General features: G+C 71.8%; 111 protein-coding genes (1 of these 111 only partly in view). 42 read left to right on the top strand and 69 right to left on the bottom strand.

Annotated elements, in window-relative coordinates; all coding sequences use genetic code 11:
• Positions 1-432: the beginning of an NADP-dependent isocitrate dehydrogenase gene (locus ACZ4TR_RS44995; RefSeq protein ID WP_465294722.1), read on the bottom strand. The gene continues 792 nt to the left of window position 1, outside the view; 432 of the gene's 1,224 nt are visible here — the first part of the coding sequence; its start codon is at positions 430-432; the stop codon falls past the left edge of the window.
• 257 nt (positions 433-689) lie between these two features.
• On the opposite strand from ACZ4TR_RS44995, the gene ACZ4TR_RS44990 reads away from it, so the two are divergent.
• Genes ACZ4TR_RS44990 through ACZ4TR_RS44975 form a run of 4 tightly spaced genes read left to right on the top strand, consistent with a single transcriptional unit; the run spans position 690 to position 2,915 of the window.
• Complete coding sequence (locus tag ACZ4TR_RS44990; protein ID WP_465294720.1) at positions 690-1,208, top strand: hypothetical protein; 519 nt, start codon at positions 690-692, stop codon at positions 1,206-1,208.
• A 25-nt stretch (positions 1,209-1,233) separates the two neighbouring features.
• Positions 1,234-1,614 (top strand): DUF2203 domain-containing protein, encoded by a 381-nt coding sequence (locus tag ACZ4TR_RS44985; RefSeq protein ID WP_465294718.1) that lies wholly within the window; start codon positions 1,234-1,236, stop codon positions 1,612-1,614.
• Between the two features lie 9 nt (positions 1,615-1,623).
• A complete protein-coding gene (locus ACZ4TR_RS44980) occupies positions 1,624-2,241 on the top strand; it encodes a class I SAM-dependent methyltransferase (protein ID WP_465294716.1) in 618 nt (205 codons plus the stop codon).
• A complete protein-coding gene (locus tag ACZ4TR_RS44975) occupies positions 2,238-2,915 on the top strand; it encodes a hypothetical protein (RefSeq protein WP_465294714.1) in 678 nt (225 codons plus the stop codon). The genes ACZ4TR_RS44980 and ACZ4TR_RS44975 overlap by 4 nt, the downstream gene beginning before the upstream one ends.
• On the opposite strand, the gene ACZ4TR_RS44970 is transcribed toward ACZ4TR_RS44975, so the two are convergent.
• Both ACZ4TR_RS44970 and ACZ4TR_RS44965 read right to left on the bottom strand, forming a co-directional pair.
• On the bottom strand, positions 2,905-3,411 hold the full coding sequence (locus tag ACZ4TR_RS44970; protein WP_465294712.1) for a hypothetical protein: 507 nt from the start codon (positions 3,409-3,411) through the stop codon (positions 2,905-2,907). The two genes, ACZ4TR_RS44975 and ACZ4TR_RS44970, sit on opposite strands and share 11 nt — an antisense overlap.
• Before the next feature lie 77 nt (positions 3,412-3,488).
• Positions 3,489-3,902 (bottom strand): DUF2000 domain-containing protein, encoded by a 414-nt coding sequence (locus ACZ4TR_RS44965; protein WP_364518074.1) that lies wholly within the window; start codon positions 3,900-3,902, stop codon positions 3,489-3,491.
• A 50-nt stretch (positions 3,903-3,952) separates the two neighbouring features.
• Between ACZ4TR_RS44965 and ACZ4TR_RS44960 the strand changes: the two genes are divergently transcribed.
• Together ACZ4TR_RS44960 and ACZ4TR_RS44955 are read left to right on the top strand one after the other, a co-directional pair.
• Complete coding sequence (locus tag ACZ4TR_RS44960; protein ID WP_465294710.1) at positions 3,953-4,732, top strand: helix-turn-helix transcriptional regulator; 780 nt, start codon at positions 3,953-3,955, stop codon at positions 4,730-4,732.
• Between the two features lie 30 nt (positions 4,733-4,762).
• On the top strand, positions 4,763-5,344 hold the full coding sequence (locus ACZ4TR_RS44955; RefSeq protein ID WP_465294708.1) for an HhH-GPD-type base excision DNA repair protein: 582 nt from the start codon (positions 4,763-4,765) through the stop codon (positions 5,342-5,344).
• A 51-nt stretch (positions 5,345-5,395) separates the two neighbouring features.
• On the opposite strand, the gene ACZ4TR_RS44950 is transcribed toward ACZ4TR_RS44955, so the two are convergent.
• Complete coding sequence (locus ACZ4TR_RS44950) at positions 5,396-5,830, bottom strand: TrmH family RNA methyltransferase (RefSeq protein ID WP_465294706.1); 435 nt, start codon at positions 5,828-5,830, stop codon at positions 5,396-5,398.
• Between the two features lie 195 nt (positions 5,831-6,025).
• Here ACZ4TR_RS44950 and ACZ4TR_RS44945 point away from each other — a divergent pair, with 195 nt between their 5' ends.
• Positions 6,026-6,214, top strand: a complete 189-nt coding sequence (locus tag ACZ4TR_RS44945; RefSeq protein WP_364518082.1) for a DUF1918 domain-containing protein — start codon at positions 6,026-6,028, stop codon at positions 6,212-6,214.
• On the opposite strand, the gene ACZ4TR_RS44940 is transcribed toward ACZ4TR_RS44945, so the two are convergent.
• Complete coding sequence (locus tag ACZ4TR_RS44940; protein WP_465294704.1) at positions 6,211-7,386, bottom strand: MFS transporter; 1,176 nt, start codon at positions 7,384-7,386, stop codon at positions 6,211-6,213. The two genes, ACZ4TR_RS44945 and ACZ4TR_RS44940, sit on opposite strands and share 4 nt — an antisense overlap.
• Before the next feature lie 109 nt (positions 7,387-7,495).
• Between ACZ4TR_RS44940 and ACZ4TR_RS44935 the strand changes: the two genes are divergently transcribed.
• Complete coding sequence (locus tag ACZ4TR_RS44935; RefSeq protein ID WP_364518086.1) at positions 7,496-7,819, top strand: ArsR/SmtB family transcription factor; 324 nt, start codon at positions 7,496-7,498, stop codon at positions 7,817-7,819.
• A 193-nt stretch (positions 7,820-8,012) separates the two neighbouring features.
• Positions 8,013-9,194: an MFS transporter gene (locus ACZ4TR_RS44930; RefSeq protein WP_465294702.1), complete on the top strand. Its 1,182-nt coding sequence runs from the start codon at positions 8,013-8,015 to the stop codon at positions 9,192-9,194.
• On the opposite strand, the gene ACZ4TR_RS44925 is transcribed toward ACZ4TR_RS44930, so the two are convergent.
• Both ACZ4TR_RS44925 and ACZ4TR_RS44920 read right to left on the bottom strand, forming a co-directional pair.
• Positions 9,191-9,514 carry a DUF3017 domain-containing protein gene (locus ACZ4TR_RS44925; protein WP_364518090.1) on the bottom strand — a complete coding sequence of 108 codons (324 nt, stop codon included), beginning with the start codon at positions 9,512-9,514 and terminating at the stop codon, positions 9,191-9,193. The two genes, ACZ4TR_RS44930 and ACZ4TR_RS44925, sit on opposite strands and share 4 nt — an antisense overlap.
• A complete protein-coding gene (locus tag ACZ4TR_RS44920) occupies positions 9,511-10,368 on the bottom strand; it encodes a bifunctional methylenetetrahydrofolate dehydrogenase/methenyltetrahydrofolate cyclohydrolase (RefSeq protein WP_364518092.1) in 858 nt (285 codons plus the stop codon). The genes ACZ4TR_RS44925 and ACZ4TR_RS44920 overlap by 4 nt, the downstream gene beginning before the upstream one ends.
• Positions 10,369-10,555: 187 nt before the next feature.
• Between ACZ4TR_RS44920 and ACZ4TR_RS44915 the strand changes: the two genes are divergently transcribed.
• A complete protein-coding gene (locus ACZ4TR_RS44915) occupies positions 10,556-13,360 on the top strand; it encodes a TNT domain-containing protein (RefSeq protein WP_465294700.1) in 2,805 nt (934 codons plus the stop codon).
• A 57-nt stretch (positions 13,361-13,417) separates the two neighbouring features.
• Here the strand turns inward: ACZ4TR_RS44915 and ACZ4TR_RS44910 are convergent, their stop codons facing one another.
• Positions 13,418-14,005, bottom strand: a complete 588-nt coding sequence (locus tag ACZ4TR_RS44910; protein ID WP_465294698.1) for a pentapeptide repeat-containing protein — start codon at positions 14,003-14,005, stop codon at positions 13,418-13,420.
• Positions 14,006-14,049: 44 nt separating this feature from the next.
• Positions 14,050-14,523, bottom strand: coding sequence for a VOC family protein (locus ACZ4TR_RS44905; protein WP_465294696.1), 474 nt, complete (start codon positions 14,521-14,523; stop codon positions 14,050-14,052).
• Positions 14,524-14,644: 121 nt separating this feature from the next.
• On the opposite strand from ACZ4TR_RS44905, the gene ACZ4TR_RS44900 reads away from it, so the two are divergent.
• Positions 14,645-15,373: a class I SAM-dependent methyltransferase gene (locus ACZ4TR_RS44900; RefSeq protein WP_465294694.1), complete on the top strand. Its 729-nt coding sequence runs from the start codon at positions 14,645-14,647 to the stop codon at positions 15,371-15,373.
• Here the strand turns inward: ACZ4TR_RS44900 and ACZ4TR_RS44895 are convergent.
• The 5 genes from ACZ4TR_RS44895 to ACZ4TR_RS44875 all read right to left on the bottom strand — a co-directional run bounded on the left by ACZ4TR_RS44895 (position 15,366) and on the right by ACZ4TR_RS44875 (position 22,721).
• A complete protein-coding gene (locus ACZ4TR_RS44895) occupies positions 15,366-18,686 on the bottom strand; it encodes an error-prone DNA polymerase (RefSeq protein ID WP_465294692.1) in 3,321 nt (1,106 codons plus the stop codon). The genes ACZ4TR_RS44900 and ACZ4TR_RS44895 overlap by 8 nt on opposite strands.
• Positions 18,687-19,352: a hypothetical protein gene (locus tag ACZ4TR_RS44890; protein ID WP_465294690.1), complete on the bottom strand. Its 666-nt coding sequence runs from the start codon at positions 19,350-19,352 to the stop codon at positions 18,687-18,689.
• Between the two features lie 2 nt (positions 19,353-19,354).
• The gene (locus tag ACZ4TR_RS44885; protein ID WP_465294688.1) at positions 19,355-20,968 is read right to left on the bottom strand and encodes a DNA polymerase Y family protein; all 1,614 of its coding nucleotides are present in this window, start codon (positions 20,966-20,968) and stop codon (positions 19,355-19,357) included.
• 340 nt (positions 20,969-21,308) lie between these two features.
• Positions 21,309-22,007: a hypothetical protein gene (locus tag ACZ4TR_RS44880; RefSeq protein ID WP_465294686.1), complete on the bottom strand. Its 699-nt coding sequence runs from the start codon at positions 22,005-22,007 to the stop codon at positions 21,309-21,311.
• A gap of 153 nt (positions 22,008-22,160) precedes the next feature.
• On the bottom strand, positions 22,161-22,721 hold the full coding sequence (locus tag ACZ4TR_RS44875) for an HD domain-containing protein (RefSeq protein ID WP_465294684.1): 561 nt from the start codon (positions 22,719-22,721) through the stop codon (positions 22,161-22,163).
• Between the two features lie 55 nt (positions 22,722-22,776).
• Between ACZ4TR_RS44875 and ACZ4TR_RS44870 the strand changes: the two genes are divergently transcribed.
• The gene (locus ACZ4TR_RS44870; protein ID WP_465294682.1) at positions 22,777-23,262 is read left to right on the top strand and encodes a GNAT family N-acetyltransferase; all 486 of its coding nucleotides are present in this window, start codon (positions 22,777-22,779) and stop codon (positions 23,260-23,262) included.
• A 154-nt stretch (positions 23,263-23,416) separates the two neighbouring features.
• Positions 23,417-24,166 carry a hypothetical protein gene (locus ACZ4TR_RS44865; RefSeq protein ID WP_364518112.1) on the top strand — a complete coding sequence of 250 codons (750 nt, stop codon included), beginning with the start codon at positions 23,417-23,419 and terminating at the stop codon, positions 24,164-24,166.
• A 12-nt stretch (positions 24,167-24,178) separates the two neighbouring features.
• On the opposite strand, the gene ACZ4TR_RS44860 is transcribed toward ACZ4TR_RS44865, so the two are convergent.
• From ACZ4TR_RS44860 to ACZ4TR_RS44820, 9 genes are all read right to left on the bottom strand, one after another.
• A complete protein-coding gene (locus tag ACZ4TR_RS44860) occupies positions 24,179-24,946 on the bottom strand; it encodes a hypothetical protein (RefSeq protein ID WP_465294680.1) in 768 nt (255 codons plus the stop codon).
• A gap of 89 nt (positions 24,947-25,035) precedes the next feature.
• Positions 25,036-26,595: a bifunctional phosphoribosylaminoimidazolecarboxamide formyltransferase/IMP cyclohydrolase gene (gene purH / locus ACZ4TR_RS44855; RefSeq protein ID WP_465294678.1), complete on the bottom strand. Its 1,560-nt coding sequence runs from the start codon at positions 26,593-26,595 to the stop codon at positions 25,036-25,038.
• Complete coding sequence (gene purN, locus ACZ4TR_RS44850) at positions 26,585-27,202, bottom strand: phosphoribosylglycinamide formyltransferase (RefSeq protein ID WP_364518118.1); 618 nt, start codon at positions 27,200-27,202, stop codon at positions 26,585-26,587. Before purN ends, purH begins: the two co-directional genes overlap by 11 nt.
• A 77-nt stretch (positions 27,203-27,279) precedes the next feature.
• The gene (locus ACZ4TR_RS44845) at positions 27,280-28,746 is read right to left on the bottom strand and encodes a cell division protein PerM (RefSeq protein WP_465294676.1); all 1,467 of its coding nucleotides are present in this window, start codon (positions 28,744-28,746) and stop codon (positions 27,280-27,282) included.
• Positions 28,747-28,889: 143 nt separating this feature from the next.
• Positions 28,890-29,684: a DUF5336 domain-containing protein gene (locus ACZ4TR_RS44840; RefSeq protein WP_465294674.1), complete on the bottom strand. Its 795-nt coding sequence runs from the start codon at positions 29,682-29,684 to the stop codon at positions 28,890-28,892.
• 267 nt (positions 29,685-29,951) lie between these two features.
• Positions 29,952-30,842 carry a succinate--CoA ligase subunit alpha gene (gene sucD, locus ACZ4TR_RS44835; RefSeq protein WP_465294672.1) on the bottom strand — a complete coding sequence of 297 codons (891 nt, stop codon included), beginning with the start codon at positions 30,840-30,842 and terminating at the stop codon, positions 29,952-29,954.
• A gap of 1 nt (position 30,843) precedes the next feature.
• Positions 30,844-32,013, bottom strand: coding sequence for an ADP-forming succinate--CoA ligase subunit beta (sucC, locus tag ACZ4TR_RS44830; RefSeq protein WP_285482417.1), 1,170 nt, complete (start codon positions 32,011-32,013; stop codon positions 30,844-30,846).
• Between the two features lie 118 nt (positions 32,014-32,131).
• Entirely contained in the window at positions 32,132-32,464 is a 333-nt protein-coding gene (locus ACZ4TR_RS44825) for a hypothetical protein (RefSeq protein ID WP_465294670.1), read from the bottom strand.
• Positions 32,454-34,211 (bottom strand): hypothetical protein, encoded by a 1,758-nt coding sequence (locus ACZ4TR_RS44820; protein WP_465294668.1) that lies wholly within the window; start codon positions 34,209-34,211, stop codon positions 32,454-32,456. Before ACZ4TR_RS44820 ends, ACZ4TR_RS44825 begins: the two co-directional genes overlap by 11 nt.
• Positions 34,212-35,368: 1,157 nt before the next feature.
• Here ACZ4TR_RS44820 and ACZ4TR_RS44815 point away from each other — a divergent pair.
• Positions 35,369-36,049, top strand: a complete 681-nt coding sequence (locus tag ACZ4TR_RS44815; RefSeq protein ID WP_364518130.1) for a M23 family metallopeptidase — start codon at positions 35,369-35,371, stop codon at positions 36,047-36,049.
• A gap of 918 nt (positions 36,050-36,967) precedes the next feature.
• Here ACZ4TR_RS44815 and pcrA read toward each other — a convergent pair.
• Positions 36,968-39,388, bottom strand: coding sequence for a DNA helicase PcrA (gene pcrA / locus ACZ4TR_RS44810; protein ID WP_465294666.1), 2,421 nt, complete (start codon positions 39,386-39,388; stop codon positions 36,968-36,970).
• A gap of 148 nt (positions 39,389-39,536) precedes the next feature.
• On the opposite strand from pcrA, the gene ACZ4TR_RS44805 reads away from it, so the two are divergent.
• The 7 genes from ACZ4TR_RS44805 (at position 39,537) to ACZ4TR_RS44775 (ending at position 46,414) form a co-directional block, all read left to right on the top strand.
• Positions 39,537-39,962 carry a DUF1707 SHOCT-like domain-containing protein gene (locus ACZ4TR_RS44805; RefSeq protein WP_465294664.1) on the top strand — a complete coding sequence of 142 codons (426 nt, stop codon included), beginning with the start codon at positions 39,537-39,539 and terminating at the stop codon, positions 39,960-39,962.
• A gap of 158 nt (positions 39,963-40,120) precedes the next feature.
• Positions 40,121-40,417 carry a chorismate mutase gene (locus ACZ4TR_RS44800; RefSeq protein WP_364518136.1) on the top strand — a complete coding sequence of 99 codons (297 nt, stop codon included), beginning with the start codon at positions 40,121-40,123 and terminating at the stop codon, positions 40,415-40,417.
• Between the two features lie 64 nt (positions 40,418-40,481).
• Entirely contained in the window at positions 40,482-40,796 is a 315-nt protein-coding gene (locus ACZ4TR_RS44795; protein ID WP_364518138.1) for a hypothetical protein, read from the top strand.
• A 334-nt stretch (positions 40,797-41,130) separates the two neighbouring features.
• A complete protein-coding gene (locus ACZ4TR_RS44790) occupies positions 41,131-42,345 on the top strand; it encodes a hypothetical protein (RefSeq protein WP_465294662.1) in 1,215 nt (404 codons plus the stop codon).
• A 259-nt stretch (positions 42,346-42,604) separates the two neighbouring features.
• On the top strand, positions 42,605-43,465 hold the full coding sequence (locus tag ACZ4TR_RS44785; RefSeq protein WP_465294660.1) for a hypothetical protein: 861 nt from the start codon (positions 42,605-42,607) through the stop codon (positions 43,463-43,465).
• 215 nt (positions 43,466-43,680) lie between these two features.
• Positions 43,681-45,300 carry a serine/threonine-protein kinase gene (locus tag ACZ4TR_RS44780; RefSeq protein WP_465294658.1) on the top strand — a complete coding sequence of 540 codons (1,620 nt, stop codon included), beginning with the start codon at positions 43,681-43,683 and terminating at the stop codon, positions 45,298-45,300.
• 13 nt (positions 45,301-45,313) lie between these two features.
• Entirely contained in the window at positions 45,314-46,414 is a 1,101-nt protein-coding gene (locus ACZ4TR_RS44775; RefSeq protein ID WP_465294656.1) for a serine/threonine-protein kinase, read from the top strand.
• On the opposite strand, the gene ACZ4TR_RS44770 is transcribed toward ACZ4TR_RS44775, so the two are convergent.
• Positions 46,411-47,313 (bottom strand): LysR family transcriptional regulator, encoded by a 903-nt coding sequence (locus ACZ4TR_RS44770; RefSeq protein ID WP_364529333.1) that lies wholly within the window; start codon positions 47,311-47,313, stop codon positions 46,411-46,413. The genes ACZ4TR_RS44775 and ACZ4TR_RS44770 overlap by 4 nt on opposite strands.
• Before the next feature lie 105 nt (positions 47,314-47,418).
• Here ACZ4TR_RS44770 and ACZ4TR_RS44765 point away from each other — a divergent pair, with 105 nt between their 5' ends.
• Positions 47,419-48,387 (top strand): DMT family transporter, encoded by a 969-nt coding sequence (locus ACZ4TR_RS44765; protein WP_364529336.1) that lies wholly within the window; start codon positions 47,419-47,421, stop codon positions 48,385-48,387.
• A 4-nt stretch (positions 48,388-48,391) separates the two neighbouring features.
• On the opposite strand, the gene ACZ4TR_RS44760 is transcribed toward ACZ4TR_RS44765, so the two are convergent.
• The 3 genes from ACZ4TR_RS44760 to ACZ4TR_RS44750 are packed head-to-tail and all read right to left on the bottom strand — an operon-like array spanning position 48,392 to position 50,712.
• The gene (locus ACZ4TR_RS44760) at positions 48,392-49,072 is read right to left on the bottom strand and encodes a response regulator (protein ID WP_284745472.1); all 681 of its coding nucleotides are present in this window, start codon (positions 49,070-49,072) and stop codon (positions 48,392-48,394) included.
• 7 nt (positions 49,073-49,079) lie between these two features.
• Entirely contained in the window at positions 49,080-50,381 is a 1,302-nt protein-coding gene (locus ACZ4TR_RS44755; RefSeq protein ID WP_465294654.1) for an ATP-binding protein, read from the bottom strand.
• A 46-nt stretch (positions 50,382-50,427) separates the two neighbouring features.
• Positions 50,428-50,712: a restriction endonuclease gene (locus tag ACZ4TR_RS44750; protein WP_465294652.1), complete on the bottom strand. Its 285-nt coding sequence runs from the start codon at positions 50,710-50,712 to the stop codon at positions 50,428-50,430.
• A 41-nt stretch (positions 50,713-50,753) separates the two neighbouring features.
• Here ACZ4TR_RS44750 and ACZ4TR_RS44745 point away from each other — a divergent pair, with 41 nt between their 5' ends.
• A complete protein-coding gene (locus ACZ4TR_RS44745; RefSeq protein WP_465294650.1) occupies positions 50,754-52,043 on the top strand; it encodes a PspC domain-containing protein in 1,290 nt (429 codons plus the stop codon).
• Positions 52,036-52,281 carry a hypothetical protein gene (locus ACZ4TR_RS44740; RefSeq protein ID WP_465294648.1) on the top strand — a complete coding sequence of 82 codons (246 nt, stop codon included), beginning with the start codon at positions 52,036-52,038 and terminating at the stop codon, positions 52,279-52,281. The genes ACZ4TR_RS44745 and ACZ4TR_RS44740 overlap by 8 nt, the downstream gene beginning before the upstream one ends.
• A 68-nt stretch (positions 52,282-52,349) precedes the next feature.
• Here ACZ4TR_RS44740 and guaA read toward each other — a convergent pair whose 3' ends face one another.
• Positions 52,350-53,906, bottom strand: a complete 1,557-nt coding sequence (gene guaA, locus ACZ4TR_RS44735; protein WP_465294646.1) for a glutamine-hydrolyzing GMP synthase — start codon at positions 53,904-53,906, stop codon at positions 52,350-52,352.
• Positions 53,907-54,014: 108 nt separating this feature from the next.
• Here guaA and ACZ4TR_RS44730 point away from each other — a divergent pair, with 108 nt between their 5' ends.
• Positions 54,015-54,560: a DinB family protein gene (locus tag ACZ4TR_RS44730; protein WP_465294644.1), complete on the top strand. Its 546-nt coding sequence runs from the start codon at positions 54,015-54,017 to the stop codon at positions 54,558-54,560.
• Between the two features lie 84 nt (positions 54,561-54,644).
• Positions 54,645-55,118, top strand: a complete 474-nt coding sequence (locus ACZ4TR_RS44725) for a hypothetical protein (RefSeq protein WP_465294642.1) — start codon at positions 54,645-54,647, stop codon at positions 55,116-55,118.
• On the opposite strand, the gene ACZ4TR_RS44720 is transcribed toward ACZ4TR_RS44725, so the two are convergent.
• Positions 55,105-55,812, bottom strand: a complete 708-nt coding sequence (locus ACZ4TR_RS44720) for a rhomboid family intramembrane serine protease (protein WP_465294640.1) — start codon at positions 55,810-55,812, stop codon at positions 55,105-55,107. The genes ACZ4TR_RS44725 and ACZ4TR_RS44720 overlap by 14 nt on opposite strands.
• A gap of 75 nt (positions 55,813-55,887) precedes the next feature.
• Between ACZ4TR_RS44720 and ACZ4TR_RS44715 the strand changes: the two genes are divergently transcribed.
• Positions 55,888-56,922 (top strand): zinc-dependent alcohol dehydrogenase family protein, encoded by a 1,035-nt coding sequence (locus tag ACZ4TR_RS44715; protein ID WP_465294638.1) that lies wholly within the window; start codon positions 55,888-55,890, stop codon positions 56,920-56,922.
• Between the two features lie 55 nt (positions 56,923-56,977).
• Positions 56,978-58,423 carry an aldehyde dehydrogenase family protein gene (locus tag ACZ4TR_RS44710; RefSeq protein WP_465294636.1) on the top strand — a complete coding sequence of 482 codons (1,446 nt, stop codon included), beginning with the start codon at positions 56,978-56,980 and terminating at the stop codon, positions 58,421-58,423.
• Here ACZ4TR_RS44710 and ACZ4TR_RS44705 read toward each other — a convergent pair.
• From ACZ4TR_RS44705 to ACZ4TR_RS44695, 3 genes are all read right to left on the bottom strand, one after another.
• On the bottom strand, positions 58,420-59,934 hold the full coding sequence (locus ACZ4TR_RS44705) for an FAD-binding oxidoreductase (protein WP_465294634.1): 1,515 nt from the start codon (positions 59,932-59,934) through the stop codon (positions 58,420-58,422). The genes ACZ4TR_RS44710 and ACZ4TR_RS44705 overlap by 4 nt on opposite strands.
• A gap of 118 nt (positions 59,935-60,052) precedes the next feature.
• A complete protein-coding gene (locus ACZ4TR_RS44700) occupies positions 60,053-60,766 on the bottom strand; it encodes a maleylpyruvate isomerase N-terminal domain-containing protein (RefSeq protein WP_465294632.1) in 714 nt (237 codons plus the stop codon).
• A gap of 10 nt (positions 60,767-60,776) precedes the next feature.
• Positions 60,777-62,486, bottom strand: coding sequence for an FAD-dependent oxidoreductase (locus ACZ4TR_RS44695; protein ID WP_465294630.1), 1,710 nt, complete (start codon positions 62,484-62,486; stop codon positions 60,777-60,779).
• 164 nt (positions 62,487-62,650) lie between these two features.
• On the opposite strand from ACZ4TR_RS44695, the gene ACZ4TR_RS44690 reads away from it, so the two are divergent.
• Positions 62,651-62,845, top strand: a complete 195-nt coding sequence (locus tag ACZ4TR_RS44690) for a DUF397 domain-containing protein (protein WP_465294628.1) — start codon at positions 62,651-62,653, stop codon at positions 62,843-62,845.
• Here ACZ4TR_RS44690 and ACZ4TR_RS44685 read toward each other — a convergent pair.
• From ACZ4TR_RS44685 to guaB, 3 genes are all read right to left on the bottom strand, one after another.
• Positions 62,829-63,962, bottom strand: a complete 1,134-nt coding sequence (locus tag ACZ4TR_RS44685; RefSeq protein ID WP_465294626.1) for a GuaB3 family IMP dehydrogenase-related protein — start codon at positions 63,960-63,962, stop codon at positions 62,829-62,831. The two genes, ACZ4TR_RS44690 and ACZ4TR_RS44685, sit on opposite strands and share 17 nt — an antisense overlap.
• Positions 63,963-64,180: 218 nt before the next feature.
• Positions 64,181-64,708 (bottom strand): hypothetical protein, encoded by a 528-nt coding sequence (locus ACZ4TR_RS44680; RefSeq protein WP_465294624.1) that lies wholly within the window; start codon positions 64,706-64,708, stop codon positions 64,181-64,183.
• 141 nt (positions 64,709-64,849) lie between these two features.
• Positions 64,850-66,361, bottom strand: coding sequence for an IMP dehydrogenase (guaB, locus tag ACZ4TR_RS44675; RefSeq protein WP_364523469.1), 1,512 nt, complete (start codon positions 66,359-66,361; stop codon positions 64,850-64,852).
• A 147-nt stretch (positions 66,362-66,508) separates the two neighbouring features.
• On the opposite strand from guaB, the gene ACZ4TR_RS44670 reads away from it, so the two are divergent.
• Positions 66,509-66,904 carry a DUF5319 domain-containing protein gene (locus ACZ4TR_RS44670; RefSeq protein WP_285459698.1) on the top strand — a complete coding sequence of 132 codons (396 nt, stop codon included), beginning with the start codon at positions 66,509-66,511 and terminating at the stop codon, positions 66,902-66,904.
• A gap of 59 nt (positions 66,905-66,963) precedes the next feature.
• On the opposite strand, the gene ACZ4TR_RS44665 is transcribed toward ACZ4TR_RS44670, so the two are convergent.
• From ACZ4TR_RS44665 to ACZ4TR_RS44645, 5 genes are all read right to left on the bottom strand, one after another.
• Positions 66,964-67,908, bottom strand: a complete 945-nt coding sequence (locus ACZ4TR_RS44665; protein WP_364523471.1) for an anti-sigma-D factor RsdA — start codon at positions 67,906-67,908, stop codon at positions 66,964-66,966.
• The gene (locus ACZ4TR_RS44660; protein WP_364523513.1) at positions 67,909-68,481 is read right to left on the bottom strand and encodes a sigma-70 family RNA polymerase sigma factor; all 573 of its coding nucleotides are present in this window, start codon (positions 68,479-68,481) and stop codon (positions 67,909-67,911) included. It lies immediately after the preceding gene.
• Between the two features lie 395 nt (positions 68,482-68,876).
• Positions 68,877-69,473 carry a response regulator transcription factor gene (locus tag ACZ4TR_RS44655; protein WP_003073605.1) on the bottom strand — a complete coding sequence of 199 codons (597 nt, stop codon included), beginning with the start codon at positions 69,471-69,473 and terminating at the stop codon, positions 68,877-68,879.
• Positions 69,474-69,604: 131 nt separating this feature from the next.
• Complete coding sequence (locus ACZ4TR_RS44650; protein WP_465294622.1) at positions 69,605-70,459, bottom strand: hypothetical protein; 855 nt, start codon at positions 70,457-70,459, stop codon at positions 69,605-69,607.
• 206 nt (positions 70,460-70,665) lie between these two features.
• Positions 70,666-71,631 (bottom strand): MerR family transcriptional regulator, encoded by a 966-nt coding sequence (locus tag ACZ4TR_RS44645; protein WP_465294620.1) that lies wholly within the window; start codon positions 71,629-71,631, stop codon positions 70,666-70,668.
• A 191-nt stretch (positions 71,632-71,822) separates the two neighbouring features.
• Between ACZ4TR_RS44645 and ACZ4TR_RS44640 the strand changes: the two genes are divergently transcribed.
• Positions 71,823-72,143: a WhiB family transcriptional regulator gene (locus tag ACZ4TR_RS44640; RefSeq protein WP_026468909.1), complete on the top strand. Its 321-nt coding sequence runs from the start codon at positions 71,823-71,825 to the stop codon at positions 72,141-72,143.
• A gap of 132 nt (positions 72,144-72,275) precedes the next feature.
• Here the strand turns inward: ACZ4TR_RS44640 and groL are convergent, their stop codons facing one another.
• The 3 genes from groL to ACZ4TR_RS44625 form a co-directional block, all read right to left on the bottom strand.
• Positions 72,276-73,889 carry a chaperonin GroEL gene (gene groL, locus ACZ4TR_RS44635; protein WP_364523476.1) on the bottom strand — a complete coding sequence of 538 codons (1,614 nt, stop codon included), beginning with the start codon at positions 73,887-73,889 and terminating at the stop codon, positions 72,276-72,278.
• 98 nt (positions 73,890-73,987) lie between these two features.
• Entirely contained in the window at positions 73,988-74,281 is a 294-nt protein-coding gene (gene groES / locus ACZ4TR_RS44630) for a co-chaperone GroES (protein ID WP_004559922.1), read from the bottom strand.
• A gap of 198 nt (positions 74,282-74,479) precedes the next feature.
• Positions 74,480-74,650 carry a hypothetical protein gene (locus ACZ4TR_RS44625; RefSeq protein ID WP_465294618.1) on the bottom strand — a complete coding sequence of 57 codons (171 nt, stop codon included), beginning with the start codon at positions 74,648-74,650 and terminating at the stop codon, positions 74,480-74,482.
• Positions 74,651-74,915: 265 nt separating this feature from the next.
• Between ACZ4TR_RS44625 and ACZ4TR_RS44620 the strand changes: the two genes are divergently transcribed.
• Entirely contained in the window at positions 74,916-76,787 is a 1,872-nt protein-coding gene (locus ACZ4TR_RS44620) for an N-acetylmuramoyl-L-alanine amidase (RefSeq protein ID WP_465294616.1), read from the top strand.
• Positions 76,788-76,847: 60 nt separating this feature from the next.
• Here ACZ4TR_RS44620 and ACZ4TR_RS44615 read toward each other — a convergent pair whose 3' ends face one another.
• Both ACZ4TR_RS44615 and xrtP read right to left on the bottom strand, forming a co-directional pair.
• Positions 76,848-78,224 (bottom strand): glycosyltransferase family 2 protein, encoded by a 1,377-nt coding sequence (locus ACZ4TR_RS44615; protein WP_465294614.1) that lies wholly within the window; start codon positions 78,222-78,224, stop codon positions 76,848-76,850.
• Complete coding sequence (xrtP, locus tag ACZ4TR_RS44610) at positions 78,221-78,730, bottom strand: exosortase P (RefSeq protein WP_465294612.1); 510 nt, start codon at positions 78,728-78,730, stop codon at positions 78,221-78,223. The genes ACZ4TR_RS44615 and xrtP overlap by 4 nt, the downstream gene beginning before the upstream one ends.
• A 362-nt stretch (positions 78,731-79,092) precedes the next feature.
• On the opposite strand from xrtP, the gene ACZ4TR_RS44605 reads away from it, so the two are divergent.
• From ACZ4TR_RS44605 to wecB, 3 genes are all read left to right on the top strand, one after another.
• Positions 79,093-79,863, top strand: coding sequence for a choice-of-anchor P family protein (locus tag ACZ4TR_RS44605; protein WP_465294610.1), 771 nt, complete (start codon positions 79,093-79,095; stop codon positions 79,861-79,863).
• A gap of 11 nt (positions 79,864-79,874) precedes the next feature.
• Complete coding sequence (locus ACZ4TR_RS44600) at positions 79,875-80,054, top strand: LPXTG cell wall anchor domain-containing protein (protein ID WP_465294608.1); 180 nt, start codon at positions 79,875-79,877, stop codon at positions 80,052-80,054.
• A 94-nt stretch (positions 80,055-80,148) separates the two neighbouring features.
• Positions 80,149-81,300, top strand: coding sequence for a non-hydrolyzing UDP-N-acetylglucosamine 2-epimerase (gene wecB, locus ACZ4TR_RS44595; protein WP_465294606.1), 1,152 nt, complete (start codon positions 80,149-80,151; stop codon positions 81,298-81,300).
• 82 nt (positions 81,301-81,382) lie between these two features.
• On the opposite strand, the gene tsaD is transcribed toward wecB, so the two are convergent.
• Genes tsaD through tsaB form a run of 3 tightly spaced genes read right to left on the bottom strand, consistent with a single transcriptional unit; the run spans position 81,383 to position 83,570 of the window.
• A complete protein-coding gene (gene tsaD / locus ACZ4TR_RS44590) occupies positions 81,383-82,429 on the bottom strand; it encodes a tRNA (adenosine(37)-N6)-threonylcarbamoyltransferase complex transferase subunit TsaD (RefSeq protein WP_364523486.1) in 1,047 nt (348 codons plus the stop codon).
• Positions 82,429-82,908 (bottom strand): ribosomal protein S18-alanine N-acetyltransferase, encoded by a 480-nt coding sequence (gene rimI / locus ACZ4TR_RS44585; RefSeq protein ID WP_364523488.1) that lies wholly within the window; start codon positions 82,906-82,908, stop codon positions 82,429-82,431. The genes tsaD and rimI overlap by 1 nt, the downstream gene beginning before the upstream one ends.
• Positions 82,905-83,570 (bottom strand): tRNA (adenosine(37)-N6)-threonylcarbamoyltransferase complex dimerization subunit type 1 TsaB, encoded by a 666-nt coding sequence (tsaB, locus tag ACZ4TR_RS44580; RefSeq protein WP_465294604.1) that lies wholly within the window; start codon positions 83,568-83,570, stop codon positions 82,905-82,907. The genes rimI and tsaB overlap by 4 nt, the downstream gene beginning before the upstream one ends.
• Before the next feature lie 99 nt (positions 83,571-83,669).
• Here tsaB and ACZ4TR_RS44575 point away from each other — a divergent pair, with 99 nt between their 5' ends.
• The 3 genes from ACZ4TR_RS44575 to ACZ4TR_RS44565 all read left to right on the top strand — a co-directional run bounded on the left by ACZ4TR_RS44575 (position 83,670) and on the right by ACZ4TR_RS44565 (position 87,480).
• A complete protein-coding gene (locus tag ACZ4TR_RS44575; RefSeq protein WP_465294913.1) occupies positions 83,670-85,094 on the top strand; it encodes an acyl-CoA synthetase in 1,425 nt (474 codons plus the stop codon).
• Positions 85,087-86,415 (top strand): carboxyl transferase domain-containing protein, encoded by a 1,329-nt coding sequence (locus ACZ4TR_RS44570; protein ID WP_465294602.1) that lies wholly within the window; start codon positions 85,087-85,089, stop codon positions 86,413-86,415. Before ACZ4TR_RS44575 ends, ACZ4TR_RS44570 begins: the two co-directional genes overlap by 8 nt.
• Positions 86,416-86,517: 102 nt before the next feature.
• Entirely contained in the window at positions 86,518-87,480 is a 963-nt protein-coding gene (locus ACZ4TR_RS44565; RefSeq protein ID WP_465294912.1) for a serine hydrolase, read from the top strand.
• An 86-nt stretch (positions 87,481-87,566) separates the two neighbouring features.
• On the opposite strand, the gene tsaE is transcribed toward ACZ4TR_RS44565, so the two are convergent.
• From tsaE to glmS, 8 genes are all read right to left on the bottom strand, one after another.
• Complete coding sequence (tsaE, locus tag ACZ4TR_RS44560) at positions 87,567-88,028, bottom strand: tRNA (adenosine(37)-N6)-threonylcarbamoyltransferase complex ATPase subunit type 1 TsaE (RefSeq protein ID WP_465294600.1); 462 nt, start codon at positions 88,026-88,028, stop codon at positions 87,567-87,569.
• A complete protein-coding gene (locus tag ACZ4TR_RS44555; RefSeq protein WP_465294598.1) occupies positions 88,025-89,122 on the bottom strand; it encodes an alpha/beta fold hydrolase in 1,098 nt (365 codons plus the stop codon). The genes tsaE and ACZ4TR_RS44555 overlap by 4 nt, the downstream gene beginning before the upstream one ends.
• The gene (gene alr, locus ACZ4TR_RS44550; protein WP_465294596.1) at positions 89,119-90,234 is read right to left on the bottom strand and encodes an alanine racemase; all 1,116 of its coding nucleotides are present in this window, start codon (positions 90,232-90,234) and stop codon (positions 89,119-89,121) included. The genes ACZ4TR_RS44555 and alr overlap by 4 nt, the downstream gene beginning before the upstream one ends.
• Before the next feature lie 29 nt (positions 90,235-90,263).
• A complete protein-coding gene (locus tag ACZ4TR_RS44545; RefSeq protein WP_364523504.1) occupies positions 90,264-91,355 on the bottom strand; it encodes an ABC transporter ATP-binding protein in 1,092 nt (363 codons plus the stop codon).
• Positions 91,356-91,358: 3 nt separating this feature from the next.
• Positions 91,359-92,786: a xylulokinase gene (xylB, locus tag ACZ4TR_RS44540; RefSeq protein ID WP_465294594.1), complete on the bottom strand. Its 1,428-nt coding sequence runs from the start codon at positions 92,784-92,786 to the stop codon at positions 91,359-91,361.
• The gene (locus ACZ4TR_RS44535; RefSeq protein ID WP_364523507.1) at positions 92,776-93,609 is read right to left on the bottom strand and encodes a DeoR/GlpR family DNA-binding transcription regulator; all 834 of its coding nucleotides are present in this window, start codon (positions 93,607-93,609) and stop codon (positions 92,776-92,778) included. Before ACZ4TR_RS44535 ends, xylB begins: the two co-directional genes overlap by 11 nt.
• 134 nt (positions 93,610-93,743) lie before the next feature.
• Positions 93,744-95,183, bottom strand: coding sequence for an NAD(P)H-hydrate dehydratase (locus ACZ4TR_RS44530; RefSeq protein ID WP_465294592.1), 1,440 nt, complete (start codon positions 95,181-95,183; stop codon positions 93,744-93,746).
• Positions 95,184-95,210: 27 nt separating this feature from the next.
• Positions 95,211-97,073, bottom strand: coding sequence for a glutamine--fructose-6-phosphate transaminase (isomerizing) (gene glmS / locus ACZ4TR_RS44525; RefSeq protein WP_465294590.1), 1,863 nt, complete (start codon positions 97,071-97,073; stop codon positions 95,211-95,213).
• A gap of 308 nt (positions 97,074-97,381) precedes the next feature.
• Between glmS and ACZ4TR_RS44520 the strand changes: the two genes are divergently transcribed.
• Positions 97,382-98,236 (top strand): dienelactone hydrolase family protein, encoded by an 855-nt coding sequence (locus tag ACZ4TR_RS44520; protein ID WP_465294588.1) that lies wholly within the window; start codon positions 97,382-97,384, stop codon positions 98,234-98,236.
• A gap of 42 nt (positions 98,237-98,278) precedes the next feature.
• Here the strand turns inward: ACZ4TR_RS44520 and ACZ4TR_RS44515 are convergent, their stop codons facing one another.
• From ACZ4TR_RS44515 to ACZ4TR_RS44495, 5 genes are all read right to left on the bottom strand, one after another.
• The gene (locus ACZ4TR_RS44515; RefSeq protein ID WP_364514558.1) at positions 98,279-98,743 is read right to left on the bottom strand and encodes a hypothetical protein; all 465 of its coding nucleotides are present in this window, start codon (positions 98,741-98,743) and stop codon (positions 98,279-98,281) included.
• A gap of 123 nt (positions 98,744-98,866) precedes the next feature.
• Entirely contained in the window at positions 98,867-101,392 is a 2,526-nt protein-coding gene (locus ACZ4TR_RS44510) for a WXG100 family type VII secretion target (RefSeq protein WP_465294586.1), read from the bottom strand.
• Positions 101,392-101,670: a hypothetical protein gene (locus tag ACZ4TR_RS44505; RefSeq protein ID WP_364514552.1), complete on the bottom strand. Its 279-nt coding sequence runs from the start codon at positions 101,668-101,670 to the stop codon at positions 101,392-101,394. The genes ACZ4TR_RS44510 and ACZ4TR_RS44505 overlap by 1 nt, the downstream gene beginning before the upstream one ends.
• Positions 101,671-101,847: 177 nt before the next feature.
• Positions 101,848-102,111 carry an acyl carrier protein gene (locus ACZ4TR_RS44500; protein ID WP_364514549.1) on the bottom strand — a complete coding sequence of 88 codons (264 nt, stop codon included), beginning with the start codon at positions 102,109-102,111 and terminating at the stop codon, positions 101,848-101,850.
• A complete protein-coding gene (locus ACZ4TR_RS44495) occupies positions 102,104-103,651 on the bottom strand; it encodes a fatty acyl-AMP ligase (protein WP_465294584.1) in 1,548 nt (515 codons plus the stop codon). The genes ACZ4TR_RS44500 and ACZ4TR_RS44495 overlap by 8 nt, the downstream gene beginning before the upstream one ends.
• Before the next feature lie 30 nt (positions 103,652-103,681).
• Between ACZ4TR_RS44495 and ACZ4TR_RS44490 the strand changes: the two genes are divergently transcribed.
• Entirely contained in the window at positions 103,682-104,569 is an 888-nt protein-coding gene (locus ACZ4TR_RS44490; RefSeq protein ID WP_465294582.1) for a cytochrome P450 family protein, read from the top strand.
• 34 nt (positions 104,570-104,603) lie between these two features.
• Here the strand turns inward: ACZ4TR_RS44490 and glmM are convergent, their stop codons facing one another.
• The 3 genes from glmM to rplM all read right to left on the bottom strand — a co-directional run bounded on the left by glmM (position 104,604) and on the right by rplM (position 107,232).
• Positions 104,604-105,938, bottom strand: a complete 1,335-nt coding sequence (glmM, locus tag ACZ4TR_RS44485; protein WP_465294580.1) for a phosphoglucosamine mutase — start codon at positions 105,936-105,938, stop codon at positions 104,604-104,606.
• A gap of 260 nt (positions 105,939-106,198) precedes the next feature.
• On the bottom strand, positions 106,199-106,633 hold the full coding sequence (gene rpsI / locus ACZ4TR_RS44480; RefSeq protein WP_364514586.1) for a 30S ribosomal protein S9: 435 nt from the start codon (positions 106,631-106,633) through the stop codon (positions 106,199-106,201).
• A 146-nt stretch (positions 106,634-106,779) separates the two neighbouring features.
• Entirely contained in the window at positions 106,780-107,232 is a 453-nt protein-coding gene (rplM, locus tag ACZ4TR_RS44475) for a 50S ribosomal protein L13 (RefSeq protein ID WP_284745421.1), read from the bottom strand.
• A 263-nt stretch (positions 107,233-107,495) separates the two neighbouring features.
• Between rplM and ACZ4TR_RS44470 the strand changes: the two genes are divergently transcribed.
• On the top strand, positions 107,496-108,389 hold the full coding sequence (locus ACZ4TR_RS44470) for a hypothetical protein (RefSeq protein WP_465294578.1): 894 nt from the start codon (positions 107,496-107,498) through the stop codon (positions 108,387-108,389).
• A 29-nt stretch (positions 108,390-108,418) separates the two neighbouring features.
• Positions 108,419-109,150 carry a DUF4333 domain-containing protein gene (locus ACZ4TR_RS44465; RefSeq protein ID WP_465294576.1) on the top strand — a complete coding sequence of 244 codons (732 nt, stop codon included), beginning with the start codon at positions 108,419-108,421 and terminating at the stop codon, positions 109,148-109,150.
• Between the two features lie 85 nt (positions 109,151-109,235).
• Here the strand turns inward: ACZ4TR_RS44465 and ACZ4TR_RS44460 are convergent, their stop codons facing one another.
• The 4 genes from ACZ4TR_RS44460 to ACZ4TR_RS44445 form a co-directional block, all read right to left on the bottom strand.
• On the bottom strand, positions 109,236-109,529 hold the full coding sequence (locus ACZ4TR_RS44460; RefSeq protein ID WP_364514531.1) for a WXG100 family type VII secretion target: 294 nt from the start codon (positions 109,527-109,529) through the stop codon (positions 109,236-109,238).
• Positions 109,530-109,591: 62 nt separating this feature from the next.
• A complete protein-coding gene (locus ACZ4TR_RS44455) occupies positions 109,592-109,909 on the bottom strand; it encodes a WXG100 family type VII secretion target (RefSeq protein WP_364514528.1) in 318 nt (105 codons plus the stop codon).
• Between the two features lie 251 nt (positions 109,910-110,160).
• Positions 110,161-110,517: a hypothetical protein gene (locus tag ACZ4TR_RS44450; RefSeq protein WP_364514526.1), complete on the bottom strand. Its 357-nt coding sequence runs from the start codon at positions 110,515-110,517 to the stop codon at positions 110,161-110,163.
• A 16-nt stretch (positions 110,518-110,533) separates the two neighbouring features.
• The gene (locus ACZ4TR_RS44445; RefSeq protein ID WP_465294574.1) at positions 110,534-112,570 is read right to left on the bottom strand and encodes a type VII secretion-associated protein; all 2,037 of its coding nucleotides are present in this window, start codon (positions 112,568-112,570) and stop codon (positions 110,534-110,536) included.
• Between the last annotated feature and the right edge of the window lie 197 nt (positions 112,571-112,767).

Below are 112,767 nucleotides of genomic sequence, written 5' to 3'. Positions count from 1 at the left end.
GAAGTTGGTCGCCTTGTACTGGTCGCCGTGGGCGTGGCGGCCGATGATGATCGGCTTCGTCCACGTCGGCACCAGCCGCGGGATGTTCTGGATGACGATCGGCTCGCGGAAGATCACGCCGCCGAGGATGTTGCGGATCGTCCCGTTCGGGGACAGCCACATCTTCTTGAGGCCGAACTCTTCGACGCGCGCCTCGTCCGGGGTGATCGTGGCGCACTTGACGCCGACGCCGTGCTTCTTGATCGCGTTCGCGGAGTCGACCGTGACCTGGTCGTCGGTGCGGTCCCGCTCCTCGATGCCCAGGTCGTAGTAGTCCAGGTTCACGTCCAGGTACGGGTGGATCAGCTTGTCCTTGATGAACTGCCAGATGATGCGGGTCATCTCATCGCCGTCGAGTTCGACGACGGTGCCCTGGACCTTGATCTTGGCCATGAGCAGCGGTGCTCCTTCCGCGGATCTTCGCGTTCTTCTTTTAAGTCTCGCCGGTAGCGGTACAAGCGTACTGCTTGACCGTCCTGGATGGTTCCAGTAGTGGCCGGTATCAAGTCTCCCCCGGCCGTTTGTGGCCAGGGTCACCGGGCACGACCTGCCGTTAGGCCGATCCGACCGCTCGCCGAGCGAGCGTCGCGCTTCCGGGTGAACCAGGGCACGATGCCATCCGTGAACTCATCATGCGGGAGGTGACGGCCATGTCGACCCATCGGTACGCCGAGTACGAAGACGACTACGAGGACTACGAAGACCCCGAAAACACCGCTGACGTGCTCGACGAGCGGCCGCGCCGTGGCGTCGCCCACCTGGTCAGCGCGCTGGGCGGCCTGCTGCTCACGCCGGTCGCGCTGGGCCTGCTGAGCTGGGGCGGCCTGCGCCAGCAGCAGCTGGTCCAGGCGACGCTGAGCACCAACCGCGACCCGCTGGGCATCGCGCTGCTGGCCGGCGGGGCGATCCTGCTGCTCGTCGTCGCGTCGCTCGGCGCGCTGTCGGCGGTCGGCCCGATCCTCGGCGGGCTGATCTACGGCGTGCTGCCCGGCGTCGCGGCGATGGCCGTGCCCGAGTGGGGCTTCCGGCTGGTGAACCTCATGCCGAAGAGCGACATCGCGTACGGCGTCATGGACTTCCTCTTCATCGGCGGCCTGCTCGGCGTGGGCTTCCTGCTGGTCGGCAGCGGGCTCGCCAACGCACTGGTGCGGCGGCGCCGGGAGGCCTGAACCACGCCGGTGGGATCATCGGCCGATGGGGTTGTTCACCGTCGCGGAGGCACGCGACGAACTGGCGCGGCTGCGGCCTGTCCTCGACGAGCTCGTGCGGGTCCGGGCCGACGCGGCGGAGCTCGCGGCGTCGCTGCGCCCGGGCGGGCGGGAGACCGGGCTGGGCGGCCTGCCCGAGTGGAAGGCCGCGCAGGCCCGGCTCGACGACCTGATGACGACCGTCCAGCGCACCGGCGCCGAGCTCAAGGGGTTCGCGCCGCTGCTGGTCGACTTCCCGGCCGAGCTCGACGGCACCGACGTGCTGCTGTGCTGGCTCGAGGGCGACCGCGAGCTGGGCTGGTACCACCGCGCCGACCTGGGTTTCGCCGGCCGCCGGCCGCTGAAAATCACTGGTCGGGCGGACTAGGTTGGGTGCGTGGACCACGCATCGAGAGCTGCCCTGTTCGACGGTACGGCCGAGCGCTACGACGAAGACACCTTCCACGCCCAGGTGGCGGACGAGCTGGTCGCGCCGCTGCCACCCGGGCCGGGGCTCGTGCTGGACGTCGCCGCCGGGACGGGCTTCGCGGCGTACGCGGTGTTGCGGCTGAAGCCCGCTCGGGTGCTGGCGGTCGATCTTTCGCCGGCGATGCTCGCGAAGGCGTCGGCGAAGGCCGCTTCGCTGGACCCCGCCGGGGTGATCACGTGGCAGGTCGGGCCGGCGGTGCCGATGCCGGCGCCGGACGGGTCCGCCGACGTCGTGCTGTGCGCGTCTTCGCTGCACTTCCTGGGGGCGGTCGCGTTCGCCGACTGGCTGCGGGTGCTGCGGCCGGGTGGTCGGCTGGCGTTCTCGGTGGTGTCGGGGGCGCGGTTCCGGCCTTCGGGTCCGTTCGCGGCGTTCGTACCGGAGGACTTGTCGTTCCCGCTCGACGAGGCCGGCGCGGCGGCACTGGCCTCGTCGGCGGGGTTCGTGGACGCCTCCGCCCGGACGTTCACGGTCGACGGCGGAGACCGGGTGCGGAGCGTCTTCCTGGTGCACGCGACGGCGCCGTGAACCTGGAGCGGTTCGCGGACGGGCACCTGACGGAGGTCACCGCGGACGGCAGCCGGGTTTCGCTGCGGCTCGAGGCGTACGCGGACTATCGGCGGCTGCCGGGCGAGGTCTCCGTGGTCGAGGTCTTCGAGCTGAGCGCGGCCCCGGGCGAGCTGGCCATGGCGGGGCCACCGGTCGCCGGGCACTGCATCGAGGAGCCGTCGAGCTGGGAAGACGACGGCGTGTGGACTGCCGAGTTCTTCGCGCCGCTTCGGATCCGCGTGAAGGCCGCCGCGTTCAGGCTGGATCTGCTGCGGACCGAACGGCGGCCGGTCCTGCCCGAGCCCGCCGTAAACGTCTGCACCTTCGAACTCATCGAACTGCCGGCGCTCGGCCCCGACGTCGTCTGGCGCACCTTGGGCGGCGGAGCGGGCACGCCCGCCGATCCCGACGGCTGGTTCCTCCAGCGCCGGGACCGGCTGACGTCCTCCCCCACCGGCATCTTCTGCGCGACCGCCGCGAACCGCGTCACCTTCGAACGCCAGGACGCCGACGACGCCCTGTGGCGCGCGGTCCGGTTGCTCGGCGGGCACGCGAGCCGCGTGTGGTCCGGCAACTGCGTCTTCCGGCCGACCGACTGGGTCGACTGGGTGACCGCCGGGACGCTGCCGCCGGTGGAGCGGCTCAGGCCGTGAAGTGGACCTCGCCGCGGGTCGCGGGGCCGTCCGGGCTGTCGCAGCGCTGGACGAACGTCGCGTCGAGGCCGGTGACCGTGCCGTCCGCCGCGCGGTCCAGGCGGTCCAAGGTGAAGTCCGCGTAGACATCGCCGCAGCCCAGGCCGCCGCTGACCACCAAGAAGCCCGGCGTGTCCGTCGCCGGGTCCTCGGTCCAGCGGAAGCGCGCACCGGTGTACGTGCCCGTGTGCAGCGCTTCGCCGGCCGGTGGGCTCATCTCGACCCGCAGGTCGGTGAACCCGGACTGGACGTCGACCTTCAGGATTCCCGCGTTGACCCACACGCGGACCTCGTCGCCCGGCCCGGCGTAGTGCGCGGTGCCGTGCAACGGGTGCGAGCCTTCCTCCGCGACGTAATCGACCGTCTGCACCGGATCCGCCGAAGCGACCGGCACGAGCGCCAAGCCCAGGCCGGCCGTCACCGACAGGAGCACGCAGGCACGACGAAGTGAATTCACGGAACCTCCCCAGTCCGAGGCCGCCGGTGCGGCATCACCGATCATGCTGCCAGCACCCCGCGAACCGGGGAAAGGGCTCAACGGTGCAATGAAGCACCCTTGAGGATCTTGTCCACCGCGTTCTTCGGGCCGTGCACCGCCAGGCCGGCCAGCGCCAGCTTCTCGCCCGGCACCGCGCGGACCGCCGCCCGGTTGTCGGCGTCGTTGCCCGTGTGGAACAGCTCGTCGGTGAAGATCGAAAACCGCAGGCCGCGGCCGAGCGCGCGGGTGTGCGCCGCCGTCAGGACGTCGGCCGGGCCCGAGAAGACCATCACCGGCTGGCCGAACATCGGCAGGTATTCGGTGTCGTCGGCGTCGAGGTACGGCTCGCCCATCAGCTCCGGCGTCACGTGGGCGATGCCGCTCACCAAGAACGCGGTGACGTTGAGCCGCTGCCAGGACGCCAGGTCGTCGCGGAGCAGGACGGCGATCTTCGTGTCGAAGGAACTCATGCCGGACAGACTCGCCCGCCGGCCACGCCCGCGTCTTGTACGTTCTTGACATGGAGGCGCGCGTCTCGGCTTGGCGGCCGGCGGTCCCGGGGATCGCCGAGGTCTTCCACGCGCGCTTCTTCACACACGCGTACCCGCTGCACACCCACGACACGTGGACGCTGCTGATCGTCGACGACGGCGTCATCCGCTACGACCTCGACCGCCACCACCACGGCGCGCTCGGGCCGGCCGTGACGCTGCTGCCGCCGAACGTCGCGCACGACGGGCGCGCCGCGACCAGCCACGGCTTCCGCAAGCGCGTGCTCTACCTGGAGACGTCGGTGCTGGGCGAGGACCTCGTCGGCGCGGCCGTCGACCAGCCGAGCGTCGCCGACGGGCTGCTGCGCACGCGGATCCACCAGCTGCACGCGTCCCTGGCCGAGCCGGGCGACGCGCTCGAGGCCGAAAGCCGGCTCGCGCTGGTGGCCGAGCGCCTGCGCGACCACCTGGGCCGGCCGGCGTCCCACGAGCCGAAGCGCGGGCTGGCCGACGACCTGCGCGACCTCCTCGACGCGAGGCTGCCCGAAGCGCTGACGCTGGCCGAAGCGGCGTCGACGTTGGGGGCGCACCCAGCGCATCTGGTCCGCTGCTTCGGGGCGCGGTTCGGCCTGCCGCCGCACCGCTACCTGACCGGCCGCCGCGTCGACCGCGCGCGCCGGCTGCTGCTGGACGGCGCCCCGGCGGCGGAGGTCGCGGCGGTCGCCGGGTTCACCGACCAGGCGCACCTCACGCGGCACTTCAAGCGGTACCTGGGCACGACGCCGTCGCGGTACTCGAAGGCCCGTTGACCTGCCGGCCGCTTGTGTCAAGATGACCGCATGCTGCGCGAACTGCACCTGACCGGCGACCCGGCCGCCGACAAGCTGCTCAACGACGACCCGTTCGCCCTGCTCGTCGGCATGCTCCTCGACCAGCAGTACCCGATGGAGCACGCGTTCGCCGGCCCGCGCAAGATCGCCGACCGGATGGACGGTTTCTCGCTGGCGAAGATCGCTGACACCGACGTCGAAAAGTTCGTCGAGATGTGTGTCGTGCCGCCGGCCATCCACCGCTACGGCGGCTCGATGGCCCGCCGCGTCCACGCGCTCGCGCAGCACATCATCGAGAACTACGACGGCCGCACCGAGGGCATCTGGCTCGACGGGCGCCCGAAGCCGGACGGCCCCGAAGTGCTCAAGCGCCTGCGGGCGCTGCCCGGGTTCGGGGAGCAGAAAGCGAAGATCTTCCTGGCCCTGCTGGGCAAGCAGCGTGGCATCACCCCGAAGGGCTGGCGCGAAGCGGCCGGAGCGTACGGGGACCGCGGCTCGCGCCGGTCGATCGCCGACGTCACCAGCGCCGAGACGCTCGCCGAGGTCCGCGCGTTCAAGAAGGCCGCCAAGGCCGCGGCCAAGGCGGGCTGACCCACCCGGACGCGCGGCGCCTTCCGGCACCGTCCATCCGGGACGGTCCGCTCACAGCAGGCCGGCGAGCTTGTACAGCACCAAACTCCCCGCCACCGCGACGTTGAGACTGGCACCGGCGCCCACCATGGGGATCTCGACGACGGTGTCCAGCAGGTCGAGAGCTTCGGGCGGGATACCGGTCTGCTCGTGGCCGAGCACGGCGATCGTGCGGCCGCGGGCGGCGGGGAGATCCCCCAGCCGCAGCGCTTCCTCCGCCAGTTCGACGCCGACCACCCGCGTGCCGGCCGCCCGTTCGCGGGCGAGCCAGCCCGGCGGATCGTGCACCCAGTGCACGCATGCCGGGCGCCGCAACGTGTTTCCGCGCCGCAGCGCCTCGGGCACCCACGGGAACCGCGGCACCGCGAGGCACGCGCCCACCGCGTCACACGTGCGCAGTAGCGTGCCGAGGTTCGCGCCGTGCAACGGCCAGAGCGGGGCGGCCACCAAGTGGCCCCAACAGGAATGTGCCTTGTTCCGCCGGGAGTTCCGCAGTTCGCGCGGCGTGCGGACCCGGACAGCGGGGCTCACCGGCGCCGAGGCGCGGCGCCTCCGAATTCACTGGTCATGCCCGGATTCTAACCCGTTCGCCGGGACCGCGGGACGATCCGCGCTTCTACCCTGGATTCGGAGGTGAAGGCCATGCACGCCGGAGTGGGAGACGAAATCCAGGTACACGGCCGTACCGTCGGATCGGCCGAGCAGCGCGGTGAGATCCTCGAAGTCCGCGGGCCCGACGGCGCCCCGCCCTACCTGGTGCGGTTCGCCGACGGGCACGAAGCGCTCGTCTACCCCGGGCCCGACTGCGAAGTCCAGGCCCGCGCCGACTAGACGGCGACCTCTTCCCGCGGAGCGCGGACCCGGCCCCACGCGGTGCCGACGAGCACCAGCGCCACCAGGGTCAGCGCCGCCGCGACCTCGGGCAGCACCAGCGGGCCGGCGGACGTCAGCACCGCGCCGCCGACCACGCCGGAGAGGCCGACGCCGAGGTAGATCGCGGACGCGTTGAGCGACAGCACCAGACCCGCGTGGCCCGGGGCCAGCTCGATCAGCCGGTGCTGCACCGGCGGGCTGAACGACCACGTCGCCATGCCCCACACGAACAGCGTGACGCCGGCCGCGATGGGGGTCGCCGTCGCGATCGGCAGCAGCGCCATGACGACGGTGATCGCGGCCGTCACGACGAGCAGCGGCGCGCGCGAACCCCAGCGGTCGGCCGCCCGGCCGCCCGCGAAGTTGCCGACCGCGCCGCCGACGCCGTAGCAGAAGAGCAGCACCGTGACCGCCGTGCCGTGGAGGCCCGCGGTCGCGGCCAGCAGCGGGGACACGAACGTGTAGACCATGAACGCGGCGAGGCACCCGAGGACCGTCACGGCCAGCATGACGAGCACGCGCGGGTCCCGGCCGGCGGCGAACCGTTCGGCCAGGGTGACCCGCGGCGGCGCGGCGACCGACGGCAGCGCCATCCGCACGGCCAGCGCGCTCGCCAGCGAGAACGCGGCGACCAGCGCGAACGCCGTCCGGTAGCCGAGGTGCTGCGAAATGAGGCTGCCGAGCGGCACACCGAAGATGAGCGCGACGGTCAGGCCGCCGAACACGAGCGCGATCGCGCGGCCCCGGCGTTCCGGGCTGGTCAGCTGGGCCGCGACGGCGCTCGCCGCGGGGGTGAACACCGCGGCGCCGATCGCGGTCACCACCCGGGCCAGCAGGAGCGTGCCGTAGCCGGGCGCGAGGGCGGCGAACAGGTTGCCGGCGGCGGTGACGACGAGGGCGGCGACCAGCAGCGTGCGGCGTTCCCAGGTGCCGGTGACGGCGGCGAAGATCGGGGAACCGATGGCGTACGCGATGGCGAAGGCGGTGACGAGCTGCGCCGCGGCGGTGGCCGAGACGTGCAGCTCACCGGTCAGCGCCGGCAGCAGCCCGGCGACGATGTACCCGCTGGTCCCGACGCCGAACGCGCCGAAGGCCAGCACCGAGATCCTCGAGGACGAGGGTGTGGACATGGGTGGGTCCCCCAAGCGGAACGGGTGGTTGGTTCGACGAACGTCGTAGTTCGACCATCACCGTACTACGACCCTCCGACAATTTCGACCGGCGTCGTACAATGGACTCATGGCCAAGACCGCCGCACTGCCGCCGATCGTCCACCCGACGCTGGACGAGATCACCGTCGAAGGGGTGCTCCGCGCCCTGGCCGACCCGGTGCGGCTGGGTATCGTCCGCCAGCTCGCGGCGGCGGACCGCGAGCTCGCGTGCGGCGCGCTGACCGTCCCGGTGACCAAGTCCACAATCACCCACCACCTGAGCATCCTGCGCCAGGCCGGCATCGTGGCCGGCCGCCAGGAGGGCACGACCCGGTTCAACTCGTTGCGCCGCAACGACCTCGACGCCCTGTTCCCGGGCCTCCTGAACGGCGTTCTCGCCGCTCCGCGCTGATCACGGCGTTACGGTGTGGATCGTCACCCGCTATCGGGATGACAACAACCCCCTTCCCTTGTTGGACTGTGGGCAGGACAGCCGACGGCGCTGAGGCCGCATGGCTGTCCTCTTTTGTGTCCATGAACTGAACCGATCCAGTACTCAACTCTGGAACGGCCAAGTAATCGTTTACCCACCGGGAAGGAGTGCCGTGCCCGTCGCGCTGCTCGCGCTCGCCATCGGAGCTTTCGGCATCGGGACCACCGAGTTCGTCATGATGGGCGTGCTGCCCCAGGCGGCCGCCGACTTCGGCGTCGACATCCCGACCGCCGGCTACCTCATCTCCGCCTACGCCCTCGGCGTCGTCGTCGGCGCACCGCTGCTCACCGCGGTCGCCGTCCGGCTGCCGCGCAAGACCATGCTGCTGGCCATGATGGGCCTGTTCACGCTGGGCAACGCCCTGTTCGCGCTCTCCCCCAACCAGGAGTTCGGCGTCGCGTTCCGGTTCCTGGCCGGGCTGCCCCACGGCGCGTTCTTCGGCGCCGGTGCCGTGGTCGCCTCCAGCCTCGTCGGCCCCGGCCGGCGCGCCAAGGCCGTGTCGATGATGTTCCTCGGCCTGACCCTGGCCAACGTCATCGGCGTGCCGCTGGGCACGCTGCTGGGCCAGCAGGTCGGCTGGCGCGCCACCTTCGGCGTCGTCGCCGTGATCGGCCTGGTCGCCGCCGCGGCCATCGCGAAGCTGGTGCCCCACCAGGGCCGGCCCGCGGAAGCCTCGCTGCGCACCGAGCTCGGCGCGTTCAAGCGGCCGCAGGTGCACCTCGCGCTGGCGATCGTCACCTTCGGACTCGGCGGCGTCTTCGCCTGCCTGTCCTACATCACGCCGATGCTGACCGACGTCGCCGGCTACTCGCCGTCGAACGTCACCCTGCTGCTGTCGCTGGCCGGGGTCGGCATGACGATCGGCAACCTGCTCGGCGGCCGCCTGGCCGACCGCGCGCTGATGCCGGGCCTGTACGCCGCGCTGCTGGCGCTGGCCTGCGTGCTCGGGATCTTCACGATCACCGCGCAGGGCAAGGTCGGCGCGGCCATCACGATCTTCTTCGTCGGCGTCGCCGGGTTCATGATCGGCCCGATGATGCAGGCGCGGATCATGGAGAAGGCGGGCGGCACTCCGTCCCTGGTGTCGGCCGCCGTCCAGTCCGCGTTCAACATCGCCAACTCGATCGGCGCCTACCTCGGCGGCCTGGTGATCGCCGGCGGCCTCGGCCTGGTCGCCCCGAACTGGGTCGGCGCGCTGCTGGCCGTCTTCGGGCTGTCGCTGGCGATCGTCTCGGGCACGTTGGACCGCCGCGAAGCCCGCGCCGAACGGCGCGAGCCGGCGATGGCGTCCTAAGAGGAGGCGAGCGGGCCGCCGATGATCGTGAGGGCCACGTAGAGCACCGCGGCCGCGAGACCGGCGTAGGTCACGATGTCGACGACCTTGCCGCGGATCGCGAGCAGCCCGGCGCGTTCCGTCGGCAGCACCGCCCGCAGCACCCCGGCGAGGAGGAGCGCGGCGCCGATCAGCGCCGCGCCCTCCCGCCAGTGGTACTGGACGATCCGCAACGCGGCGACGGCCACCACCAGCAGCACCACCGCGAGCGGGAGCTGGGCGAACCGGGCCGGCCGGCTCCGGCGGTCGTGGACGTCCCGCCGGTCCTCGGTCATGGTCATCGGCCCTGGACCGAGCGCTCCGCCGCTTCGACGACGTTGCTCACGAGCATCGCCCGGGTCATCGGGCCGACCCCGCCCGGGTTCGGCGAGATCCAGCCGGCCACCTCGGCCACGTCCGGGTGAACATCGCCGGTGAGCTTGCCGTCCACGTGGGACACGCCGACGTCGAGCACCGCGGCGCCCGGCGCGACCATGTCCGGCGTGATGATCCCCGGCACGCCGGCCGCGGCGACCACGATGTCCGCCCGGCGGACCTCGGCGGCGAGGTCGCGGGTGCCCGTGTGGCAGAGGGTGACGGTGGCGTTCTCGCTGCGGCGGGTCAGCAGCAGGCCCAGCGTCCGGCCGACGGTGATGCCGCGGCCCACGACGGTGACGCGCGCGCCGTTCAGCTCGACGCCGTGGCGCTTGAGCAGCTCGATGATCCCGTACGGCGTGCACGGCAGCGCGCCCCGCTGGCCGAGCACGAGCCGCCCGAGGCTGACCGGGGCGAGGCCGTCGGCGTCCTTCTCCGGGTCGATGCGCTCGAGCACGCGGTTCGCGTCGAGGTGCTTCGGCAGCGGCAGCTGGACGATGTAGCCGTGGCAGGCCGGGTCGGCGTTCAGGTCGTCGATGACGGCCTCGAGCTTCTCCTGGGTGATGTCGGCCGGCAGGTCGCGGCGGATCGAGTTGACGCCGATCTTGCCGCTGTCGGCGTGCTTCATCCGCACGTACGAATGCGACCCGGGGTCGTCTCCCACCAGGACGGTGCCCAGGCCCGGCGTCACCCCCTTCGCGGCCAGCGCCGCGACGCGCGGCTCGAGCTCCGCGAAAATGGCGTTCTTGGTGGCCTTGCCGTCGAGAATCTTCGCCGTCACGAGGCCCATTCTGGCAAAGCGACCCCCGCGCGTCGCTTCCAGGCGCGGGTGGTCGCAGCCCGTAGAGTGATCGTCACCCCACACGGTCCACTCGCGACGCTGCCCGCGATCGAGCTGTGATCTACCGCACGTCGCATCACCCGAGGTCAGGCCGGGTGCGATCGGATCGCCGAGCGGCAAAACCCACATGCGGGGTGCACTCGCGCGCGCGAACAGTCAAAATGTCCCCGTGGCACAACCGACGACGCAGCTGAACGCGACCGAGCAGGACACCCTGGTCAAGCAGATCGGACTTGCCCTGCTGCGTGCCGCCCCGCGCGACTGGCGCAAGGTCTCCGCGGAGTACCGAGCCGTCGGGAGGTACCACGAGCTCACCGGCGAGATCGTCACCGAGGACGGCACGGTGCACGAGTGGCTCGCGACGCACGACATCGCGACCCTCTTCGGCAGGCTCCGCGGCGGCATGTACCGCGACGGCCGCGGAACGTGGTTCAACGCGCGCTACCAGCTCGATCACCCGTCCAGCTACAACCTCGAGTACAACCGCGACGAGCCGGTGTGGAACCTCGCGCCGCCGCCGCAGGCCTACTCGGACGAGCTGCGGATGTTCCCGCGCACCGAGGACAACGTGCCCGAGTGGCTGATCCGGCGGATGTCCGGCCTCGGCCCGGAGCAGCCGGGGCCGCACTTCCGGATCGCCCGGATCTTCGACACGATCGGCCCCGCCGGCCGCCCGGTGATCAACCGCCCCGACCTCGAGGTCGAGGAGCAGGACCGGCTGCTGGAGTACCTCGACCACGCGCCGCTGGTCGTCACCGAGCGCGGCTACGACATCGACCGGCTGGCCGCGGCGCCCGAGGCCACCGTGCCGGTCGCCTTCCACAGCGACGGCCAGTGGATCTGGCCCGCCGCGGTCAACTTCTACCTGCGCAAGTACGGCGTTTCGCCCGAGTCGGACCTGGTCGAGCACGTCCGCGCGGTCGGCTTCAAGCTGCCGCCGGTCGACGAACCGACGCTGCAGGCCGCCGGCGCGTACCTGACCCGGGGCAACCAGCCGCCCCCGCAGCAGCAGCGCCCGGCCGGACCGCCGCCGCAGGGGCCCCCTCCCCAGGGTCCGCCGCCCCAGCAGCAGGCGCCCGCGGGCCCGCCACCGACCATGGTCGCGCCGGCGGTGCCGGCCGGGCCGCCCCCGCAGCCGCCCGCGCCGGTGGAAGCGGCGGCAAGCGCCCCTGAGCCGGAGGCCCCGGCCGAGGAGCACGCCTACGCCGAAGAGGGCGAGTTCGCCGAAGAGGGCTACGACGACCAGGAGTTCGACGACCGCTTCGCCGAGGAGGACTCCTACGGCGAGGAGGAGTACGGCCACGCCGCCGGCTCCAACGGCACGTCGCCGGAGCCGGGCCGCGTGCCCGACCTCGAGGAGACCGCGGAGTACGTCCCCGACCAGCCGATCGGGCACGAAGAGGAGCCGCACGACGGCGTGGCCCTGTCCTCGCACGAAAGCGAGGGCGGGTTCGACGACGAGCACGCGCCGGAGCCCCCCTCCCACCGCGAGGACGACGCGCGCCCCGCGTTCGACGCCGGTGCCCACCGGGACGACGAGCCGGCACACGCGGCCTTCCAGCCCGATCAGGAGCAGGCCGGCGAGTTCCGGCCGGCTCAGGACGAGCCGGCGCACGCGGCGTTCCAGCCGGGCCAGGGCCGCCGCGAAGACGAGGCGGCACCAAGCGGGTTCCCGGGCCGGCCCCGGCCGGACGAGGCGCCGCGCGGTGGCTTCCAGCCGCCGGAGCGGCCCGCGTTCGACCCCGGTCCGCCCACCATGCTCACCCAGCCCGAGGTGCCTGGCGTGCTGCCGGTGCCGGAGCCGCCGGCGCCCGAGCCCGCTCCCCGCTCGGGCCGGCGCGCGCTGCGCCGCGAGACGCCGGACCACCCCGTGCTCGCCGGGCTGCAGGCCAAGCTGGACGAGCTCGAGGTGCCCGAAAGCGGCTACAAGCTGGGCGAGCCCGCCGAGCACGGGTGGAGCGTCGAGCAGGTCGACGACGGCTGGCGCGTCGGCTGGTACGACGGCAAGCTCAGCAACCCCGCGGTGTTCGGCGACGCCGAGGACGCGGCCGCGTTCATGCTCGGCAAGCTGCTGCTCAACCCGGAGGGCCACGTGCCCGAGGAGCCGCCCGCTCCCGAGCCGGAACCCGAACCCGAGCCGGAACCGGCGCCGCAGCGGGTCGTCGCGACGCTGTCGCCGGAGGTCGCGACCGGGTCGTACCCGGTCCGCAAGCCGGAGCCGGTGCCCGCCCAGGAGCAAACGGCGTTCACGAGCGCCGAGGAGCTGTTCGGCGACCTCGAGGACGACGAGCCGCCGGCCCCGCCGCGTCAGCCCGCCCCGCCCGCGCCGGTCCCGGCCGGGCCGCCGCCGTTGGCGCAGCAGCAGGCCGGCCCGCCGCCCGCGGCCCCCGCGCCGCCCCGGCGTGAGCCGCCGTCGACGCCGACCGTCCTGGCGGCCCCGGTGCCGCAGGGTGCCCCGCCGCTGGGCGCTCCGGGCGCACAGCCGGTGCCGCCGGTGCCGCCCGCGCCACCCGCTCCGCCGCGTCGTGAGGAGCCGGCCCGGCCGGCCGTCAACGGCGGTGGTGGCGGTGCCCAGCAGCAGTGGCCGATCGGTCCGATGGCCGGTGAGCCGCCGCTGACACTTTTCCGCGGCAAGGAGCTGCGCGAGCTGCCCGCGGGCAGCGAGCTGGACCGCTTCGGCGGGCCGAACGGCAACCTGACGTACGCGGCGGGCACGCCGTTCGCCGAACGGTCGCTGGTCCCCGAGTGGGTGAACCGGCCGTACCACGTCTACCGCGTGCAGCGGCCGCTCGAGGCGCTGGCCGGCGTCGCGATCCCGTGGTTCAACCAGCCGGGCGGCGGGTCGGCGTACCTGCTCCCGGCGTCGATCGAGGAGCTCGTCGCCGAGGGCGACCTGATCGAGCTCGACCCGGGCGAACCCCCGATCGACTGAATTTCCGCGAAGGCCCGGCAGCTCGCCTGCCGGGCCTTCGTGCTTTCAGCGGACTTTTCAGCGGATGACGAGCCCGTGGGCGGCGGCGAAGGCGATGGCCGTCTCCACGTCGACCTCGGCACCTCGCAGATCGGCCTGGACCAGGGCGTTCGCGTCGAGACGCGCGCCGCGCAGGTCCGCGCCGTCGAGCTTCGCGGCCTGGAGGCGGGCGCCGGTCAGGTCGCTGCCGCGCAGATCGGCGCCGGCGAGGTCGGCCTCGGTCAGGTTGGCTTCGCGCAGCCGCAGCCCGGACAGGCCCAGCTTGCGCAGCCGCGCCTTCGCGAACGACGCCAGCGAGAGGTCGCACTCGGTGAGGGCGATGCCGGCGAACCCGCACTCGGCGAATGACGAGCCGAGCAGCGAGCACGACGTCCAGCGGCTTTCGACGAGCACCGAGCGGTCGAAGGTGCACGAACGGAACGCGGACGCGTCGTGCCGCGAGCGCGACAGATCGGCCCGGCTGAACACGCAGTCGTCGAAGGTGCAGCCGCGCGTGCGCAGCCCGCTCAGGTCCGCCCCCGTGAAGTCGCACCCGGTGAACCGGCGCTTTTCCCACCACTGCCCGGACAACACCGCTTCGCGGTAGTCCTCCCCGGTTTCCAGCACGGCCCCAGGGTGCCACACCGGCGGCACGCGGTCGCAACCGTCCACTATGGACGGCCGTTGACCAGGTCCGCGCCCTGGACGTAGGCCATCGCCTCGAGGTACTCGGGCAGCTGCGCGCGGCGCGCCATCTCGGCTTCGTCCAGGTTCTCCAGCCGGGTCTGGATCCACCACAGGTTGCCGAACGGATCCCGCACCCGGCCGACGCGGTCGCCGAAGAACAGCACCGTCTGCCGGGTGACCTCGGTAGCGCCGGCTTCGACCGCGCGCCGCTGGGTCTCTTCGCTGTCCGGCACGTACAGCCGCAGGTAGGCCGGGGTGTCCGCCCAGTCGTCCGGCGAGTCGAACGCCATCACGACCGCGTCGCCGATGCGGACCTCCGCGTGGCCGATCTTCCCGTCCTCGCCGACGACGCGGCCGAGCTCTTCGGCGTCGAAGGCCTGCTTCAAGAAGCCGAGCAGGCCGGCGGTGTCGGGGCCGATGATCCACGGCGTGACCGTCGTGTAGCCGTCGGGAACCATGTTTCCTCCTCGGTCAGGTGCGGTCCCCGACGGTAAGGGTGAAATAGGACAGTTCTTGACCGCTCGCCCCGGCTCCGAAAACGACGTGAGCTTTCCCGGCCCGCTCACTACGGTGACGACCGTGCCGGACCACGACTACGTCGATCCCTACCTCGCCTCGCTGTACGACGCCATGAACCCGCGGGAGAGCAGCGGCGACTTCGCGTTCTACCTGCCGATGATCATGGCCGCGGAGTCGGTGCTCGACGTGGGCTGCGGCACGGGCTCCCTGCTGCACTGGGCGCGCGAGTCCGGCCACTCAGGACGGCTCGTCGGCCTCGATCCCGCCGAGGGCATGCTCATCCAGGCCCGCCGGCGGGACGACGTCGAGTGGGTGCACGGCGATTTGTCGACCGCCACCTGGGACAGCGAGTTCGACTTCGCCGTGATGACCGGGCACGCGTTCCAGGTGCTGCTGACCGACGAGGAGCTGCGGACGGCGTTCTCGGCGATCCGGCGCGCCCTGAAACCCGGCGGCCGGTTCGGCTTCGACACCCGCAACCCGGCGGCGCGTGGCTGGGAGCGCTGGACGCCGTCGAACGTCTGGGAAGCCGGCGAGGTGCGGTCGTGGAACGACGCCGGGCCGTTCGAAGACGGGTACGTCAGCTTCACGACGACGTACGAAAGCCCGAACTGGGACGCGCCGCGGTACAGCGAGAGCACACTGCGGTTCCTCGACGTCCCTTCCCTGGACGAGTTCGTCGCGGAGGCCGGGCTGGTCGTCGACGAGCAGTACGGCTACTGGGACCGCACGCCGGTGACGGACGAGAGCCCGGAGATCGTCACGATCGTGCGGCGTCCCCTCACCTGAAGTCCCGGGATTTCGCCTTGATGCGCATCGGGAGCGCCTCGACGCGGTCGGCGAGGACGCTGACCACGCCGTCGGCCTTCTCCACCACCCCGCGGATCAGCAGCGCCGGGCTCGCGCGCGCGACGCGGTGGTAGCGCTGCCACAGCCCGAGCGTGCAGATCACGTTGACCATCCCCGTCTCGTCCTCGATGTTGAGGAAGGTGACCCCACCCGCCGTCGCCGGGCGTTGCCGGTGCGTGACGGCGCCGCCGATCAGCACGCGCGCGCCGTCGTCGAGGTCGGCCAGGCCGTTCGCCGGGACGACGCCGAGCGCGTCGAGGCGGTCGCGGATGAACTCGGTCGGATAGCTGTCCGGCGAGACTCCGGTCGCCCAGACGTCCGCCGCCGCGAGGTCGAGGCCGTCCATCCCGGGCAGCACCGGGGCCGGGCCGCCGACCAGGCCCGGCAGCTTCTCCGGGCGTTCCCCGGCGACGGCACCCGCGGTCCACAGCGCCTGCCGGCGGTCGCCGCCGAAGCCGGCGAACGCGCCGGCCGTGGCCAGCGCCTCGATCTGCGGGGTCTTCAGCCGCACGCGGCGGGCGACGTCGGCCATGTCGGTGAAGTCGCCGTTCGCCTCCCGCTCGGCCACGATCCGCTTCGCGACGTCCTCCCCGATCATCCGGACGGTGCTCAGCCCGGTGCGGACGTCGTGGTACTTCCCGGTGCCCGCCTCCGCGGTGTTCGATTCGAGGGTGGCGTGCGGGAGGCTGCGGTTGATGTCCGGGCCGTGCACGGTGACGCCGTGGCGCCGCGCGTCGGCGACCAGCGACTGCGGCGAGTAGAAGCCCATCGGCTGCGCGCGCAGCAGGCCCGCCAGGAACGCGTCCGGGTGGTAGTACTTGAAGTAGGCGCTCGAAAACACGAGGTGCGCGAAGCTCAGCGCGTGGCTCTCCGGGAAGCCGAAGTTCGCGAACGCCTTGAGCTTCAGGAAGATCTTCTGCGCCAGCTCGGCCTCGACACCGTTCGCGGCGGCGCCTTCGAGGAACCGCTGGCGCAGCCGGTCCATCTTCCGGTCCGAACGCTTCGACCCCATCGCGTGACGCAGCTGGTCGGCCTCCGCCGCGGTGAAGTTCGCGACGTCCAAGGCGATCTGCATCATCTGTTCTTGGAACAGCGGCACGCCTTTGGTCTTGTGGAGCGCGTTTTCCAGCAGCGGGTGGTCGTAGTCCCACTTCTCGATCCCCTGCTTGCGGCGGATGTACGGGTGCACCGAGCCGCCCTGGATCGGGCCGGGCCGGATCAGCGCCACCTCGACCGCGAGGTCGTAGAACTCCGTGGGTCGCAGTCTCGGCAGCGTGGCCAGCTGCGCGCGGCTCTCGACCTGGAACACGCCGATCGCGTCCGCGCGGCAGAGCATGCCGTAGATGTTCTGGTCGGTGAGGTCCAGCTCGGCGAGGTCGATCTTCTCGCCCTTGTAGTCCTCGACGAGGTCGAGCATGTAGTGCAGCGCCGAGAGCATGCCGAGGCCGAGCAGGTCGAACTTGACGAGCCCGGCGGCGGCGCAGTCCTCCTTCTCCCACTGGATGACGCTGCGGTCGGCCATCCGCGCCCACTCGACCGGCACGACCTGGCTCACCGGCTCGTGGCACATGACCATCCCGCCGGAGTGGATGCCCAGGTGGCGCGGGAAGTCCTCGAGCGCGAAGGCGAGCTGGACGACGTCGTCCGGGATGTCGTGGTCGTGGTCCTTTTCGGTGCTGCGCAACGATCCCCAGCGATCGATCTGCTTGCTCCAGGCGTCCTGCTGGCCCGGCGAGTAGCCCAGCGCTCTCGCGGCGTCGCGGACGGCGGACCGGGCGCGGTAGGTGACCACGTTCGCGACCTGGGCCGTGCGGAGGCGGCCGTGCTTCTCGAAGACGTACTGGATGGCCTCCTCGCGCCGGTCGGACTCGATGTCGAGGTCGATGTCGGGGTAGCCGTCGCGGTCCGGGGCGAGGAAGCGTTCGAAGAGCAGCTTGTTGGCCACCGAGTCGACCTTCGTGATGCCGAGCGCGTAGCAGACGGCCGAGTTCGCGGCCGAACCCCGTCCCTGGCAAAGGATGTTGTGGTCGTTGCAGAACCGCACGATGTCCCAGACGATCAGGAAGTACCCGGGGAAGCCGAGCTCCTCGATGATCTCGAGCTCGTGCTCGATCTGAGCTTTTGCCTTCTCTTCGTGTTCTTTGCCACCGAAGCGTTCCTTCGCTCCTTCGCGGGTGAGTTCGCGGAGGAAGGTCGCCTCGGTGTGGCCCTCGGGGACGTCGAAGGGCGGCAGCTTGGGGGCGATCAGCTCGAGCGGGAAAGCGCATTCCATGCCCAGGAGGGCGGAGCGGCGGACGGCGCCGGGGTAGCGCCGGAACAGGACGTCCATTTCGGCGCCGCTGCGGAGGAACGCCGTCCCGGCCGCGGGCAGCCAGCCTTCCAGCTCGTCGATGCCGCGGCGCGCGCGGATGGCGGCGAGCGCGTCGGCGAGCGGGGCGCGTTCCGGCCGGGCGTAGTGCGCGGCGGTGGTGGCCACGGTCGGAAGGTGCAGGTCCTCGGCGAGCTGCGTCAGGACGTCGTTGTGGGTGCTGTCGAGCGGCTGGCGGTGGTCGGTGAGCTCGACGTAGACGTTGTCCTGGCCGAAGCGGTCGGTGAGTTCTCTCAGTTTCTCCGCGGCGGCCGCCGGGCCGTGCGTGACGAGGGCGGAGCGCACCGCGCCCTTGCGGCAGCCAGTGAGGACGACGCACTGCCCGGCGACCTCCTCGGCGACCGCGCCGAGGTCGTAGATCGGCTTGCCCTTTTCGGCGTCTTCGTGGATCTGGCCGGCAGTAATGGCGCGGCAGAGGGCCCGGTAGCCCTGATCGCCGCGGGCGAGCAGCAGCAGGTGCTCGCCTTCGGGGTCGGCGACGCCGTTCTGCGGGTTCCGGAGGCCGAAGCTGAGCTCGGTGCCGAAGACGGTGTTGACGCCGAGTTCCCGCGCGGCCTCGGCGAACCGGACGACGCCGTACATGCCGTCGTGGTCGGTGAGGGCGATGGCGTCGAGCTGCAGGCGCGCGGCTTCTTCGACGAGCTCTTCGGGATGGCTGGCGCCGTCGAGGAAGCTGAAGTTGGAGTGGCAGTGCAGCTCGGCGTAGGGGACGCGGACGGTCTCGCCGCCGTCGTCGTTGCGCCGGGTGGGAAGGTTTTGCGGCCGTTGGTAGGCCTCGCGCTTCCGGCCCCAGGCGGGGCTGTCACCGTGGTCTCCGGGAGGCACCCCGCCGGCGAGGGTGCGGGCGAGGTCCTTCCAGCGGACGGGTGGGTTGTTCCAGCCCATTCAGTGGCTCCCGGGCTCGCGTTCTTCGTGGTGCGGAAGGGCTTGCTCTTCCCGGCGGCGGCGGTGCCAGTTGCTGGGGTGGTTCCAGCGGCTGCGGGCTTCGGCTTCGCTGAGACGGCGGGGCTCGGCGGGTTCCTCGCCAAGCCGACCTGATGGGTGATTCCGGCGGCTCTGTGCTTCGGCTTCGCTCATGCCACGCTGATCCGCGACTCCCTCCGACGACTGCACCAGCGAGTGATTCCAGGGGCTGCGAGCTTCGGTATCGCCGAGAGGTCGCGGCTCGGCGGTTTCCTTGCCAAGCCGACCTGATGGGTGATTCCGGCGGCTCCGAGCCTCGGCGTCGCTCATGCCGTGCTGATCCGCGGTTCCCTCCGGCGGTCGTCCCGACGGGTGACTCCGGCGGCTGCGGGCGTCGGCCCCGCTCATGCGGCAGCCGTTCTCCTTCGACGAGCGCGGAACAGGCAGCTCGATCACCGGGCACACCCACTCGTCGTCGGCTTCGGGTTGGGCGGCGGGCAGCTGTCCTCGCACCGTCCACCTTTGCGGGTCAGGGTGCGGCGCCGGCACGTCGCGCAGCCACTCGCGCTCCTCTTCGGCCTGGCGGGGCGTGGCCTCCGGTTCGGCGCGCAGCCAGGCCCGGAGCTTTCGTGCGTAGTCCTCGTCCATGCTCAGTCGTACACTCCCTCGACCGTCCACAGTGGATTTTCCGTGCCCGCGCAGTGCACCAGCACCGCGTCGGGCGGGTCGTCCGGCTCGCCCGCGACCAGCAGTTGCAGCCGCGCCCGCGGCGGGCCCGGTCTTCGGCGGTCGCCCGCCAGCGGCCACGGCCCCGCCCACCCCACGACCTCCCTGGGCGCGCCGCCGGTGATGCTCAGCCCGCGCGGGACGGCCGTGAGCTGCTCGCGCGCCGTGATGCCCACCGGCCTGCCTTCGGCGTCGAAGACCTGGGCCGGCACCGGGCGATCGAGGACCGTCGCCGGGGACGGTGCCGGCAGCCGCCCCGGCCACGTCGCGTCCGCCGGCGCCGTCCGCTCGCGCGGGTCGCCCCAGGGCACCAGCCGGACGCGGCCCGCCGGATCACGGCCGCCGTCGAGCAACGGCGTCACCACCCCCTCCGGGCCGAGCAGCCCCTGGACCCGCACGAACGCCCGCGCCGCGCGTTCGTCGTCCTCGTCGGAACCGCCGTTCTGCCACAAGTCGAGCTGCAGCGACCGCCCTTCGACGATCTCCTCGGGTTCCAGCCGCAGCCGCACCACACCGGAAGTCGGACGCTGGCCCGGCGCCGCGCGCAGCCAGCCTTCGAACTGCCAGCGCACGCGATCGGCGACGCCGGCGGGCGTCAGCGGTTCCGCGCACCGCCACGCGCGGCCGAGGTGTTCGCCCTCTTCGGTGACCGCGTAGATGCCGAGCCGGGTGCAGGCCAGGCCGTGGCCCGCCAGTCCGGCGCAGAACCGCGTCGCGAGGTTCTTGGCGAGGAACGCCGCGACGTCGACCCGCTCGACGACCGGGTCGAACTCCTCGGTCAGCGTCAGCTCGGGCGGTGGGCGCCGGCGCAGCGGCGGGCGTTCGGAGCGGCCCCGCGCCAGCCGGTGGGCGAGGACGCCGGCGGCGCCGAAGCGGTTGACGACGTCGCGCTCCGGTAGTTCCGCGAAGGCGCCGAGCGTCCGCAAACCGAGCCGGCGCAGCAGGTCGACGAGCTCCGCGCGCTCGGCGCCCGGCTGGTCGAGTTCGGTGATGGGCAGCGGGGCGAGGAATTCGGCGACGCGCTCGGGCTCGGGCTCGACGAACGTCCCGCACCGGGCGGCAAGCGTCGCGGCGAAGAGTCCTTCGGCCACGCCGACCTGGCATTCCACGCCCGCCGCGGCGGACACTTCGTCGACGAGCCGCTCGACGAGGGCGTGTTCCCCGCCGAAGTACCCGGCGGCACCGGCGACGGGGACGGCGACGAGCCCCGGCCGCACGACCTCGACCCCGACAACGAGCGCCTCGACCGCCCTCGCGACGGCCTCGAAGAGGCGCGCGTCCCGGCCGTCGTCGGCGGCGAAGACGGCCAGGTCCGGACAGTTCGACTGCGCCTCCCGCCGCCGCATCCCCCGCCGGACACCGTTCCGCCGGGCGGCGGCATTGCTGGCGACAACGCGGTTCGCGCTGAAAACGGCGGCGGGCGCGGTGACGGCAACACCGCCGACAGCCGCGGCGGCGACGACCGGCCAATCCGGGCACCAGAGGACGAGCATCCGGGTGGGCAGGTCGGAGGAACGCCGTTGCGCGGGGACGGTCATGCGGCCTCCCCGCGCGGGTAGCGAACATCGGCGAGGGGTCGACTCGGGTTCCTGGAGGGTCGGCTCACGCACTCAGAGGGTCGGCTCACGTGCCCGGAGGGTCGGCTCACGTACCCAGAGAGTCGACTCGGGTGCCCGGCAGGTCCGCTCACGTGATCCGAGAGCCGACTCGTGTGTTCAGAGGAGCGACCCGCGTACCTGGACGGTCGGCTCGCGTACCCAGAGGGTCGGCTCGTGTGATTGGAGGGTCGGCTCGCGTGATTGCGCGGACGACACGCGGACCTGGGTGGACGACACGTGGGCGTGGGCTGGTTGGTGGGGGTGCAGATTGGACGGAGGGTCATGCGGTGGCCTCCGAGTGGACCGCGAGGCCACGAGCCGCGGGAGTGATCGAGCCGGCCGGGCCGGGCAGCGCGAACGAAGCCGAGGCCGGGCGGGCCGCCGCGCCGCGGCCGTGGACCCTGACCTCCACCCGGCGCTCACGCAGGTGGCCGTAACCGTCCGACAGACCGGACCACGCCGAGAACCGGCACGACAGCTCGACGTCCGCTCCCGGCCACCCGCCGGTCGCCAGCAGCACCGCCCCGCGGTGCCGGGCCCGGGCCGACAACCGCCGCGCCACGGCTGCCTGCACCTTCTCCGCGTTGACCGCCACCAGGTCCACGCCGTCGAGCAAGGCCGCGACCACCGCCGGGAGCTCCGCGCCCGGACGCGGGACCAGCGCCACCCGGCCGAGGTCCACGCCGTACTCGGCCGCCGCCGCCAGCCCCAGCGACGGCATGCCGACCACGGCTGCCCACGACCCGGCGGCCGTGGCCTCGGCGAGCAGCGCGAACAGCAGCGACGTCCCCCCGTGGACCGCCACCGTGCTCCCGCGCCGGAGCCCGGCGGCGGGCAGCAGCCCGGCGAGCGCCGGGACGACCGGGAGCACCTTCCCCGCCGCCCGCGCGCGCTCGGCCTGGGCCGCGACCCGGCTCGCCGTGCTGACCCCGGGCAAGGCCGCCAGCCGGGCCACCGGCGGCTCCACCACAGCGGTCACCGCACGCACCTCCCCACCACGGACTAGGCCGGCGGTCGGGCCTCTCCCAAAACACGACCGACGGCACTGGTTCGCCGCGGGGAAGGCGGCGGTTCCATGTCGAACACCTGTTCGACATGGACAAGTCAACCGCGAACCTCCCGAGGTGTCAAGTCACCCACTAGTGGGGTACGAACCCTGGAACGCCAGCCGCGAATCGGCCTCCGAAGCGATCCGCGAGAGCTCGTCGTCCAGGGCCATGAACGTCTCCCACGCCGGGCCGCCGAGCCAGGCGATGACCCGTTCCTCCAGGTCCGGCACCCGCTTCGCCTTCCACACTTTGTCCGCCAGGCTGACGAGCAGGTCCTCGCCCGTGATGTCCGGAGCGGACCAAGAACCGTGCGTCCGCGCGAAGCGCGCGAGGTCCTCGGAGACCCCGTGCGACACCAGCAACGCGTACCCGGCGGGCTCGTGCGCCGACCCCGGACCGGACAGCTCCGCCGGGTGCAGGATCTTCCCGATGTCGTGCGTGGCCGCACCGAAGAGCACCGCGGCCGCATCGAACGAAACGCGCTGCGCCGCCCAGCCGGTCAGGGAAAGCGCGACGTCGTGCACCACGCGCAGGTGCGCGCCCAGCCGCGGCGGCGCACCGAGCGTCTCCACCAGCTCTCGTGCCCTCGAAGGCAGCGGGGCGTATCCAGGGGCATCCAGGGCGGCACACAGCAGACCGGTCACCCCGCCAAGGTAATGAAGTTGCCCGCGCCGAGCCCCGATCGCTAGACAGATCCACGTGGAGCTCACCGAAGTCCGGCCCGAAGACTGCCCGGAACTGCTCGTCCTGCAACGCTGCTGCTGGGTCCAGGAGGCCGTCCTCAACGACACCCTCGACATCCCCGCGCTGCACGAAACCCTCGAGGACATCCGCGACTGGACGAAGACCTGGTCGGTGTGGGTCCTGCGGGAGGACCACCGGCTGGTCGGCGCGGTGCGCGCCCGCCTCGAAGGCGACTGCTGGGAACTCGGCAGGCTGATGGTCGCGCCGGATCTCGCCGGCCGGGGGCTCGGCCGGAGGCTGCTCGAACACGCCGAATCGCACGTCCCCGCCGAGGCGCGCCGGTTCGCCCTGTTCACCGGTGCCCGCAGCACCCGCAACATCACGCTCTACCAGCGGGCCGGCTACCGGCTCACCGACGCACCCGAGGCCGGCGGCCACATCAGCGGCGCGGTGTACCTGGAGAAAGAAGTCACACAGCGCTACTGTGCCGATCGTTACTGATCCGACCACAGTCACGGCCGAATGACCTTAGTAGCAACGGTTTCGTGCCCCTCGGGGATCGGCCTGCTTTTGGTCGGATCAGTAAAAACCCGGTCCGCCCGCCTGACGCTGCGGCGTCGGCTAGATTCCCCGGTGGACTTCTGGGGGTGGAGCGATGACCAAACGGCCGGTTCTGTGGGTCGCCGGAGCGCTGGTCGCCGCGGGTGCGGTGCTGGCCGTCGTGCTCACGGCGGGCGGCGGGGTGCCCGGCGCCAAGGCCGCGGCCCCCGGGCCGACGACGATGGGCGCGGAGTGGCGCTCGTTCCGCGCCGACGTCACCGGGATCCGCCCCGGCCCGGAGGAAACCAGCCTGTTCGTGCAGGTCGCCCTGCCCGGCAAGGACCCCGGCTGCGTCCGGGAGCCGCGCATCGAACAGGTCGTGGAGACCAAGACCGACGTCCGCGCCGACGTCGTCTACTCGACCCGGCCCGCGTCCGGCGGCTGTCAGGACAAGGTGGGCGCCGAGCTGCTGCTGGCCACGGCCACCCCGCTCGCCGACCGCACCGTGATCCTCAACGGCGACAACGGCAACGCCTGGCACAAGCTCGGCGCCGGCTGGGGGCACTGCGCGCCCCAGGGCACCTGCGCCCCGCCCGCCGACCACTGCGACCCCGCCTGGATCGGCGCCGCGGTGTCCGCGACGGGCGCCCAGAACGCGGGCACCACCCGCGTCTGCGCCCCGGAGTGGCTGGTCCTCGACCTGCTGGTGCACCAGACCGACCCGCCCGCCCGCGCGGTCTTCCGCTGGAGCGACACGGGCTGGACGTCGTTCGCGCAGGTCAAGACGGCCGGCTGCCCGGAGATCCGGGCGGCCGATCCGAAGTTCCCGGTCGCGCTCTGCAAGACGCTGCCCGCGCCCGCGTGACCGGCGCCGTCGCTAGCGCCCCAGCTTCTTGACGACCTCGGCGCCGACCGCCTTCACCGCTTCGTCGGCCTCCTGCTGAGGCATCGGCGAGTTCGAAAAGAACCCCTTGTCCCAGCCGGACACCTCGACGATGACGACCGTCGTGCCCTTCATGACGTGCAGCTCGGCACCGCTGAACGCGCTCTTGGTGACCAGCCGGACCAGCACCGCCTTGTCGCCGATGCCCTTCACTTCGGTCGGCGGGACCGCCGGGTCGATCGGCTGGTACAGGTGGTTCGCCGAATCCCGCGCGTTCTCCCCGGAGTACCCCGTGATCCGGACGCTCAGGGTGGCGTCGCGGACGTTCTCGTCGGGGCCGGGCTTCCAGCTGCAGTTGACCTGCTTCAAGCCGGGCACGTTCGCGGTGCCCGGGCCGCCCAGCGCGAAGCTCGGGAAGCCCGCCTTCTCCAGCACCGCCGCCGGGACCTGGCACTCGGCAGGCACCGGCGACGACGACGGTGCCGCGCCGGTGCTCGCGAAGTAGTCGCTCGCGAAGATGCCGAGCGGGATGCCCGCGCCGAGCAGCACCACCACCGCACCGGCGATCCCGAGGATCAGCCCGGTCCGCTTCTTCTTCGGGGGCGGCATCGGCCCGCCGTAGCCCGGGGGCGGATATCCCTGCTGCGGATGTCCCAGCGGGTACCCGGGCGGCGGGTAGCCGGGCTGCTGGGGATACGGCCCCTGCGGCCCGTAACCCGGCTGCCCCGGCTGACCCGGTCCGTACGGCGGTGGTTGCTGCATCGAGCCCTCCCTCTCGAAGCGCGGGTCAGTGACATCCGGGGCTTCGCCCCGAGGCCGGGGGCTCCGCCACCCGGAGCCCCCGAAAGCGGTTAGTGCGCGAAGTGGCGCGTCCCCGTCAGGTACATCGTGACGCCCGCCTTCTCCGCGGCCGCGATCACCTCGGGGTCGCGGACCGAGCCGCCCGGCTGCACGATCGCGCGCACACCCGCCTCGACCAGCACCTCCAGGCCGTCCGGGAACGGGAAGAACGCGTCGGACGCGCCCACCGAACCCTTCGCCCGGTCGCCCGCCCGCGACACCGCGAGCCGCGACGAGTCGACGCGGTTGACCTGGCCCATGCCGACGCCGACGGTCGCGCCGTCCGCGGCGAGCAGGATCGCGTTCGACTTGACCGAGCGCAGCGAGCGCCACGCGAACTCGAGGTCGCGCAGGGTCTGCTCGTCGGCCGGGGTGCCGGTGGCCAGCTGCCAGTTCGCCGGGGCGTCGCCGGGCGCGTTGATCGCGTCGACGGTCTGCACGAGCACACCGCCGGAGATCTGGCGGAACTCGACCGGCGACGGCGCGATCTCCGGCAGCTTCAGCAGCCGGATGTTCTTCTTGCGCTGCAGGATCTCCAGGGCTTCGGCGTCGAAGTCCGGCGCCAGCACGACCTCGGTGAAGACTTCGGCGATCTGCTCCGCGGCCTCGCGGCTGACCGGCCGGTTCGTCGCGATGACGCCGCCGTAGGCCGAAACCGGGTCGCACGCGTGCGCCTTGCGGTGCGCCTCGGCGATGTCGGTGCCGACGGCGATGCCGCACGGGTTGGCGTGCTTGATGATCGCGACGGCCGGCGCGTCGAAGTCGAAGGCGGCGCGGCGGGCGGCGTCGGTGTCGACGTAGTTGTTGTAGGACATGGCCTTGCCGTGCAGCTGCTCGGCGTGCGCCAGGCCGGCCCGGTGCCCCTTGTACAGCGCGGCCCTCTGGTGCGGGTTCTCGCCGTAGCGCAGCACTTCCCCGCGTTCCCAGCTGACGCCGGAGAAGTCGGGGAAGCCGGAGTCGTCCGCGGGCGCGTACACGTTGGAGAACCACGAAGCGACGGCGATGTCGTAGGACGCCGTGTGCGCGTACGCCTGCGCGGCGAGGCGCTTGCGGTCGGCGAGGTCGAAGCCACCGTCGGCGACGCGCTCCAGGACCCAGCCGTAGCGGGCCGGGTCGACGACGACCGCGACGCTGCCGTGGTTCTTCGCCGCGCCGCGGACCATCGCCGGGCCGCCGATGTCGATGTTCTCGACGCAGTCCTCGGGGCTGGCGCCGGAGGCGACGGTCTGCTCGAACGGGTACAGGTTCACGACCAGCAGGTCGAACGCCGCGATGTCCAGCTTGCGCAGCTGCTCGACGTGGTCGGGGTTGCCCTGGTCGGCGAGCAGGCCGGCGTGCACGTTCGGGTGCAGCGTCTTGACGCGGCCATCGAGCGACTCGGGGAAGCCGGTGACGTCTTCGACCGGCGTGACCGGGACACCCGCGTCGGCGATGGCCTTCGCCGTGCCGCCCGTGGACACGATCTCGACGCCGGCCGCGTGCAGGCCCGTCGCGAGGTCCAGCAGGCCCGCCTTGTCCGAGACGCCGATCAGCGCCCGGCGGACCGGGCGCCGTCCCAGGTCAGTGCTCACGAAATGTCACCTTTCGTCCGTCCACGGTGCAGCCACCGCGGCCGAGTCGCTCGATCGTTTCCACCAGCAGCCTGCGTTCGACGGCCTTGATCCGTTCGTGCAGGACGTCTTCGGTGTCGTCGTGCTCCACGACGACCGCTTCCTGGGCGATGATCGGCCCGGTGTCGACCCCGGCGTCCGCGAAGTGCACGGTCGAGCCGGTGACCTTGACGCCGGCCTCGAGCGCGTCGCGCACCGCGTGCATGCCGGGGAACGACGGGAGCAGCGCCGGGTGCGTGTTGACCACCGTGAACCGGCCGAGGAACTGTTCGCCGAGGATCTTCATGAACCCGGCGGACACCACGAGGTCGGGTTGGTACGCCGCGACGGCCTCGGTCAGCGCCTTGTCCCAGGCGGCGCGGTCGGGGTGGTCGGCGACGCGGACCGCGAACGACGGGATGCTCAGGCGCTCGGCGCGGGTCAGGGCCTCGATGCCGGTGCGGTCGGCGCCGACGGCGACGACCTTGGCCGGGAAGCCGGACCGCCCGGTGGCGTCCAGCACCGCCTGCAGGAGGGTGCCGGAACCCGACGCGAGGACGACGAGCTTCACCGGAGTGGGCAGGTCCAACCGTTGAGACAGAGCGGGCTCCTTGCCGCGGGCGGTGCGCAGCCGGGCGCACGGCGCTTCACCAGGTCTCGTCAACCCTAACGGTCGGTCTCGTCCGGCTCGACGTCGCCGCAGGTCTCGGTGCCTCCGGTCACAGCCTCGCCGTCGCCGGCGGAGCTGTCACGGGAAAGCTCCCTGTCCTCGACGGCGGCACTTTCACGTGAAAGTGCAGCGTCCTCGCCCGGTTCCTCGGCTTCTTCGGGCTCTTCAGTGGCTTCGTCCTCTTCGGACGCTTCGAGTTCCTCGACGGCTTCGGCTGCTTCATCGACGTCGACCTCTTCGGCGTCCTGGAACGCTTCGTTGTCTTCGAGCGCTTCGGGCGGCGCCGGCGGCTCGTGCTCGCCGGTGAAGAACGCGACGAACGAACCCGGGATGACGATCCAGCAGAACGCGACGACCGACGCGACGCCGACCGGGACGCTCACCGGGTCGAACGGGCCGTCACCGAGCCGCCCGCCGGACAGCGTGCCCAGCAGGACGCAGCCGAGCGCGACCACCGCGCCGGCCACCGCGACCGCGCGGATGCGCTGCGCCGGGTCCGCGTCGACCTTGCGCAGCGTCCAGCCGACGAGCACGCCCGTCGCCGCCGGCAGTGCCAGGAGCGCCGGCCACCACGTCGCGGGATGCTCGGGCAGGCCACCCAGCAGCGGGACGCCGGGAACGGCACCGCCGCGGTAGCCGAACATCCCGACGTTCAGGTCGCCGATCGAGAAGCCGGGCCCGGTGACGAACGACAGCACGGCCGTCACGGCGTTCGGCAGGTACAGCACCGACAGCAGGAACATCCCGAAGCTGCTGCCGAGCGCGGGCTCGTACATGTCGGCCACCGTCCGCCAGGACAGCGCGGTCGCGACGGTGAACACCACGGCGCCGCAGGCCACCAGCACCGCGAGGCCCAGCGCACCGGCCCGGACCCCGCGCAGGGCGAGGGGGTCGAGACGCTCGGCGACGAAGTCCGGCAGCCCGCAGCACCGGACGATGCCCACCGCCGCGGCCGCCGCGGCGAGCAGCCCGGGCACGGCGAAGGCGACCAGCGGGTTCGCCGTCACCGGCGAGCCCTGCGCGCAGAGCGCGATGACGAGCCCGAACAGCGCGTGCGCGCCGGTGATCGTGACGAACACCGACAGCGCTTCGCGGGGTGACCGGCAGCCGAGGCGCACGGCGGCGCCGGACGCCGTCCGCGCGGCCAGGGCGAGCGCGCCCAGCGTCGGCAGCAACGGCAGCACGCCGAGCGGGTGGACGCCCAGGTCGAGCCGGACCTGGTGCGCGGCGAGCCAGCCGGGCCCGGCGGCCAGCAGCACGCCGGTGCCGGAGAAGACGGTGCGCGGGGCGGTGAGCGCCACCAGCGTCAGCACGGTCGCGACGGCGGCGTAGCCGGTGACCAGCGGGCCGAGGGCGGCGGCGAGCAACACCCGCACCCGCGCCGCCCGGGAAAGTACGACGTCGGGTTCGAGGTCGCCCACCGGCTCTTCACGGGAGTCGGTGAGCAGGTCCATGATCCGCACCCTGACATCCCCGCTGGTCCGACCGGGTGAGCCACGCCGCCGCCGGCCGGCGTGGGGAAGCTAACCCACCCGGTCGAGTAATCCCGGAGTGCAAAACACCCGCTGTGACACAGAGCGTCACAGCGGGTGCTTCGGGAACTGCGTCAGCTCGACTTGCCGAAGCCCCCGGGCGGCGTGCCCGGGTTGTCCGACGGCGGCTGCTGGAAGAACGAGCCCTGCTGCGGGGCGTACGTCGTGGCCTGCTGCCCCGGCGGCGGCGTGGTCGACGGCGGGTTCGGCGAGCCGTACTGGCCCTGCGAGAACGGCGCCCCCGACGGCTCCCCGCCCTGGCCGGCCGGGCCCGGCCCGTGTCCGGGCTGCTGCTGGCCGTACTGCTGCCCGGGCTGCCCGGGCTGGCCGTACTGCTGCTGCTGGCCGGGCTGGCCGCCGTACTGGCCGCCGTAGGACGGCGCGGCGGGCTTCGGCGCCGGCGGCTTGACGACGTCGTACTCGAGGAGCAGCGCGCCGACCGCGGCGACCATCTGCAGGATCCCCAGGATCAGGATGACGGTGACGATGCCGGGCGAAGTCTGCATCCCGACCAGCGCGTCCAAGACGTAGAGCGCGCCGAGGACGCTGAACAGCGCCGCGAACGGCAGCGTCTTCGGCCCCTTCGGCAGCGCGTGCATCCCGGCGAGCAGACCGCCACCCAGCAGGAAGACGCCACCGAGGCCGACGTCGCCGGCCTCGGAGAAGCCGAGGAAGTACTGCACGAGACCGAACAGCGCGACGCCCAGCGCGAGCAGCAGCGGCAGGTTCTGCGTGAGGCTCGCGGCGCCCGAGGGCGCCTGGTGGGAGTGCGGCGGCTGCTGCGCCGGGAAGCCACTGGACGGCGGTCCGGGGGGTTGCTGGCCGCCACCCTGCTGGGGGTAGCCAGGCCCACCGCTGGGGAAGGTCATCGGGATGCACTCCTGTCGGTTCGACCGGCACTCCGGGGCACGAGGACACCCGGGGAAGACGAGGCGGCTTTGTGTGCGCAGAACGCTAGCGCACTCGCAGGCCACCAGCCCATCAGACGCGTGAATACCTCGGGAGGTTTCGTCCCGAAACACAAGAGAGCCGGGCGCCTGTTCGACGCCCGGCTCTACCTGCGGTTACTCCCCGCAATTTCACGGGGTCCGGGGGCAGGCCCCCGGCCCGGGGGCTTGCCCCGGATGACACTGTGCTCAGCCGAGGTTGTTGTACAGCTCACGCGCGAGGACGGCGGTCTCGCTCGGGGTCTTGCCGACCTTGACGCCGGCGGCCTCGAGGGCCTCCTTCTTCGCGGCCGCCGTGCCGGAGGAGCCCGACACGATGGCGCCCGCGTGGCCCATGGTCTTGCCCTCGGGCGCGGTGAAGCCCGCGACGTAACCGACGACCGGCTTCGTCACGTTGTCCTTGATGTAGGCCGCGGCGCGCTCTTCGGCGTCGCCACCGATCTCGCCGATCATCACGATGACCTTGGTCTCGGGGTCCGCCTCGAACGCCTTGAGGGCGTCGATGTGCGTGGTGCCGATGATGGGGTCACCGCCGATGCCGACCGCGGTGGAGAAGCCGATGTCCCGCAGCTCGTACATCATCTGGTAGGTCAGCGTGCCGGACTTCGACACGAGGCCGATCTGGCCCGGGCCGGAGATGTCGGCCGGGATGATGCCGGCGTTCGACTTGCCGGGGCTGATCACGCCGGGGCAGTTCGGCCCGATGATCCGGGTCGTGCCGCCCTTCGCGACGGCGTGCGCCCAGAAGTAGGCCGAGTCGTGCACCGGGATGCCCTCGGTGATGACGACGGCCAGCGGGATCTCGGCGTCGATCGCCTCGACCACCGCGTCCTTGGCGAACTTCGGCGGCACGAAGATGACCGACACGTCGGCGCCGGTCTCCTTGATGGCCTCTTCGACCGTGCCGAAGACCTTGAGGTCCTTGCCCTCGATGGTGACGGTCTGGCCGGCCTTGCGGGCGTTGACGCCACCCACGATGTTGGTGCCGGACTTCAGCATCTTGGTCGCGTGCTTCATGCCTTCGGAGCCGGTGAGCCCCTGCACGATGACCTTGCTGTTCTCGTTCAGGAAGATCGACATCTCACGCACCTGCCGCGGCGAGCTCGGCAGCCTTGTCGGCCGCGTTGTCCATTGTGTCCACCACGGTGACCAGCGGGTGGTTCGCGTCGGCCAGGATCTGGCGACCCTCGACGACGTTGTTGCCGTCCAGACGGACGACCAGCGGCTTGGCGGCCTCGTCGCCCAGGATCTTCAGGGCCTCGACGATGCCGTTCGCCACCGCGTCGCAGGCGGTGATGCCGCCGAAGACGTTGACGAAGACGCTCTTCACGTCGGTGTCGTTGAGGATGACGTCCAGCCCGGCCGCCATGACCTCGGCCGACGCGCCGCCGCCGATGTCGAGGAAGTTCGCCGGCTTCACGCCGCCGTGCTTCTCGCCCGCGTACGCCACGACGTCCAAAGTGGACATGACGAGGCCCGCGCCGTTGCCGATGATGCCGACCTGGCCGTCGAGCTTGACGTAGTTGAGGTTCTTGGCCTTGGCCTTCGCCTCGAGCGGGTTCTCCGCGTCCTTGTCCACCAGGGCCTCGTGGCCCGGCTGGCGGAAGTCCGCGTTCTCGTCGAGGGTGACCTTGCCGTCGAGGGCGATGATCTTGTCCTGCGGGTCGCGGACCAGCGGGTTGACCTCGACCAGGGTGGCGTCCTCGGAGACGAAGGTCTCCCAGAGCTTCACGACGACGTCGGCGGCCTCGTCGATGATGTCGGCCGGGAAGTTGCCGGCCTTCAGGATCTCGAGCGCCTTCGCCTTGTCGACACCGGCGATCGAGTCGACCGGGATCTTGGCGAGCGCCTCGGGGCGCTCGACGGCGAGCTGCTCGATCTCCATGCCGCCTTCGGACGACGCCATCGCCAGGAAGGTCCGGTTGGACCGGTCCAGCAGGAAGGAGAAGTAGTACTCGGACGAGATGTCCGAGGCTTCGGCCACGAGCACGCGACGCGTGATGTGGCCCTTGATGTCGAGGCCGAGGATGGCTTCCGCCTTCTCCTTCGCCTCGTCCGGGGTCTGGGCCAGCTTGACGCCGCCCGCCTTCCCGCGGCCGCCGACCTTCACCTGCGCCTTGACGACGACCTGGTTACCGATCTGCTCCGCGGCGGCCTTGGCTTCTTCGGGGGTGCTAGCCACCGAGCCCGGCAGAACCGGTACTCCGTGGGCGGCGAAGAGATCCCTCGCCTGGTACTCGTAGAGGTCCACTACTCCAGTCTCCTGACGACACGCCACTGCAGGTGGTCCGCGACCGGACCGCGCTGTCGGACCAGTCGAGGTTAGCGACCTGCGTAGACGCAGGGGACTCCGCACCTGGTGAAGTCGGTCACCGTACGCGGTCAGACGGTGGTCCCGCGGTGTGAGACCGCCCACCGGAGAGCAGTTCCACAGCTTCTTCGAGGGATTTCGCGGCGTCGAGCGGGACCACGCGGACGGGGTCGAGCGCCTGTTCGAGGTCCGGCGGCGGCCGCTCGCCGAGCACGGCGACGGCGTCCGGGTCCTCCTGCTCGGCGGTGCGGACGATCTGTTCGACCGTGTCCAGCGGACCGGCGTGGACGACCTCCATGCCTGCGTCGCGCAGCACGCGGCCGAGCGCGACGGCGGCCGGGTCGGGGCGGGCGAACTCGACGACGAGCACCCGCGGCCGCTCACGGCTCACGGCGGCTCCCGGCAGCCGACATGCCGGCCGCGACGAGCAGCGCGACCACGGCGGCGAGCGCGAGCCAGAAGCCGGTCGACGGGCTCGCGTCGCCGAGGGAGCCGCCGACGAGCGGCAGCTCCGCGGCGTGCAGCGCGGTGAGCAGGGCGGCACCGGTCAGCAGGGCGGCCGCGGGCCTGGGCCGCGACCGCAGGGCCAGCGCGGCCGCGCCGGCGACGACCACGACGGTGGTCAGCAGCCCCCACGACGGGGTGTCGAAGTTCGACCACAGGCCGGGCGCGACGTAGCCGGGCACGCTGAAGACGGGCAGCCCGAACGCGGCGACGGCCAGCACCCCGCCGGCGACGACGGGGGTGAGCAGGCTGGTGCCCACCTCGGTGCCTTGGTCGGCGTCCTCGCGTTCGACGACCCCGGTCCCGGCGGCGGCGAGCGCGACCAGGGCGGCGAGCACGAGCGCGGCGAACGTCCAGGCGGCGCCGGCGCCGAGGTCGTAGGTGAAGACGGGGGTGGCGCCGGAGGTGCCGCCGAGGTCCGCGCCGCCGAAGCCGGCGAGGTTGCCGGCCTGGGTGGCGGTCAGCGCGGTGTTGAGGACGGCGGTGCCGGCCAGGACGATCCCCGCCCAGGCGAGCCCGAGCACGGGCCGCGCTCCCGCGGCGGTCTTCGGGAGGAGCGTCCCGAGCGCCGCGACGGCGACGACGAGCGCGGCGACGAGCAGGAACCATCGGGCGGGGCTTTCGGCGGCGGCGCTGACCGGGGCGGCGGCACCGGGGTTGAGCGCGGTGACGGCGACCTGCGGAGCGAAGGTCCCGACCAGGGCGGCGACCGCGGTGGCGAGGCCGAGCATCCCGGTCGTCAGGCGCCACCAGAAGAGGCCGGGGACCTTGACGTCGCGTTCTTCTTTCGGTGTTTCGCTGAGCCGCGTGAAGGCGAGGCCGGCGGTGACGGCCGTCGCCGCGAGCACGAGGACGGGGCCCCAGGTGACGTGCAGGTCGTCTCGGAGGAGCCCGGCCAGCACGGGTGGCGCGGCGACCGCGAAGGCGGCGGCGGTGAGGCCGAGCAGGGTGCCTTTCGCGGTGCTTTCGGAAGGAGAGGCGAGCGCTAGGGCGGCGGCCAGCGGCAGCGCGGCGGCGAGCAGCAGGTAGCCGCCGAGGGCGGGCCAGGGCCCTTCGAAGGCGGCACGGGCGAGCAGGAAGCCGTTGTCCGAGCCGACGGGGGCGGTGAGCAGCCCGACCGAGGCGGTCACGGCGAGCAGCGGGACGAGCAGGCGCCAGCGCCGGCGTTCGGGTTCTTCGACGGTGCGCCCGGCCCGCCAGGCGACGACTCCGGCAACCGCGGTGAGCAGCTCCCCGGCGACGAGCAACCAGAACCCGCCGCCGACGGCCGAGCCGCCGATGAAGCGATCGGGGAAGTAGAGCTCGGGCCGGATGGTGAGGGGGCCGTTGACGGCGAACTGCAGGTCGAGGACGAGGCGGCCGGGGGCGAGGGCGGCGAGACCCCGGAGGAGGCCCTTGGCGAGGTCGGGTTTTCGAGCGGCAGCGGTCCAGGTAGCGGCGACGACGGGGGCGAGCGTGAGGACGGCGAGCCACGGCCAGCTGGTGAACCCCGGGCCGGCGGCCGGAGAGACGGGGACGACGGCCGCGGTGGTGAGGGCGATGGCGCCGAGGGCGGCGAGGGCCAGGGCGATGGCCAAGGGACGGGAGGGGGTGGTGTCCTCGGCCCAGGTGGGGTCGGCGGGCTCATGCTGCACGCTCCCCGCGCGAGTTCTCGCAGGGCTGGTTTCGGCTTTTGCCGCGCGGGCCGGCCCGGCCTTCCCTGCACCACCGGGCTCGGTGCGAGCGGTCGCTGCGCCGGTGGCGCCGGCCTTCGCCGCGTCCGCAGGCCCGGCTTGCGCCGGGTCGGTGGGAGGTCGCCCGACTGGGGCTTTCGCCGATTCGGTGGTTTCGGCGGAAGCCTGCCGGGAAGTCTGTGCGCGAGGGGGCTTCCGCTTGCCGGGGAGACGGGTGGCCGCGGGGTCCTGCGGGGAGGCCGGGGAGCCGGGGGTGCTCCCGGTCGGGGGCTCTGAGCGTGGGGGCATTGCCCGCGAACCTAGCAAGTCCGGCGGGGGCGGGAGGTCCCAGCGGGGTGCGAGTCGGCGAGCGGTGCGGCTTGTGGGACAGCGCGAGTCGGCGAGGGGTACGGCTTGTCGAGCTAGGGGGTTGGCAGCACCTGGCGAACGCGGGGTTCGGTCACACGTAACGCCTGAATCTCCGTGCGCAAGGCCGAGAAGTCGGACAAAACCGGCGCATCCGAACCCAACCACGGCGCGAGTCGGTGAGCGGTTCGCGGACGTCGATGAACGGTCGACTTGCTCCGCGTCTCGAGCCTTCGCCAGGTGTCGGCTCAAAGCCTTCGCGCCCGCCGGCGACCGCCGTGAGACGTCGAAGATGCTTGAACATCCCCTGGCAAACGCTTATTCCGGGGCCCTGAGCCCTAAACGCCTGCCGTCGGTCCATAACCGCCCGCAAGAGCTGTAAGGCATGTCACAACCAATGCAGTAAACCCACTCTAACTTTGCGTAATTGCCACAGGTGGACGCAAGATCCACGCCACCCGATCGGCCGCCCGACAGGGCAGATCTTGCTTACGGCGGTACCCCTTCGTTACTGTCCCGGGGTCCCCATTACAGTCAGGTCACGAAGTAGGACGACGAGCGAACCACCCCCGAGGTTGGCTCACCGGGTTCCCCCGCCCGCAGTCCTCTGACCCGGCTCCCCGACGATGGAAGGCCCTGTCTTGGCTTCACACCGCTCCCCCGGCGGCCAAGCTCCTTCCCCGGCACTGAAGGACGCACTCGAAGGTGCGGTCGTTCGTGTCCGGGGTGCGCACCGCATCGCCCCGCCCTCCTCGGCCCTCCGCGGCCGTGTCGTGGTCGCCGCGGTGGCGGCCGGCGCGTTCGCCGCCGCAGCTGCGGGCTCCACCCTCAAGACGGTCACCGACTCCGACACCGCCGTGACGCCCCTGGCCAACAGCCAGGACGCCAGTGCGTCGCTCACCGCGGGAGGTGCGGGCACCGGGGGCGCCCCCGAGCTCCTGCCCACCGGTCACGCCGTCGACGCCTCCGCCGAGGCCGCGAAGCTTTCCGACAGCGCTTCGATCACGCAGGCCCGCGAGCAGCGTGAAGCCGACGCCGCCAAGAAGGCCGCCGAAGAAGCCGCCCGCCCCAAGACCTGCCTGCCGGCCCACGGCACCTTCACCTCGGGCTTCGGTGCCCGGTGGGGCACGAGCCACCTCGGCATCGACATCGCCAACTCGATCGGCACCCCGATCTACGCCGCCTCCGACGGCACCGTGATCGACGCCGGCCCCGCCAGCGGCTTCGGCCTCTGGGTCCGGGTGCAGCTCGACGACGGCACGATCCAGGTCTACGGCCACATGAACAGCTTCTCCGTCAAGGAGGGGCAGAAGGTCAAGTGCGGCCAGCAGATCGCCGAGATCGGCAACCGCGGTCAGAGCACCGGCCCGCACCTGCACTTCGAGGTGTGGCAGAACGGCACCAAGAAGATCGACCCCCGGCCCTGGCTGGCCGCGCGCGGCATCGTCATCTGATCCGTTCGTTCCGCACCGGCGGCCCGCGAAGGCACGCCACCGCACCGGGAAACCCGGCTGTAGAGCCATGATCCGCCGCCGAGGGCCGACGACGCCCCTCACCCGGGCGGACATCCGCTCCAGCCGGGACACCACGGCACTTCGAGACCGCGGGGGCACACGAGCCCCCGCGAAAGACAGCACGTAGTAGCGCACGGCCGCAATAACAGCCCGAGCGTGACGGATTTTCTTCGTGGAGCGGTGAACCGCAGCCATGAACGCGGACCGCCGCAGCGCAGCCGACGACGAACGTCCGCGAGCCGCAGCCGGCTCGACGGCCGAAAGCTCTCCAGGCCGCCCCACGCCCCTCGGGACACCCGAGACCGCGCCCGGCCCCGCCGAACCCGCCGGAAAGCGCCTCAGCGCCCGGAAACGGCTAAGGCCGCCCACCCGGCAAGCGGCGGATGAAGTACGCCACCGCGACCTGCCACACCGTGCACAGCTCCGCGGACCTCCGGACCGGCAACCAGCCCCAGGGCACAGCTCCCCCTGCGCCCCCCGCGGAGCGGACACGCGCGACACGACGCGTCGTCCAGCGGCGTCCCCGGCCTCAGGTGACACATCGCCCGTCCGCTCCGAGCTCGTGCTGCCTGAGCAGCGCTCGCCAGGCGGCGGCCAGCCGGCACGCCTCCGCTCCCGCACGCGAAGGGTTTCCTGAAGCCCCCGAAGGGTCCGGACCCCGATCCGGAACCACTGACCCCAGGACTCCTCGCAGGTGTTTTTGTACCCCTTCGGCCAGCAGGTGAAACAGCACCGCGTCCACACCACTTTACCCCCTCCGTCGAACTCGTGTTCGATTACGGGGTCCGTTCTACCGGTGGGGTACGACGATTCCGGCGGCGATCGCCGGGATCGCCGCCGGGTTCACTCGGACGGGTGTTAGAGCTTCACCATCGGCACGCTGCCGATCAGCATCAGGCGGACCTTGCCCGCCGCGCCGAAGTCGATCGTCGCCGTGGCGCGCGGGCCGACGCCGTCGCACGAGATCACCGTGCCCAGGCCGTACTTGTCGTGGCTGACCCGGTCGCCGACGTCCAGCTTCAGCGCCACCGTGTCCTTCCAGCCCTTGCCGAAAGACGGTGTCCCGGAAGAGGAAGACGACGAAGAAGACCGGCGCCCGCCCCACGTCGTCGCCGCGCGCGGAGTGCCGCCACCCCGTGAGCCGGACCCGAAACCGAACCCGGCGCTGGAGGGCTCCAACCGCCGCCAGTCGACGAGGTCGCCCGGCAGCTCGTCGAGGAACCGCGAAGCCGGGTTCATCGACGGCTGGCCCCAAGCCGACCGCGTGATCGCGCGCGAGACGTACAACCGCTTGCGCGCCCGCGTGATCGCGACGTACGCCAGCCGCCGTTCCTCGGCCAGCTCGGTCGGGTCGCCCAGCGCGCGCATGTGCGGGAAGACGCCGTCCTCCCAGCCGGTGCAGAAGACCACCGGGTACTCCAGGCCCTTCGCGGTGTGCACGGTCATCAGCGTGACCACGCCCGCGCCGCCGTCGCCTTCTTCGCCGCCGTCGGGCGAAGGCACCGAGTCGGCGTCCGCCACCAGTGACACGCGCTCGAGGAACGCCGGCAGCGATCCCGGCGCCGGTACCCCGGGCTCCACGACCAGCTCGGCGTTCTCGTCCGCGACGACCTCGGCGGTGATCTCGGTGAACTCCCGCGCCACCGTGACGAGCTCGTCCAGGTTCTCGACGCGCGTGTGGTCCTGCGGGTCTTCGGACTCCTCGAGCTCGACGCGGTAGCCGGTCTTCTCCAGCACGGCTTCGAGGACGTCGTGCACCTCGGCGCCGGCGGTGATCAGGTCGCCGAGCTCGTCGAGCATCCCGACGAACCCGCCGATCGCCTTGACCGAGCGCGGGTTCAGCAGCGGCACCTTGCCTTCGACGGCGTCCCGCAGCGCGGCCGCGAACGAGATCCGCTCCCGCTCGGCGTGCGTCGCCACGACGGCTTCGGCGCGGTCGCCGATGCCGCGCTTGGGCACGTTCAGCACGCGCCGCAGGCTGACCGTGTCCTCCGGGTTCGCCAGCACGCGCAGGTACGCGATCATGTCGCGGACTTCGCGCCGCTCGTAGAACCGCACGCCGCCGACGACCTTGTACGGCAGGCCGAGCCGGATGAAGATCTCTTCGAAGACACGGGACTGGTTGTTGGTGCGGTAGAAGACGGCGACGTCGGAGTAGTCCGCTTCACCCTTCTCCGCCAGCGCGTCGATCTCGCCCGCGACGAACGCGGCTTCGTCGTGGTCGTTGTCCGCGACGTAGCCGACGATCTTCTCGCCGTCGCCCGAGTCCGTCCACAGCCGCTTCGCGCGGCGGTTCGGGTTCCGCTCGATGACGGCGTTCGCCGCGGACAGGATCGTCTGCGTGGAGCGGTAGTTCTGCTCCAGCAGGATGGTGTGCGCGTTCGGGAAGTCCCGCTCGAACTCTTCGATGTTGCGGATCGTCGCGCCGCGGAAGGCGTAGATCGACTGGTCCGCGTCACCGACGACGACCAGCTCGGCCGGCTCGACGCCGGAATCGTTCGGCGCGGTCCCGGCCAGCTCGCGGACCAGGGTGTACTGCGCGTGGTTCGTGTCCTGGTACTCGTCGACCAGCACGTGGCGGAAGCGCCGCCGGTAGTACTCGGCGACGTCCGGGAACGCCTGCAGCAGCGAGACCGTGCGCATGATGAGGTCGTCGAAGTCGAAGGCGTTGGCCTGGTTCAGCCGCCGCTGGTACTCGGCGTAGACCTCGGCGACGCGGCGCTCGAGGTCGTTGGCCGCGTTGGCCGACGCCTCGTCCGGGTCGACGAGCTCGTTCTTCAGGTTCGAGATGTGGATGGCCAGCGTGCGGGCGGCGTAGCGCTTCGGGTCGATGTCGAGATCCCGTGCCACCAACGTGATCAGCCGCTTGGTGTCGTCCGAGTCGTAGATGGAGAAACTCGACGACATGTCCAGCGTCTTGGCTTCACGGCGCAGGATCCGCACGCACATCGAGTGGAACGTGGACACCCACATCGCGTTCGCGCGGCGCCCGACGAGCGCGGCGACGCGGTCGCGCATCTCGGCGGCGGCCTTGTTCGTGAACGTGATCGCCATGATTTCGCCGGGGTGCACACGGCGTTGCCCGAGCAGGTAGGCGATCCGGCGGGTCAGCACCCGGGTCTTGCCCGATCCCGCGCCCGCGACCACCAGCAGCGGGCCACCGGCGTGGGTGACGGCTTCGCGCTGGGACGGGTTCAGGTCGTCGAGCAGATCGGCCTGCCCGCCGGAAGCGGGCTTGCGCGCGGGGGTCTCGGCGGGGAGATCGAAGAGGGTGTCCATCGTCTGTCCACGCTACCCCGGGCGGGCGGGGCTCCGGCAGAAGCGTGCCGGCGCGGCCGGTCCGCGCGGGCTACCGCGTCGGGCGTAGCGGAAGGTGTCGCCTGGCGCCCGACGCGCGGCGGGCCCGCCGCGCGGAGCATCGGTCGGCATGGAAGACAACCGCACCGCCCGCATCCGGGCCGCCGACGCCGATCGCGAACGCGTCGCCACCGCCGTCCAGTCCGCCGGCTCCGAAGGCCGGCTCACCCTCGAAGAGGTCGAAGAGCGCCTCACCCACGTCTACAACGCGCGGTTCACCGACGAACTGACGACGCTCACCGCCGACCTGCCGCGGGCCGCGCCGGCGCGGCCCGGCTTCCCGTTGACCCGGGCCGCGCTGCGGCGGCACCCGGCGCTGCGCCTGCACCTCGCCGTGGTGGTCGCGATCGCGGTGCTGGTGATCGTCCGCTGGGCGGTGCTGGGCGCCGGCTTCTTCTGGCCGGCGTTCCCGATCTTCTGGCTCGCGGTGAGCCTCTTCGTTCATGCGGGGGTGCGCTCGTTCCGGGAGCGGCCCGGCGCGGCTGTGCCATACTGAACCCGTGCGGCACGCAGAGCGATTTTTTTACGGGACCCGGACTCCGGCTCCCGTGATCGCGTAGTGCCCGAACCGCCATCACGCCAGCCCCGGAGTCCACGGACCCGGGGCTGTCGCCGTCCCAGGGGCCGGATCCGGGCACCGAGGGAGAGGTCCCGATGAACGCACAAGCGACGAACGCCGACGGCCAGCCCGCCGAGCACACCCCGGCCGGGGACGACATCGCGGCGCTCCGGCAGGAGATCGACTGGCTGGACAAGGAGATCCTGCGGCTGGTGAAACGCCGGGTCGAGGTGTCCAAGACGATCGGGGCCGCGCGCATGGCCGCCGGCGGCACGCGGATCGTCTACAACCGCGAGATGGACGTCCTCGCGCGCTACCGCGAGCTGGGGCCGGACGGCCGCCAGCTGGCGATGGCGCTGCTGAACCTCGGCCGAGGCAGGCTCGGCCGGTAACGGTTGTCCGAATTCCGGGTCTTCCCTGAGGCACGGACGGCCCGGCTGCGGGCAGACTGGCGTCATGGAATGGCTCGTGAACCTCATCGCCGTCATCGTCGCGCTCGCGAGCGTGCTGGCCGCGCTGGGCCATGTGGGGTATCTGGCGATGCTGAACAACGCGGCGGGCAAGCGGGCCGGCGGCGCGCCGGTCGCGCAGTACGTCCGCGGCCGCTGGGCCGTTGCCGGCGGTACCACCGCGGCCTCGCTGTTCGCCTGGTTGCTCACGGCCGGGGGATCGACGCTCGACATCGTGGCGATCCTGGTCGCGGCGGGTAGCGGCGTGGTGGCGACGAAGGCGCTGCAGTCCACTCGCGACCGTTACCGCACGGGTGGCTGAAACGCCTGAGCTGGCTTGATCGCGCTGCGTGAGACTGCGTAGGGTCACATTCCCCCTTTCGGTCGCGCCCGACCGAGTGAAACCTCTGCAACTTGCAGGTTTGGGGGCGACTTTCTACGCCGGATGCTCCTAGGGTTGACGCCGTGAGGACCCTTGCGTCTGGGTCGGGCGAAGCCCGGGAGGCGCGCGGGGGCATCGGCCCCGCGCGCCCAGTCTCGCATGCGCGTGCATCTGCGCAGGATTCGGAACGCGAAGCCGCTCGTGAGGGTGCTCCGATCGGGTTCTCCTGCCGCCGGACGGCGTCACGGCGGAGCCGCCGGGTGGTCGAGCCGACATGACCCACGGCACGGAGTTCCACGGACGCGGCAGTGCGCCCGCGCATCCCGGGCGGCACCGGCTCGGCACCCCGGACGGCTGGACACCCCCGCTGCCCGAGAACCGCGCCGGGCGGCGCCACGCGGCCGGCCCGGCGCCGGTCGACCCGCCCGTGTCCGGGTCCCTCCCGCTCCCCCAGCCGATGTCCGGCACGCTCCCGCAGCCGTTGCTGCCCCAGCCCCGCGACCGGCGGCCCGCGCCCCCGCTGTTCCCCCCTTCGCACGGCAGCCTCCCCGTGGCCGACGACGTCGAGACGACCTCGCCGCCGCGCCCCGAGTCCCGCGCCGACCTGGCCGCCCGCCGCACCCGCGTCTCGCTGGCCGCCCCGCAGCCGCGCGGTGCGGAGCCGGAGGACGACGACGTCCGCATCTACGCGGCGCCGCCGATCGACGGGCTCGGCGTCGGGGGTTTCACCATCGGGTCGGTGCCCGCGTCCGTGACCCCGCCCAAGACGTGGAAGAAGGCGGCCTGGTTCGCCACCGGCGCGTCCGGCGCCGTGGTCGTCGGGCTGCTCTTCGCCGGGTCCTACCTGGTCGGGAAGCCCACGATGGACCAGGCCGTGCAGGGCGCGTGGCCGGGCTACCAGGGCGCGCCGACCGTCATCGACCCGACCGGCGAGACCGAACCGCCGTCCCGGCAAGGCGGTTCCGCGCCGGGCCCGGACGACAGCACGCCCACGCCGGACCAGCCGGCCGGGCGGACCGGCAGCGGCGGCGGCGCGGGCCCCGTCGACGGCGTCCCCCAGCCGCCGCGCACCGGTGGCACCGCCGACTCGGAGACGGCCGGCACGACCGCGCCGAGCGCGCGCCCGCAGAAGCCCCCGGTCACCCCCGCCCAGCGCGAAAACCCGGTCAAGCCGCCCTGGTGGTACTCCTTCCCGCCGGACGCCCAGACCATGGGGGACAACTCGGAAAAGTTCTTCAACACCGTCACCACCGACCCCGCCGCGGCGTCGTCGGTGACCACCGGCGAACTCCACGACCAGGGCCCGCAGGCCCTCGCCGAGCGGTACGCGGACGTCGCGTACTTCGAGGTCCGCAAGGTCAGCATCGACCAGCAGCGCGGCGTCACGGTGAACACCGTCGAAATCACCCACACCGACGGGACCAAGACGATCGAGGAGCGCACGCTGACGTTCGGGGACGGCGACAAAATCGTGGCTGACGGTCAGTAACCGACCTTGCACGTGCGGTTCGCCCGTTCCGATGCACGTGCGGTGCGCCGAGCGGTTACCCCTGGTCCGGGTGGGTGACATAAGCTGCCGCTCGTCGTATCGCGACGGCATTCCGGCGACAGAGCCTGGTGGTGCTCGTCCGCACAGGGTTACCTGACGACAGCGGATCCGGAACCGGCCACGAGTCGGCCATCCGGACCAACGGAAGCCCGGCGAACGGCCGAGCGACCGTCCCCGGAACCCCAGAGCGAGGACTTTCGTGCTTGATCGGCAGCGCACACGGCGTGAGGTACCCAACGCCGTCCGCGTCGAGGACGTGATCCCGGCCGAGATTCTCGACGGCGTCGGCGACGCCGACCGCGACTATCTCGAGCAGGTCTTCCGTGACCCGCAGAGGTTCCTGCCGCCGCGCCCGGAACCCGTCCGCGAGCCGGCTCGGGCCGAAGACGCCGACGAGCCGGAGAGCAGGTTCGTCCGCCGCGCCAAGCTGGCCGGGCTCGTCGCCGCCGGAGCGCTCGTCGCGGGCGCGGTGGTCGCCGCGCCGATGCTGACCAGCGCGCACCGAGCGGTGTCCGAAGGCGGTCAGTCCACGCCCGCCGGTTTCACCGGTGCCGCGGAGCTCGGCGGCCTCGCCGTCCCGCAGCACCAGGCCGGGGGCGGCGCACCCGAGCAGCACCCCGCGCCCGCGCCGGGCACGCACTCCAGTGGCGCGCCGTCCGCCGACGAGTCGACCAGTGGCACCCCGCGGAGCCAGGCCACGCCGGCCACCGCGGACCCGGTGCCGGACACCGCCGCCGACGCGCGCAGCGCGAGCCGGAAGATCCAGGCCGTCAAGGACTTCTACGCGGCCATCGCGCGGGACTCGACGGGCGCGCTCGCGCTGCTGAGCCCGTCGCTGGCCGACGGCGCGGCCGGCGAGCTGGTCCGCACCTGGAGCTCGATGGACGCCATCGACGTCCAGGAGGCCGACACGCAGATCAAGCCGGACGGCTCGATCCTCGCCGTCGCGACGCTCCACCGGCCGGACGGCGCCATGGTGCGCGTGACCCAGCTGTTCCGGGTCGCCGACACGGGCGGGTTGATCACCGAAGCCGAGCTCGTCTCGGCCCAGTACATGTAGCCCTGGGCGATCACCCCTTCACCCGTGGTTCAAGTGCCCGTACCGGATTCGTGTGCGCAGAGTGAGCGCCTAGCCTTGTCACGGGCCGGTCTCGGGAGAGTCGGCACACAGCCCACGACATGTGCATACGCTTCAGCGAAGCGGCGTGCGCGTGGCCGCGTCACCAGGCACCGATCCTCACGCCCTGGTGAAGTCGGAGCCCAAAGGGAGGTCGCGTGAGCGACGAGGGTCGCCTGGTCGCCGATCGATACCGCATCGTCGGCCGGATCGGCACGGGCGCGATGGGGGCCGTCTGGCAGGCGCACGACGAAGTCCTGGGCCGCACCGTGGCCATCAAGCAGCTCCTGCTCCATTCGCACCTGGACGAGCACGACGCCGAGGACGCGCGGCAGCGGACGATGCGCGAGGGCCGGATCGCGGCCCGCCTGCACCACCCGAACGCGATCTCCGTCTTCGACGTCGTCACCGACGACAACGGGCAGCCGTGCCTGATCATGGAGTACCTCAACTCCACCAGCCTGGCCGCCGTGCTGCAGGAACGCCGCACGCTGCCGCCGACCGAGGTGGCGCGCATCGGCGCCCAGGTCGCCGCGGCGCTGCGCGAGGCGCACGCGGTCGGCATCGTCCACCGCGACATCAAGCCGGGCAACATCCTGCTCGGCGCCAACGGCGTCGTGAAGATCACCGACTTCGGCATCTCCCGCGCCAAGGACGACGTCACGGTCACCAAGACCGGGATGATCGCCGGCACCCCCGCCTACCTGGCCCCCGAAGTCGCCATCGGGGGTGATCCCGGTCCGGAGTCCGACGTGTTCTCCCTCGGCTCCACGCTTTACGCGGCGTGCGAGGGCCAGCCGCCGTTCGGGCTGTCGGAGAACACGCTGAGCCTGCTGCACGCGGTCGCGGCCGGGCAGATCAACCCGCCGCGCCAGTCCGGCCCGCTGGCCAGCGTGCTGGCCGTGCTGCTGCACCCGGACATCGAGCACCGGCCGACCGCCGAGGAGTGCGAAGAGCTGCTGGCGGCCGTCGCCCGCGGTGAGCTGCCGCTCGGCGGGCCGTCGGACGAGACCATGATGGCGCCGTCCGCGGGCGTCCTGGGCGCGGCGGCCGTCGCGGACCCGAACGCGACCCAGATGTTCGACGAGATCCCCGCCGGCCATTCGGGCAGCCTGCTCGACGGCCAGGCCCCGACGCAGGCCGTGCCGTACTACGACGAGGACGACTACCCGGAGGGCACCGGCTACCCGGAGGACGACTACGACGGGTACCAGCGCCATCCCGAGGACGACCAGCACTACGTCGGCGGCGTGCCGCCCGGCTTGGCCGCCACCCGCGCGGTGCCGGTGCCCCCGCACGACCAGGGCCCGTACGCGGACGACTACGACGATTACGACGACGAGCCGGCCCCGCCGCCCCCGCCGCGGCGCCCGCAGACCAGCCCGGTCGACGATGACGACGAGAAGCCCGGCGCCTGGAAGCGCCCGGCGATCATCGGCGGCATCGTGGTCGTGGGCCTGGTCGCGCTGGCCGTCTGGCTGCTGAGCCCGAACAACCCGGAATCGCCGGCGGCGCCGATTTCGAGCAGCAAGCCGACGCCCGCCGCGTCGTCTTCGTCCCTGCCGTCGACGACGGAGGAGGAGCCGACCGAGACGGCGGACGTGCCGCCGCCGGTGCAGGAGACGACCTCGTCGAAGCGCACCACTTCGCGGCAGACCGAGCCGGAGCGGACCACGACTCCGTCCAAGACGACGACTCCGAAGACGACGACTCCGACGACAAGTTCCCCGCCTGAGACCACACCGGACCCGCCGACCAGTTCGGCGCAGGGTGGATGACCGAGGATCAGATTTGAGTTCTGAAGGAACCATCGTCGGCGGCCGGTTCCGGCTGGACCAGCCGATCGGCCGCGGCCGCGCGGGCATCGTGTGGCTGGCGTTCGACACGCGGCTCTTCCGCACCGTCGCGATGAAGCGGATGTACCTGCCGGTCGGCGCCGGCGACCGCGCCGAGCAGGCGCGCGCGGGCGCGATGCAGGAGGGCAAGGACGCAGCCCGGATCGAGCACCCCAGCGCGATCAAGGTGTTCGACGTGCTGCCCGACGGCCAGGACGTCTGGCTGGTGATGGAGTACATCCCGTCGCGCAGCATGGCGACGTTCCTCGCGGAGCACGGCCGGCTCACCCCTGATCAGGCGGCGCAGCTGGGGATCCAGCTCGGCAACGCGCTGACCGCGATCCACGCGGCCGGGTTCGTGCACCGCACGCTCGAGCCGGGCACGGTGCTGCTGGCCGACGACGGCGGCGTGAAGCTCACCGACATCGGCATCAGCGGCGGCGGGCCCCACGCGGCGTACGTGGCGCCCGAGGTCGCGCGCGGGCTGCCGCCGACGCCGGCCGCGGACGTCTTCTCGCTGGGCGCGACGCTGTACACGTCCGTCGAGGGCGTGCCGCCGTTCGGGGAGGACGGGCAGTCGTCCGAGCGGCCGGCGCAGAACGCGGGCGTGCTGACCGCGGCGCTGCGCAAGATGCTCCGGTCCGATCCGACGACGCGGCCGACGATGGCGGACACGGTCCGGTCGCTGAGCGCGATCACCGAAGGCCGCGAGACGGCGTTCATCCCGCCGACCGCGCCCGGGATGCAGCCGCCCCCGCCTCCGCCGCCGCCCTTCAACCCGGGGCTGGCGCCCGCGGCGCCGCCGATGCCGCCCTCGGGACCGCAGTTCCAGCAGCAGCTCCCGGTCGCCGCGCCCGGCTTCTCGCCGGCGGAGGAGACGCAGCGGATGCAGCCGGTGGCGCCGCCGACGCAGTACGCGCCGCCGCCCGCGCCGGGACCGCAGCCACAGGCCCAGACGTGGAACCTGCCGGTGTCGAAGAAGACGCTGATCACCGTGGCCGCGATCCTCGCGGCGGTGCTGGTCGGCATCCTCGTCTCGGAGCTGTTCTTCGTCTAGGCGACCTTGGCGGTCGCCGCGCGCATGGCTTCGAGCAGCGTGCGGACGGCCGGGTGGCCCCACGCCCGGGAGGCGACCGCGGCGTGGATCGCGCGGAACGGCTCCGGGTTGCGGATCTTGCGGACGACGACGCCGGGGTGCTGCGCGCCGAGCCCGAGCTCCGGGATGAGGCCGACGCCGATGCCGGCGGCGACGAACCCCTGCGCCGTCTGGTAGTCCTCGGACTCGACCACGACGTTGGGCGCGAACCCGGCGGACGCGCAGGCGCTGTCCAGGATGTCGCGGCAGATGCCGGGCAGGCCGTCGACGCCGACCCACGGCTCCTCGGCGAAATCCGTCAGGTCGAGCACGCGCTTGCGGGCCAGCGGGTGGGTCTTCGGCAGCACCGCCCGGTACGGGTCGTCGAGCAGGTGGACGAGCTCGACGCCCTTGGCGGGCGGGGTGCGGCGCGGGAAGACGGTGATCGCGACGTCGGCGTTGCCCGCCTCGACGTCCATCATCGGGTCGTCCGGCTCGACCAGCTTGAGGTCCAGGCGGACGCCGGGGTGCTCGCGGCGGACCGCGGCGATGGCGGGCGGGACCAGGGACGCCCCGGCCGTCGCGAAGTAGCGGATGGTGACGCGGCCGATGCGGCCCTCCTTGAGCTCGGTCAACGCCGCTTCGGCCTTCGCGAGCTCGGTGCTCAGCGTCTCGGCGTGCTCGGACAGCAGGGCGCCCGCCGGCGTCGGCCGGACGCCGCGTCCGACGCGTTCGAGCAGTGCGGTGCCGGCTTCGCGTTCCAGCGCCGACAGCTGCTGGCTGATCGCGGACGGCGTGTAGCCGAGGTTGCGGGCCGCGGCGGTGATCGACCCGCTGGTGATCACGGCGCGGAGGACCTGCATGCGGCGGACGTCGAGCATGCCTCGATCGTACAGCTGGGCTTAACGGTTCCTGCAGTTAATTTCGCTTGTCCTTACGTCTTTCCCGTACGAAGCTGGCCCAAGATCGGAGAAGGAGGACCTGGGGTGGGCGAGACGAAGACCCTGCTGCGGATCGGCGCGCTGGCGTTGATGTGGGGCTCGAGCTTCTTCTGGATCAAGCTGGGGCTGGGGATGTTTTCGCCGGTGCAGCTGGTGCTGGCGCGGCTCGTGCTCGGCGCGGTGATGCTGCTGGTGCTGTGCCGGTTGCAGCGGGCGCGCCTGCCGCGCGACCGGCGGGTGTGGGGTCACCTGGCCGTCGCGGCGTTCTTCCACAACGCGCTGCCGTTCCTGCTGTTCGCGATCGGCGAGACGACCGTCGACTCGGGCATCACCGGGGTGCTGAACTCGACGACGCCGCTGTGGGTGCTGCTGGCGGCGCCGCTGATGGGGACGTCGTCCCGGATGACCGGCACGCGGCTGGCGGGGCTCCTGGTCGGGCTCGGCGGGATCTTGCTGATCTTCGCGCCGTGGCAGGCGTCGGGGCTGCTGAGCTGGGGCGCGCTGGCGTGCCTCGCGGCGGCGGCGAGCTACGGCTTCGCGTTCGTCTACGAGGGCAAGTACCTGTCGTCTTCGACGTCTTCGCCGTACGCGATCTCGGCCGGGCAGATGCTGCTGGCCAGCGGAATGCTGGTGCTGGTGCTGCCGGCGGGCGGATTCACGCCGGTGCACGTTTCTCTTGGTCCGCTCCTGGCGGTGTTGGTGCTGGGCATCGGCTCGACGGGCTTTGCGTTCGCGCTGAACTACCAGCTCCTGGCGAGCGAGGGCGCGGTCGCGGCGTCGGTGGTCGGCTACCTGCTGCCGGTGGTCTCGGTGCTGCTGGGCGCGGTGTTCCTGGGCGAGCAGCTGAACCTGCGGGTGATCGCGGGCATGGTGGTCGTCCTCGGCGGGGTCGCGCTGACCCGCCTCCCGAAACCGGAGCGAGTGGCCGCGGAAGTACCCGGTGACCAAGCGGATGGGCTTGGTGACGACACCGCCGGGAACGCGCCGCGGCCGCTCGCTCCTCTGGCGGACTGAAGTATCAGACGAGGCGGCGGTCGGAGGCCCAGCGGGAGAGCTCGTAGCGGTTCGAGAGCTGGGTCTTCCGCAGGACGCTCGACACATGCGTCTCGACGGTCTTCACCGAGATGAACAGCTCCGACGCGATCTCCTTGTACGCGTACCCGCGCGCCAGCAGGCGCAGGACGTCGCGCTCGCGGGGGGTCAGGAGGTCCAGCTCGGGGTCGTTGATCGGGGCCGAACCCGGGCGGTCGGCGAACGCGTCCAACACGAAGCCCGCCAGGCGCGGGGAGAACACCGCGTCGCCGTCCGAGACGCGGACCACCGCGCGGACCAGCTCCTTCGACGAGATCGTCTTCGTGACGTACCCGCGGGCGCCCGCGCGGATGACCGCGATGACGTCCTCCGCCGCGTCGGACACCGACAGCGCCAGGAACACCACGTCCGGCAGCTCCGGGCGCACGCGGCGCAGCACTTCGGCACCGCCGCCGTCGGGCATGTGGACGTCGAGCAGCACCACCTGGGGCTTCGTGCGGGCGATGCCCGCCACCGCCTCGGCCACCGAACCGGCCTCGCCGACGACGCGGACTTCGTCCGTGATCGAGTCGAGCTCGGTGCGGACCCCCGCGCGGAACAGCGCGTGGTCGTCGACCAGGAACACCTTCACCGGTTCACGCTGGCTGTCAGTCACGAGTTCGAGCATAGCCGCCTCACGCTGCCCCCTTGCCCGCTTTCACCGGCATGGCGAGCTGCACTTCGGTGCCCTCCCCCGGCGCGGTGCGGACCTTGCACGTGCCGCCGTGCCGGGTCATCCGGCCGCGGATCGAGTCGGCGAGCCCGTGGCGGTCGTCGGGGACCAGGTCCGGGTCGAAGCCCTTGCCGCGGTCGCGGACGAACACCGTCACCGCCGTCGGCTCGACCTCGGCGAAGACGCTGACCTCTTCGACGCCGGCGTGCTTCGCGGCGTTGACGATCGCTTCGCGCGCGGCCTGGACCAGCGCGACCAGCGAGTCGTCCAGCTCGGCGTCGCCGACGACGACCTGGCCGACGGAGATCGCGAACGTGTCCTCGACCTCGCCGCACGCCGTGGCGAGCGCTTCGGACAGCTGCCCGGTGGTCGGGGTTTCCTCGCCCATCTCGGCGGGCTTGCCGTAGCCGTTCGGGCCGTAGAGCCAGCCGCGCAGCTCGCGTTCCTGGCTGCGGGCGAGCCGCGCGACCTCGCGCGGCTGCTCGCTCTGCTTCTGGATCAGCGCGAGGGTCTGCAGGACGGAGTCGTGCAGGTGCGCGGCGATCTCGGCGCGTTCGTCGGTGCGGATGCGGGCCTTGCGCTCGTCGGAGAGGTCGCGGACCAACCGCAGCCAGAACGGGATGGTCAGCACGGCGACACCGATGAGCGTCGCGATGACGGCGATCAGGGCGAACTGGACCTGGTCGAGGCTGCCGCTGCGGAGCACGACGACGCCGATGCCGGTGATCACCAGCGCGACGCCGGCGACGATCCGGATCGCGGCCGACCAGCCGCCCCCGCCGAGGAAGGCACCCGCGAAGCCGTCCTTCGCGCCGACGCGCCAACGGCGGCGCTGCGACTCGTCGGCCTCGCGCCAGACGACGGCGAGACCGATCATCGCGACGGCGAGCGGCACGGCGACCCAGCCGCTGATGAACCCGGTGAGCGTCCCGCTGGCGACGGCGAGGCCGACGCCGAGCGCGATCAGGCCGAACGCCTGCTGGCGCTCCTTCGAAGTGGGTGCCTTGGCGGTTTCTTCGGTCTGCTGCTGGACGAAGACCCAGAGGAGCCCGTAGGCGAGCAGGCCGGCGCCGTTCAGGGCGGCGAGCAGCGCGAAGGCCGTCCGCACCCAGACGACGGGCACCCCGAGGTGATCGGCGAGCCCCCCGGCGACCCCGGCGATCGCCCGCCCGGACCGGCGCCGGAACATCTTGGGCTTCTCCGGGACGGCCACCTGGTCGGGGGCTACGTGGTCGAGGGCTTCCTGCACGAGGTCCATGGTCACACGTGGTCGTGCGCGGGTGCATCGGGGAAAATCCCGGACCGCCGGGTCAATGCCAGGGCGCCGGACCGGTCCGGCTCGCCCAGGCGGCGAGAGCGTGCACGTCGACCAGGCGGATGCCGTGGTGAGCGGCGTACTGCCGGGCTTGTTTCGTGAACGTCGAGGTGGTGACCACGGCGGCGACGCGGGCGCCGTGCACGGTGTAGCAGGTGCCGCCGAACCGCTGCAGGTCCGGCCCGCCGACCTTGTGCGTTCCGCTGAACCAAGGTCGTGGCCGGAACTCGCTCGTTACACCTGGCCCCGGAGTCCCCCTCCGGGAAACCTCAGGGACCATCCCGGATGTCCGCCCGCCGCCCGTGGCGCATGCTCTTCGGTATGAGTGGTGCGAGTGAGACACGGGCACCGAAGCCGAGTCCGTTGAACGGCTTCGAGGAGACCGTGAAGGACTTCTGGGTGAGCCGGCCGAGGCGGCCGCACGCCGGGCGGAAGGTGGCCGGGGTGGCCGCCGCCATCGGGTACCGGTACGGGATCGATCCCGTCGTCGTGCGGATCGCCCTGGTGGTCGCGACGATCTTCGGCGGCTTCGGCGTTCCCTTCTACCTGCTGGGGTGGCTCTTCCTGCCCGGCGAAAGCGACGAGGTCTCCGGCTTCGAAGCCCTGATCGGGCGCGGCCGGTCGTCGGTGTCGCCGGCCTTCGCCGTCGTGCTCGGCGTGCTCACCGTCGTCAGTGTCGGGGGCAGCTTCAGCGGTGCGTGGTTCGACGGCGGCGCTCTCATCAGCTTCGCGCTCATCACCATCGCGCTCTACCTGCTGCACCGCAACCGCGGCCAGGAGAACCGGCCCGCTCCGGTCGTCCCGCGGACACAAGCCTTCACCGGGAACGGAGCCTTCACCATGACCGACACCGCGACCGCGGCCGCCGAAGCGGAGGCGAAGCCGGGGTGGGACCCGCTCGCCGCCGACCCGGCCGGCTGGGACCTGCCCGACCCGCCGTCGACGCAGCCGCCGCCTCCGCCCGCGCCGCGGGCCTACCAGCGGCCCGAACGGCGCCGCAACTCCAAGGTCGGCTCGGTGACCTTCGCGCTCGCCGTGCTGACCGCCGGCGGTGGCGTGCTGGCGAACCTCAACGGCGCGAGCTGGTTCTCCGCGCAGCACGTCATCGGCCTGGTGCTCGGCGTGGTCGGGATCGGCCTGGTCACCGGCGCGTTCGCCCGCGGCGGGCGCGGCCTGATCGGGCTCGCCGTCCCGCTCGCGATCGCCGGAATGGTGCTGACGACCGTGCCGTTCGAGAACTTCGACTTCCGCGGCGGCGCGGGCGACCTCAGCCTGACCCCGCATTCCATGGCCGACGTGAAGCCGCTCTACCAGCACGCGGCGGGCGACCTCGACGTCGACCTTACCGAGCTGCCGGCCGGCTCCCCCGCGATCACCACCAACGTGGTCAACGGCGCGGGCGACACCACCGTCATCGTGCCGGACACGGCGGACGTCACCTACGACTGCCACACCGGCGCCGGCTCGACGGAGTGCTTCGACCGCTCCACCGACGGCATCAGCCAGGACGCGCTGACCGGCATCGACTACGGCAAGGACGGCCCCGGCGGCCAGCAGATCATCCTGCACGTGAAGAACAGCGTGGGCAACGTGGAGGTGCGCCGTGGCTGACCAGAACCCTTACGCCTACGACAACCCGGCGGAAACCCAGCCGCCCGCGAAACGCGGCGGGCTGGACGTCTTCACCCTGATCGTCGGGATCGCGACGCTGCTCGTGTCCGCCTACGTCCTTTCGGACGGCGCGAGCTGGCTGCCGCAGTTCGACTTCCGCTGGGTGATCGCCGGTGGCGCGGTGTTCGTGGGGCTCATGCTCCTCGGCGCTTCGTTCGGCAGCAAACGCCGCCGCTAGAGCCGAAACCGCCACTCACTCTCGAGGCCCTGGATCCCACGCCAGGGCCTCGAGTCCTGTCTAGGGGCTTACTCCCACTCGATGGTGCCCGGCGGCTTGGACGTCACGTCCAGGACCACCCGGTTGACCTCCGCCACCTCGTTGGTGATGCGGGTCGAGATGCGCTCCAGGACTTCGTAGGGCAGCCGGGTCCAGTCCGCGGTCATCGCGTCCTCGGACGACACCGGCCGCAGGACGATCGGGTGCCCGTAGGTCCGGCCGTCGCCCTGGACGCCGACGCTGCGGACGTCGGCGAGGAGCACCACCGGGCACTGCCAGATGCTGCGGTCCAGCCCGGCCGCCGTCAGCTCCTCACGCGCGATCAGGTCGGCCGTCCTGAGGATGTCGAGACGGTGTTGATCGACCGCGCCGATGATGCGGATGCCCAGGCCGGGGCCGGGGAACGGCTGGCGCTGGACGATCGTCTCGGGCAGGCCCAGCTCCAGGCCGACGCGGCGGACCTCGTCCTTGAACAGCAGCCGCAGCGGCTCGACCAGCTCGAACTGCAGGTCGTCCGGCAGGCCGCCGACGTTGTGGTGGCTCTTGATGTTGGCCGTGCCCTCGCCGCCGCCGGACTCGACGACGTCCGGGTAGAGCGTGCCCTGGACCAGGAACTTGTAGTCGCCCTGGGCCTTCAGGTCGCGCTCGGCCTGCTCGAAGACGCGAATGAACTCGCGGCCGATGATCTTGCGCTTCTGCTCCGGGTCGGTGACGCCGGCGAGCGCGTCGAGGAAGCGTTCCCGCGCGTCGATGGTGACGAGGTTGACCCCGGTGGCGGAGACGAAGTCCTGCTCCACCTGGGTGCGCTCGCCCGCGCGCAGCAGGCCGTGGTCGACGAACACGCAGGTCAGCCGGTCACCGATGGCGCGCTGCACGAGCGCCGCCGCAACGGCGGAGTCGACGCCGCCGGACAGGCCGCAGATCGCGCGGCCGTCGCCGATCTGGTCGCTGATCCGCTTGACCTGGTCTTCGACGATCGACGACGTCGTCCACTGCGGCTCGATCCCGGCGATGTCGCGCAGGAACCGGCGCAGCACCTCCTGGCCGTGCGGCGAGTGCGCGACTTCCGGATGGTACTGGACGCCGGCGAAGCGGCGCGCGACGTCTTCGAAGCCGGCGACCTCGGCGCCGTCGGAGGACGCCGTGACGACCGAGCCCTCCGGGGCCTTGGTGACGCTGTCGTTGTGGCTCATCCACGCGGGCTGGTGCGCGGGCAGGCCGGCGTGCAGGACCCCGCCGTCCCCGGTCACGCGGACCTCGGTGCGGCCGAACTCGCGGACGCCGGTCGGCTCGACGACCCCGCCGAGCGCGCTGGCCAGCAACTGGTGGCCGTAGCAGATGCCGAACATCGGGACGCCGGCTTCGGTGAGCTTCGGGTCCATGCCCGGGGCGCCTTCGGCGTACACGCTCGAGGGGCCGCCGGAAAGGATGATGGCCGCGGGGTTCTTCGCGAGGATCTCTTCGGTGGACGCGCTGTGCGGCACGACCTCCGAGTAGATCTGCGCCTCGCGGACGCGCCGGGCGATCAGCTGCGCGTACTGCGCCCCGAAGTCCACGACGAGAACCGGACCGGTGGGGTTGGGCACCTGAGGACCTCCTGGCAGCGGCGGGTTTCCCCTCCATCGTCCCAGGTGGGCTGGGTCACCCGGGATTCAGGGCCGCCGCTGTCCTCGATCGGGCCTACGGTGCCCGCTATGGCTGTGAACTGGACGAAGGAACTGACCGACCAGCTCGACTTCCACTGGAACGTCCTGGTGCGCCCGAAGCTCGAAGGGCTCACCGACGACGAGTACTTCTGGGAGCCGGTGAAGGGGTGCTGGACCGTGCGGGCGCGCGAGTCCGACGACGAACCCGGCACGGGTCCGTTCACGATCGACTTCGCCTTCCCGGAGCCCACGCCGCCGCCGGTCACGACGATCGCGTGGCGGCTCGGCCACATCCTCGTCGGCGTCCTGGGGATGCGGATCGCGTCGCACTTCGGCGGCCCCGCCATGACCTACGACGACTACCCGTACCCGGGCACCGCGGCCGAGGCGATCGCGCTGCTGGACGAGTACTACGCCCGGTGGCTCGAAGGGGTGAAATCCCTGGACGACGACGCGCTCGCGCGGCCGTGCGGCCCGGCGGAGGGCCCGTATGCCGAGTACCCGATGGCCACGCTGGTGCTGCACATCCACCGCGAGATGATCCACCACTGCGCCGAAGTCCTGCTGCTGCGCGATCTCCACCGCGGCCGGTGATCTGTAACGCCGAGTCACCATCGGCCCGATTCACCGGGTATCGAGGGCGGCTCCGGCCGGAGCCGCCGCGCCGAGGGGACGCGCATGCTCTACCGACTCCGCCCGCCCGACCGTCTGACTTGGTGTGACGTGCCCGGGTACGCGGTCTGCCGCGCCGACGACCAGCCCCAACCCGACTGGGAACGGCTGTCGTGGGTGCCCGCCGAAACGCGCGCGTTCAGCAACGACCTCTTGCGGATCGCCGTCCGGTGCGGCGTGCGCTCGGGAGGCGGGATCGTCCTCGACGCCCGGCACACCCAGGACCTGGGCCGCGCCGATGAGCTGCGGTGCGAACGGATCGCCGCCGCCCAGGCCCGGGCGGAGCTGCGCAGCGGCGCGGGCGGGCCGCTGGTGGGGGTGCGCGGCCCGGACACCCGGTGGGAAGACCTGGAGTGGGAGCGCACCGAGGAAGCGGCCCGAAAGGCCGAAGCGGATCTCGCCGAGATCCTCGCCGTGCCGGTGCAGGCGCACCTCGTCGACCACTGGCACCGGCTCGGCGGCCACCTCACCCGCCCTTGACGCCACTTTCGCCGGGAAAGTGATCCGGAGGTGGTGGCACCGGATCACTTTCGGCGGGAAAGTGATGCGGTGTTACGACCTCCGGATCTGGGGCAAGAGTGGGTGATGGGCGCCGCGGCAGCAGCAGGAAGCCCCGTGCCATCCCCAGCAGGCACGGGAGACCGTGGTTGTCGTGGACGACCGTGTCGGCCACGGCCAGCACCGGCACCGCGAACGCCATGACCCGGAACTGCATCGGCACCACCACGCCGTAGCGGCGGGACGCCACCACGACCACGACCGCCAGCGCGCCGATGAGGCCGGTCACGCACATCGAGTTGCCCGCGCCGACCGGGTTGAGCCAGACGTAGCTCATGAACTGCCCGAACAGGCCGCAGCCGAAGTAGAGGACCAGCCAGCGACCGCGGCCGAACACGCGCTCGGCGAGCGTGCCGAACACGGCCAGCCAGAGCAGGTTCGAGACCAGCGCGAACGCCCAGCCGTCCTGGAAGAACATCCCGGTGACCAGGCGGTACCACTCGCCGTCGTCGATGCGTGCCGCGTCGCGGACCACCGCGTCGTACAGCGGGGGGTGCGCGAGCTGCGCGATCCCGCACGCCAGCGTCACCAGGAACACCGCGGCGGTGAGGTACGGGCGGCGGGCCCCGGTGGCCAGTGCCCCGAACGGGGTGCGGGATGCGCTGCGCGTGGTCATGGCCGAAAATCTAGGTGCGACAGCGCCACCACACCCCCGACGTTTGTCACGAACCTCCACGGGAAAGGCCCCGGCATGCGAGCGACAGTCATCTACGGCGCCGGCGACGTCCGGGTCGAGACCGTTCCCGACCCGAAGCTGGTGGAGCCGACCGACGTCGTCCTGCGGGTCGTCCGGTCCTGCATCTGCGGCAGCGACCTCTGGCCGTACGCCGGCATGAAGCCGAGCGAGCACGGCCGCCGGATCGGCCACGAGTTCCTCGGGATCGTCGAGGAGACCGGCGCCGACGTCCGAAGCGTCAAGAAGGGCGACCTCGCCGTCGCGCCGTTCGTCTGGTCCGACAACACCTGCGAGTTCTGCCGCGAAGGCCTGCAGACATCGTGCCTGCACGGCGGCGGCTGGGGCGCCAAGGGCGTCGACGGCGGCCAAGGCGAGGCCGTGCGCGTCCCGCAGGCCGACGGCACGCTCGTCAAGCTCCCGCACACCGAGGACGACGACCTGCTCGCCTCGATGCTGACCCTGTCCGACGTCTTCTCCACCGGCCACCACGCCGCGGTGACGGCGCGGGTGAGCGAGGGCCGGAACGTCACCGTCATCGGCGACGGCGCCGTCGGGCTCTCCGCCGTCCTCGCGGCGAAACGCCTCGGCGCCGGCCGGATCGTCCTCATGGGCCGCCACCGGGCGCGAACCGACCTCGGCCGCGAGTTCGGCGCGACCGACGTCGTCGCCGAGCGCGGCGAGGAAGGCATCGAAAAGGTGCGCGAGCTGACGAACGGCCAGGGCACGCACGCCGTGCTCGAATGCGTCGGCACCAAGGGCGCCTTCGAAATGGGCGTCGGGGTCGTGCGGGCGGGCGGCGCGGTCAGCCGGGTCGGCCTGCCGCAGTACGAGGACGGGCCGATCGGCGTGGGCGTGTTCCGCCGCAACGTCACCGTCACCGGCGGGGTCGCCCCGGCGCGGCACTACATCCCCGAACTGCTGCCGGACGTCCTGGACGGCAAGTACCAGCCGGGTCGCGTGTTCGACCGCACGATCGACGTCGAAGGCGTGCCGGACGGCTACCGCGCCATGGCCGACCGCGAGGCGCTCAAGGTGCTCATCAAGCCGTGACCCGTCCGGGTGGGGGTCCCACGCCGGACTCCTCACCCGGATTACGTTGGTACGCATGGACATGATCACCCCCGAGCCGCGCCCCGCCTGGATCGCCGGCCGCCCGGAGCCGGGCGCCACCACTCTCGTCGTGCACCACCCGTACGACGGCAGCGAGGTCGCCACGGTCGCCGTGCCCGGGCCGGACCAGGTCGAGCGCGCGGTCGCCGCCGCGGTGTCGGTCGCGAAGGAGCTGCGCAGCATCCCCGCGCACGTCCGCGCCGGCGCGCTCGAGCACGTGTCCCGGGTGCTCGCCGCCCGCGCCGAAGAGATCGCCGAAGTGATCACGGCCGAGAACGGCAAGCCGCTCAAGTGGGCCGAGGCCGAGGTCAAGCGGGCGGTGTCGGTGTTCCGCATCGCCGCCGAGGAGGCCCGCCGGTTCACCGGCGACGTCCAGCGCCTCGACACCGACCCGGCCGGCGAGGCGCGGCTGGCGCTGACCCGCCGCGTGCCGCGCGGGCCGGTGCTCGGCATCGCGCCGTTCAACTTCCCGCTGAACCTGGTGGCGCACAAGGTGGCGCCGTCGCTGGCGATCGGCGCGCCGATCATCGTCAAGCCGGCGCCGCGCACCCCGCTCTCGGCGTTGGTCCTCGGCGAGATCCTGGCCGAGACGGACCTTCCCGAGGGGTCGTTTTCCGTGCTGCCGTTGGGAAACGACGAGACGAAGGCGCTCGTCGCCGACCCGCGGCTGCCCGTCGTGTCGTTCACCGGCTCGGGGCCGGTCGGCTGGTCGCTCAAGGACGCCGCGCCGCGCAAGCACGTCGTGCTGGAGCTCGGCGGCAACGCGGCGGCCGTCGTGCTGCGCGACTGGCCGGACCCCGAAGGCGCCGCGCACCGCATCGCCACCTTCGGCAACTACCAGGCCGGGCAGTCCTGCATCGCCGTGCAGCGGGTGATCGTGGACGCGGCCGTCGCGGAGGAGTTCGTGCCCGCGCTGGTGGAGGCCGTCGAGTCGCAGCGGACGGGCGACCCGTACGACCGCGCCACCGACGTCGGCCCGGTGGTCGACGAAGCCGCCGCCGAGCGGATCGTGGCGTGGGTCGAGGACGCTGTCGCCGCGGGCGCGAAGCTGCTCACCGGTGGCACCCGCGACGGCGCGACCGTGGCTCCGACCCTGCTCACCGACGTCCCGCCGGACGCCAAGGCGTGGGCCGAGGAGATCTTCGGCCCGGTGCTCGCGGTGTCCGTTGTGGACGGTGTGGACGAGGCCTTCCGGTCGGTCAACGCCTCCGCGTACGGCCTGCAGGCCGGCGTCTTCACCACCGACGTCCAGCTGGCGTTCCACGCGTCGGCGGAGCTCGAGGTCGGCGGCGTGATCATCGGCGACGTCCCGTCCTACCGCGCCGACCAGATGCCCTACGGCGGCGTCAAGGGCTCCGGCGTCGGGCGTGAAGGCGTCCTCGCGGCCATGCACGACCTGACGGAGGAGCGCGTCACGGTCTTCACCGGCATCGACCTTTAAGCGACGACGCTTTGCCCGAACCGGAAGACGTTGTAGGGGTCGTACTTCTTCGAGACGTCCTCGAGCCGTCTCGCGTTGTCGCCGTAGTAGGCGGCCTTCCAGTCGGGCAGGGCGGGGTCGATGTAGTTGACGTACCCGCCGCCCGCGCCGGCCGCCGCGAGACCCGCGACGACGTCGCCGACCGACTGCGCGACCTTCGCCCGGTTCTTCGTCGTCGCGGGCGCGTAGATCTGCACGCTGGCCAGCGCGTCGCGGTGCCAGAACGCCGTCGCGTCCTTCGCCGGCTCGCCGACCTTCCCGCCGAGGCCGTCGATGAGCAGGTCCATGCCCGTCCGGCCGTCGGCGAGGGCGACGATCTTCGCCGGATCGACCGGGCTGGTGATGATCCGCGACGACGCGACGAACGCCTGCCGGGCCGAGCTGCCGGAGAAGTAGTTCATGGCGCCCAGGTAGTCGAGGCTCTTCACGGTGCGCTGGGTCGGCCGCGCGCCGGCGTTCGTGACCAGGTTGTTCAGCAGCGTGTTCAACCCCGGCGGGTTGCCGACGTAGCAGCCGCCGACCCGGCACTGGACCGGCGAGCCACCGGAGAGCACGATGTTCGCCCACAGCTCCGGCGGCGTCGCGGCGATCCACTGCTGCCACACGCCGAGCACGTCGGCCGCTGAACCGGCCGGGAAGTGCAGCGAGAACACCGTCAGGTTCGGCGCCGGATCGGTGTCGAAGGTGAACTCGGTGACGATGCCGAAGTTGCCGCCGCCCCCGCCGCGCAGCGCCCAGAACAGGTCCGGCTCGGAGCTCGCGGACGCCGTCACCAGCCTGCCGTCGGCCGTGACGACCTGCGCGGAGCTCAGGTGGTCGCAGGTCAGGCCGTACTTGCGGGAGAGCACGCCGATGCCGCCGCCGAGGGTCAGCCCGGCGATCCCGACCGTCGGGCAGGAGCCGGCGGGCAGCGCGCGGCCGGCCTGCGCCAGTCCGGCGTAGACGTCCTTCAGCTTCGCGCCGGCGCCGATGACGGCCTGGGTGCCCCGGATCTCCACTTTGTTCAGCGCGGCCACGTCGATGACGAGCCCGCTCTCGGGGACCGAGTAGCCGGCGTAGCAGTGGCCGCCGCTGCGCGCGGCGAGCGTCACGCGCCCGGCGGCGGCCCGGACGCAGTCCTGCACGTCCTCGGCGTTCCTCGCGCTCGCCACGGCGATCGGGTTGTTGCCGTCGAAGAGCGGGTTGAAGGCGCGCTTGGCGGTGCCGTAGCCGTCGCCGCCCGGGCGCACCAGGCCACCGGCCAGCTTGGTGCGCAGCTCGTCCCAGTTCGGCGGGCCGGTGGGCAGCTGCGTGGCGGGCGGCCCGGACGTCGTCACCGGCGGCGCGCTCGTCGAAGCGGCGGGAGCCGAGGGGGTGCCCGGCCCGCACGCGGCGGCGAGGGCACCGGCCGCCGACACGCCGGCGACCCGCAGGAACGCCCTCCTGTCCAGGTGCTCGGAGACGTCCGGCCGTCCGCCGGGTCGCCCGGTCACCGGGCCGGCCTGCTCACGCTGTCCACATCGGACTCCTCGCTGCCGGGGATGCCCAGCTTAGGGGCGGATCCCGGTCTCCGCGCCCCTGATCGGTACACGGAGGACGCTCGCGGTCAGTTCACGACCAGGCCGGGATCCGCGGCACGTCGCCGTCGAGCTCTTCGCCGCCGGAACGCCCGCTCAGCCAGGCCAGGAGCTGCCCGCTCGTGCCGGTGACGGTCGCGCCGGGGGCGGCGCCCATCGTCCACTCCCCGGTGCCCTCGGCGACCAGGCGAAGCGCGGGCAGGTGCGCGCTCCGGGAGGTGATCGCGTGCTGGACGACCTCCCCGGCGAGCGGGCCGAGCAGGCCCAGGGCGCGGTCGAGGTCGTAACCCCGGTCGAGGTCGGCGAGGTGGATGGTCAGCTCGGACACCCGCATCCGCGCGACGACGGCCCCGCTGACGGGCGCGCCCTGCCGGTTGCGGGCCTCCCGCGCCCAGGCGTCGTCCGGCATCCGGGCGGCGTACTGCTCGAAGCGCGCGGCCGAAGCGACGAAGTCGGCGAGGATGTCGGCGGCCCCGCGCCGGGCCCCGGCTTCGATGTCCGCTTCGCGAGCCTCGGGGCTGGCGTACATCGGCGTCTCGACGCCGGTGTTCGCCCAGGTGAGGAGATTCTTGAGGCCGTCGGCGTTGCGCGCGACGTGCGCGAGGACGTGGGCGCGCGACCACCCGGGCAACGCGCTGGGCGCGCGCAGTTCGGGCTCGCCGAGGCCCCCGATGGCCCGCGCCCATTCGTCATCGAGCTTCCGTACCCCGTCGAGCAGCGCGTGCGCCTTTTCGGATGCCGTCGTCACGGCCCCGAGTCTAGGACCGCCGCAGCGCCGCCGGGGCGTCCGCCGGGACCGCGGGGTTCTTCGGCGCCACCGGCTCCAGGCGGACGTACGACGCGTCCTGCGGAGGCCGCTGGTCCGCCTCGCCCTTGTTCGGCCAGAACGAGAACGCGCGCTCGGCCTGGGCGGTGATCGTCAACGACGGGTTCACGCCCAGGTTGGCCGTGATCGCCGCGCCGTCGACCACCGACAGGCCCGGGTAGCCGAACACCCGGTGGTACGGGTCGATCACACCCTCCTCGGCGGACGCGCCGATGGGGACGCCGCCGATGAAGTGCGCGGTCAGCGGGATGTCGAAGATCTCGCCCCACGTGCCGCCCGCGATGCCGCCGATGCGCTCGGCCGTGCGCTGGTTGGCCTCGTGCCCGGCCGGGATGAAGCTCGGGTTCGGCTCGCCGTGCCCCTGCTTCGACGTGTATTTGCGGCGCCCGAAAAGACCGCGCCGCGTGTACGTCGTGATCGAGTTGTCCAGGCTCTGCATCACCAGCAGGATCACCGTGCGCTCGCTCCAGCGGTAGCCGTTGAGCATCCGCGCCGACTGGACCGGGTGCTTCAGCAGGAACCGCACCAGCTGCTGCCAGCGCGGCACCGGGGACGCGCCGTCGGTCGCGATCGTCTGCAGCAGGCTCATCGCGTTGCTGCCCTTGCCGTAGCGCACCGGCTCGATGTGGGTGTTCTCGTCCGGGTGGATCGACGACGTGATCGCGACCCCGCGGCTGAAGTTCCGGCTTTCGTCGACCTCGGTGCGGGCCGCGCCGATGATCGCCTCGGAGTTCGTCCGGGTCAGCTCCCCCAGCCGCCGCGACAGCTTGGGCAGCGCGCCCGTGTCCTTCATCTTGTGCAGCAGGTTCTGCGTGCCCCAGGTGCCGGCGGCGAAGACGACCTTCTCGGCCGTGATCGTCGTCCGGAAGCGCTTGGCCGTCGTCCCGGTCTTCTTCAGATCGATCTCGTAGCCGCCGCCGACCGGGCGCACGGACGTCACCGTCGTCAGCGGGATGACCTTCGCGCCGTCCTGCTCCGCGAGGTAGAGGTAGTTCTTGACCAGCGTGTTCTTCGCGCCGACGCGGCAGCCGGTCATGCAGGAGCCGCACTCGGTGCAGCCGGTGCGCGCGGGCCCGGCACCCCCGAAGTACGGGTCCTTCGCCCGCTCCCCCGGCTTGCCGAAGTAGACGCCGACGGGTGTCGCGTGGAAGGAATCGGCGACGCCCATGTCCTTCGCGACGTCGCGCATCACGACGTCCGACGGGGTGATCGTCGGGTTGGTGACCACGCCGAGCATGCGGCTGGCCTGGTCGTAGTGCGGCGCCAACTCGGACTCCCAGTCCGTGATGTGCGACCACTGCCGATCCGCGTAGAACGGCTTCAGCGGCCGGTACAGCGTGTTCGCGTAGACGAGCGACCCGCCGCCGACCCCGGCGCCGGCCAGCACCATGACGTCGTTGAGCATGTGGATGCGCTGGATCCCGTAGCAGCCGACCTGCGGTGCCCACAGGTAGCGCTTGAGATCCCACGACGTCTTCGCGAACTCGTCGTCGGCGAACCTCCGGCCCGCCTCGACGACGGCTACCCGGTAGCCCTTCTCGGTGAGCCGCAGCGCCGCGACGCTGCCGCCGAACCCCGACCCCACCACGACGACGTCGTAGTCGGGGCCACCCGCACTGGTGGTGGTGTTACTGGCAGTCACACCTTGAGCGTAACCCGGGGTGCTCTTCCTGACCAGAGGTAAGTTACTGACGAGTCACCCGTTTTGGCGCATCCATCGTGATGTTTGTGGGTAATTATCAAAGTGCTCGATGTCCACGAACGGCGAGACCCGCCGGCGGGACACGATTTCCGGGAGGGACCACGATGATCCCCCAGCAGCTCACCGGTTGGCGCAAGTCGAGCCACAGCCACTTCGAAGAGAACGCCTGCGTGGAGATCGGTTCCGCGCCGGGCGCCGTCGGGGTGCGGGACACCAAACAGCCGGCGCCCCGCCCGATCCTCGTCTACTCCGAAGAGGCCTTCGCCGCGTTCCTCGCCCACGTCACCGGCGGACGGTGAGCCCCACCCGCTGGAACTCCTTGAGGTCCGAGTAACCCGTCTTCGCCATCGCACGACGCAGCGCCCCGAAGAGGTTCACCACGCCTTCCGCGTCGGACGACGGCCCGAACAGCAGGGTCTTGAGGTCGACGGCGCAGTCCGGCCCGGCCGCCACGCGCGAGCGCGGCAGCGACGGGTGCGCGGCCGCCGCCGTCCAGTAGAGGCCCTGCCCGGGCGCGTCCGACGCGGCGGCCAGTGGTGAGCCCAGCATCACGGCGTCCGCACCGCACGCGATGGCCTTCGCGATGTCGCCGGAGACCGTCATGCCGCCGTCCGCCAGGACGTGCACGTAGCGGCCGCCGGTCTCGTCGAGGTAGTCGCGGCGGGCGGCCGCGGCGTCGATGATGGCCGTGGCCATCGGGACGCCGATGCCGAGGACGCGGTCGGTGCTCGTCACGCCCGGGGTGTAGCCGTGGCCGACGATGACGCCGGCGGCGCCGGTGCGCATGAGGTGCATCGCCGTGCGGTAGTCGCTGACGCCGCCGGCGATCACCGGCACGTCGAGGCGGCCGATGAAGTCCTTGAGGTTCAGCGGCTCGGCCTCGCGCACCACGTGCTCGGCGGAGATGATCGTGCCCTGCACGACGAGGATCTCGACACCGGCCGCGATCAGGTCCGGGGTCAGCTCGGCGGCGTGCTGCGGGCTGACGCGCGCGGCGACCGTGACGCCGGACTCGCGGACGGTCTTGATCGCCTCGGTCAGCAGGTCGAGCCGGATCGGCGCGGCGTGCAGCTCCTGCAGCACGCGGCCGACCGCGGTCGGGTCTTCGAGGTCCTCGGCCGCGCGGACCAGCTGGAAGATGGCGTCCTCGACGTTCGCGTGCCGCGCCCAGAGACCTTCGGCGTTGAGCACGCCCAGGCCGCCCAGCTCGCCGACGGCGACCGCGGTGCCGGGCGAGACGATCGCGTCCGTCGGGTGCGTGACGAGCGGCAGGTCGAAGCGGTAGGCATCGATCTGCCAGGAGGTGGACACCACCGAAGACGACCGGGTCCGCCGCGACGGCACGATCTCGACGTCGTCGAGGTCATAAGCCCGCCGCGCGGTGCGGCCCATCCCGATCTCGACCAGGTCCCGCACGTGAAGCCTCCTCCGACGACGACAATCTGCCGTGCCCCATTGTCGCTAGTCCGCGTGGGTGACTCGCGCACGGGGGTTGGAACAGCGGCAGTACCGGCAGGACACCCCTCTCGAAGCGCTCGCCGGACGCCGTGCGGAGGACGAGGTCGTCCCGTGGCCGGTCGACTTGTCCACGTGCCGGCCCCGCGTCTCGACAGGGCTTCTTCCCGCCCGGTCGGCTACACCCGCACGAACACGGCGACCGGCGCGAGCAGTGCCCCCAGCGCCAGGGCCAGCCAGGTCGCCACCGGTGGATAGACGTTCAGCCGGACCGCGCCGAAGTAGATCGTGCCCAGGGCGAGCAGGGCCGCGCAGATCAGCAGCACCGGCCGCACCACGCCCGGGCGCAGGTCGATGACGCCACCGCCCGCGCGGAGGTAGGCGATGCTGCCGTCCGCCGTCGAGACGTCGAGCGCGACCGGCTGCCCGGCGGGCAGGTCGAGGTCGGGCCCGACGGCCGTGACGCGGTAAAGGCGGTTCCCGGCGTCGACCGCGATGGTGTGGCTGACCGCGTCTTCGTCGCCGCCGACGGGGAGCGCTCCCTGCTCGTGGGACACGATGTGCCCGTCGACGCGGAAGGTGGGCGCGTCGCGGCCGGCCAGCACCTGGCACATCAGGCAGACGATCCCGCCGAGGAACAGCGACACGAGTGCGACGGCCGTGAAGAACACCGTGCGCAGCACGCGCGTGAAGCGGCTGATCGTCATGCCGTTCAGTGCACACCACGACGGCCACGCAAGGCGATAGGCCGATTACCGTAAGCACTGTGGGTCACGGTGACTCAGCGGGAAACCCGCACTTCGGACCGGTCCGAGGTGCGGGTTCCACTGCTTCCGGTAGTCGGCGACTTACCTCGTCGTGTAGTTGGGGGCCTCGACGGTCATCGTGATGTCGTGCGGGTGGCTCTCCTTGAGGCCGGCCGCGGTGATCCGGACCAGCTGGGCCTCCTGCAGCTCGGCGATCGTGTTCGCGCCCGCGTAGCCCATGCCCGAGCGCAGGCCGCCGACGAGCTGGTGCACGACGTTGGCCAGCGGCCCGCGGAACGGGATGCGGCCTTCGATGCCTTCGGGGACCAGCTTGTCCTCGCTCAGCACGTCGTCCTGGGCGTAGCGGTCCTTGGAGTACGACTTCGCCTGGCCACGCGACTGCATCGCGCCGAGCGAGCCCATGCCGCGGTAGACCTTGAACTGCTTGCCGTTGACCAGGATCAGGTCACCGGGCGACTCGGCGGTGCCGGCCAGCAGGCTGCCCAGCATCACCGTCGACGCGCCGGACGCGATCGCCTTCGCGATGTCGCCGGAGTACTGGATGCCGCCGTCGCCGATCACCGGGACGCCCGCCGGGCGGCACGCCTGGTCGGCCTCGTAGATCGCGGAGATCTGCGGGACGCCGACGCCCGCCACGATCCGGGTGGTGCAGATGGAGCCCGGGCCGACGCCGACCTTGACGCCGTCCGCGCCCGCGTCGACCAGCGCCTGCGCGCCCGCCCGGGTCGCGACGTTGCCGCCGACGATGTCGACCGCGTCGCCCAGCTCCTTCTTCAGCAGCGAGACGGTGTCGACGACCGCGCGGGAGTGCCCGTGCGCCGTGTCGACCATCAGGACGTCGACGCCCGCGTCGGCCAGCGCCATCGCGCGCTTGTGGCCGTCCGGGCCGACGCCGACCGCGGCGCCGACGATCAGGCGGCCGTCCGGGTCCTTCGTCGCCTTCGGGTACTGCTCGGTCTTCACGAAGTCCTTGACCGTGATCAGCCCGCGCAGCTTGCCCGCGCCGTCGACGATCGGCAGCTTCTCGATCTTGTGCCGGCGCAGCAGGCCGAGTGCGGCGTCCGCGGACACGCCGACCTGGGCGGTGACCAACGGCGCCTTCGTCATGACCTCGGACACCGGGCGGCTGTGGTCGACCTCGAACCGCATGTCGCGGTTGGTGATGATGCCCACCAGCGTGCCGGACGCGTCGGCCACCGGGACCCCGGAGATGCGGAACTTCGCGCACAGCGCGTCGACCTCGGCCAGCGTCGCGTCGGGCGAGCAGGTGACCGGGTCGGTGACCATGCCCGCCTCGGACCGCTTCACGACCTCGACGGCGGCGGCCTGCTCGTCGATCGGCAGGTTGCGCTGGAGCACGCCGATGCCGCCCTGGCGGGCCATGGCAATGGCCATCCGCGCCTCGGTGACGGTGTCCATCGCGGCGGAGACCAGCGGGATGCCGAGGGTGATGTTCCGGGTCAGCCGCGTGCCGGTGTCCACCGCGCTGGGCACGACGTCCGATTCCGCCGGCAGCAGCAGCACGTCGTCGAAGGTCAGGCCGAGCATGGCGAACTTGGCCGGCATGGGGGCGGTGATGCCGTCGCTGGTCATAGCGGGTGAAGGGCCTTCCTGGCGCGGGATGAGCGGGGTCGCTGCGTCTGATCAAGATCAACTGGCGACTCGGAGCCTTCCCCTCATGATATCCGCCGCGTGGGCCCGGCCCGGGCGGTGGGCGAGCCGCGGGGGCCGCCCGGTACCGTGCAGGCCGTGGCGCATGATGTCCTGCCTCCAGACCCGTTCGCGGACGATCCGGACGACCCGGCCCGGGCGTTCCTCGTCGACGAGGACCGGCTGGACGAGCCGATCAGCGACCAGGAACGCACGGAGCTGCTGGCCGACCTCTCCGATCTGGCCGTCTACCAGGCACTCCTCGAGCCTCGCGGGGTGCGCGGGATCGTCGTCGACTGCGGTGAGTGCGACGAACCGCACTACCACGACTGGCACCTCCTGCGGGCCAGCCTGGAGCAGCTGCTGGCCGACGGGCGCATGCGCCCGCACGAGCCGGCCTACGACCCGAACCCCGGCGACTACGTGAGCTGGGACTACTGCCGCGGCTTCGCCGACGGCGTGACGGCCAACGAAAGCGCCTACTGAACCTGCGAAAAGGCCCTGGTGAGCTTGCTCACCAGGGCCTTTTCGTGTGTTGAGGTCTTCTACTGGCCTTCGCCGACGCTCTGCCCGCCGACGGAGGACTCGCTGCGGCCCGTGTTCGTGCCGGGGTCGTTGCCGCTCGCGGCCGTGCTGCTCGGCGGCGGCTCGGTGGTCGGCGGCGGCGGTTCGGTGGTCGGCGGCGGGGGCGTCGGGGTCGGCGTCCCGGTGCCCGGCAGGCTGGTGGTGCCGCTGCCGCTGCCCGGGATGGACGTCGCCGAGCCGCCGGCCGGCGGCACCTGCGTCGACGAGGCTCCGCCGGGCGGGACCTGCGGCGAGCTGGTCTGGATCGGGCCCTGGACCGGCGCGTCCGGGTGCTGGAGCTGCGCGGCGAGCTGCCGGTGCTGTTCCATCAGCTGGTCGCGGTTGTCTTCGTCGCTGACCTGCGACAGCGCGGCCTGGGCGGCGTCGAGGGCTTCGCGGGCGGCGTCGAGGTTGCCGCCGGCGATGGCCAGGTTCGCCTTCTCGAGGTCGAGCTTCGCGTTCGCGGCGGCCTCGACCGAGCGGGTGTGATCGGAGTACAGGACCTTCGCCAGGCCCCACAGGGTGTCGCCGGGTTGCGCGGAGCGCGCGGCCAGCCCGGTGCCGGTGAACGCGATCGCCAGCACGGCGGCGGCGACGGCGACCGGGACGAGCAGCCTGCGGCGGCGTCCGCTCGAAGCGTGCCGCTTCGCGAGACTCGCGGTGGCGACGGTCCGCACGGCGGTGTCGACGTCGACCAGTTCGGCCAGGGGCTCACTGTCGATGTCTCTTCGCCACGCCACCAGCAACGCGTTGAGCTCCTGGTCGCCGAGACCGTCGGCGAGCGCCGGGTCGGACCCGCCGAGCGCGTCGAGCAGCGCGTCGTCCGCTTGGACCGCCGACAGATCGGCGGCGAACTCCGCCTCGGACGACGACAAGCCATTGCCGAACACGTCTTCGGGCTCGTAGCCCTTCTCGTGACCGGTCACTCAGATCACCTCCTCCGCGGCCAGGACCTTTCTCAGCCGCGCGAGGGCGCGGTGCTGGGCGACGCGGACGGCACCGGGGGTCGAGCCCACGGCGTCCGCGGTCTCCTCCGCCGACAGGCCGACGACCACGCGCAACACCACGATCTCCCGCTGCTTGTCCGGCAGCACCTTCAACAACTGGGACATCCGCTCGTTCAGCTCACCTTGCAGCGCCCGCTGCTCGGGACCGACCCCGACTTCGATCTCGTCGGGGATTTCGGCCACCGGCTCGGCACGGTTCCGTGCCGCCGCGCGGTGCGCGTCGGCCACCTTGTGCTGGGCGATCCCGTAGACGAAGGCCAGGAACGGACGGCCTTGGTCGCGGTACGAGGGCAATGCCGTTAGCACCGCGAGACACACCTCCTGCGCAACGTCGTCCGCCGAAGCGAAGGATCGCTCCTGCCTGCCAACCCGGGCGCGGCAATACCGCACTACCAGTGGACGGATAGCAGCCAGCAACCGCTCCACTGCCTGGGGATCTCCCTCGACAGCAGCGGCGACCGGTTCATCCAGTCCATCCCCCACATTGGCCATCGCAGACAACAGTCCCAGTGTTACGCGTAGGTGTGCAAAGAACCCGGCCCGTGGTCGCCTCCGCCTCGAACCGGTGACCGCTACCGTACCTTCGGCCCGCCGCAGACCGGCGCGCGCGGTGCTCCCCGGCGCGCCGCACCGCCTGGAGGCGCGGAAATACGGATCATCGTGCGAACCCGCGGTCGATGTCGCCGGCTCAACGAACGAGCCGCGTCACGGGTTACGAATTCCGTCGGAGGGACGGGTGCCGGGACGGGATTTCGTCCCGGGGACTGCCCGAGTGGGCGCCGGAGTGTGATGGGGACCACACAGATACGGGCCAGGGCGGTGCGCCCTGGCCCGTCGTCACCTGTATTCCGGCCGTGTCAGGATCGGGGAGAAGCCGCGAGAACGGGTCAGCTGACCAGGCCGCGACGGAAGCCGTGCGCCACGGCCTGCGCGCGGTCGCGCACGCCGAGCTTGCGGAACAGCCGCCGGGCGTGGGTTTTGACCGTGTCCTCGGACAGGTAGAGCTCGCGGCCGATCTGGCCGTTGCTCTTGCCCTGGCTCATCCCGCGGAGCACCTGAAGCTCGCGCTCGGTCAGCTGGACGCCCGGGTCGGACGGCTGACGGGGCGCGGGCACCGAGGTGCTCGCCAGGGTGTGGGCCAGTGCGGCGACCAGCTCCGGCCGGGACGCGTCCCAGCGGAGGTAGCCACGGGCACCGCCGGCGATCGCGGCGGCGATGCTGCCCGCGTCGTCGGGGGCACCGAAGACGATGACGTTCGCCTGGGGGTTCGCGGAGACGAGCCGTCGAGTGGCTTCGACACCTGTCGGAACCGCGCGTTGCGTTCCGACCAGCACGACGTCGACGGGCTGACGGGAGTACCGGGCCAGCAGCTCGTCACCGTGCGCTACGCAGTCGATGCGACTGACCCCAGGGACCGCGGACATCACTCGGGTGAGCCCTTCACGGACACTGCGTCGGTCGTCGCAGATCAAGACCGTCGTCACGGGGTTTCCTTCCTGCAGCCGGGTGACATTCCACTTCCCCTATCGGACGCTTTAGCCCGAACCTTGACACGATCCGGTGGCTTTTTTTGAAGTTTCTTAGCCCGGATGCCGGAACACCCCATTCCGACGGCTCAACCACCCCGGGCGGGGACCCATGGTGATTCGCTCGCGATCCTCCTCCCGCAAGGATCTGCGCTTCGTAACACTGCGTGCAACACCTCTGCCACTCTGAATCGATACTCCTCGGCGTGTCCTGGGCGCAGGTCGGCCATGACGAGGGCGGCCGGCCACAAAAGTGAAAGCAGTTCGCATTCCTCGGCGGCCGCCATTGCCTTTCCGACAAGACCGTCCGAAATGTTCTGGTGATCGGGAGCCCCGGCGGCCCGCAGGGCCACGGCCAGCACAATCCCGGATTTCACCGCGTGCCGCCGCGCACCGCGGGCCTGAGCGGTTTCGAAAGCGCGCTCGGCGTGCGGCACGGCGGCGGCGCCCTGACCTGCGGCGAGCTCGATCTCGGCGCCGACCCAGCCCCCGCGGACCCGGGCCCGCCACCCGGCGTCTTCGGCCGTTGCACGCTCGGCGAGCCTCCGCGCGGCCCGGAGCCGCCCGAGGGCGAGGTTGTCGGCGGCCAGGCCGAGGAGGGCATCGGCTCGGGCGCCGGCCGCGTCGAGGCCGTCGGGGTCCGGGTCGCTTCGGAGGCCGGCGGCTTTCGCGAAGGCCTCGCCGTCGAGGGCGCGGGCCTGCCGGTGGCCGCCCAGCTGCCGCCGGTGCGCGGCGAGGGTGCTGGCGGCGAGGGAGGCGAGGAGGGGGTCTCTGTCCCGCCTGAGGACGTCCAGGAGAGCCGCGGCGGCGGCGTAGCGGCCCTGGGCGCCGAGCACGATCGCGGCCAGCAGCCGCGCCCTGGGGGTACCGGCACCGCGCGTGACGGCGGGATCGGGCAGCGGATGGCTCCCGAAGGCGGCGGCGCGGAGGACGGGTTCGTGCACCCGTCCTTTCTAGCGGTTACCACCGACAAGATCAGGATCTTGGCCGAAGTGGGCCTCACGGCGGGCCGGGTCGGCGGGCCGGGCCCAGGTGGCGCGGTGTCTTGAATGACTCATTCACCTCGTCCGACGACATGAATGAGTCATTCAAGACGTTCGGGCCGCAGCCGGCCGCGCGAGCCGGCGCGCCACCCCGAGGCCGGAAGGAGTCATTCGCGACGTTCGTCCGCAGGTGCCCGCCCGCCGACCAGGACGTGCTCGATCCTGTCCGCCGCTCCCGGCAAGTCGGTCAGCAGCTCCACCTTGTCCGGCAGCCCCGCCGGATCCCATCCCGGACCGCACGCGAACAGCCTGCTTCGCTGCCTCCCCCGCGACACCCGCGCGAACAGGCGCGTGTCCGCCACCCCGCGCCGGTGCGCCCACAGCACCACCGCCGCCGGGGCGCTGCGGCGGACCGCCACCGCCAGCACCTCCGCCGGCAGCGGTACCCCGAACAGCTGGGCGCCGATGCCGCGGCCGGCCAGCGAAGCCGCCAGTGCGTACATCGGCATCGAGTCGCGCTCCTCCGGGACGCAGCCCAGCAGCACCGGGCGCGTGTTGCGCGGCTCGTCGAGCACCGGCGTCGCGCGGACCAGCGCCGCGAACACGCACTCCGCCAGCAGGTACTCGACCTCCGCACCCGCGCTCGCGCCGCGCCAGCGGGCCCCCAGTGCCGACAGCACCGGCTCGATCACGCCCGTCCACGCCGGGAGGACGCCGAGGTCGGTGATCGTGTCCGCGAGCATGCGCTGGACCGCGCCGACGTCCATCGCGAGCGCCGCCGTGCTCAGGCGGCGGGCCAGGCGGGACCGGACCTCGAGGCCGTCGTCGGCACCGGAGACCTCCGGGGGTTCGCCGGGTTCCTCCGGCTGGGGCGGGCCGGACCGCGGCATCTGCTCGAGGGCGTAGCGCGCGGCCTCGGCCGTCGACGCGCCGCTCAGCAACGCCCGCTGCATCAGTTCGAGCCGGCCGATGTCGGAGCTGCCGTAGCGGCGGTGCCGGCCGTCGGTGTGCCGGCTGGGGCCGAGCCCGTAGCGGCGGTCCCACGTTCGGAGGGTGGACGGGGCGACCCCGAGCCGGCGTGCGACCGATGCCACCGGCAGGGTGGGTTCTTCGGTACCCGACCCAGCTCCCACGAGCCTCAATATCCAGGCACCCAGCGCAGTCGGCAACCGGAGGCGAAACCCCTGCTCACACATCCGGGGGATGCCTAACGGCTGAATCGAGCCGGATCGCTTGAACAACTATTGGCGCGCTTCTAACGTTACCGCCGTTGCACCGAATGGAGTATCGGCACCACAGCAGAGCAGCTAGCGGCATCGACCGAATGACGGAGGCGGTCAGGATGGCAGACACGCGCAGGCTCCCAGGACCCAACGCCGACATGTGGGACTGGCAGCTCGAAGGGTCGTGCCGGGGGATGGACAGCGCGTCCTTCTTTCACCCGGACGGCGAGCGCGGCCCGGCGCGGGCACGGCGGGAGGCCAGGGCGAAGGCGGTCTGCCTGAGCTGCCCCGTCCTGGAGATGTGCCGCAGCCACGCGTTGGCGGTGCACGAGCCCTACGGCATCTGGGGCGGGCTCTCGGAGTCCGAACGCGAGCACCTCATCAAGTCCGACAAACGCGCGCTCAGCATGTCCGGCGGCTGAGCGCCCCACAGACAACGGAGGGCGGCACCGGGTGGGGTGCCGCCCTCCGTGCTGTCCGGAGCCGCCCGGGTCGGGGCCCCAACGCGAAGCGGGGCGGCACTCCCGAGGAGTACCGCCCCGCTTCCGTCGGAATCAGTGCGAGTGGCCGTGGCCCGCCGCGGCGGGCTCTTCCTCGGCCGGCTTCTCGACGATCGACGACTCCGTCGTCAGCACGAGACGCGCGATCGAGGCGGCGTTCGCCACCGCGGACCGGGTCACCTTGACCGGGTCGACGATGCCGGCGGCCAGCAGGTCGGTCAGCTCGCCGGTGGCGGCGTTGAAGCCGTGCCCCCAGCTCTGCTCGCGCACCTTGTTGACGATGACCGCGCCCTCGTGGCCCGCGTTGGTCGCGATCCAGAACAGCGGGGCGGACAGCGCGTCCTTCACGATGCGCACGCCGGTGGCCTCGTCGCCTTCGAGGCCGAGGCCGCCCTCGAGCTCCTTGACCGCGTGCACCAGCGCCGAACCACCGCCGGGCAGGATGCCCTCCTCGACGGCCGCCTTGGTCGCCGCCACGGCGTCCTCGATGCGGTGCTTGCGCTCGTTCAGCTCGGTCTCGGTGGCCGCGCCGACCTTGATCACCGCGACACCGCCGCCCAGCTTGGCGAGCCGCTCCTGCAGCTTCTCGCGGTCCCAGTCGGAGTCGGTGCTCTCGATCTCCTTGCGGATCTGGGCGATCCGCGCTTGGGTGGCGTCCTTGGTGCCGGCGCCGTCCACGATGGTGGTGTCGTCCTTGGTGACGACGATGCGCCGCGCACTGCCGAGCGAGCCGAGGTCCGCGTCGGCCAGCTTCATGCCGATCTCGGTGGAGATGACCTCGCCGCCGGTGACGACCGCGAGGTCGTCCAGGAACGCCTTGCGGCGGTCGCCGAAGAACGGCGCCTTGACCGCGACGGCGGTGATCGTCTTGCGCAGCGAGTTCACCACGAGGGTGGACAGCGCTTCGCCGTCGACGTCCTCGGCGATGATGAGGAGCGGCTTCTTGGCCTCGACGACCTTCTCGAGCACCGGCAGCAGCTCGGCCAGCGACGAGACCTTCTCGCGGACGAGCAGGATGTAGGCGTCCTCGAGGATCGCCTTCTGCTCCTCCGGGTTGGTCGCGAAGTGCGCCGAGAGGAAGCCCTTGTCGAACTGGACGCCCTCGGTGATCACCAGCTCGGTCGCCAGGGTCGACGACTCCTCGATGGTGATGACGCCGTCCTCGCCGACCTTCTCGACGGCTTCGCCGAGCAGGGCGCCGATGTTGGCGTCGCGGGACGTGACGGTGCCGACCTGGGCGATGTTCTCGCGGCCCTTGACCGGGGTGGCCTTGGCCTTGAGGACCTCGATGACCTTCTCCGCGGCGGCCTCGATGCCACGGCCGATCGAGGTCGGGTTGGCGCCGGCCGCGACGTTGCGCAGGCCGACCTTCACCAGCGACTGCGCGAGCACGGTCGCGGTCGTGGTGCCGTCGCCGGCGACGTCGTTGGTCTTGGTGGCGACGCTCTTGGCGAGCTGCGCGCCGAGGTTCTCGAACGGGTCGTCGAGCTCGATCTCACGGGCGACGGTCACGCCGTCGAGGGTGATGGTCGGGCCGCCGAACTTCTTGTCGAGCACGACGTGGCGACCGCGCGGGCCGAGGGTCACCTTGACGGCGTCGGCGAGCTTGTTCACCCCGCGCTCGAGCGCGCGACGAGCGTCCTCGTCGAAACTGATCTGCTTGGGCATAGCGTGTTCCGCTTACCTTTCGGTGGGTCCAGAACGCACGAACGCCCCGCTCCCCGGCATTGTGCGGGGCCCGGGGCGTCATGCGCTGCGAGCGGACGTCAGTTGATGACGGCCAGCACGTCGCGGGCGGACAGGATGAGGTAGTCCTCACCGTTGTACTTGACCTCGGTGCCGCCGTACTTGGAGTAGATGACGACGTCGCCGACGTTCACGTCCAGCGGGACGCGGTTGCCCTTGTCGTCGATCCGGCCCGGGCCCACGGCCAGAACCTTGCCCTCCTGGGGCTTCTCCTTGGCGGTGTCGGGGATGACGAGGCCGGAAGCGGTCGTCTCCTCGGCCTCGCTCGTCTGGACAACGATCTTGTCCTCGAGCGGCTTGATGTTCACGCTCACCGGGTTGACCTCCACGGTCGTCGAAAGCGTTGGCAGGATGTGGTTACGGCTCTACCACCCCCGCCGTCGCGGGTGCCGGGGCTGTCGGGCCGTGCGATTAGCACTCTAGCCACGTGAGTGCCAGTCGTGCAAGGAGGGTGCACCTGCCGGGCGACATTGCGCCTGACCGGCCTCTTTGCCGTGCGGGTACCGGCATCGTCACCACGGCCGGCTCGCCGGCCTTCGCATGCCCCACCGGTCCAGCCAGGTCTGCAGGTCGAGCTCCGGAACGATCTCCTCGATCTCGATCAGCCCGAGGCGCGCCGCGGGCCGGAGGTGTTCGTGCCGGTCCGCCGGCGAAGCGGCCGGTTCGGCCGCCGCGGCGGGCACCGAGACGGCCTTCGCGACCGGCCAAGGTGCCGAGTCTCGCTTCGTAGCGGCGCTTGAGGCGGTAGGTGACGAGCGAACCGACCGCGGCGGACAGCAGAGTCGACCCCAGCAGTGCCGTGATGATCGTCACCCGGATCGGCATGGCAGCACCTTGGGGAGCGAGCGGCCCGGGCGTCCGGCGTTTCGGGGAACCGGCGGCGACCCTTACCGCGGCCGTGAGTTTCTGGTTAGGTTCTCACGTCTGGCACCTGAACCCTGGGGGTTTATGCCCATGTCCGCCCGTTCCCTCCCGAGAGCCGCGGCGCTCCTCGCCGCCGTCACGCTCCTCACCGGCCTCGCCACTCCCGCCCAGGCCGACACCACCAGTCAGCGGCAACGCGACTTCGCCGCCGCCGCGGCCGAGTTCGGGGTTCCGCAGGACGTCCTGCTCGGCGTCTCCTTCCTGGAGTCGCGGTGGGACTTCAACGGCGGGACGCCCAGCACGTCCGCCGGCTACGGCCCGATGCACCTCACCGACCTGCGTGAGGCCGGCGTCGCCTCCTCCCACCACGACGAAGGCACCGAAGACCCGCGCGGTGACGACGCTCGCCCGGCACTGCACCCGAAGGCCGGGCCCGCGACGCCGCCGCAGGGGCTGCAGACCATCGACGAGGCCGCGCAGCTCATCGGGCAAAAAACCGAGGCCCTCCGCACCGACGCCACCCAGAACATCCGGGGCGGGGCCGCGCTGCTCGCGAAGTACCACGCCGGCCAGACCGGCTGGTACGACGCCGTCGCGCGGTACAGCGGGTCCACCGGGGATGCCGCGCGGACCTTCGCCGACGAGGTCTTCGACACCATCAAGACCGGCGTCGCCCGGACCACCGACGACGGCCAGCAGGTCAGCCTGGCCGCGTCGCCCGAGCCGAAGACCCCGCAGCACGCCGGGAACCCGGCGAACGTCGAGTGCCCACGGACCGTCACCTGCGAGTCCGTTCCCGCTCCCTACCAGGAGCTGCCGAACGACGACTACGGCAACCACGACCTGGCCAACCGGCCGGTCAGCCAGAAGATCGACCACATCGTCATCCACGACACCGAGGGCTACTGGGACAACGTCCTCGAGATGGCCCAGGACCCGACGTACGTGAGCTGGCACTACACCATCCGCTCCAACGACGGCCTGATCGCGCAGCACGTGCCGACCAAGGACGTCGCCTGGCACGCCGGCAACTGGTACGTCAACGCGAAGTCCATCGGCATCGAGCACGAGGGCTTCGCCGCGAAGGGCACCTGGTACACCGAAGCGATGTACCGCTCGAGCGCGAAGCTCGTCGGCTACCTCGCGCACAAGTACGGCATCCCGCTCGACCGGGCCCACATCATCGGCCACGACAACGTGCCGGGCACGGTCCCGTCGACCATCGCGGGCATGCACTGGGACCCGGGCCCCTACTGGGACTGGTCGCACTACTTCGACCTGCTGGGCGCGCCGCTCGGCGGGTTCGGCCTGCCCGGCTCGTCGCTGGTCACCATCGACCCGGACTTCGCGAAGAACCAGCCGATCTTCACCGGCTGCGACACCGCCGGAACCCCTTGCCCCGCACGGGGTTCCGAGGCCGTCGTGCTGCACTCGGAGCCGAACGACGCCTCGCCGCTGCTGAAGGACGCCGGCCTGCACACGGACGGCTCGCCGTCCACGATGGCCGTCTCCGACGTCGGCAGCCGGGCCGCGACCGGGCAGCAGTACGCCGTCGCCGAAGTCCGCGGTGACTGGACGGCGATCTGGTACCTCGGGCAGAAGGGCTGGTTCTCCAACCCGCGCAACGCCCGCGTCGCGAAGCCCGCCGTCGGCTGGGTCGTGACGCCGAAGCCCGGCCTCGCGACGGTGCCGGTGTACGGCCGCGCCTACCCCGAGCCCGAGGCCTACCCGGCGAACGTCACGGTGCAGGCCATCACGCCGCTGCCGTACACGCTGTCCGCCGGGCAGAAGTACTCCTCGGCCGGGACGGTCGGTTCGGAGTACTACTCGGCGACCACGTTCGACCCGGCCGACCACGTGGTCGTGAAGGGCAAGCTGAAGTACGTCCAGATCCAGTTCGGGCACCGGATCGCGTTCGTCAAGGCGGACGACGTCCGGATCCAGCCCGCGTTCTGACCGAAGCCGTGAAGGCCTCCTTACCGGCCCTAGTGGCCGGGAAGGAGGCCTTCACGGCTTTCAGGCATCCAGCGCGACCTTCGCCCCCGCGGACTGCTCGGTGTTGCGGCGCGTCTTCGCCCAGCCGTTGCGGCCGCGGATGAGCCGGAACAAGGCTCGCCACGACGTCACGTAGAACGTGTAGATGTACGCCGCGTACGCGAAGCCCATCCCGATCCCGCGCAGGATGTTCTTGCTGCGCAAGCACTTCAGCTGGTAGACCGGGCCCCAGACGAGGAACGGCAGCAGCCCGAACGAGCCGTAGATGGCGAAGAGGATCCACGCGCCGCCGGTGAACCACGTCCACATCTGCGCCGGATCGCCCGCGGTGCTCGCCACCAGCAGGATGAACGGGATCGGGTACAGCAGCGAGCCGAGCAGCTGCAGCCACGGCTGGGCCAGGTAGTACATCATCTCCGCGGCGCCGAGTGTGCTGACGTGCGGCGAATCCCAGATCCGGCGCAGGTAGCGGGCGCACTGCATGGTGCCCTGCCCCCACCTCGTGCGCTGCACCAGGAACCGCCGCAGGCTGTACAAACCCTCTTGCGCCACATGGGAATCCGGCGTGAACCCGGTGCGCCAGCCCGCCGTCAGCAGGTGGACGCCGAGCTCGAAGTCCTCCAGCAGCGAGCCGCGCCACGGCTCTTCGGCCGGGCCCGCGATCGAGTCGAGCGCGGTGAGCCGGGTGAACTGGCCGTTGCCGCCCATCGAGATCGTGCCGGTGAAGCCGCGGGACGTCTGGATCGCCGCGATCGCCGTGCGGAACTCGAGGTCCTGCAGCTGCGCGAGCTTCAGGCCGAACCAGCGCCCCACCGGGTTGCGCGACGGCGGCGGCGTTTCGACGTTGCTCATCCACACGTCGAGCTGGACCGCGCCGATCCCCTCGTCACCGAAGAGGTGGTCCGCAGCGCAGACCTCCAGGCAGTTCGGGGCCGGCCGGCCGTCGGCGTCGACCACCACGACCACGACGTCGTCGCGGGCCGCCTCCGGCCCCATCCAGTCGTTCAGGGCCCGGTAGGCCGCGTTGAGCGCGTCACCCTTGCCGGTCCGGGCCTCGGGCCGTACGCGCGGCACGAGGTGCAGGTACGGGTCGTAGCCGCCGTGGCGCCGCCACAGCATCCGGACGACGCGCGCGGTGCGGTCGTCGGAGTCGTCGTCGACGACCCAGACGTGCGCCTTGCGGAACGTCGTGCGCAGGTAGCGCACGGTCTCGCGGATGACGGTCTGCTCGTCGCGGCAGGGCACGAAGAAGTGCCAGGTGAAGTCCGCCGGATCGCCCACCGGCGCGGGCTTGCGGCGCAGGTACGGCACGACGATCACGACGACGTACACCAGGAACGCCACGCTCATCGTCAGCGCGAACGCCTGCGTGATCGCCAGCAGGACCTTGACGCTCATGCGTTCTTCTTCCGCGTCGCGAGCCAAACGAACAGGACGAGCGAGACGGCGCCGCCGAGCACGCTGACCATCGAGCCGAGCAGCGTGTGGCCCCAGTAGTAGCCCTCGTCGGTGCCGTACTCGTGCACCAGCCCGACGATCGTGAGAATGCGCAGCTGATTCACCAGCACGACGACGAGCGCGGAAATGCCGAGGGAAAAGAAGAGCCGCTTCGCATTGGCCGGCCGAAAATACAACATGGCCATGGTCACAACGAGCAGCGGAAGCAAAAGGAACGCCGACGAACATTCCGGCGTCATTCTCAACCCGAATGGAGTAGCACTGCTCAACCCAAAGTAGACAGACTCCCGATCAGGCGCGACATAAACACCCGATGTAGTGATGAGATCGAGGATCGCGCCGGCGAGACGTACTTCGAGTTCACGGTAGAACCGCTCGGCCAGCACCACGGCGACTCCCACCGCGGCCAGCGCGCCGAGCGCGATGACCAGCGGAAACCTTGCCATGCCTGAATTCGGAGCGCTCGCTACGGCCACGACGTTCCTCTCGGTGTCGATTCTTCGTTCAAGCTGCGGACCCCGGGCGAGCGTAAGTCATGAACGCCTCGCCGTTCCACCCGGAGGTGTGGTTTGGCCGGCCATTCGGCAGTATCGACGGCGAACTTGCTACGCCGACCGGGTGATGTCTCCGGCGACCAGCGAAAACGACGACGTGGAATACCCGATCCGGTGATTCGGGAAATTATGTGTGCTATTCGGGCCGCTCTTCGCGATAGTCGATTCGCGTGCCGAGCCGAGGCAAGCCGGTCGATCCGCGCCGCCGTCACGCGAACTCCAGGGAAACTCAGCGAAATTCGGAGGACCAGTTGATGAAAAGCTCCCTCGTGCGCCGCGGCGGCCTGCTCGCCGCGGTGGTGGCGAGCTTCGTGCTCGCCGGCGCGGCGCCCGCTTCGGCCGCGCCCGGCGACGGGTCCGCGTACGGCGTCAAGGTCGACGTGACGCTCCTCGGCCAGCCCGCGGTGCACGTGGGGCCGCTTGCGGCCGCCAGCACCGCCGGACCGGCCACGAGCACCTTGGCGAACGCCACCGTGCCCGGCATCCTGACCGCCGGCGTGATCGCCACCGAAGCCAAGCGCGACGAGAACTCCGGCGCGGTGACGGCGAAGGCGACCACCGCCGACGTCGGACTGCCGCTGCTCAAGGCCACGCTCGGCGCCGTCGGCGTCAAGGCCGTCGAAGCCGTGTGCACCGCCACCCAGGAAGGCGTCAAGGGCAGCAGCACGCTGGCCGACGCGAAGCTCGGCAGCGTCGGCGCGGTCGACGCCAACCCGGCGCCGAACACCCAGATCAAGGTCGGGCTCGCGGGGATCACCATCGCGACCGTCATCCTCAACGAGCAGATCAAGAACAAGGACGGCAGCCTCACGGTCAACGCCCTCCACGTGAAGCTGCTCGGCGGGGTCGCCGGCACGCTCGGCGCGGGTGACGTCATCGTGTCGTCGGCGACCTGCGGCCCGGCCGCGCCGCCGATGCCGCTGGCGTCCGGCGCGGGGCTGTGGATCGGGCTCGGCCTGCTCGGCGCGGTCGCGCTGCCGGTGGTCGGGACGCGCATCCACCGCCGCCGTTCCGCCCAGGTCTGAGCGAGGCCCGCATGTACAAGATGCCGGGCGCGGGCGTCGGCGTGGCCGGCGGCGGGGTGGGCACCCTCGCCGCCACCGGGGCCGACGTCGGGTGGTGGCTGGCCGTCGGCGTGCTCCTGGTCCTGCTCGGGACCGTCGCGCTGATCGCCGCCCACCGCCGCAACCGCCGCCTCTCCCGGGCGCGGGATTGAAAGGAGGGCCGTCGGCGTGCGCCCCTCGCACGCCGGCGGCCCCTTGGGGGAAATTTCCGGGACACTGGACTACGTGGAGAAGGAGCGCCGCGGCGTGGATGTGATGTTGCTGGCCGGGACCCGGCCGGAAGCGCTCAAGCTCGCGCCGCTGGCACTGGCACTGGACGCGCACCCGGCCTTGCGGCCGGTTCTGGTCCACAGCGGGCAGCACGCGGGCATGGTCGAGCAGGCCCTGTCCCCGTTCGGCCTGGTCGTGGACGCGTGGCTGGACGTGCCGCCGCGGGTGACCGGCGGTCAGGCGGAGCTCGTCGCGGGCCTGCTGCCCGCACTCGACGACGTGCTGCGCCGGTTCGCCCCGGCCGCGCTCGTCGTGCAGGGCGACACCACGACGACGCTCGCCGGCGCGCTGGCCGCGTTCTGGCTGGGCATCCCGGTGGTGCACCTCGAAGCCGGGCTGCGCACGCACGACCTCGCCGCGCCGTTCCCGGAGGAGGGCGCGCGGCAGATGGTGTCCCGCCTGGCGGCGCTGCACCTGGCGCCGACCCTCGGTGCGGCGGCGGCGTTGCGCGGCGAAGGCGTTGCGCGGCAACGGATCGCGGTCACGGGCAACACGGTCGTCGACGCGGTGCTGGAGATCGCGGCGCGCGACCTTCCGGCGCGCGACACGGCGCTGGCGTTGCTGGAGATGGAGATCGCGGAGGCGGGCGAGCGGCTGGTGCTCGTGACGTCGCACCGCCGCGAGTCGTGGGGCGAGCCGCTGGAACGGACGCTGGCCGCGGTGCAGCTGATCGTGGCCGAGCACCCGGACGTGCAGGTGCTGTTCCCGGCGCACCCGAACCCGCAGGTCCGCGGCCAGGTGGAAGCCGCGTTGGAGGGCCTGCCGCGCGTGACGGTGACCGACCCGCTGGAGTACCCGGACCTCGTGCGCGCGCTACGGCTGGCGTCGCTGGTGCTGACGGATTCCGGTGGCATCCAGGAGGAGGCGCCGACGTTCGGCACGCCGGTGCTGGTCCTTCGCGACGTCACCGAGCGGGTCGAAGTCGTGGAAGCGGGCTGCGCGTGGCTGGTGGGCACGGACACCGAGCGGATCGCGGACACGGCGGCGCGGCTGCTGAGCGGTGAGCTACGGCCGGCGCAGGTCGGAAACCCTTACGGCGAAGGCGATGCGGCGGTGCTGGCGGTGGCGGCGATCGAGGAGATGCTGGGGGTGGCCACCACGGCCCACCGGCACGCCGCGGCTTCCTGAGCCCCCTGCGGCAACGCAGTGAATGACTCATTCCTTGCGCTGGACGCCAGGAATGAGTCATTCACTGCGTTCGAGCGGGGGACTAGAGCGAGACCACGCTGACCGGGAGGGCCGGGTTCGCGCTGAAGTCCAGCGGCGCCGTCGGGCGCTTCGCCGCCACCACGTGCGCGCCCAGCGCCGCGATCATCGCGCCGTTGTCCGTGCACAGCCGCGGCCGCGGCACGCGCAGCTCGATGCCCGCCGCCTCGCAGCGTTCGGCCGCCAGGGACGACAGCCGCGAGTTCGCCGCCACGCCACCGGAAATCACGATGGTGCCGATCCCCTGTTCCTTGGCCGCGCGGATCGCCTTCATGGTCAGCACGTCCGCGACGGCCTCCTGGAACGACGCCGCGACGTCGTCCACCGGGATTTCCTCGCCGCGCCGCGCGGCTCCCTCGACCCAGCGCGCCACCGACGTCTTCAAGCCGGAGAACGAAAAGTCGTTCTTGGCGTCGCGCGGGCCGGTCATGCCGCGCGGGAAGGCGATCGCGGACGGATTTCCGTTCTTCGCCGCCTTGTCGATCGGCGGGCCGCCCGGGTACGGCAGGCCGAGGACGCGTGCCACCTTGTCGTACGCCTCGCCCGCCGCGTCGTCCACAGTGGATCCCAGCTCGGTGATCGACGACGCGATGTCGTCGACGCGCAGCAGCTGCGTGTGCCCACCGGAAACCAGCAGCGCGAGACACGGCGCAGGCAACGGCCCGTGCTGCAACGTGTCCACGGCGATGTGTCCGGCCAGGTGGTTGACGCCGTACAACGGCACGTCCAGCGCCGTCGCGTACGCCTTCGCCGCGGAGACGCCGACGAGCAGCGCGCCGGCCAGGCCCGGGCCGGCCGTCACCGCGATGGCGTCCACATCGGACAGAGTGAGCCCGGCTTTCTCGAAGGCGCGCGTGGTCGTCGGGACCATCGCCTCGAGGTGCGCCCGGCTCGCCACCTCGGGCACCACGCCGCCGAAGCGGGCGTGCTGCTCGACGCTGGAGGCGACCTCGTCGGCGAGCAGCTCGACCGCGCCGTCGTCGTGCAGGCGGACCAGGCCGACGCCGGTCTCGTCGCACGAGCTCTCGATGCCCATGATGATGCGTGACATCAGCCCGCCACCTCGTCTCGCGTCCGCGCCGGGCGGACCATCGTGTACGCGTCGGCGCCGGAAGGCTGGTAGTAGCGCTTCCGGATGCCGAGCCGTTCGAAGCCGTGGCTCTCGTACAGCGCGAGGGCCGCGTCGTTGTCCGTGCGGACCTCGAGGAACACCGGTGCTTCGAACTCGTCGGCCCGCTCCAGCAGCGCTTGCAGCAGCGCCTTGCCGATGCCCTGGCGCTGGTACTCCGGCGCGACGCCGATCGTGTGCACCGTCGCCTCGTACTCGCCGCGGCGCCGCCCGACGACGGCCAGCCCGGCGTACCCGAGCAGCTCGTCGGTGTCGTCCGGACGCGCGGCGAGGTAGAAGTTGCCCGCGTCGAGCTCGGAGTGGAAGGCGCGGGAGCTCCACGGGTCGTCACCGGGGAAGAGGATCTGCTCGATCTCGACGCACCGGGCGATGTCCCGGCGGCGCAGCGGCTCGAGTCTCACGGCGCGGTCACCCGTTTCGGCGCGGCGGGCTCGGCGGCGTCGGGACGACGCAGGTACAGGGGCGTCAGCGGCGCGGGCGTTTCCTTCGCCAGCAACGCGCTCCGGGCGGCCTTCACCAGCCCGGCGGGCGACGGGAAGCGCGGCTCGATCGGCCGGACGCCGAGCGCGTCGGCGTACAGCAGGGCACCGTCGCCGGCTGCGACTTTGACGTCGGTTACCAGGTCGGCCGGACGCTGGACGTGCGGGCCGTCGGTGCGGTTCCCGGCGGCGTCGTAGGCCGCCCAGTAGACCTCGCGGCGGCGGGCGTCGGTGAGGACGAGGAACGCGCTGTCGCCCGCGGCGACGTCGGCGGCCAGCGCGTCGAGGCTGCAGACCGGGTACACGGGGAGGCCGAGGGCGTGCCCGAGCGCGGCGGCGGTGGCCATCCCGGCGCGCAGGCCGGTGAAGGGGCCGGGACCGACGCCGACGACGATCGCGTCGAGGTCCTCGAGGGACGCTCCGGCGGCCTCGGCGGCGGCGAGCGCGTGCGGCATGATCAGTTCGCCGTGGGCCCGGGGGTCCACGGTGACGCGCTCTCCGCGCGTCTCGACGCCGTCAGCGTCCACCGTGACCACACCCGCGGTGACCGCCGGGGTCGAGGTATCGATCGCCAGTACCAACACGGTGAGCAAGCGTACGACCAGGGGCTTCGGCCGGTTGCTGCAGGGGACGGATCAGCACGGTAACGTGCGGAGCGAGTGCGACTCTGGGAGGTCCCCGCGGTGCCCGACCCGTTGTTCCCCACCCTCGTGTCAGGTTCGGGCAAGGAAGCCCTCGGATTCGGCGAACAGGCTCTCACCTACGACGACCTCGCCGCCGTCGCCGGCGGTCTCGCCCGTGAACTGCCCCGCGGCCGCGTCGCGGTCTGGGCGACCCCGACCCTGCACACGAGCGTCGCCGTCGTCGCCGCGCTGCTGGCCGGCGTCCCGGCCGTGCCGCTCAACCCCAAGATCGGCGAGCGCGAACTGGCACACATCCTCGCCGACAGCGAGCCGCAGGTGGTGCTGGCCGAACCGGGCGTCGAGCTGCCCGAAGGCCTGGCGGCGCTGCCCCGCCGGGACATCCCGCTGACCGGGGAAAAGACGCCCCTGGCCGAGGAGCCGGACCCCGAGACGCCCGCGTTGATCGTCTACACCTCGGGCACCACCGGGCCGCCGAAGGGCGTCGTCCTCCCCCGCCGCTCGATCGCGACGACACTCGACGCGCTCGAGGACGCCTGGGGCTGGACCGCGGACGACGTCCTCGTGCACGCGCTCCCGCTGTTCCACGTGCACGGCCTGATCCTCGGCATCCTCGGCCCGCTGCGCCGCGGCGGCTCGGTGCGCCACCTCGGCCGGTTCTCGACCGAGGGCGTCGCGCGCGAGCTGTCGGCCGGCGCGACCATGCTGTTCGGCGTCCCGACGATGTACCACCGGATCGCCGGCGAGGTCGGCGCGGACAGCGCTCTGGCGGACGCGCTGCGCGGCGCGCGGCTGCTCGTCTCCGGGTCCGCGGCACTGCCGGTGCACGACCACCAGCGGATCACCGCGGCGACCGGCCAGCAGGTCGTCGAGCGCTACGGGATGACCGAGACGCTGATGAACACGAGCGTCCGCGCGGACGGCGAGCGCAAGCCCGGCACCGTCGGCGTCCCGCTGCGGGGCGTCGAACTCAGGCTGGTCGGCGAAGCCGGCGAGACGATCGACGACGTGGAGACGGTCGGCGAGATCCAGGTGCGCGGGCCCAACCTGTTCACCGAGTACCTCAACCGCCCGGACGCGACGGCGGCCGCGTTCGACGGCGGCTGGTTCCGCACCGGCGACATGGCCACGCGCGACACCGACGGCTACGTGAAGATCGTCGGCCGCAAGGCGACGGACCTGATCAAGAGCGGCGGCTACAAGATCGGCGCCGGCGAGATCGAGAACGCGCTGCTCGAACACCCCGGCGTCGCGGAGGCGGCCGTCACCGGCGAGCCGGACGACGACCTCGGCGAGCGGATCGTCGCGTGGATCGTGCCGGACGGCCCGCCGCCCAGCGCGGAGGAACTCGCCGACCACGTCGCGAAGCTGCTCGCGCCGCACAAGCGCCCGCGGGTCGTCCGCTACCTGGACGCGTTGCCGCGCAACGACATGGGCAAGGTCATGAAGCGGGCGCTCGGTGCCTAGGCAGCCGGCGCGCGAGATCGTCGGCGCGATCGCCACCGGCTTCGTGGAGTTCCCCACGCCGTTGCGCGAGGAGCCGGCCGACGGGCCGATCGACTGGCCCGGCTACCGCGAAGCGCGCTCCGCCGCCGAAGAGCGCACCGGCGAGAAGGAGTCCGTCGTCTGCGGGACGGCGAAGGTCGGCGACGTCGAGGCCGTGCTGGTCGCGTTCGAGTTCGGGTTCCTCGGCGGCTCGCTCGGGCAGCGCACCGGCGACCGGATCGAGGCGGCGTTCGCGCACGCGCGTGACGCCCGCCTGCCGGTGGTGTCGCTGATTTCGACCGGCGGCAGCCGCATGCAGCAGGGCATGCGCGCGTTGATGCAGCTGCAGCGGGTGGCGCGGGCGTCGGCGTTGACGCGGGCCTCGGGCATCCCGCAGATCTCGGTGCTGCGCGACCCGACGACCGGCGGCGGCTGGGCGACGCTCGGCGCGGGCGCCGACGTCATCCTCGCGCTGCCGGAGGCTCAGGTCGGCTTCGCCGGCTCGCGGGTGCGGCCGGCCGGCTCGCCGGAGGCGTACACGGCGGAGGCCAAGTACGAGTGGGGTCAGGTCGACGCCATCGTCTCTCCCCACGACCTCGGCGCCGTCCTGGAACGGTGGCTGCGGCTGCTGACAGCCCGGTCGACGGCGGCGGCTCCCCTGCCTTCCGCGCTGCGACCGGCTTCGCCGCCTTCGACGGGCTGGGAAGCGGTGCAGGCGGCCCGATCCCCGCGCCGGCCGCGGGCCGTCGAGTACCTCGACGCGTACTTCGACTGGCGCTCGGACGTCAGCGGCGACCGGGCCGGCGGCGTCGACCCGGGGGTGTCGTGCGGCTTCGGCTGGCGCGACGGCCGGACGATCGCGTACGCGGCCCAGTGCGGCACACCGACGTCGCCTGCGGGCTTCCGGACGGCGGCACGGCTGGTGCAGCTGGCGTCGCGGCTGGGCATCCCGGTCCTGACCCTGGTCGACACCCCGGGCGCGGCGAACGACGCGGCGGCGGAGCGGGCGGGCGCGGGCGGCGCGATCGCGGCGATGTTCGAAGCGGTCGCGACGGCGTCGATCCCGGTGACGACGTTGGTGATCGGCGAGGGCGGCTCGGGCGGAGCACTGGCGTTCGCGGCGGCGGGGTCGACGTGGGTGACGCCGGACGCGTACTTCTCGGTGACGTCCCCCGAGGCCGCGGCGGCGATCCTCAAGCGGCCGGCTTCGGAGGTCCCGGACCTCGCGAACCAGCTGCGGCTGCGGCCGCAGGACCTGGTCGACCTCGGCGTCGCCAGAGCGGTCGTGAGTCCGGCTCGATGACCGACGTCCGATCAGGACTGCGGCCACTCGGAGAAATACGGCATCCATCCGTGGTTGGATCTCGTGATGGGGTATCGACTGAACAGGCGAGCGGCGTTCGGTTTGGGGACCGCTGTCGCCGCTGGAAGCATTCTGGCCGGCTCTCCCGCGTTCGCGCAGGAAGCAGACATCGAGGCCAGCCCGGCCACACCGGACCGGGCCAGGCAGAAAGTGAAGCGCGTCTACGACGACGCGGCCGCTGAGGCAGGCGGCATCTGGAACTCCTACATCAGCGTGGCCGGCCAGGTGGCCGTCGACGTGGCGTCCGACGAGATCGTCGAGGCGTACAGCGTCAACAAGGTGGCCGTCGCGGTCACCTTGATGGACAAGATCGACCGTGGCCTGCTCACGCTGGACCAGCAGGTCCAGGTGCCGGAGAGCATCGTCGTGCCGGGTGGCGACGGCATCATCATCCTGGACAAGGCGTACCCGAGCGCGTTCACGCTGGGTCACGTCCTGTCGCTGTTCCTCACTGTTTCGGATGACACGTGCGTCCGGCTGGTGGGGCTCGTGGTTCCGGCGGCCGAGATCAACGAGATCCTGGTGACCAAGGGTTTCCCCAAGACCCAGGTCACGCCGGTGGCCAACCCGAACCGCTACTTCCTCGGCCAGACCACTCCGCGCGAGACCCACGACCTGCTGAAGGCGCTGCTCGCGGGCACATTGCTGAGCCCGGCGTCGACGGAGTACCTGCTGTCCATCCTGCGGTCGCAGGTGGCGTTCACCGACGGTATCCGCCGTGAGATGTCGTCCGGCGATCGGGCGAGGATCGCCACGAAGGCGGGCTGGCTGAACGACGGCCGCAACGAGGCGGGGATCATGTTCGACGCCGCGGGCAAGCCGGTGTTGATCTACTCGATGTTCGCGCACGGCCAGGCGAACCCGGAGGACTTCGGGGCCACGCACCCGGTCCGGCAGGCCAGCGCGAAGATGGGGCCGAAGTTCCTGCGCGCGGTCGACAAGATCGCGGGCGCGGGCGCCAAGGCCTTCCGGGCACCGGTCTACCAGCAGTACAACGGCGGCTGAGAGCAGCTACCGAGGGCAGCGACCACCGTGGACACCGGGCGGTCGCTGCCCTCCGGCAGTGCGGGAATCTCCTGTCCTGTACGGACTTACGCCCGCGCCAGCTCCGGGACGCGGTCAGTCCAGGTGCCGTGCGGTTCGAGGGTGACCTCACGGACGTCGTCCTCGCGGCGGTCCAGCCGGACCACCAGGTAATCCGACGACAGCCGCTCCGCCGAGCCCTCGCCCCACTCGACCACGATCGCGGAGCGTTCCAGGTCCGTGTCCAGGTCGAGGTCGTCCAGCTGGGACAGGTCGCCGCCCAGGCGGTACGCGTCCACGTGCACCAGCGGCACCCCCGCCGGGCCCGCCGGGTGGACGCGGGCCAGCACGAACGTCGGTGAGCTGACGCGGCCGCCGACGCCGAGACCGTCCGCGATGCCGCGCGTCAGCGTCGTCTTGCCCGCGCCGAGCGGCCCGGCGAGCAGCACCAGGTCACCCGCGCGCAGGGAACGGCCGAGGGACCGCCCGAACTCCATCGTGTCTTCGGGCGTGGGAAACACGAACGTCAACGCTGCCACCACCAGTTTCGCTGAGCCGAAGCCACGCCGTCCGCACCGGAACAGCGTTGCAGGAGATCGATCAGATGACTGTTCACCAGCTCGGGCTGTTCGAGCAGCACCATGTGCCCGGCGCCGCGGACGCGCACCAGCTCCGCGTCGGGCAGCTCGGCCGCGATCCGCTCGGCGTGCGAGAACGGCGTGAACCGGTCCGAATCACCGCCGATGACCAGCACTTCCGCGTGCTTCAGCCCGGCCAGCGCGGCGTACCGGTTGTGGCTGCCGAGCGTGTCGACGAAGTTGACGAGCCCGCGGACCGGCGTCACCTCGAGCATTTCGAGCATGAAGTCGACGAGTCTCGGCGCGACGTCGCGGCTGCCGAACGCCAGGCGCCGCACGGCCTGGCGCGTCAGCTGCCCGCCCGCGGCGCGGACGAACTCGACCAGCCCGGGCTGCCAGCCGGCGAGGCCGCCGGCGGCGCGCGTCAGCGGGTTGTACTTCGAGAGCAGTGAACGCGGCAACCCGCGTGCGCCCACTTCGCCCGCCGCGGTCGCGATGAAGGCGACCCCGCACACGCGGTCTTCGAACAGCTCGGGGAACTCGGCGGCCAGCTCCATGATCACCATGCCGCCCATCGAGTGGCCCAGCAGCACGATGGGCCCCTCCGGCACCACGGACGGCAGCACGCAGTCCAGGTCGCGCGCCAGCTGCTCGATCGTCGAGTTCTCCGCGGAGGCCGCGCCGGACAAGCCGTGGCCGCGGTGGTCGTAGTAGACCTGACGCACGCGCGGCAGCCGCAGCTTCGCCAGGTCGCGACGCTGGAAGTGCCAGCAGCGCCGCGAAAGCGCGAAGCCGTGTACCCCCACGACAGTCAGTTCGGGTTCGCCGCCGTCTTCCGGATCGATCTCCTCGACCGAAAGCGGCGTGCCGTCCTCGGCCGCGACCGTGGAAGTACGGTCCGGCTTCAGCTCCCCCAGCGGCTCGTCCACGTACGGATCCTCACTGTGCCGCCGCTGCTGCGCGGCGACGATAGCGGCGGCGGCGGTCCCGGTGGCGATGGCCCCGACCCCGCCGGCGATGGCCAGCAGTCGACGTGAAGGTGTCACCAGCGCGCCCCCAGATACCGGCGCCGCACCCGCGGGCGGTACATCGAGGTGACGATCTCGTAGTCGATGGTGCCCAGCTTGTCGGCCCACTCCCGGGCCGTCGGCTCGCCGTGCGCGCCCTGGCCGAAGAGGACGACCTCGTCGCCGACGGCGGGTTCGTAGTCGCCGCAGTCGACGACCAGCTGGTCCATGCAGACGCGCCCGGCGACCGGCCGCCGCTGCCCGCCGAGGAGGACGTCCATCCGCCCGGACAGCGACCGCGGGACGCCGTCGGCGTAGCCGGCCGGCACGAGCGCCAGGTTCGTGTCGCGCTCCGCCGTCCAGGTGTGCCCGTAGGACACCGATTCGCCGGCTTCGACGCGCTTGACCAGGGCGACCGCGGACCGGAACGTCATGGCCGGGCGCAGGTCTTCGGCCTGCGGCACCGGGTTGAGCCCGTACATCGCGATGCCGGGCCGGACGACGTCGAAGTGCAGGTCCGGCCGGGTCAGCAGGGCCGCGGAGTTCGCCAGGTGCCGCTTCGGGTCGAGCCCGGCGGCGCGGGCGACGTCGTAGGCCTCGGCGAACCGCTTGGCCTGCAGGTCGGTCGCCGGGTGGTCCGGCTCGTCCGCGCACGCGAGGTGGGACCAGATCGCGACGACTTCGATCCGCGGTTCGGCGGCCGCCGCTTCGACCAGCTCGGCCCAGCGGGCGGGCGGGCAGCCGTTGCGCGAAAGCCCGGTGTCGATTTTGAGGTGCACACGGGCCCGGGTACCCGCGGGGACCGCTGCAGCGATGCGAGCCAGCTCACCGGTCGAGCTCGCCGCGAGGTCGACGTCCGCCTCGATGCCCGGCGCGAAGTCGACGTCGGGCGTGTCCAGCCAGCTGAACAGGCGGGTCGTCATCCCGGCCGCGCGAAGACTCAGGGCTTCGCCGAGCGAGCAGGTGCCGAGCCAGCTCGCGCCGGCCTCGACCGCGGCGCGCGCCACCGGCAGCGCGCCGTGGCCGTAGGCATCGGCCTTCACCACGGCCATCACTTCGGAGCCGGGCGCGCGGGCGCCCAGCAAGGTGAGGTTGTGGCGGATCGCGTCGAGGTCGATGTCGACCTGCGCCCTGGGGAAACTGGAGGTCATGGCGCCCTCCAGTTTCCCATGACCCGAGGTCAGGGCAGGCGCGCCCCGGACGTGGCGGAGAACACGTGCAGCTCGTCGGGGCGAATCCGCAGGTGCAGCGTGTCACCCATGGCCGGCGGCGTGCGCGGGTCGACCCGGACGACGACGTTGGGCCGGGTGTCGTCGGCGTCGGTCTGGGCGAGCTTGCCGTAGACGAACGCGTCCGAGCCGAGCTCCTCGACCAGGTCCACCTTGATCGGCAGGGTGCCGTCTTCGCCGTTGGCGACCTCGAGGGCCTCCGGCCGGAAGCCGAGGGTCACGGTGTCCCCGTCGGCCGCGGCGATGGTCTCGCGGGTCAGCGGCACGCGCGCGCCACCCACCTCGGCGCCGTCGGCCGTGAGCTTCGCGGTGGCGAGGTTCATCGCCGGCGAGCCGATGAACCCGGCGACGAAAGCGTTGGCGGGCCGGTCGTAGAGAGCGCGCGGGGTGTCGCACTGCTGCAGCAGGCCGTCGGACAGCACGGCGACGCGGTCACCCATCGTCATGGCTTCGACCTGGTCGTGCGTGACGTACACGGTCGTGACGCCGAGGCGGCGCTGGAGCGCGGCGATCTGCGTACGCGTCGAGACACGCAGCTTCGCGTCGAGGTTCGACAGCGGCTCGTCCATCAGGAAGACCTGCGGCTCGCGCACGATCGCGCGGCCCATCGCGACGCGCTGGCGCTGACCACCGGAGAGCGCCTTCGGCTTGCGGTCGAGGTAGTCGACGATGTCGAGCAGCTTCGCGGCCTCGAGGACCTTCTGCTTGATCTCGGACGCGGGGCGGCCGGCGATCTTCAGCGCGAAGCCCATGTTCTGCGCGACCGTCATGTGCGGGTACAGCGCGTAGTTCTGGAACACCATCGCGATGTCGCGCGAGCGCGGCGGCAGCTGCGTGACGTCGCGGTCGCCGATCCAGACGGCGCCGTCGTCGATGTCCTCGAGCCCGGCGAGCATGCGCAGGCTGGTCGACTTGCCGCAGCCGGACGGGCCGACCAGCACCAGGAACTCGCCGTCGGCGATCTCCAGGTCCAGCGCGTCGACCGCGGGGCGCTCCGAACCGGCGTAGCGCCGGGTCGCCTTGTCGTAGGTGATGGAAGCCATCGGTCAGTCCTCTCCGAGATTCCGCCGGACCCCGTACGCCGCTTCGCGGGCTTCGAGGTGGCGCTGCTGGATCCGGTGGCCCTCGGCGCGCTGCGCCTCGGTCGGCTCGTCCAGCTCGAGCCTGGTCTTATTTCCTTGCCAGGACGGGGGTTCCGCACTGGAAGCCAACGCCCACGCCGCCTGCCGCGCCGCGCCGATGGCGACGTACTCGGCGACTTCGGGCAGCTGCACGGGCACGCCGAACACCAGCGGCGCGACCGCGCGGACGGCGGCCGACTGCGCGCCGCCGCCGATCAAGAGCACGCGGCGGACGTCGAGGCCGTGCGCGCGCACCGCGTCGAGGCCGGCGGCCAAGCCGCAGAGCATGCCTTCGACGGCACTGCGCGCGAGGTTCTCCGGGGTCATGTTCGCCCGGGTCAGGCCGGCCAGGGAGCCGGTGGCGCCGGGCAGGTTCGGGGTGCGCTCGCCGTCGAGGTAGGGCAGGAAGGTCAGGCCGCCGGCGCCGGGCTCGGCCCGCAGCGCGAGCCGGTCGAACTCGCTCAGCGTCGCGCCGAGCATCGACGCCGTCGCCGTGAGCACGCGGGCGGCGTTGAGCGTGCAGGCGAGCGGCAGGAACCGGCCGGTGGCGTCGGCGAACCCGGCCACGTCGCCGGACGCGTCGGCCGCGCCGGTCTCGGCGACACCGAACACGGTGCCGCTGGTGCCGAGCGAGACGACGACGTCACCGGGCTGCAGTTCGAGCCCCAGCGCGGCGGCCATGTTGTCACCGGTGCCGGCCGAGACGAGCATTCCGCCGGGGGTGTGGCCGGCGGTGTCGGCCGGGCCGAGCACGGTCGGCAGCTCCGGCGTCCGGCCGCCGAAGGCGTGGGCCAGCACGTCGAGGCGGTAGGCGTTGTCGGACGGCGAGAAGTAGCCGGTGCCGGACGCGTCGCCGCGGTCGGTGACCGGGGCGCCGCCGGTGAGCTTCCAGGTCAGCCAGTCGTGCGGGAGCAGCACGCGGGCGACGCGGTCGGCGAGCTCGGGCTCGTTGTCGGCCAGCCAGCGCAGCTTCGTGACGGTGAAGCTGGCGACCGGCACCGAGCCGACGGACTTGGCCCAGACCGAGGGCCCGCCGAGCTCGTCGACGAGGTCGAGCGCCGACTGCGCGGAGCGGGTGTCGTTCCACAGCAGCGCGGGCCGGACGACCTCGTCGTGCTCGTCGAGGGTGACCATGCCGTGCTGCTGACCGCCGACGCCGATGGCCTTGACGTCTTCGAGCAGGCCCTTTGTGGCTTCTCCGAAGGCGTCCCACCAGGCGGCGGGGTCGACCTCGGTGCCCTCCGGGTGCGGCGCGCGGCCGGTGCGGACGATCTCACCGGTTTCGGCGTCGCACACGACGACCTTGGTCGACTGGGTGGACGAATCGACGCCGGCGACCAGCTCAGCTGTCATAGGGCTGCCCCTCTGTGACGTGTTCGACGATCTCGATCGCGGTACCGGCGTTGAGCGCGGCCTCGATCTCCTCGGTGGGCGTGGCTTGGCCGGTGATCAGCAGGTCGTAGTCGCCGACGTCACCGTGCGCGTAGGTGGCGGTGCGGCCGAACTTCGAGTGGTCGACGACCAGGACCGTCCGGTTGGCGACCCTGAGGGCCGCCTTCTTGAGCTCGGCGTAGTCGCGGTCGGGGTGGAAGAGCCGCCCGACGGCGACGGCGGTGACCGAGACGAACGAGACGTCGGCGCGGAGGGAGTCGAGCAGGCCGAGGACCTCGGGGCCGGCGCAGGAGTCGTACTCGGGCGAGTACCGGCCGCCCGCCAGCACGACGTCGACCTTCGGGCCGAGCAGCCGCGCGGCGTGCAGCGAGTTGGTGACGACGGTGAGGGCGTCGATCTCGGCCAGGCGCTTGACCAGGGGGAGGAGCGTGGTGGAGTCGTCGACGAAGACGGTCTGGCCGGGCTGCACGTGGTTCGCGGCGGCCTCGCCGAGGGCTTCCTTTTCGCCGTGGTGGAGGGTGTCGCGGAAGCGGGCGGCGGTCTCGATGGTGAGCGCCGGGTAGGCCTCGACCTTGCCGCGAAGCTTGCGCAGGAGGCGGCGCTCGGCGAGGTCGTCGAGGTCGCGGTGCATGGTCATGAGACTGACCCGGAACCTCGTCGTCAGGTCGTCGATGCGGGCTTCGCCCTGCTCGATGACGTGGTCGAGGATGTCCTGCCGCCGCTGTTCGACGACGGCGTCGGACGGCCGGGTCTTCCGGTCTCCAGATGCTGTGCCGCCGCTCACACGGCATTCTTACCAGATTTACCGCCCAGAGTTAACAGAGAACTCGATATCTCTTCGCACAACCCACCCGTGCACTTTCACGTGAAAGTGATCCGGAGTGCACCCTCCGGCTCACTTTCACGTGAAAGTGCGGCTCAGGTCGTGAGGGAGCGGAGCGAGCGGATTGCCTCGGGGATCGCGTGGACCAGGCCCGATGCCGAGGTCGGGGCGTTCTGGGCCGCGATCGCTCCGGCCAGGGAGTGGACGTGCGCCGCGGCGGCCGCGGCCAGCCACGGGTCGAGGCCCGCCGCCAGTAGCGAGCCGACCAGGCCGGACAGCACGTCGCCCGAGCCTGCCGTCGCCAGCCAGGCGCCGCGCGGCGTGTTCACCGCGACGCGGCCGTCCGGGGCCGCCACCACCGTCACGTGCCCCTTCAGCAGCACCACCGCGTCGTACTTCTTCGCCGCTTCGCGCGCTGCCGTCACGCGGTCCGCGCCCGGCTTGCGGCCCATCAGGCGCTCGTACTCGCCCGCGTGCGGGGTCAGCACCAGCGGCGTGTCCGGGTCGCGTGCGTCCAGGACCTCCGGGGACTTCGCGATGATCGTCGTCGCGTCGGCGTCCGCGCAGACCGGGACGCCCTGGCCGAGCACGTACCGCAGCACGTCGCGGCCCTCGGAACCCGTGCCGATGCCCGGCCCGACCGCCCACGCCTGGACGCGGCCGGCGTCCGCGACCGTGCCCGTCGCGATGATCTCCGGCCACTGCGACCGGACGACGTCGGCCGCGTGGCCCGCGTAGCGCACCATGCCGGCCGTCGCGCGGACCGCCGAGCCCGCCGCCAGCACCGCCGCGCCCGGGTACGTCGCCGAGCCCGCGGCGATGCCGACCACACCCTGGCTGTACTTGTCGTCCTCCGGCCCGGGCACCGGCCACGCCGCGGCGACGTCGACGATGTCGAGCCGGCGCAGGTCCGGGTCCGCCAGCTCGAGGCCGATGTCCACCAGCACGACCTCGCCGCACCACGACGGCGCCAGCGCGTGCACGGGCTTGAGCGCGCCGAACGTCACCGTGCGGGTCGCCTTCACCGCCGGGCCGTCGACGGCGCCGGTGTCCGGGTCGACGCCGCTGGGCAGGTCGACCGCCACGATCGGCGCCTCGACCAGCTCGACGAGCCGCGCCGCGTCGGGCCGCAAAGAGCCACGGGCGGAGATGCCGACGATCCCGTCGACCACGACGTCGGCCCGTTCGATCCACTGTGGACCGTCCTCGGGGGACACCACCCGGCCGCCGGCGCGCTTCAGCGCCCTGAGACCGGCGGGATGCGCCTTCTCGGGCTTCAGCAGGATCGCCGTGACGGCTACTCCGCGGCGCCGGAGGAAGGCTCCCGCCCAGAGCGCGTCGCCGCCGTTGTCACCCGAGCCGACCAGCAGCACGACCCGGCGGCCGGAAACGCCGCCGGTGTGATCTTCGAGCAGGTCCGCGGTCTGCACCGCCAAGCCGAACGATGCCCGGCGCATCAGCTCGCCGTCGGGCGTGACGGCGAACGCCCGCCCCTCCGCCTCGCGAATCCGTTCCGTGGTCCAGATTCCCTGCACGGCGAAGGCCTCCCTCTCTACGCTGTGTTACTCCACGGTGACGGACTTCGCCAGGTTACGCGGCTTGTCGACGTCGTACCCGCGGGCGCGGGCGATCTCCGCGGCGAGCACCTGCAGCGGCACCGTGGACACCAGCGGCTGCAGCAGCGTCGGCACCGCGGGGACCTCGATGAGCTCGTCGGCGAACGGCCGGACGGTCTCGTCGCCCTCTTCGGCGATCACGATCGTGCGGGCCCCGCGCGCCTGGATCTCGCTGATGTTCGACACGAGCTTCGAGTGCAGCACCGCGCGCCCCTTGGGCGACGGCATCACGACGACGACCGGCAGGCCCTCTTCGATCAGCGCGATCGGGCCGTGCTTGAGCTCGCCGGCCGCGAAGCCCTCGGCGTGCATGTACGCGAGTTCCTTGAGCTTGAGCGCGCCCTCGAGGGCGACCGGGAACCCGACGTGGCGGCCGAGGAACAGGATCGCCTTCGAATCGGCGATCCGGCGGCCGAGGTCGCGCACCTGGTCCACAGTGGACAGTACCTTCTGGACGGCCGCGGGCATGGCCTCCAGCTCGGCGAACTCGCGGGCGACCTCGTCCGGGTACTTCGTGCCGCGGGCCTGCGCCAGCGCCAAGCCGACCAGGTAGTTGGCCGCGATCTGGGCGAGGAACGCCTTGGTCGACGCGACGCCGATCTCGGGCCCGGCGTGGGTGTAGAGGACGGCGTCGGACTCACGCGGGATCTGCGCGCCGTTGGTGTTGCAGACGGCCAGCACGCGCGCCTTCTGCTCACGCGCGTGGCGGACGGCTTCGAGCGTGTCCGCCGTCTCGCCGGACTGGGAGACGGCGACGACCAGCGTGTCGCGGTCGAGGACCGGGTCGCGGTAGCGGAACTCCGACGCCAGCTCGACCTCCACCGGCAGCCGCGTCCAGTGCTCGATCGCGTACTTCGCGACCAGGCCGGAGTGGTAGGCCGAACCGCAGGCGACGACGAAGACCTTGTCGACGTCGCGCAGGTCCTGGTCGGAGATGCGCTGCTCGTCGAGGATGATCCGGCCGGATTCGAAGTGCCCGCGCAGCGTGTTGGCCAGCGCCTCGGGCTGCTCCTCGATCTCCTTGAGCATGAAGTACTCGTGGCCGCCCTTTTCGGCGGCGGACAGGTCCCAGTCGACGGTGAACGGCTTGGCCTGGGCGGCGTCGCCGTGGAAGTCGGTGACCTCGTAGCCCTCGCGGGTGATGACGACGAGCTGGTCCTGGCCGAGTTCGACGGCCTCGCGGGTGTGCTCGATGAACGCGGCGACGTCGGAGGCGACGAAGTGCTCGCCCTCCCCCACACCGACGACCAGCGGCGACGACCGGCGCGCGGCCACGATGGTGTCCGGCTGGTCGGCGTGGGTCACGACGAGGGTGAAGGCGCCTTCGAGCCGGCGGCAGACGGCGGCGACGCTGGCCGCGAGGTCACCCTTGGTGTCGCCTTCGGCGTAGGCGCGGGCGACGAGGTGCGCGGCGGTTTCGCTGTCGGTGTCGCTGGCCATCTCGACGCCGTCGGCCTCGAGCTCGGCGCGCAGAGCGGCGAAGTTCTCGATGATGCCGTTGTGCACGACGGCGACGCGCTGCGAGGCGTCGCGGTGCGGGTGCGAGTTGCGGTCGATCGGCGCGCCGTGGGTCGCCCAGCGGGTGTGGCCCATGCCGGCGGTGCCGGTGATGCGGTCGCGGCCGACCTTGTCGAGCTCGGCTTCCAGGTTGGCGAGGCGCCCGGCCTTGCGCTCGACGGTCAGCGCACCGGCGCCGTCGAGGACCGCCACACCGGCCGAGTCGTAACCGCGGTACTCCATGCGCCGGAGCCCGCCGAGGACGACGTCCAGAGCCGGGCGGTGCCCGACATATCCCACGATTCCACACACGCGCACCAGCCTAACGAGGGACATTCAGCGGGTTGACGGGGTCCGGAAACCAAAGTTGACCTGCGTAAACATGAGTGAGCATGGTCCGGACCAATGCACCTTGGGGCGCACGTGGGTGAGTGCCCGGGTCCGGGCTTCCAGCGCCCCAATGTGGCCTTGGTTGCGTCTGACGCACCCAAGGTGGCCTTCGGTGCGTCAGAGGCACCGAAGGCCACATTGGGGCGCTCTGGCCGGGCCGGAAGACCGGCGGACGGCGCGCCGGAGCGGCGGGCGAGCCGGGGCGGGGCGCGCACAGTAGGGTTCCCGCCATGGCCAGCAAGCCCAAGCAGCTGCTCGCGGAGTTGACGCACCCGGGTCCGCACGAGGTCCTCCGCGGCAACCTCGCCCTGGTCGGGCTGCCCGGCGTGGTGTTCACGCCGCGCGCCGGGCTCGGGCTCCCCGCCGTGGCCTTCGGGCACGGGTGGCTGCAGCCGCCCGATCGGTACCGGCAGCTGCTGCACCACCTCGCCAGCTGGGGCATCGTCGCCGCCGCGCCCGCGACCCAGCGGGGTCCGCTGCCGTCGCACCGGCTGCTCGCCGCCGATCTGCTGACCACCCTCGACGTCGTCACGACCGTGCGGCTCGGGCCGGACGGCATCAGCGTCGACCCGGCCAAGCTCGGCCTCGCCGGGCACTCGACCGGCGGTGGCTCCGCCATCCTCGCCGCGGCCCAGGACGCGCAGGCTGGGAACCATCCGGGCTCCCGAACCGAAGCCGGGCGCCCGCGGATCAAGGCCGTCGCGACCATCGCCGCCGCCCAGACGCTGCCGCCCGCCACCGAGTCGGCGAAGGTCATCACCGTTCCCGGCCTGCACCTCGCTGCCGAGGAGGACCTCGTCGCCCCGAAGGTCGGGCACGCCGAGGCCATCACGGACGCCTGGGGCGGCGAAGACGTCCAGCTGCGCACCCTCGGCAAGTCGACCCACCTGGGCGTCACCGAAGGCCGGCACTGGTCGCAGCTGATCATGCACGGCAAGCCGCACCGCAAGACGCAGCAGCTCACGCGCGCGCTGTTCACCGCCTTCTTCCTGACGCACCTGACCGGCACGGACAAGTACCGGCCCCTGCTGGAAGCCGACGTCAAGCGCGCCCCGATCGAGCGCGAAGAAGAACCCGCGCACTGACGCGAAAAGGACCCGGCCGGAGCCGGGCCCTTCCGAAGGAACTCAGACCAGCCAGCTGGTGCTGGAGAAGTCGTCCTCGTCTTCCACCGGACGCGCGTGCCGGCCCCGCTTCGGCGACTCCGGCGCCGGGGGCGCGGGCGGTTCCGGCACCGGCTGGGGTGCCACGGCCGCGGGCATCGGGATCCCGTAGCTCGGCGTCGGGTAGGGCGTGCGGCCGGTGTCCGCTTCCTCGTCCTCGACGCCGAACTCCATCAGCGACTCGCGGCCCTTGTCGGCCAGCGTCTTTTCCGTCGCCCAGCCGCCCGCGCTCTGCTTGCGCTTGTTGAGCTCGTCCATGTGCTCGGCGTACTTCTGCGCGGCGGCGAGCTCGTTCTTCAGCCCCTCACGGGCCTGCGTCTCGGCCTCCGCGACCCGGCGCTCGCGCAGGCCCCGCTGCTCGTCCTGCTCGCGAGCTGCGGCGTCCATCGTCGAGATCGCCGCGCGGTACCGGTCTTCGGCGCTGCTCATCGGCCCTCCTCAGCCCTCACTGTGCCCTTCATTACCAATCCGACCACAGTCACGGCCGAATGGCTTCCGCAGCAAAAGTCACCGGCAGCTCGGGGGTCGGCCTGCTTTTGGCCGGATTGGCAATCAGCGGTCGTACCGGATCGAACGGTCACCCTCGTCGTCCAGCGAGCCGCTGATCCGGCCCTTGGCGCCGCTCGTTTCGAAGACGCCACCTTCGATGCGGTACTGGCTGGGCCCGCGCTGCTGGTCGCCGCCACCACCGCCGCCCGGTGCGCCGCCCATGCCGCCCATCATGCCCATGCCGCCCATGCCGCTCATCCCGCCGGACGAGCTCGCGGCGGCCTGGTGCATACCCGGGTCGACCGGGGTCGCGCCGAGCCCGCCGCCGTCGGACATCGGCATCGACGCGTCGCTGCCCGTCTGTGCGCCGGGGTCCAGCGACACGGCGCCGGCGAAGTCCGCCGACCCGCCGCCCGTGACGGCGGATCCGAAGTCGCTCGCCCCGGCCGTCGTCGTCGAGTCACCGCCGCCACCGCCGGCCACGCCGGAGTCACCGCCCCCGACTCCCGCGTCGGCCGTCGCCATCGCGGGTTCCGCGCCGACGCTGCCGCCGAAGTCACCGGAGAAGTCCTGGCCACCGGGAGTGGTGAAGCCGCCCCCAGCCGAAGCCGCCGCGCCCTGTGTGAAGGCCGGGTCCGGATTGGCCGGCGCCGGGTCCTTCGTCAGCGGCGATTCGGCGTCCGCGTCGTGCCGGATCGCGGAGCTGCTGCTGTCGGTCGACGCGGGATCGGTCTTGAGGTCGCTCGCCTTGGGGTCGTCCTTCTCGTCGAGCGTGTACGTCGTCGGCTCGCCCTTGCCGTCGTCGACGGTCACGATCGTCGGGCCGTCGGGCCCCTCCGGCCGCTCGGCCGTGATCTCGAGGTTGCCGTCCTTGATGTGGATCTTGCCGTCGGGCCCCGGCTTGTAGCTGCCGTCGGCGGAGGGCTGCCCGTCCTTGACGGCCCCCTGCTGCGCGCCCTGCGGGCCGAAGCCGCTGCCGTCGGCCTTGGCGCCGTCCTTGCCGGCTTCGGCCTTGTCGTCGTCACCCCAGTCGAGGTGGTAGTCCTTCTTGTTGCCGTGGCCGTCGTCGACGGAGATGTCCTGCTTGCCCTCCTTGTCGGGCTCGGACATCTCGATCGTGTTGTCGCCCTTCTTGACCGACACCGTGTCGGTGTCGTCGGTGTCCTTGATGGCCTCGCCGGTCGTCGGGTCGATCGGGTACGGCTTGCCGGTGTCCGGGTCGACTTCGAGGGGCTTGCCGGTGATCGGGTTCTTGCCGTCCTCGGGCTTCGCCGGGTCCTCGGCCGTGGGCGGCTCGACCGCCGACGGCGTCGTGGTGCCCCCGCCGCCGGTGCCCCCGCCCGTGCCGCCGCCGGTCCCGCCCCCGGTGCCGCCGCCCGTACCGCCGCCGTTGTCCTTCTTGCCGGGGCCGCCGGAGTTCTCCTTGCCGCCGCCGTCGTCGGTGCCCTTGCCATCGCTCTTGGCCTCGGTGAGCTGGTTGCGGTAGCCGTCCATGAACCGCGCGAGCGCGCCGAACTGCTGGTCGATCGTGTCCTTGGCGGACTTGCAGGAGCCGTTGAAGGCGTTGATCAGGCCCTGGTACTCGGTCGAGAACGCGCCGTCGCGCCAGTAGCGGCAGACGTTGCGGCCGTACTCCTTGTTCTCGTCGTTGAAGCCGCAGTCGTCGTTCTGCAGCCGCTCGGCGAGGTTCGTCTGGTTGCCGTTCTTCGCGTTGACGGCGTCGACCCAGCCGGCGACCTTCATGAAGTCGTCGAACTCCTCGGTCTCGCCGTTCGCGATCTTGAGGACGTCCCTGGCCATGTTGATGTCGGCCTGGGCGATGGTCGTGCGGTGCAGCTGCAGGACCTCGTCGACCTTCTTCTTGACGGCGTCGTAGACGTGCGTCACGGTCTGCGGGATCAGCTTCGCGGCGCCGTCGATCTGCTGCGAGAGCTCCTTGGCGTGCGGCTTGATCGCCTCGTCGTACTTGATCTCCGCCGCGTTCGCGCCCTTGCCCTTCCACTCCCCGAAGAGGGTCTGGAGCTCGGTGTCGCTCTTGCTCAGCGAGTCTTCGACGACCTTGTGCGCCTTGGCGAGGTCGTCGGCCTCGGTGAGGAACTTCTGGAACTGGATGCCGCGGTTCTCGTGGAACTTGTCCTTGAGGTCCTTCTGCGAGTCGATGTGGCCGGACCCGCCCTTGATCTTGTTCCAGATCTCGTCGGTCCACTGCACCAGGAAGTCGACCGTGACGTTGCCCTGGTCGAGCATTTCGTCGGAAGTCTTCGCGCCGGCCCCCAGCGTGGGCGTCGCGATTCCGTCGAGGTTCTTCTTCGCCGTGTTCTTGCGGTCGGTCTGTGCCTGCTGTTCCTTGCCCTTGGCCTGCGACTCCTGCTTCGCCCGTGCGACGATCTCGTCGGTGTCGTTGGAATCGAAGACGTCGTAGCCGCCGCCGCCGTCGGAGTAGTTTTCGATGTACTCCTTGGCGTACTTCTCTTCTTCTTCGTTGAAGTTGAAGGTGTTGCGGTCGTACTCCTCCATGAGTTCCGTCTTCGTCTCCATGGAGACGTTCGGGTCATCGAGGATCTTCTTGATTTCGGCCCAGTCCGCCATTACTTGCTCCCCGCCGCATTGGCCTGCGCACCGGCGTGCGACTCCTGCGCGGAGTACTTGGAGCCGGCCGTGCCGATCCCGCTGCCGAGGTTCATCAGCGCGTTCGACAGCCCGGTCATGCCCGCGCCGATCTCGTCGATCCCGGATTTGTACTTGCCGTAACCCTCACCGTGGACGCGGCCGAAGTCCACCTGGGCGATTTCGGTGGGCGCGACCTTCTTGGCCTCGGCGGCCGGGTCGTCCGCGACGTCGTTGAGGCGGATCTGCGCCCGCGTCATCGCCTCAGAACTCGCTTCGTAACCGTTTGGCATGGTCGGCTTGCCCCCTTCGCTCCACAGCCCCTTGTTCCGGGTGTCAAGACTGTGACGCACCCGGACGTCGTTCGGTGCCGTCGCAGATGCACACAGAGTCTAGCGTTCGGCCGACCGGCCGACCTGGGCTTTGCCCAAGTGCACTCACCCGGTGGGGTGCTGCGCGGCGAGCGCCTCGGAAATGACTTCGGCGACGCCGCGGACGTCGACGAGCCGATCGAGCTCGTCCAGGTCGACGGAGACGCCGTAGCGCACCTCGACCCGCGCGAGCAGCTGGACGCGCTGGCGGGACGTCATGCCGATGTCGTCGAACGGCGTCGTGTCGGTCAGCCGCTCGGGCGGGAGCTGCAGCGCCGTGCAGACGATCTTCCGGATCTCGTCGGTGTGGGCGGCGGCCGGGTCAGTCATGGCGCCCATTCTCGCCCCACCAGCGGTCGCGGGCCGCGGCGCGGGACACCTTGCCGCTCGAAGTCCGCGGCACCGCGCCCGGCGGGACCAGCCAGAGGGCACGCAGCGGCAGGTCGTGGCCCGCGGACACGGCCCGCCGGACGGCCGTCTCGACGCCGTCGTGGCCGGTGCAGCCGACGACCACGGCCACGCCTTCCCCGAGGCTGTCCCGCACCGCGAACGCGGCGACGCGCCCGGCCCGGACGTGCGGGTGCGCGGCTTCGACCGTGGCCTCGATGTCCTGCGGGTGGTGGTTGCGGCCGTCGACGATGATCAGGTCCTTGAGCCGCCCGGTGACGTACAGCAAGCCGTCGTGGACGAAGCCGAGGTCGCCGGTGCGGAGCCAGCCGTCCTCGGCGAAGGGGCCCTCCTGTCCCCAGTAGCCGTCCGCGACGTTGGGGCCGGACACCCAGATCTCTTTGTCGACAATTCGGACCCGCTGGCCGTACGGGCGGCCCACCGAGACCAGCTCCCGCCCGTCGAACGTCGTCACCGTCGGGCCTTCATCGCCCGCGCTCGCGACGAACACCGTCGCCTCGGCCAGGCCGTAACACGGCTTGAGCGCGGTGTACGGCAGCCCGAACGGCGCGAAGGCGCGAGCGAAGGTGCCGAGGGTGGCCGCGCGGATCGGCTCGCTGCCGTTCAGCACGGAGTTGACGTGCGAGAGGTCGGCGTCCGCCAGCTCCCCCGCCGCCTCCGCGGCCAGGTCGAAGGCGAAGTTCGGCGCGGCGGTGATCGCCCCGGGGTGCTCGGCGAGCAGCCGGATCCAGCGCAGCGGGTCGCGCACGAACTCCATCGGCGTGAAGAACACCGAGTGCGCGCCGAGGAACACGGGCGTGCCGACGAGCAGCACGAGCCCCATGTCGTGGAAGAACGGCACCCAGCCGGCGAGGTGGGTCGACGCGTCGGCGTGGTAGCACTCGGTGGTCTGCCAGCAGGCGGCCACCAGCGCGCGGTGCGAGATCACCGCGCCGGCCGGGCGGCGCGTCGAGCCCGACGTGTACTGCAGGTACGCGGGATCGGTCATCGCCACCTCGGCGGGCGGCTCGGCGTCGTCGGGCTCGATGTCCTCGATGGCCAGCACGACGTCCGGGCACGACGCCAGCGAGGCCGTGCTCTCCAGCAGGTTCTTCGAGGTCAGGCAGACTGCCGGCGCCGCGTCCGCGAAGGCCGACTCGAGCCGGGCGCGGTGCGTGCGGCCGGTCGGGACGGACAGCGGCATCGCGACGAGCCCCGCGTAGAGCGTGCCGAGGAAGGCGACGACGTACCCGAGGTCCTGGCGGGCGACGATCGCCACCCGGTCACCCGGCCGGGTGAAGCGGCGCAGCTCGCGCGCGACGCCGCGGACGCGGTCGAGCACCTGGGGCCAGCTCAGGGTGTGGTCGACGGGACCCGGGAAGGTGCGGCACGTGAACGCGGGGCGGTCTTCGGCGGCGTTGCGGAGCAGGTGGTCCGTGAACGGGGTGGCCAGGACCTCTTCCGGGACGTCTGCGGGCGGCACGCGCTCATCCTGCCCTACCGTGGGCAGGCGATGGACGAGTTCGAGCGGCACGGGATCGGCCTGGTCTCCGGCCGCGACGCGTGCGTGCACGCCCTGCGGTCCCCCGATCTGACGTCCGATCCCGGTGGCGGCTCACCGAGCGTGCTGCTGCGCGACGGCGCGGGTCACACCCGGGTGCGCGGGGTGCTGCGGGAGATCATCGCCGGACTGGAACCGCTGCCCGGCTCGGTGCTCGCGGCGATCGAAGCCGTGGTTGCCGAGCTGGGATCGTCGTTCGACCTCGTGCGCGACTTCGCGCGGCCGGTGGCGGGCGCGGTGACGTCGGCGGTGCTGGGGGTGCCGCTCGACGACGTCTTCCTGGACCACCTGGAGAAGACGACGGCGAACCTCGACGTCTTCGGCGGCGCCGACCGGGCGGGGCAGGCGTCGGCGTTCCGGCTCGCGGTGCAGCTGAGCCGGGCACCGGCCGGGCCGGGCGGCTTGACGGCGCTGCGGGAGGCCCACGCGGCCGGCCGGCTCGACGAGGACGAGCTGATGCTCAACCCGGTGGTGCTGGCGCACGCCGCCTACGAGAACTCGCTGAACTTCCTGGCCTGCGCCGGGCTGGAGCTGGCTTCCTCGGCGTCTCCGGTGCGGGTCCGCGAGCTGGTGACGTCGATCTGCCCGGCCCGGTACGTCCTGCGCTTCGGAGCGGACGGCCCGGTGGCGGTGTCGCTGGCCGACGGGCTCCCGTTCGGCCTGGGCCGGCACGCCTGCCCGGGTTCGGGAGTCGCGCTGGCCGAGGGCGAGGTCGCCCTCACGGCGTTGGCCAAGCACCTGAGCGGCGGCTGCGAAGTCGGCGAGGTGCGCTGGAAGTCACACCCGGTGTTCCACGGCCTGGCCTCGGCGCAAGTGGTCGTGAGTGAGAAACGGGGTTAGAACCCTGTTTCTCACTCATGACCGCCGCGGCGGACTACGAGACCGCTGAGACGACGCCCGCCAGGCGGTCGGCCGCGGCCTGCGCCGTGGCCTGCGCCGGAGCCTCCACCATCACGCGGACCAGCTGCTCGGTGCCGGACGGGCGCAGCAGCACCCGGCCCTCCTCGCCCAGCTCGGCCTCGACCTCGACGACGGCGTCGCGGACCTCGGACGAGACGGCCACCGCCGCCTTGTCCGCGACCGGGACGTTCACCAGGACCTGCGGCAGCCGGTTCATCACGGCCGCCAGGTCTTCGAGGGACTTGCCCGTCTCGGCCATGCGGCTCATCAGGCGCAGCGCCGTGAGCAGGCCGTCGCCGGTGGTGGCGTGCGCCGGCAGCACGACGTGGCCGGACTGCTCGCCGCCGAGGGCGAAGCCGCTCGCGCGCAGCTCCTCGAGGACGTACCGGTCGCCGACCGCCGTCGTGACGACCGCGATGCCATGGGCCTTCATCGCCAGGTGCAGGCCGAGGTTGCTCATCACGGTCGCGACCAGCGTGTCCTTGACCAGCTCGCCGGACTCGGCGAACGCGAGCGCGAGCACCGCCATGATCTGGTCGCCGTCCACCAGCTCACCGGCGGAGTCGACGGCCACGCAGCGGTCGGCGTCGCCGTCGTGGGCGATACCGAGGTCGGCGCCGTGCTTGACGACCGCCTCGCGCAGCTTGTCGGGGTGGTTCGAGCCGCAGTGCTCGTTGATGTTGACGCCGTCCGGCTCCGCGTACAGCGCGACGACCTCGGCGCCGGCGCGGCGGTAGACCTCGGGGGCGGCGGCCGACGACGCGCCGTTCGCGCAGTCGACGACGACCTTCAGCCCGGCGAGCGAGTGCGGTGTGGCGCCGAGCAGGTGGGTGACGTAGCGGTCGAGGGCGTCGTCGACGTCGTGGACGCGGCCCACGCCGGCGCCGGTCGGGCGGACCTTGCCGGCGGCGAGGCCGGCTTCGATCTCGTCCTCGATGCCGTCGGGGAGCTTGTGCCCGCCCGCGGCGAAGAGCTTGATGCCGTTGTCGGGCATCGGGTTGTGCGACGCGGAGATCATCACGCCGAGGTCGGCTTCGAGCGAGCCGACCAGGTAGGCGACGGCCGGCGTCGGCAGCACGCCGACGCGGAGCACGTCGGCCCCCGCGGAGGTGAGGCCCGCCACGACGGCGGCCTCGAGCATCTCGCCGCTGGCGCGCGGATCGCGGCCGACGACCGCGACCGGCCGGTGCGAGCGGTCGTGCGCGGCGAGCACGCGGGCGGCGCTGGCCGCCAGCGCCAGCGCCAGCTCGGGCGTCAGCTCGGCGTTCGCCAGGCCACGGACCCCGTCGGTACCGAACAGGCGTGCCATCGATCGACCTCCTCAGTGCGGCTGCGGCAGCGCAACCGACCACGACAACGTAGCGACCCTCCCGGGCCGCGCTACCCCTGGATGTCGCTCCGGACCCCGGAAACGACACAGTGCTCGTTCGTCACCCATCCGACCACCGTCACGGCCGAACCGGCCCGCGGCAACGGCCTGCTTTCGGCCGAACCGGTAACCCCGGAAAACGCCGGAGCGCCCATCCGATGGACGGATGGGCGCTCCGGTGGGTTGCGCCAGAGGCGCGATCAGCGCTTGCTGTACTGCGGGGCCTTGCGGGCCTTCTTGAGGCCGTACTTCTTCCGCTCCGTGGCGCGCGCGTCACGGGTCAGGAAGCCGGCCTTCTTGAGGGCCGGGCGGTCATCGGCGTCGACCTCGATGAGCGCACGGGCGATCGCGAGACGCAGCGCGCCCGCCTGGCCCGAAACGCCGCCACCGTGCAGGTTGGCGAAGATGTCGAACGAGTCCGGCTTCTCGACCAGGACCAGCGGGTCCTTGATGAGCTGCTGGTGCACCTTGTTCGGGAAGTACTCCTCGAGGGTGCGGCCGTTGAGCTTGAACTGCCCGGTGCCGGGAACGACACGCACGCGGACGACGGCTTCCTTGCGGCGGCCGACCGTCTGCGCGTTGCCGCCGGCGGCACGCGACGGACGCGGGGCGGCGGCGGACTCGCTGGTCGCCACCGGGGTCTCGCTCGTCGCGACCGGCGTCTCGCTGGTGGCGGCGGGGGTCTCGGGGGTCTCGCTGGTCTCGACGGCGCCGGTCTCGGTCGCCTCGGTCGTGACCTCGGCGGTCTCGGGCTCGGTGCTGGTCACAGACTGTTCCTCACTCACTGCGCGACCTGCGCGATCTTGGTGATCTCGCGCACCTGCGGCTGCTGCGCGGTGTGCGGGTGCTGCGGGCCGGCGTAGACCTTCAGCTTCTTCGCCTGGGCACGGCCGAGCTTGTTCTTCGGCAGCATGCCCTTGACGACCTTCTCGAGCAGGTGCTCGGGCTTGGTGTCGAGCAGCTCGCCGAACGAGCGCTTCCGCAGACCGCCCGGGTAACCGCTGTGCCGGTACGCGAACTTCTGTTCGCGCTTGTTTCCGGTGAGCGCGACCTTCTCGGCGTTGACGATGATGACGAAGTCACCGGTGTCCACGTGCGGGGCGTAGGTCGGCTTGTGCTTGCCGCGCAGCAGCGTGGCGACCTCGGTCGCGAGCCGGCCGAGCACGACATCCTCGGCGTCGATCACGTGCCAGGCACGAGTGACGTCGCCGGGCTTGGGGCTGTACGTGGGCAAGGGTCTACCTCGTCGTCAACATTGCGTGTGGGTTCTGTGCGGGCCTAGCGCGCTGATGCGCCGCAACGCACAACGACATATGAAGATACCCCCACGTCCACCGCGGCCACGCATCGGGGGTGGGTCCAGGAGCCGGAACAGTTCCGGCCCGGCGCGACTCTACCCGGTTTTCCCGCCGAAGTGCCTGCACGCGCCGCCCCGACACGCGAGGATGAGACGATCCGGGGCGCGGGAACACGGGCCCAGTCGAGCAGGGGACGGCGATGAGGAAACGACCGACGGCGATCTTCGTCCTGGCTGCCGTCCTGGCCCTGGTCAGCGCCTGCGGCACGGCCAAGGCCGGTACCGCCCTGCCGAAGGGCGACGACGCGGCGGACTACGTCGGCGGCAAGTTCGAGCAGGTCATCGGCAAGCTCGGGGACGCCATCACCGACACGCGCGACGTAACCAACTCGCTGGACGCCTACTTCAAGTTCGACGACAAGTGGATCCACAGCACCGTGACGTCGGCCCGCACCGGCAGCCCGGAGAGCCGCGCGGTGCGGCACCGGTCGCAGAAGAACCCCGACGAGATCATCGACACGTACACGCCGGCCGACGGCGCGGTCGAGTACACCTACCTCGGCCCGATGTACGTCCAGAAGGGCGTCTCGCCGACGGCGTGGGTGTCGATGCCGAAGCCCGAGGCCGGCCTGATCCTGCCGTGCGCCTGGGGCGGGGTGCTGACCCCGTGCCGGATGGCGGACTCGACCGTGGACGCCTACAAGGCCGACAAGCGCGCGGTCCGCGGCGCCAAGAGCCTCGGCGACGGGAAGACCGCGCTGACGGTCAACGTGCCGTTCGAGATCTTCGTCAAGAACAAGGTCGAGATCCTGCCGCAGAGCATCGTGAGCCAGGTCGGGCCGGAGCTGAAGAAGGCCATGGTGCCGACCACGATCACGCTGAACCCGGACGGCAGCCTGGTCTCGTTCGTGATGGACGCCAAGTTCTCCGGCGACGGCCACCAGCTGGAGCTCAAGTACGACTTCCGGTTCACCGGCAAGGCCAGCCTGCAGGACATGCCGAAGCTGCCGGACGCGGCGCAGATCACGGTGCTGCCCGACCGGGCCGCCATGGACGACTTCTACCGCCGGCTCGGCGAAGCGCAGGGCAGCTGAACCGTGGCCACGACGCGAGGTGACCTCCGATGACACAGCCGCCCGACCCGCAGCAGCCGCAGTGGTGGCAGCCGCCGGCGAACCCGCCTCGGCAGCCGGGCGCTTGGCAACCCGAACAGCAGGCGACCGGCCCGCACGCCGGGCAGTGGCAGCAGAACGCGGACCCGGGCGCGGCTTCGGGTTCCTACACCGGCCAGTGGAACCCGGCGCAGCAGCAGCCCGGCACGAGCGGGTCGTTTTCGGGCCCGTGGCAGCCGGGTCAGCCCGCCGGTGGGCCGTGGCAGCCGCCGTCCCAGCCGACGCCGTCGCAGCCGGGCACGCCCGGTGGCGGGTGGCCGGCACCCCAGCCTTCCGGACAGTCGTCCGGGCAACAGCCGTACGGCGGCGGGTTCCAGCCCACGCAGTACGGCGGTCTCGGCGCGTTCGCCGCGGAGCCGCCGAAGAAGCCGAAGTCGAAGAAGCCGCTGCTGATCGCCGGAGCGGTCGTGCTGGTGCTCGTCGTCGGTGGCGGGGCCGCGTGGCTCCTGGGCGCGTTCCGCGGGAACGTGCTCGAGCAACAGTCCCTTGAGGACGGTGTGGTCAAGGTCCTCAACGAGAACTACGGCGAGCCGGACGTGAAGGACGCGCAGTGCCCGGCGAACGAAGCCGCCGAAAACGGCACGACGTTCGACTGCACGGTGAAGATCGGCGGGCAGGACAAGAAGGTGACCGTGCGGGTGCTCAACGACCGGCCCGAGTACGAGGTCGGCGCACCGCACTGAGGTTTTCGTTTGCCTGTGGGAGAAACCGAAAACGGCGGGCCCCGCACCGGAGTGCGGGCCCGCCGTGGTTTCCGGGACTACCGGCTCAGAACAGGCCTTCGACGGCGCTGTCGGTCTGCTGGTAACCGTCGGCGATCTGCGGCAGGGCGGCGGCGATCTGCGCCAGAACCTGCTTCAGGTCCTCGAACTTCTGGTCCCAGGTGCGCTGGGCCTGGTCGTACTGCTCCTTCGCGGAACCGGACCAGGTGGTGATCAGCGGCTTGAGGTCGTCCTTGAGGCGGTCGAACGCCTGCTGCAGCTCGCCACCCGTCTGCTGGCAGTCGTCCGCGGCGGCGCGGATGGTGGCGTAATTGACGACAATGCCGGCGTCACTGGGCATAGTGCGCTCCTTCTGTGCTGAGAAAGTTCAGGTGGATGAAAGGGAAAGTTCCGGTGCGACGCTCAGCCGAGCGCGTCGAAGCCGCGGTTGACGGCACCCAGGATCTCCTGCTGCTGCTGCTCGGAGCGCTCGTACTTCGAGCCCGCCTCGCGGAGCAGTTCCGCGATCTTCTGGAGGGCCTGGTTCATCTGACGAGCGTCGTCGTCGAAGCGCATCATCACGTGGTCGAACGCCTTCTGGGCCTCGCCCTTCCAGCCGGCGCGGGTGGCCTCGATGCGGTCGCGCAGCGTGGACAGGTTGGCGTCCATGCCCGCGCGAACCTCGGTCACACGACCCTCGGCCTCGGTGAACTGCTGAACTGTCCCGGTGAATCCAGCCATGCTGGAACCCCCTTCTGAAGAGTGGTTGTCCGTACCAAGCTCGTTCGTTTGTACGGCCCTACGACGCAGACATTGCCATGCCCGGTTCCCCCGTGTCGTGCTTTGCCCGCAAGTAGTTGCTTGCGGGAACGCTCGCGCCGGGAACCGATCGCCGCGCGTATTCCGCAACTGCCACGAACCAGCGAAGCGTCACCCGGAAAAGTGTTCGCCACCAGCGTGGTTAGCACACGCACAGCGATCGCCGGGCGCCTTCACCGATCGCGGCCCATGATTCGCATCTGGGAAAAGTCTTCGTCCTCGTCACCCGTTCGAGGGGCACGAGCGGAGGATTGCGAACGCGAAGGAACCGAATCGGCGGGATCCGGGACCGCCGGGACCGCCAGCCCGCGGGCGCGGCGGAACCGTTCGGCGGCGGCGCGCAGCGTGCCGGGAGTCGGGTCGCCGGACTTCGTGCCGCGGCCGCTGCGCTTCAGCAGTTCGACGTTCTCGCTGTGGTGGCGCCGGCTGCGCGCCTTCGCGTTCCCGGTCACGCGCCGGGCGTGCGTCACCGCGTCTTCGCCGGCCCGCCGGAAGGCCGACGCGGCGCTTTCGAACTCTTCGGACGGCACGGCGTGCCCTCGTCTCTCAGTTGAGGATCTCGACCGTGCGCACGGCCTGCGTGCAAGCGGCGGAGACCCGGTCGCGCAGCTGCGCGGTGGCGTACTGGCAGCCGACGTGGACCCGGATCCGGCCCTTGGCCACGACGTACCAGTCGACCTGGAGGTCGGGCCGGTCCTTCTTGATCTCGTGGTAGCCGATCACGGTCTTGCCCGCGTACGACAGGGCCGGGTTGAACCCGCCGTAGTGGTCGGGATCGCGGTCCGCTTCCCCCTTGAGCTCGTCCACCAGCTTCTGCGGGTCCGCGGTCGCGTCGTAGTCCATCACGAACTCCTGGGCGACGAGGAGGTCGTTGCCCTCGCGGGACTCCTGCGGGTGGATGACGACCTGGCGCTGGGCGACCCGGTCGTCGGTCTGCACCCAGTCCTCGGGCGAGACGAACTTGAAGTCGTACTGCGAGAGCGTCCGGCCGGTCTCGGCCTGGCCGGCGGGGTCGCCGAACACGAAGATCCCGGTGACGACGAGCGCGGCCACGACGACCACGGCGCCGGCGACGATCCCCCAGAGCTTCCCGCGGCCGGGCTTCTTCTCCGGCGGCACGCCCGGACGGCTGCCGGGCGGGCCTCCCGGGCCGCCCGGCGCGTTCTGGCCGGCGGGCGGGGTCCACGGCGGCCGGGCCACCGGCTGTCCGTGGGGTGGTGACGGCGGCGGGGCCGCGCGGTTCGGGAACCCGTTGGCGGGCGTGCCCGGCACGGGCGCCGGGGTGCGCGGCGGCGCCGGGCGCTGGCCCGCGTCACCGGGGCGCGGGGCGACGTCACCGGGCCGGACGACCTCGGTGCGCTGCGCCGCCGGGTTGAGGGCGCCGCCGGGCACCGCGCCCATCCGCGCCATCGCCTCGCCGGGCAGCGCGCCCGTGCGGTCCGGGTCCACCAGCACCGCCCGCAGCGCGCCGCGCGCGACCACGGTCTCGGGCTGGTCGAGGCTCGTCGGCACGACGCCGGTGCGTTCGTGCACCAGCCGCGAGATCATCGGGATCCGGCTCGACCCGCCGACCAGGAAGATCGCCGTGAGCTGCTTCGGCCGCAGGCCGGCGTCGCCGATCGCCGCGACCGTCAGCTCGACCGCGCGCCCCAGCGGCGCCGTGATGAGCCGCTCCAAGTCCTCACGCGTCACGTGCGCGTCCGCGAACGGCGGCGGCATCGGCACGTCGGTGTAGGCGTGCCGCGACAGCGTTTCCTTGGCTCCCCGCACGTCTTGACGCAACACGCGGCGGCGGCGCCGGTCGACCATCTCGCGGCCTTCGACGAGCTGGCGCCACGCGTCCTGGTCCGCGCCGGCCACGAGCGCGCCGACGTGCTCCAGCAGCGCCTGGTCGATGTCCGCGCCGCCGAAGGCCGGATCGCCCCGGGTGGCCAGCACCTGGAAGCCGCCGCGCTGCGGACGGCCGGCCCGGTCGCGCGCGGTGTCCGGCGGCAGCCGCCGCACCACGCTGACGTCGACCGTCCCGCCGCCGAGGTCCAGCACCGCCAGCGCGTCGCCGGGGCGGCCGCTGAACTCCACGGTGCGGTCGTTCGTCACGTCCTGCGGCGCGAACGTCGCCGCGTGGTAGACCGCCGCCGCGACCGGCTCGGGCACCAGCGCGACCTCGCGCGCCAGCCCGCCGGCCGCCTGCCGCAGCAGCCGGGTGCGGATGGCGCCCCAGTCCGCGGGGTGGGTCAGCACGAGCAGGTCGATCTCGGCCTCGCCGGCGAGGCGGCGCGCCTCGGCGACCGCGCGGCCCAGCACCGCGTGCACGACGTCGGTGACGCGCAGGACGCTGTCGCCGAGCAGCAGCTCGCCTTCGTCGATCCGGCGCTTCGGGTTCGGCTCGTACCGCGACGGGTCGACGGCCGCCTGCCGCTCGGCCTCCTGGCCGACGAACAGCGTGCCGTCCGCGGCCGCGAACACCGCCGAGGACATCAGCGGCTGGCCGTCGATCACCACGACCTGCGGATCGCGCCCGTTCACCGAGGCGACGACACAGGTGCTCGACGTCCCGAAGTCCACCGCAACCCGGACCGTCACCAGCAGCTCCCGCAGTACTTGTCGCGTTCCCCCACGCCCGGCCGACGGGGCGCACCCTCGGGGAGGAACCTACCCTCCGCCGCGATGCGCCCCGTCGCCGTGCTCAGTCGGGCTGGATCCACGACACCTGGATCAGCTGCTTACCGTTCTTACGAGTCAGCAGATTCCCCCGCCCCGGCGGCATCGCACTGGCCTTG

The organism is Amycolatopsis sp. NPDC028719, from assembly GCF_055565395.1.
The sequence above is the reverse complement of the archived record's forward strand: the minus strand, read 5'-3'. Positions and strand labels throughout refer to the sequence as shown.

Coding starts and splice junctions, on each gene's coding strand:
- ACZ4TR_RS44990 (WP_465294720.1), top strand. CDS start 690: ATGTCGACCCATCGGTACGCCGAGTACGAAGACGACTACGAGGACTAC.
- ACZ4TR_RS44985 (WP_465294718.1), top strand. CDS start 1,234: ATGGGGTTGTTCACCGTCGCGGAGGCACGCGACGAACTGGCGCGGCTG.
- ACZ4TR_RS44965 (WP_364518074.1), bottom strand. CDS start 3,902: ATGAGTTCCTTCGACACGAAGATCGCCGTCCTGCTCCGCGACGACCTG.
- ACZ4TR_RS44960 (WP_465294710.1), top strand. CDS start 3,953: ATGGAGGCGCGCGTCTCGGCTTGGCGGCCGGCGGTCCCGGGGATCGCC.
- ACZ4TR_RS44955 (WP_465294708.1), top strand. CDS start 4,763: ATGCTGCGCGAACTGCACCTGACCGGCGACCCGGCCGCCGACAAGCTG.
- ACZ4TR_RS44945 (WP_364518082.1), top strand. CDS start 6,026: ATGCACGCCGGAGTGGGAGACGAAATCCAGGTACACGGCCGTACCGTC.
- ACZ4TR_RS44940 (WP_465294704.1), bottom strand. CDS start 7,386: ATGTCCACACCCTCGTCCTCGAGGATCTCGGTGCTGGCCTTCGGCGCG.
- ACZ4TR_RS44935 (WP_364518086.1), top strand. CDS start 7,496: ATGGCCAAGACCGCCGCACTGCCGCCGATCGTCCACCCGACGCTGGAC.
- ACZ4TR_RS44925 (WP_364518090.1), bottom strand. CDS start 9,514: ATGACCATGACCGAGGACCGGCGGGACGTCCACGACCGCCGGAGCCGG.
- ACZ4TR_RS44915 (WP_465294700.1), top strand. CDS start 10,556: ATGCGGGGTGCACTCGCGCGCGCGAACAGTCAAAATGTCCCCGTGGCA.
- ACZ4TR_RS44905 (WP_465294696.1), bottom strand. CDS start 14,523: ATGGTTCCCGACGGCTACACGACGGTCACGCCGTGGATCATCGGCCCC.
- ACZ4TR_RS44895 (WP_465294692.1), bottom strand. CDS start 18,686: ATGGGCTGGAACAACCCACCCGTCCGCTGGAAGGACCTCGCCCGCACC.
- ACZ4TR_RS44890 (WP_465294690.1), bottom strand. CDS start 19,352: ATGGACGAGGACTACGCACGAAAGCTCCGGGCCTGGCTGCGCGCCGAA.
- ACZ4TR_RS44885 (WP_465294688.1), bottom strand. CDS start 20,968: ATGACCGTCCCCGCGCAACGGCGTTCCTCCGACCTGCCCACCCGGATG.
- ACZ4TR_RS44865 (WP_364518112.1), top strand. CDS start 23,417: ATGACCAAACGGCCGGTTCTGTGGGTCGCCGGAGCGCTGGTCGCCGCG.
- ACZ4TR_RS44860 (WP_465294680.1), bottom strand. CDS start 24,946: ATGCAGCAACCACCGCCGTACGGACCGGGTCAGCCGGGGCAGCCGGGT.
- ACZ4TR_RS44840 (WP_465294674.1), bottom strand. CDS start 29,684: ATGACCTTCCCCAGCGGTGGGCCTGGCTACCCCCAGCAGGGTGGCGGC.
- sucD (WP_465294672.1), bottom strand. CDS start 30,842: ATGTCGATCTTCCTGAACGAGAACAGCAAGGTCATCGTGCAGGGGCTC.
- pcrA (WP_465294666.1), bottom strand. CDS start 39,388: ATGGACACCCTCTTCGATCTCCCCGCCGAGACCCCCGCGCGCAAGCCC.
- ACZ4TR_RS44805 (WP_465294664.1), top strand. CDS start 39,537: ATGGAAGACAACCGCACCGCCCGCATCCGGGCCGCCGACGCCGATCGC.
- ACZ4TR_RS44800 (WP_364518136.1), top strand. CDS start 40,121: ATGAACGCACAAGCGACGAACGCCGACGGCCAGCCCGCCGAGCACACC.
- ACZ4TR_RS44795 (WP_364518138.1), top strand. CDS start 40,482: ATGGAATGGCTCGTGAACCTCATCGCCGTCATCGTCGCGCTCGCGAGC.
- ACZ4TR_RS44790 (WP_465294662.1), top strand. CDS start 41,131: ATGACCCACGGCACGGAGTTCCACGGACGCGGCAGTGCGCCCGCGCAT.
- ACZ4TR_RS44770 (WP_364529333.1), bottom strand. CDS start 47,313: ATGCTCGACGTCCGCCGCATGCAGGTCCTCCGCGCCGTGATCACCAGC.
- ACZ4TR_RS44760 (WP_284745472.1), bottom strand. CDS start 49,072: ATGCTCGAACTCGTGACTGACAGCCAGCGTGAACCGGTGAAGGTGTTC.
- ACZ4TR_RS44750 (WP_465294652.1), bottom strand. CDS start 50,712: ATGGTCCCTGAGGTTTCCCGGAGGGGGACTCCGGGGCCAGGTGTAACG.
- ACZ4TR_RS44745 (WP_465294650.1), top strand. CDS start 50,754: ATGAGTGGTGCGAGTGAGACACGGGCACCGAAGCCGAGTCCGTTGAAC.
- ACZ4TR_RS44730 (WP_465294644.1), top strand. CDS start 54,015: ATGGCTGTGAACTGGACGAAGGAACTGACCGACCAGCTCGACTTCCAC.
- ACZ4TR_RS44725 (WP_465294642.1), top strand. CDS start 54,645: ATGCTCTACCGACTCCGCCCGCCCGACCGTCTGACTTGGTGTGACGTG.
- ACZ4TR_RS44720 (WP_465294640.1), bottom strand. CDS start 55,812: ATGACCACGCGCAGCGCATCCCGCACCCCGTTCGGGGCACTGGCCACC.
- ACZ4TR_RS44715 (WP_465294638.1), top strand. CDS start 55,888: ATGCGAGCGACAGTCATCTACGGCGCCGGCGACGTCCGGGTCGAGACC.
- ACZ4TR_RS44710 (WP_465294636.1), top strand. CDS start 56,978: ATGGACATGATCACCCCCGAGCCGCGCCCCGCCTGGATCGCCGGCCGC.
- ACZ4TR_RS44690 (WP_465294628.1), top strand. CDS start 62,651: ATGATCCCCCAGCAGCTCACCGGTTGGCGCAAGTCGAGCCACAGCCAC.
- ACZ4TR_RS44680 (WP_465294624.1), bottom strand. CDS start 64,708: ATGACGATCAGCCGCTTCACGCGCGTGCTGCGCACGGTGTTCTTCACG.
- guaB (WP_364523469.1), bottom strand. CDS start 66,361: ATGACCAGCGACGGCATCACCGCCCCCATGCCGGCCAAGTTCGCCATG.
- ACZ4TR_RS44660 (WP_364523513.1), bottom strand. CDS start 68,481: ATGGCCAATGTGGGGGATGGACTGGATGAACCGGTCGCCGCTGCTGTC.
- ACZ4TR_RS44640 (WP_026468909.1), top strand. CDS start 71,823: ATGACGGAGGCGGTCAGGATGGCAGACACGCGCAGGCTCCCAGGACCC.
- groL (WP_364523476.1), bottom strand. CDS start 73,889: ATGCCCAAGCAGATCAGTTTCGACGAGGACGCTCGTCGCGCGCTCGAG.
- ACZ4TR_RS44620 (WP_465294616.1), top strand. CDS start 74,916: ATGCCCATGTCCGCCCGTTCCCTCCCGAGAGCCGCGGCGCTCCTCGCC.
- ACZ4TR_RS44615 (WP_465294614.1), bottom strand. CDS start 78,224: ATGAGCGTCAAGGTCCTGCTGGCGATCACGCAGGCGTTCGCGCTGACG.
- xrtP (WP_465294612.1), bottom strand. CDS start 78,730: ATGGCAAGGTTTCCGCTGGTCATCGCGCTCGGCGCGCTGGCCGCGGTG.
- ACZ4TR_RS44605 (WP_465294610.1), top strand. CDS start 79,093: ATGAAAAGCTCCCTCGTGCGCCGCGGCGGCCTGCTCGCCGCGGTGGTG.
- ACZ4TR_RS44600 (WP_465294608.1), top strand. CDS start 79,875: ATGTACAAGATGCCGGGCGCGGGCGTCGGCGTGGCCGGCGGCGGGGTG.
- tsaD (WP_364523486.1), bottom strand. CDS start 82,429: ATGTCACGCATCATCATGGGCATCGAGAGCTCGTGCGACGAGACCGGC.
- alr (WP_465294596.1), bottom strand. CDS start 90,234: ATGACCTCCAGTTTCCCCAGGGCGCAGGTCGACATCGACCTCGACGCG.
- ACZ4TR_RS44545 (WP_364523504.1), bottom strand. CDS start 91,355: ATGGCTTCCATCACCTACGACAAGGCGACCCGGCGCTACGCCGGTTCG.
- xylB (WP_465294594.1), bottom strand. CDS start 92,786: ATGACAGCTGAGCTGGTCGCCGGCGTCGATTCGTCCACCCAGTCGACC.
- ACZ4TR_RS44520 (WP_465294588.1), top strand. CDS start 97,382: ATGGCCAGCAAGCCCAAGCAGCTGCTCGCGGAGTTGACGCACCCGGGT.
- ACZ4TR_RS44515 (WP_364514558.1), bottom strand. CDS start 98,743: ATGAGCAGCGCCGAAGACCGGTACCGCGCGGCGATCTCGACGATGGAC.
- ACZ4TR_RS44510 (WP_465294586.1), bottom strand. CDS start 101,392: ATGGCGGACTGGGCCGAAATCAAGAAGATCCTCGATGACCCGAACGTC.
- ACZ4TR_RS44505 (WP_364514552.1), bottom strand. CDS start 101,670: ATGACGCGGGCGCAGATCCGCCTCAACGACGTCGCGGACGACCCGGCC.
- ACZ4TR_RS44500 (WP_364514549.1), bottom strand. CDS start 102,111: ATGACTGACCCGGCCGCCGCCCACACCGACGAGATCCGGAAGATCGTC.
- ACZ4TR_RS44490 (WP_465294582.1), top strand. CDS start 103,682: ATGGACGAGTTCGAGCGGCACGGGATCGGCCTGGTCTCCGGCCGCGAC.
- glmM (WP_465294580.1), bottom strand. CDS start 105,938: ATGGCACGCCTGTTCGGTACCGACGGGGTCCGTGGCCTGGCGAACGCC.
- ACZ4TR_RS44470 (WP_465294578.1), top strand. CDS start 107,496: ATGAGGAAACGACCGACGGCGATCTTCGTCCTGGCTGCCGTCCTGGCC.
- ACZ4TR_RS44465 (WP_465294576.1), top strand. CDS start 108,419: ATGACACAGCCGCCCGACCCGCAGCAGCCGCAGTGGTGGCAGCCGCCG.
- ACZ4TR_RS44460 (WP_364514531.1), bottom strand. CDS start 109,529: ATGCCCAGTGACGCCGGCATTGTCGTCAATTACGCCACCATCCGCGCC.
- ACZ4TR_RS44455 (WP_364514528.1), bottom strand. CDS start 109,909: ATGGCTGGATTCACCGGGACAGTTCAGCAGTTCACCGAGGCCGAGGGT.